Consider the following 98,034-nt stretch of genomic DNA (forward strand, 5'->3'; position numbering starts at 1 on the left):
CGAGATATGAATAAAGTTACGCACGCCCCAGGCGACGGCCCATTCGCCCAGACGGCGGGTTGCCCGCACGTTGGCGAGATCGAAGGCTTCCTGGGTACCCCATGGGGAGGTGAAACTGGAGCAGTGCCACAGCGTGTCGATACCGGCGAGCATCACTTTCGCCTGCGAGGAGACCAGCTCCGTCAGGTCAGCATGGACGAACTCCGCGCCCATTTTTTGCAGCAGTTTTCCCATCGCTTCGTTGCGACCGGTAGCCCTGACGCTGATGCCCTTGTTGCGCAGAAATTCGACCGCATTTCGGCCTAAGCCGCTGGTCGCCCCGGTAACCAGTACCTTCATATCAATCCACTGTGTTGAAAAGAATTTCGTGCGCATTCTTTCGTGAATTACGGCGCTATGCAATGGGAAAGGTGAAAGAAAGAGAGTTTTATTTAGATCTTTTCCGTCTTTTGTTCTGCCCGTTGCGCAATCCGCTTCGCCATCCCCCGGAAGATAAACAGGTGGGCGGGAATCATCAACAGCCAGTAGAACAGACCCGGCATTCCGTGCGGATGCCACCAGGCGCGGACGTCCAGTTCGCGATGGTCGCCTTTGTCTTTGAGGGTAAAGCAGAGTCGCCCCAGCCCCGGCGCTTTCATACCGAACAGTAGCGCCAGCTGTTTTTCCGGCTCGACGATGATCACCTTCCAGCTGTCGACCGCGTCGCCAACCTCAAGATACGGGCGTGCCGGGCGGCCTTTTGCCAGCCTGTGCCCCACCAGCAGATCCATTGCTCCACGCGTTTGCCAGAGGATATTGCCGAAGAAATAACCGTCTTTGCCGCCAATCTGGTTCACCACCTCCCACAGCGCGGCCAGGCTGGCGCGGGTTTTCACCGTGCAGCCCGCCTGTTTCGGGTAATAGCCGTACTCCGGGCGCCAGCGGGCAAACGCCTGGGCGTCGTAACCCCAGTCGCTGGAGTTCACCAGCTGCTCTTCTTCTTTCAGCGTATTGCGCACGGCATCGTCAAAGCGGATCAGGCCCTGGGGAATGAGTGCCCGCAGTTCGCGATCGTCCGCCAGTAAATCATGTTTGAGCCCCTGGATCAGCGCTTTGGCGGTCGTCGGCGGCACCGAGGTGATCACATTCAAAAACCACACCGAAATCCAGCGGGTCGGAAAGGGGATGGGGATCAGCCAGCGGCGGCGGCCGCTGACGCGCATGAAATGTTCGAACTGCTCCTGATAGCTCAGCACTTCAGGACCTGCCGCCTCGAGCACGCGGTGTTGCTCCGCCGGGTGATCCAGCAGGGCCACCAGATAATGCAGCAAATTCTCCAGCGCAATCGGCGTGGTGCGCGAGCGCACCCAGCGAGGCGGCGTGAGTACGGGAAGGTTGTAAACCATATCGCGCATCACTTCGAAGGCGGCGGAGCCTGCGCCGACGATGATCCCGGCGCGCAGTTCGGTGACGGGGATATTCGCCCCGCGCAGGGTTTCAGCCGTCAGCTGGCGGGCGCGCAGGTGATCGGATTGCTCGTGTTCGGGCGCCTGGAGCGAGCTTAAAAAAATGACCTGCTTCACCGGGGTTTGCAGCAGGGCGTCGCGAACGTTCATCGCCACCTGACGCTCGTGGGCGATAAAATCCCCGCCTTCGCCCATGCTGTGCACCAGATAGTAAAGCGTGTCGACCCCTTCCAGCAGGGCGGGAAGTTCCTTCGGCCAGTTGAGGTCAACGCTGTGGCAGGTAACGCCAGGCAAACTGAGTTTTTGCAGGCGTTCGGTGTTGCGTGCCGCTGCCAGCACTTGGTGTCCCTGCTGGCTTAACGCCGCGGTGAGATGCTGACCGATGTACCCGCTGGCGCCGAGCACCAGAATGCGTTGCGGCACGTGATGCTCCTTATCGCTGTAAAAACGCCTGCCAGTGTTTCACCACGTCAGCCAGCTGTTCGCGGCTCACGTCGAGATGCATGACCAGACGCACGACGGGTGAGGCGTTGATCAGCACGCCACGTGATTTCATAAATTCGCCCAGCGCGGCGGCGCGGTCATCGCCCACGCGTACGAACAGCATGTTGGTGTCGTGGCGCATCACCTCGGCGCCAATCTCGCGCAGCTGCGTAGCCATCCACGCGGCGTTGTCGTGATCGTCCTTCAGGCGCGCCACGTTGTTTTTCAGGGCATACAGCCCGGCCGCCGCCAGAATACCCGCCTGACGCATGCCACCGCCGGTCATTTTGCGCCAGCGGTTGGCGCGCTTGATGTAGTCTGCGTTGCCCACCAGCAGAGAGCCCACCGGCGTGCCCAGCCCTTTGGAGAGGCAGATGGTGAACGAGTCGCAGTATTGCGCAATCTCTTTCAGCTCGCAGCCGTACTCCACGACGGCATTAAAGATGCGCGCGCCGTCAACGTGCAGGCCGAGCCCGCGCTCGCGGGTGAATTCCCACGCTGCTTTCAGGTATTCGCGCGGCAGGACTTTGCCGTTGTGGGTGTTTTCGAGGCTGAGCAGCCGGGTGCGGGCGAAGTGAATATCGTCGGCTTTGATTTTCGCCGCGACTTTATCGAGCGGCAGGGAACCGTCCGGCGCGGCGTCAATCGGCTGGGGCTGAATGCTGCCGAGCACGGCGGCACCGCCTGCTTCATACAGATAGTTATGCGCGCCCTGGCCGACGATATACTCTTCACCGCGCTCGCAGTGGCTGAGCAGCGCGACCAGGTTAGCCTGCGTTCCGGTCGGCAGGAACAGCGCGGCCTCCTTGCCGCTCAGTTCAGCCGCGTAGCGCTGCAGCTCGTTGACCGTCGGGTCATCGCCGTAGACGTCGTCCCCGACCGGGGCGGCCATCATCTCTTCGAGCATGGCGCGGCTCGGGCGGGTTACGGTATCACTGCGTAAATCAATCATTTCACATCCCTTTATTTTAAGAGGTCGTGCGAAATGTTTTACCTGAGCCAGTTGGTTTTTGCCAGTTCGATCACCTCGTCACCGCGCCCGCTGATGATGGCGCGCAGCATATACAGGCTAAAGCCTTTGGCCTGTTCCAGCTTAATTTGCGGCGGGATCGCCAGCTCTTCTTTGGCGACGACGACATCCACCAGCACCGGACCGTCGATGGAAAACGCACGCTGCAGGGCTTCGTCCACCTCTGAGGCTTTCTCCACGCGAATACCGGTGATGCCGCAGGCCTCGGCGATGCGCGCGAAGTTGGTGTCGTGCAGCTCGGTGCCGTCCGTGAGATAGCCTCCGGCCTTCATCTCCATCGCCACGAAGCCCAGCACGCTGTTGTTGAAAACCACGATTTTCAGCGGCAGCTTCATCTGCACCACCGACAGGAAATCCCCCATCAGCATGCTGAACCCGCCGTCGCCGCACATTGCCACTACCTGACGCTCCGGCGCCGTCGCTTTTGCGCCCAGCGCCTGCGGCATGGCGTTGGCCATCGAACCGTGGTTGAACGAGCCGAGCAGGCGGCGTTTTCCGTTCATCTTCAGATAGCGTGCCGCCCAGACGGTTGGCGTGCCCACGTCGCAGGTAAATATGGCATCGTCGTCAGCGAAATGGCTGATCTGCTGCGCCAGATACTGCGGGTGAATGGCTTTGTCGCTCGGTTTGGCGAGGTCGTCCAGCCCCTTGCGGGCGTCGCGATAGTCGCTCAGGGCTTTATCAAGGAACTTGCGGTCCGTTTTTTCTTCCAGCAGCGGCAGCAGGGCGGCAAGGGTAGATTTGATGTCGCCCACCAGCGCCATATCGACCTTGCTGTGCGCGCCGATGCTGGCCGGGTTGATATCAATCTGAATGATTTTCGCATCCGTCGGGTAGAACGCGCGATACGGGAACTGGGTACCCAGCAGGATCAGCGTGTCGGCGTTCATCATGGTGTGGAAGCCGCTGGAGAAACCGATCAGACCGGTCATCCCCACATCAAAGGGGTTGTCGTACTCGACGTGCTCTTTACCGCGCAGGGCGTGGACAATAGGGGCCTTAAGCTTACCGGCGAATTCAAGCAGCTCCTTGTGCGCGCCCGCGCAGCCGCTGCCGCACATCAGGGCGATATTGCTGGAGTAACGCAGCAGCTGAGCCAGCTTTTTCAGCTCTTCTTCCGCAGGGGTTACGACGGGTTGCGGGGCGTGATACCAGTGGGTGCTGGCCCCTTCCGGCGCGGCCTTGAGGGCCACATCGCCCGGGATAACGACCACAGAGACGCCGCGGTTCAGCACGGCCTTGCGCATGGCGATTGCCAGCACCTGCGGGATCTGCTCCGGGGATGAAACCAGCTCGCAATAGTGGCTGCATTCACGGAACAGCTCCTGCGGATGCGTCTCCTGAAAATAGCCGCTGCCGATTTCGGAAGAGGGGATGTGGGCGGCAATCGCCAGCACCGGCACGTGATTGCGGTGACAGTCGAACAGCCCGTTAATCAGATGCAGGTTGCCGGGACCGCACGAGCCCGCACACACGGCCAGTTCCCCCGTAAGCTGTGCTTCAGCGCCTGCGGCGAAGGCGGCAACCTCTTCATGGCGGGTAGGCATCCATTCGATAGTCTTCATCTTGTTGAGGCTGTCGCTGAGTCCGTTCAGGGAATCGCCGGTTACGCCCCAGATACGTTTCACGCCAGCCTGTTCGAGCGTTTTCGCAATATATGCAGCCACGGTTTGTTTCATGGTTGTCCGTCTCCTTTTTGTGATATCGCTTACAAGCTTAGAAGAAAGTCTCCGTATTGCCCGTCATCTCCCCCTAATTAAAAGGTGCTTTTCACGCGCAATTATTCGGCATAATCTGGTTATACCTCGGTGAAAACAGGAATCATTTCAAATGGTTAAATCATTGTTAATTGCTGTTAATGAAAAGCTATCGTGCGACGATCTTGGCAAACTCTTGTTACGACTTGCCGTCGGCGGGCTGATGCTTTTTCACGGTTTGCACAAGCTTTTTGGCGGCGTGGGCTTTATTAGCGGCATGCTGGTGGAAAAAGGGCTGCCGGGATTTATCGCCTACGGCGTGTTGGTTGGAGAAGTGGTGGCACCGGTTCTGATTATTGTCGGGCTCTTTACGCGTCCGGCCGCGCTGGTGCTGGCCTTTACGATGATTGTGGCGTGGCTGATGGTGGGAATGGGTGAAACGCTCGCCCTCGATAAGGTAGGTGCATGGGCGATTGAAAGCCTGGTGTACTTCTTTATCGGCTCGCTGGCGGTCGCGTTTTTAGGGGCGGGGCGGTTTGCGGTAGGGAAAGGTCCTGCGTGGCGGTGAGGTTGTTGTAGGTCGGGTAAGCGCAGTGCCCCCCGACAAAAAGCCCGGTGGCGCTGACGCTTACCGGGCCTACGATCGAACGCTTGCCGTTTATGCGAGGACGAGATCGCCCTGTGGGTGGCACGAGCACGCCAGGACGTAACCCTCGGCAATTTCCGCGTCGGACAGCGTCATGGTGCTGGTGACGGTGTACTCCCCGGAAACCACCTTCGTCTTACAGCAGCCGCACACGCCCGCGCGGCAGGCCGCCGCTACCGGCACCTTGTTGCTTTCCAGCGCCTCCAGCAGCGTGGTCCCCACGCGGCCAAAGAAGGTCCGCGCAGGCTGCAGTTTGGTGAAGGTTATGCCGCTGGTTGCCGCTTCCGCCACCGGCGTGAAGAACTGCTCTTTGAAGAAGCGGGTCACGCCAAGCGCTTTCACCTCTTTTTCCACGATGTCCATGTACGGCGCCGGGCCGCAGGTCATCACGGTGCGGTTCGCGATATCCGGCACGCTTTGCAGCAGCTTGCGGCTCAGGCGACCGGGCACAAAGCCGTGGGTCGCGTTGTGCTCCGCCACCAGCGTCACCGGATAATTGCGCCACTCCCCGGCAAAAATCACATCTTCCGGGGAACGGACGCTGAAAATCGCCTGCACGTCGGCCTGCGGGCGGTTCTTCGCCAGCCAGCGGCGCATCGACATAATCGGCGTTACGCCACAGCCCGCCGCCAGCAGCAGGAATTTATCGTCTGCTTTGTCGTCACAGGTGAAATCGCCCTGCGCGTCAGACAGCCAGATGTAATCCCCGCGCTTCACGTCCCGCGTCAGCCACTGAGAGCCCGCGCCGTCGTTAATACGACGGACGGTGAGCGTGATGTACTCGCTCACGCCCGGCGTTGAGGAGATCGTGTAGGCGCGCAGCGTATCCGCCGAATTGCGAACGCTGACCAGCGCATACTGGCCTGCACGGTACGGATAGTAGTCATGGCACAGCAGCGACAGCGTCCACACATCCGGCGTCTCCTGATGGATGTGATGAACCTGCATCCGCCACGGGCATTGTGAGGTTGGCATGGTCATGAATAACTCCTTACGCGCTCAGCAGCTGTTTCATATCATCTTCAACGTTGGTCACGGAACGCAGGCCGAATTTCTCGTTCAGCACCGCCAGCAGGTCCGGCGTCAGGAAGCCAGGCGCGGTCGGGCCGGTCACGATGTTGGTGACGCCGAGAGAGAGCAGGGTCAGGAGGATGACAATCGCTTTCTGCTCGAACCATGACAGCACCAGCGACAGCGGCAGGTCGTTCACGCCGCAGCCAAGTTTCTCCGCCAGGGTGACCGCCAGAATGATGGCCGAGTAAGCATCGTTACACTGGCCCGCATCGATCAGGCGCGGCAGACCTTCGATGTCGCCGAAGTCCAGCTTGTTGAAACGGTATTTGCCGCACGCCAGGGTCAGGATCAGGCAGTCTTCCGGCACGCTGGTGGCGAAATCGGTGAAGTAGTTACGCTCGCCGCGCGCGCCGTCGCAGCCGCCGACGAGGAAGATGTGGCGCAGCTTTTCACGGCTGACGAGATCGATCAGCGAATCAGCGGCACCCAGCAGGGTTTCACGACCGAAGCCGACGGTAATAAGGTGCGGGATCTCGCTGTACGGGAAGCCTGCCATCTGCTGCGCCTGGGCGATAACCGGACCGAAATCGTCACCTTCAAGATGGCTCACGCCCGGCCAGCCGACGATGCTGCGGGTCCAGATGCGGTCATCGTACGCGCCGACGGTCGGGTCGATGATGCAGTTAGAGGTCATCACGATAGGGCCAGGGAAGCGGGCGAACTCCACCTGCTGGTTCTGCCAGCCGCTGCCGTAGTTACCGATCAGATGCTTAAATTTACGCAGCTCCGGGTAGCCGTGCGCCGGCAGCATTTCGCCGTGGGTATAAACGTTAACGCCGGTGCCTTCGGTTTGCTTCAGCAGGTTGTAGAGATCTTTCAGGTCGTGACCGGAAATCAGAATGCACTTGCCTTCGGTTGCCTTGACGTTGACCTGCGTCGGCGTCGGGTGGCCGTAGGTGCTGGTTTCACCGGCATCCAGAATGCTCATTACGCGGAAGTTCATCTGGCCGATTTCCATGGAGCACTCAAGCAGGGCGTTCATATCGGCAGGCCAGGTGCCCAGCCACGCCATGATTTTGTGGTACTGGGCGTAGATGTCGTTGTCGTACTGACCGAGCACATGCGCGTGCTCCATATACGCCGCAGCGCCTTTCAGGCCGTACAGGCACAGCAGGCGCAGGCCGAGAATGTTCTCGCCAATCGCCGCTTTGTCTTTATTCGGGGTGAATTCTGCCGCCTGACGCTGGAGGTCGCCCAAATCGTCGCTAACCAGCTGCAGTTCTGACATTGGGTTTTCCACGCGAGCGCCGGCATCCGCCTTCAGGCACTGGGCTTTCAGCGCCTCACGCAGGGCAATCGCTTCGCGGGCGTAGCCGACAATGCGCGGAGAGTCGAAGTTAACGTTGGTCAGCGTGGAGAAGAAGGCACGCGGTGCGAAGCTGTCGACGTAGTGGTCGACAATGCCGTATTCGCGGGCTTTGAACGCCCATGCGGAAAGGCCTTGCAGGGCGGCAATCAGCAGGTCCTGCAGGTCAGATGTTTCTGCGGTTTTGCCGCACATACCCTGTGCGTAAGAGCAGCCATTGCCTGCCGGGGTACGGATGGTTTGTTCACATTGCACACAAAACATAATCACACCTGTTAAAGTTATATTTAATATACATGTTTAAGGTTATGCCTGTGCCAGAAAGGAGAAAAGGGCTTTCTGCTACAAAATAGAGGGAGATTGATTTAGCGCAATTTTGGCGGCAGGAAATCTACCGCCAAAGAAGTATCAGGCAGAGAAGAAGGCCATCAGTACCGGAACCAGCAGGCTTAAAATAAAGCCGTGCACGATAGCTGCGGGCACCATCTCCAGCCCTCCGGAGCGTTGTAGTACCGGCAGGGTAAAGTCCATCGACGTTGCGCCGCACAGGCCCAGCGCGGTAGAACGACTGCGGCGAACCAGGCTCGGGATCAGCATGATGGCAATCAGCTCGCGCGCCAGATCGTTAAAGAAGGCGGCGCTGCCGATCACCGGGCCGAATGATTCGGTCAGCAGAATACCGGAGAGCGAATACCAGCCAAAACCGGACGCCATCGCCAGGCCGGTTTTCAGCGGCAGATCGAGAATAAAGGCGTTGATGACGCCCGCCACCATTGAACTGGCAACAACCATAACCGCTACCATCATTCCCCGACGGTTGAGGACAATTTGTTTCAGCGTCATGCCATTATTTCGCAGCTGAATACCGATCAGGAACAGCAGGAAGATCAGCGTATATTCACTGGCCTCAGTCGCGTGCTGTAAAAATGCCCAACCGGTCAGCCCAAGAAGAAAACCGAGCACCACGACGCCGCATAATTTTAATGATTCAAGCGCCATTGCAATTCGTGAAGGGAGCTTTTCCTGATGATGGTGATTTTTCCATGGAATAGTGCGTTCCAGCCACAGCAGCGCGGCAATATTGCACAGCAAAATAACCACTACGGTGACGACAGAATAATGGAGGATGGAGAGTAAATTCGCCGATAAGTTGTCCAGAAATGCCAGGCTAATCCCCATAAAGAAAAGAATAACGTAGACAATCCAGCTCAGGAATCGATTAATGAGCCTTAATGCGGATTCACGATGCAGCGGAATAAGATAGCCCACGATCAAGGGCAGCAAAATGATGAGGAGTCCTGAAAACATGAACAGCCGGTCCTTTTTGAGTATCGGTTAAGCGCCAGTGACACTACCCAATAAAGGCTGTTCAGTAAAGCGGCAAAAGAAAGCCGGGCGGCGGCTGCGCCTTACCCGGCTTGTGTCTACGTAGGGTATGCGGCCTGCAGCCCTCACCCCGGCCCTCTCCCACAAGGAGAGGGAGGAAAGATTAATCGCGTTTTTCCAGCAGGGTGCGATACAGCACGCCGCCCAGAATACCGCCGATAACTGGCATCACCCAGAACAGCCACAGCTGCTCAAGCGCCCAGCCGCCCTGGAAGATGGCGACGGCGGTGCTGCGTGCCGGGTTAACGGAGGTGTTGGTGACCGGAATAGAAATCAGGTGGATAAGCGTCAGCGCCAGACCAATGGCAATCGGGGCAAAACCGGCTGGCGCGTGTTTGTCCGTTGCGCCGTGGATCACCAACAGGAAGCCTGCGGTCAGCACGATTTCAATCACGATGGCAGACAGCATGGAGTAGCCGCCCGGAGAGTGTTCGCCGAAGCCGTTAGAGGCAAAGCCGCTGGCCGCCGCGTCGAAGCCGGCTTTACCGCTGGCAATCACGTACAGAACGCCCGCCGCAATAATACCGCCAACTACCTGCGCCACAATGTAGCCAATTACGTCTTTCGCCGGGAAACGGCCCCCCGCCCATAAACCTAACGTCACTGCCGGGTTAAAATGACCGCCGGAAATATGTCCCACGGCAAATGCCATGGTTAATACGGTTAAACCAAACGCCAGCGCGACGCCGACAAAACCGATACCTAATTCCGGGAATGCTGCTGCCAGAACGGCGCTACCGCAGCCACCAAATACCAGCCAGAATGTACCAAAGCATTCTGCTGCCAATTTTCTAAACATAACCACCTCAAATAATTTTCCGCACGCTTTCCCGCGCACGGGATATATCGCCATAAAGGGATGACGACTCAAAGAGCCCGTATTTTAAAAACCAACAACACCCCTTCGCCACTTAAATAAATTCGATTAATTTGATTTAAGGCAATGTGATGTCAATCCTTGTTCAAATCAGCGGTAAATAGAGCATAGACCAATTTGCGGGCGGTAGTATCTTGTGAGATGTGGGTTATTTCAAATGAAACCTGATGGATAAATTCTGAATTTTTCGTGCTTCCGCCAGGTTATGGAGGCGGATTGCAGTGTCAAGCCCGTCTGCATCCCGCTATACTGCTGATTACTTGAAGGAAAAAGTGTTCATATCGCGGGGGATTTATGCTTCTCGAACGTGTGGAAATTGTCGGGTTTCGCGGTATTAACCGCCTGTCGCTGCAGCTGGAGCAGAACAACGTCCTGATCGGCGAGAACGCGTGGGGTAAGTCCAGCCTGCTGGATGCATTGACGCTATTGCTTTCGCCCGAAGACGATCTGTATCACTTCGTTCGCGACGATTTCTGGTTTCCGCCCGGCGACGTAACGGGGCGCGAGAAGCACCTGCATATCATCCTGACGTTCCGCGAATCCGAACCCGGACGTCACCGCGTGCGTCGCTTCCGCCCGCTGTCACCCTGCTGGGTGCCTTGCGATGACGGTTTCCACCGGATTTTCTATCGGCTTGAAGGTGAGATGGCGGAGAACGAGGGGGTACTCACTCTGCGTGATTTTCTCGATGAGAAAGCCAACCCGATCCCGCTGGACAATATCGACGATCTGGCCCGCCACCTGATCCGCCTGACGCCGGTGTTACGCCTGCGCGATGCGCGCTTTATGCGGCGTATTCGTAACGGTACCGTACCGAATATGCCGGAAGTGGAGGTTACCGCCCGCGAGCTGGATTTTCTGGCAAGAGAGCTGGTGTCGCGTCCGCAGAATCTGACCGATGGTCAAATCCGACAGGGGTTGTCCGCGATGGTGCAACTCCTGGAGCACTATTTTTCCGAGCAGGGCACCTCGGAGTCCCGCCATCGTCTGATGCGCCGCCGCTCTCATGATGAGCAGCGAAGCTGGCGCTATCTGGACATCATTAACCGGATGATCGACCGGCCCGGCGGCCGTACCCATCGGGTGATTCTGCTGGGGCTGTTTTCAACGCTTCTGCAGGCCAAAGGCACCGTTCGTCTTGACCGGGACGCCCGGCCTCTGCTGCTGGTGGAAGACCCGGAAACGCGCCTGCATCCCATCATGCTCTCCGTGGCCTGGCATCTGCTGAACCTGCTGCCGCTCCAGCGCATTACGACCACCAATTCCGGAGAGTTATTATCGCTGACGCCGGTTGAACACGTCTGTCGCCTGGTGCGTGAATCCTCCCGCGTCTCCGCTTTCCGGCTTGGGCCGGGCGGTTTGAATGCGGAAGACGGGCGGCGCATCGCGTTTCATATTCGCTTTAACCGGGCGTCGTCGCTCTTTGCCCGCTGCTGGCTGCTGGTGGAGGGGGAAACGGAAACCTGGGTCATCAACGAGCTGGCGCGCCAGTGCGGCCACCACTTTGATGCGGAAGGCATTAAGGTAATCGAATTCGCGCAGTCGGGATTAAAGCCGCTGATAAAATTCGCCCGCCGGATGGGGATCGAGTGGCACGTTCTGGTAGACGGTGATGAGGCGGGTAAAAAATATGCCTCGACCGTGCGGAGCCTGCTGAATAACGAGCGCGAGGAAGAGCGCGACCACTTAACCATGCTCCCCGCGATGGACATGGAACACTTTATGTATCGTCAGGGGTTCGACGACGTCTTCCACCGCATTGCCATGGTGCCGGTCGATGTCCCGATGAACATGCGGCGGGTGATCGCCAAAGCCATTCACCGTTCGTCAAAACCGGATTTAGCCATTGAAGTGGCGACAGAAGCGGGTAGGCGGGGCGTGGAGGCGGTACCGACCCTGCTGCGGAAGATGTTCTCCCGCGTGCTGTGGCTGGCACGCGGGAAAGCGGATTAGCGTTGGGTCGCCTGTTTCATCTGCTGAATCAGGCTATCCAGCAGCGCGTAGCGGCGGCGATATTCGGCGCGTTTTTTGCTGGCGATCTCTTCCATCGGTTTACGCGGCATGACGAGTGGCAGCATAAAATTACCGTTATCCTGCTTTTCACCGCCGATGGAGAGCCAGAAACTGTCGTAATCGGCCAACAGTTTGCCCTCTTTTTTCTTGCGGTAGCGCCAGCTGCGATAAATATGGGTATCGTTACTGACGGCGACAATCTGCTCTACCGGGAACGCGGCGCCGAGCGTTATGGCGGCCTCGACCAGCAGACGTTTCGGGAACAGGCCGTGGCAGGCTTTCGTCGCTCCCTGGATCAGCTCATGGGGAACATGCGCTTTTGCGCCCTGCAAGCCGCCAATGAACAGCGTCGATTTTCCCTCAAACTGGCATAGCGTAAAGGTCATCTCCGCCAGCGCCGTATTTTGACTGTCACAGAAAACGAGGGTAGCTTCTCCCTCTTTATCCATAAACGCGTCGGCACACAGTCGGACGGTAAATTGCTGTTCATCTTTTCCGGTTAAGGTCAGCAGAGTCACGCCCTGCTTTGAAAGGTAACCCTTTGTCAGCGTCGCCGGCAGCTGGCGGCACATCATCTGATAGTGCCAGGACAGCGATTCCAGCACACGCTGTCGATCCATATTGACCGTTAACCACGGACGATGAAGGCGGCAGGGCAGCCCAGGCTGAACCTGGAGCATTTGCATCAGGTGCGGATGTTTCGCAAGATCAGACAGCAGGCGAGCGGTGCTGAGCGGTGTCGCCAGTGAACGCAGCATGAACTTGCGTCGATAGGCGGGTTTTTCCCATGCCAGCCCGGGTGCGATCTCACCGAAAGCCAGGTTTTTGAAGAGCTGCCAGCCGGATTTTGGCTGCGGCAGGTTTGAAAGTGATGTATCGACGATAGAAGACATGGTAGATCCTGATCCTTTTGGAATATCGCTATTTCAGCAGGAGAAATGTCAACATCTCGTAAACAAATTAGGACGATTTCGGAGAACAGGGCTTTCGTTGAAGAGTCGTTTAGTTAGAATCAACGCTTATCATTGCCAGAACATTTATTTGGAATATTTATGAACCTCAAGGGAAAACGCAGAACGCTGTTTCTGCTGCTGGCGGTCGTGGTTTTAGCCGGTGGGTACTGGCTATGGCAGGTGCTGAATGCGCCGGTGCCGCAGTATCAGACGCTGATTGTTCGCCCGGGCGAACTGCAGCAAAACGTCCTCGCGACGGGCAAGCTTGACGCGCTGCGCAAGGTTGACGTCGGCGCTCAGGTCAGCGGCCAGTTGAAAACGCTGTCGGTTGAGATTGGCGACAAGGTGAAAAAAGGCCAGCTGCTCGGCGTTATCGATCCTGAGCAGGCTGAGAACCAGATCCGCGAGGTGGAAGCCACGCTGATGGAGCTGCGCGCGCAGCGTGCCCAGGCTCTGGCAGAACGTAACCTGGCTCAGGTAACGTTGACCCGTCAGCAGGCGCTGGCCAAAACCCAGGCTATTTCGAAACAGGATTTAGATACTGCCACCACTGAACTGGCGGTGAAACAGGCGCAGATTGGCACGATTGACGCGCAGATCAAACGCAATCAGGCCTCGCTGGATACGGCGAAAACCAACCTCGACTACACCAAAATCGTCGCACCGATGGCGGGCGAAGTGACCCAGATCACCACGCTGCAGGGCCAGACGGTGATTGCCGCGCAGCAGGCGCCGAACATTCTGACCCTGGCGGACATGAGCACCATGCTGGTCAAAGCCCAGGTCTCAGAGGCGGATGTGATCCATCTTAAGCCGGGGCAGAACGCCTGGTTTACGGTGCTTGGCGACCCGCAGACGCGCTACGAAGGCGTGCTGAAGGACATTCTGCCGACGCCGGAGAAAGTTAACGACGCAATTTTTTACTATGCCCGCTTTGAGGTGCCAAACCCGCAGGGCGTGCTGCGTCTGGACATGACCGCACAGGTGCATATCCAGCTGACAGGCGTGAAGAACGTGCTGACCATTCCGCTCTCTGCGCTCGGCGAGTCCGCCGGGGAGAGCCGTTATAAAGTGAAAGTGCTGCGCAACGGCGAAACGCGCGAGCGCGAGGTCGTGATCGGCGCGCGCAACGACACCGACGTGGTGGTGGTGAAAGGACTGGAAGAGGGCGAGGAGGTTGTTGTCAGCGAAAGCCTGCCCGGAGCCGCTAAATGACGGCGCTGCTTGAGCTGAATAACATTCGTCGCAGCTATCCGTCAGGCGACGGCCCGGTGGAGGTGCTGAAGGGCATCTCCCTGCGCGTGGAGGCGGGCGAGATGGTGGCGATTGTCGGCGCGTCGGGTTCCGGTAAATCGACGCTGATGAACATTCTCGGCTGTCTGGATAAACCGACCAGCGGGACCTATCGCGTGGCCGGGACGGATGTCTCCACGCTGGACGGCGACGCGCTGGCGAAGCTGCGCCGGGAACACTTCGGCTTTATCTTCCAGCGTTACCATCTGCTTTCTCACCTGAATGCGGCGCAGAACGTGGAGGTTCCCGCGGTCTATGCGGGCGTCGAGCGGAAGAAACGGCTTGAGCGCGCGCAGATGCTGCTGACGCGTCTGGGGCTGGCGGAGCGGGTGGAGTACCAGCCCTCGCAGCTGTCCGGCGGCCAGCAGCAGCGCGTGAGTATTGCCCGTGCGCTGATGAACGGCGGGCAGGTGATCCTCGCGGATGAACCGACCGGGGCGCTCGACAGCCATTCCGGTGAAGAGGTGATGGCGATCCTCCATCAGCTTCGCGATCAGGGGCACACGGTGATTATCGTTACCCACGACCCGCAGGTGGCGGCGCAGGCGGAACGCATTATTGAGATCCACGACGGCGAGCTGGTCAGCAATCCACCGCCGCGCGAGTCCAGGGCTGCGGCGCCGAAAGAAGCGCTACCGGCATCAACCGGCTGGGGACAGTTCTCCAGCGGCTTTCGCGAGGCGCTGACCATGGCCTGGCTGGCGATGGCGGCCAATAAAATGCGTACCCTGCTGACGATGCTCGGCATCATCATCGGTATCGCCTCGGTGGTGTCGATCGTGGTGGTGGGCGACGCGGCCAAGCAGCTGGTGCTGGCCGATATCCGCGCCATCGGCACCAATACCATTGACGTTTATCCCGGCAAAGACTTTGGCGACGACGAGCCGCAGTACCAGCAGGCGCTGAAATACGACGATCTGGCGGCGATTCAGAAGCAGCCGTGGGTGAACTCCGCCACGCCTGCGGTTTCGCAGAACCTGCGTCTGCGCGTGGGCAACGTTGACGTGGCCGCCAGCGCTAACGGCGTCAGCGGAGACTACTTCAACGTCTACGGCATGACCTTCAGCGAAGGCGCCACCTTTAACGCCGAGCAGCTGGCTGGCAGGGCGCAGGTGGTGGTGCTGGACGCGAACTCGCGCAGGCAGCTCTTCCCCAATAAAGCCAGCGTGGTAGGCGAAGTGATCCTGGTCGGCAACATGCCTGCCACGGTCATCGGCGTGGCGGAAGAGAAGCAGTCGATGTTTGGCAGCAGCAAAATCCTGCGCGTCTGGCTGCCCTACACCACCATCTCAGGGCGGATTATGGGGCAGTCATGGCTCAACTCCATCACCGTACGCGTGAAGGAGGGCTACGACAGCGCGCTGGCCGAACAGCAGCTTGAACGGCTGTTAACCCTGCGCCACGGGAAGAAAGATTTCTTCACCTGGAATATGGACGGCCTCTTGAAAACGGCGGAAAAGACCACACGTACTCTTCAGCTGTTCCTCACGCTGGTGGCGGTGATCTCGCTGGTCGTCGGCGGTATCGGGGTGATGAATATCATGCTGGTGTCGGTCACCGAACGTACCCGGGAGATCGGCATTCGCATGGCGGTCGGCGCCCGGGCCAGCGACGTGCTGCAGCAGTTTTTGATTGAAGCGGTGCTGGTGTGTCTGGTCGGCGGGGCGATGGGCATTGCGCTCTCAATGATGATCGCGTTCGCGCTCCAGCTCTTTTTACCCGGCTGGGAGATTGGCTTCTCGCCGGTCGCCATTATTACCGCATTTTTGTGTTCGACCTTTACCGGCATTTTGTTTGGCTGGTTGCCCGCCCGCAACGCGGCGCGGCTGGATCCGGTGGACGCGCTGGCTCGGGAATAACCCGAAAATAAAAATGCCAGCCGATCGGGCTGGCATTTTGACTGCGGGATGTACACAATAAAACAGAGAGCTATGCAACCGTCTCTGCTTCAACGGGTACGATTAGGCTTGCATGATTGCCTTTTGGTCCCTGATGTACATCGAACCGGACGGACTGCCCGGCTTTGAGCGTTCTGTAACCATCCATCTGAATGGTGGAATAGTGAGCGAAGATATCCTCGCCGCCGCCTTCGGGGCAGATGAAGCCAAACCCTTTGGCGTTGTTGAACCACTTAACAGTACCCATTTCCATGCTTCGACATCCTTCGTAAATCTTATAAGTTAAGATGGAATGAACCGGTGGTGGAGTGGGGGCTGTTCAAAACCTCGCCATCTCACGCTTGTACAATTTAGAGAAACGAAAGAAGTCGTCAAGCGTTTGGCGCTGGAGATGGGACAATAATCAACCAAAGTTTGAAGCAGTTAACGCTATTGCAACAGTTTGTGACAGACATCGCGGATGACAGTAATAGATGATTGTTATCTAACATCTGAGGTAGATTCAAAGTGGTTATGCATAATGGGTAAGACCAACGATTGGCTGGATTTCGACCAGCTGGCGGAAGACAAAGTGCACGACGCGCTAAAACCGCCATCTATGTATAAAGTTATGTTAATGAACGATGATTACACGCCGATGGAATTTGTTATTGACGTGCTACAAAAGTTCTTTTCTTATGATGTAGAACGTGCAACGCAACTGATGCTTACCGTTCATTATCGTGGCAAAGCTATCTGCGGCATCTTCACAGCCGAAGTGGCGGAAACCAAAGTGGCGATGGTGAACGACTATGCGAGGGAGAACGAGCATCCGTTGCTGTGTACGCTGGAAAAGGCCTGATAAGGCATAAAATTGGGGGAGGTGCCTATGCTCAATCAAGAACTGGAACTCAGTTTAAACATGGCTTTCGCCAGAGCGCGTGAGCACCGACATGAGTTTATGACCGTCGAGCATTTACTGCTCGCACTGCTTAGCAACCCATCTGCCCGCGAAGCGCTGGAAGCCTGCTCCGTGGATCTGGTGGCGCTACGTCAGGAACTCGAAGCCTTCATCGAACAAACCACACCGGTGCTGCCAGCCAGTGAAGAAGAGCGCGACACGCAGCCGACGCTCAGCTTCCAGCGCGTGCTGCAGCGCGCGGTATTCCACGTTCAGTCTTCCGGGCGTAGCGAAGTGACTGGCGCAAACGTCTTAGTAGCCATCTTCAGCGAGCAGGAGTCACAGGCTGCCTACCTGCTGCGCAAACACGAAGTCAGCCGCCTCGACGTGGTTAACTTTATTTCTCACGGAACGCGCAAAGACGAGCCTAACCAGGCATCGGATTCCAGCAATCAGGTCAATAACAATGAAGAGCAAGCAGGCGGGGAGGATCGTATGGAAAACTTCACCACCAACCTTAACCAGCTTGCTCGCGTTGGCGGTATCGACCCGCTGATTGGTCGCGATAAAGAGCTGGAGCGCGCGATCCAGGTGCTGTGCCGTCGCCGCAAGAACAACCCGCTGCTGGTGGGCGAGTCAGGCGTGGGTAAAACCGCAATTGCCGAAGGGCTTGCCTGGCGAATTGTGCAGGGCGACGTGCCGGAAGTGATTGCCGACTGCACCATCTACTCGCTGGATATCGGCTCGCTGCTGGCGGGCACCAAGTACCGCGGTGATTTTGAAAAACGCTTCAAGGCGCTGTTAAAACAGCTGGAGCAGGACACCAACAGTATCCTGTTTATCGATGAGATCCACACTATCATCGGCGCAGGTGCGGCCTCCGGTGGCCAGGTGGATGCCGCGAACCTGATCAAACCGCTGCTCTCCAGCGGCAAGATCCGCGTGATTGGCTCCACGACCTACCAGGAGTTCAGCAACATCTTTGAGAAAGACCGTGCGCTGGCGCGCCGCTTCCAGAAAATCGACGTGACCGAACCGTCCGTCGAGGAAACGGTGCAGATCATCAACGGCCTGAAGCCGAAGTACGAAGCGCACCACGACGTGCGTTACACCGCGAAAGCGGTACGTGCGGCGGTGGAGCTGGCGGTGAAATACATCAATGACCGTCACCTGCCGGATAAGGCGATTGACGTGATTGATGAGGCCGGGGCGCGTGCACGCCTGATGCCGGCCAGCAAGCGTAAGAAAACCGTTAACGTGGCGGATATTGAGTCCGTGGTGGCCCGCATCGCGCGTATCCCTGAGAAGAGCGTTTCTCAGAGCGACCGCGACACGCTGCGCACCCTCGGCAATCGCCTGAAAATGCTGGTCTTTGGTCAGGATAAGGCCATTGAGGCCTTAACCGAAGCGATCAAGATGGCCCGCGCCGGGCTGGGGCATGACCACAAGCCTGTCGGTTCCTTCCTGTTCGCTGGCCCAACCGGCGTGGGGAAAACCGAGGTGACGGTTCAGCTCTCCAAAGCGCTGGGCATTGAGCTGCTGCGCTTTGATATGTCCGAGTATATGGAGCGTCACACCGTCAGCCGTTTGATTGGTGCGCCTCCGGGCTACGTAGGCTTTGACCAGGGCGGCCTGCTCACCGACGCGGTGATCAAGCATCCGCACGCGGTCCTGCTGCTCGATGAAATCGAGAAGGCGCACCCGGACGTGTTCAACATCCTGCTGCAGGTGATGGACAACGGGACGCTGACCGACAACAACGGGCGCAAGGCGGACTTCCGCAACGTGGTGCTGGTGATGACCACCAACGCCGGCGTGCGTGAAACCGAGCGTAAATCCATCGGCCTGATCCACCAGGACAACAGCACCGATGCGATGGAGGAGATCAAGAAGATCTTCACGCCGGAGTTCCGTAACCGTCTGGACAACATTATCTGGTTCGATCACCTGTCTACCGAGGTGATCCATCAGGTTGTGGACAAGTTCATCGTCGAACTGCAGGTTCAGCTGGATCAGAAAGGCGTGTCGCTGGAAGTGAGCCAGGAGGCCCGCAACTGGCTGGCCGAGAAAGGCTACGACCGTGCGATGGGTGCCCGTCCGATGGCGCGCGTGATTCAGGACAACCTGAAGAAGCCGCTGGCAAACGAGCTGCTGTTTGGCTCGCTGGTGGACGGCGGTCAGGTGACCGTGGCGCTGGACCAGGCGAAGAACGAACTGACGTACGATTTCCAGAGCGCGGCGAAGCACAAGCCGGAAGCGGCTCACTGAGTTAAACGTTAATGTTAAAAACCGGGCATTTGCCCGGTTTTTTTTATGCCTGCCAAGGTAAAAGCAAAACGACAACAGTGTTGTCGTTTTTAGTGTTTTCTCCCTCTCCCTGTGGGAGAGGGCTGGGGTGAGGGCAACAGACCGCAGAGGAATTTTGCGAGGCGCTTTCCAGTTTCTTTCGAAGTCAGTTGCTGGATAAATCCACAGTAATAAAATGGCGGCGCACCTGCAAAATCAGGTGTCAGGATTGGCGTCCTGATTACACACGAGAAATGATGTTGATACGTCAACTATCATCAGGTTCGTTCACACTTTTGAAAGCTAGCGATATAATCCGCAGACTCAATTATGGTGGGCTGAACCGGGGCTTCTTTTGAAGCGCCGATTTTCCCGTGTGGGTCGGTACGCCAAACCGGTTCAGTCTGCCACCTGAGTTGGCGTTCGGGTGGAGATCCCATCATTTCACACGGAGTCATAATCAAATGGAACATAACAATCTTTCACTGCTTTATAGCGAACTCTCCCTCAACCCCGATCTCCCAACCCTTGCAGAGCGCTGCAAATTGTTCACCGAAATCCTCCTCGATTGCACATCACTCCCACAAACGCAGCCCATCTGTCGCTGCCTTGGGGCGTATCTGGAAGAAATGAAATCCGGCCTCACAGAGTCAATGCGTGATTTTCAGGTGGTGGAATTTGAGGACGAAGCGGAACAACCGAGACAAAAAGAGTGGCTGCTTGAAGACACCGAAGCACAGTGTGATTACTGTCGGGCGTTAAACCACATACTGCTGGTATCGCATTTTGACCGCGATATGTTGCCGCACCTGACTGGGCTACTCCATAACATTACGCATTCGATGGCCGCAGATGTCGTTGCACCTCAAAGTGCAGAAACGGTAATTCACATTATTTCCTGACGTCGATCCGAGGCGTCGGGGGAGTTGCTCTGACGCCAAATGGATTAATTTTCGGAAAAGTGTGTGTTACAGGAAGACGTTAATAACTTTTGATGACACTAAAAAATAGTGCAGTTCGCTGCCGTACAGCTCGCGTTATGTGGTCCTTAACTGCCTGAATTTTCCTTCATCTGTTGGTTATAAATACAGCCAAGACCCACTAAATGCTGGCTCACTACCCGTGCCCCATAGTTATGACACTGTAATGACCATGGATGGGATTTCAGCCAGACAGCAAACGCAGTGCAGTATGCAAGTGAAATCAACGCGGGCTCCGCTGTACTTTGCTGTCCGGTCAGTAGGCCAATCATCTTGCATACCTCGCCATTATCCCAACGCTGCCACACATTTTTCCACCATCCCATTTTCCAGCTACCTGTAAGGCAAAATGCTTTGTCAGAGAGATTGGCCTTTTCATTCTTTTCAGATACAAACCAAAGATCGGTTTTTCCAAGTCGGACTTCTGTTGACCAGGCAGTTATAGCCCCGCCGCGCAAAACGCACTCATGGGCGAGATAATGATCGGTTACACCCGGGAAGCGTCGTTTTAATCGCTGGAAATGACTGTGTATGGTAATGACAGGACGGACTATGCTTCCCCGGTCGTTTCGCTTAAGCTCGGCACTACCGTACTGAATTTCATCAAATTGACTCCGTTTAAGAAATTGCATTTCTTGCTCCCGAATAAGATCGGTATCGCTCGACGGTAGTATCGAAGAAGGGAAAGACTTAGAACCCTGATAGAGCAATGAATCACCTACCTTCCAGTCGCAATAGTTGGTTGTTATTTGAATAATTTTGCCGGAGTCAGCATCGGCACTGATCACAACATACAGTTTCTGCCTGGTAGAATGACCCTGAAACGGTATAACCATTGTGGTCGTTGACACCCTTGTTAGCGCAGGGAGTGAAACATGCAGATCGCGCTCGAACCCGTTAACCGCTTGCGCAAGCACCCTTTGGTTTGTCGTTTCACCAGAGTGCACCCCTTGTTCGAGCTGGGAAAGAAGGGTGATATTTTTATTCAGGCCTACAGCATTGTCATAGTGTGGAGTAAATACATAACGGCAGGTACAACATTGAAAGCGGGGTGTTCTGGCTTTTGTGTATCCATAGCGAATGATGTGCGCTGTAAAACAGCGGGGACAACCTTGTCCTGTATTTCCTAATTTTCGTTGCATGAATTGACTGAACCACTCGTCACATTCTTTTGTATTAAACAGTGGAGGAAGACTGCCACATTTTTGACATTCAAGTGCTGCGTAGCCCAGACGATAAACAGGAAAAACATAATCACTCGCATCTGGTATTCCGAGATTTGGACATGACCAGCTTTTGCAAACATTGAGATCTATTTTTTGAGCGGATTCCATGTGCTTCACCAACTGATTCTGTTAGTCGTAAATTTTCGCGTCTCCCTTTTCCATATGTCGTGAGAAGGTTCACAAAATCTGTTTTTTGCTAATCGATAATGAAATTCTTTCTTTAATTCGAGAGTTAAAAATGAAAAAAACAGTAATCGCGGTTTTATTACTATCGGGATATGCTTCGCTAAGTCCAGCGCAGGACGTTACCGTCATTTATACCAATGACCTGCATGCACATGTTGAGCCCTATAAACTCCCTTATGTTGCAGAAGGTAAAAGAGCTGTCGGTGGCTTCGCAAATATTGCGACTTACGTTAAGCAAGAAAAGCAAAAAAATAAGGCTACTTTTTATTTCGATGCTGGAGATTACTTTACCGGTCCATACATTAGCAGCCTGACAAAAGGGCGGGCAATCATAGATATTATGAATACAATGTCATTTGATGCTGCGTCTGTCGGCAATCATGAGTTCGACCATGGTTGGGATAATACGCTGATACAGCTCAGTCAGGCTAAATTCCCGATACTGTTAGGTAACGTGTTTTATAAAAATAGCAATGTCCTTTTCTGGAATAAGCCGTATACAATCCTTGAAAAGGGTGGCGTTAAAATTGGGGTCATTGGGTTGCATGGCGTATTCGCTTTCGATGATACCGTTTCATCGTCAATGCGTCAGGGTATTGAAGCGCGTGACGAGGTGAAATATCTCCAGCGTTATTTGGATGAACTACGTGGAAAAGTAGATATAACCGTTGCACTCATGCATGAAGGTTTCCCTGCACGCCAGTCCAGTATCGGCAATACTGATGTCAAACGCGCCCTTGATAAGGATATCCAGACGGCGAAACAGGTGAAAGGACTGGATATTCTGATTACCGGACATGCGCATGTTGGGACGCCGGAGCCGCTTAAAGTAGATAACACGCTGGTGCTTTCGACTGATAGTGGTGGGATTGATATTGGTAAACTGGTCCTGGATGTGGATCTAAAAAAACATCACAACAAAATAAAAAGCTTCGAACTTAAAACCCTTTACGCTGATGAATGGAAACCCGATCCGGCAACTCAGAGTGTTATTGATAGCTGGAATAAAAAGCTCTCCGAAACGGTTCGCCAAAAAGTTGGAGAGACGCCTGTTACGCTTACGCGCGCCTACGGGGAATCATCTTCGCTGGGCAATTTATTTACCGATGCAATGCTTGCTGCTGCGCCTGATGCGCAACTGGCGCTCACTAATTCAGGTGGTCTGCGTGCTGATTTGAATGCCGGTCCGATAACCCTCGGCGATGTTATTAGCGCGTTCCCGTTTCCAAATGAGCTAACCATAATGGATTTGAAAGGGAAATCCTTACGAAATCTTATGGAGCACAGTGCATCACTCACTAACGGTGTTTTGCAGATGTCGAAAGGACTGGAGATGCGCTACGACCAACATAAACCTGTCGGGCAACGCGTTGTGCTACTTACGCTTAATGGCAAGCCAATTGTAGACTCTGATACCTATCGCGTAGCGACAAATAGTTTCCTTGCCCCTGGTGGTGATGGCTTTACTGCATTCATTGATGGTCAGAACAAACAGGTAAAAGGTGGATATAACCTTTCCAATGCGGTTATTGATTATCTGGTGAAAGGAAATAAGATCATACCCCAACAGGTGAATGAGATGCGAGTAAAAGAAGTTACACAGTAATAATTAACAACAGGTGAATAATATGGCAATTACCTATCTTGGAATGGATCTCGCTCCTGCTAACAACCAGCTTGCGGTCTATCTGAAGTTTATAATTGATGAAGAGGCAACATATTCCTATAAGGTTCTGGGAAGATCGACTAGCACGACAAGTTTAGATTTTACGTATTCTTCAAGTGACATTATCACTTTACCTGAGATAAAAGTTCCAGTTATTGGGCTGTACGCAAACTACCTTAACCAAGTGCAGGTTATCTTTAAAAACCTTAGCGGAGTGGAAATTTTTAATCAAATCATCCAAGTAAGCACACAGGAACAACTCTACCGCGATGGGACAATTTTCCATATCGATATTGAGCAAACGGATCCCGCTAACTTCACGACCGTATGGGGAAACAGTTGGTTAATGACAACCAATTGTGATGGCTACGACCGGAACGGCGATCTTCGCTGCTATTATGCTCAGCCCTACCGTAACCAGATGCTAAAAACGCATAAAGGTTATTTCTATATCGGCAGTGATGAAGATGAACATTGGTATGGGCGACGCTTTTTCAAAATCGATATTTTGGGCAACGAGATTCTGGAATTTGATTTACGTGACCGCGATGGCAACCGCTATGCTAACACCCACGATCTGATCTGGGATTCAGCTGGTAATCTCTTCATGATTGGTAATGATAACCCGGACCGTTCTACCAATACTATGCGACAGGATGCATCAATATTAAAATTTGATGAAAAGACAGGCGTGATGCTGTGGGCAAAAAATTACACTCGTGCTTTTGATAATACGAAGATCCTGAATAATAGTCCCACAAACGATGCTCACCTTAACTCGCTTTCCTGGATCCCCGCGGGTGAGGCAAATGCTGAAGCGATTGTTGTTCATACTCGCTCTGCAGGCCTGACGTTTGGTATTTCTCCTGCCGATGGTAAGATGCTGTGGAGTATTAATACAGGGGGGTTTAACAGTAATTTCGCTGCAGGACAGGGCGTTACGCAGATAGATACTTCCGGTATAGCGGATTTTGAAAATGGTGCTCATACCGTATTTGTCACTAAAAATAGCGCTTTTGCTGGGTTAAGCAATGAGACTGAAGGGAAATTTGTTCTTTCGCTATTTGATAATCGCTCCTGCGTCGATAATGAAGGCAATGCAGTTACTCGAGATATTACGCTTGATTCAACGGCTGTTTTTTACAAAACCGATCCTGCGAGAGTCGTTTTCTATGCTGTTGATCTCGTCGCCAATACAGCAACCCAGGCTCACGAAAGTTTCGAGTTACCTTCCGATCGTGTTCCTCAAGTCACTGATTTTATGGGGGCAGCAATAGATTATGGTGACTACTATGGCATCTACACCAACCATGCGCGCTCTTTCTTTATCAGCGATGTGACAGGCCATATTATTGCCACAATCTACGATTTGATTTGCTCGCTGGATGGCTATCCAGAGTTCCCTGGCGAATGCTATCGGGCAAGGTTGTTTGCAAAAGACGAGCTTGATGCTTTGATAAATATAGGTTATCAGGTGGCAAACGGCTGATAGCATAGCCAGACACAGCCATTAAAAGGGCATTGCGGCTGCTAATGTCGGTCACTTACAGTGGCTGGCCTTGCTGTCGACCAGACAGCCTGACGCTGAAACGAACGGCTAAATAATTGTTCAAATAATCACCTGCAGCACAAAAAAAGTAAGGCCGGGAAAATCCCGGCCTTATTTAATATTCATCTGCCATTACAGGCGAAAACAATTAGCGACTACGGAAGACAATGCGGCCTTTGCTCAGGTCGTACGGGGTCAGTTCAACAGTCACTTTGTCGCCCGTCAAAATGCGGATGTAGTTTTTGCGCATTTTACCGGAGATGTGCGCAGTTACCACGTGACCGTTTTCCAGCTCTACGCGAAACATGGTATTAGGCAACGTATCAAGTACGGTACCCTGCATTTCAATATTGTCTTCTTTGGCCATCTAATCCTCTGGGGTATCACTACCAAGTTTTGAACCGGCAAGATAATGCCGAAATTCATCAATTAAGTAAAGAATTGCGCGATTAAAACGCAGCAAAACAGTTTCGGCGCATTGCCCAAGCGTCACGGTACAACCGAACAGGAAGCGCATTCGTAAAGGGGAGACAACAGGATAAACGTCAGGACGTTATCTGAAGCGAGGGTCCCAAACGGCGGCGGGGCAACAGGCAGAAGCTACTCTGCGGCATAATTATAACACCCTCACAAAAAATATGCGGAAAACATTTAGGCATTGGGCATAAAGAGCGTTCTCGGTATCCAGAAGTCGCGCGGGAGCTTCTCCTGACGGCTGGCATCCAGCTGTTCGATGTACTGGCGTCGCGGGATTTCAACAGCACCCAGGGAGGCCGTATGCTCGTTGAGCACCTGACAATCGATCAGGCGTCCGCCGCGCTGGGCAAACGCATCGCAGAAGACCAGCAGCGCGGTTTTCGAGGCGTTAACCGCACGAGAGAACATCGACTCGCCGCAAAACAGCGTCCCCTGCGCCACGCCGTACATGCCGCCGATGAGTGCTCCACCTTCCCACACCTCGATGGAGTGGGCGTAGCCAAGCTCATGGAGCTGGTGGTAGGCGGTAATGATATCGCGGGTTATCCATGTCCCTTCATAGCGGTCTTCTGCACAGCCTTCAATGACCTGACCAAAAGCGTGGTTGAGGGTGACGCGGTAAGGGGATTTCGCATGGAAACGCTTCATGCTGCGGCTCACGTGAAACTGCGCTGGCCACAGCACTGCACGCGGATCGGGGGACCACCATAAAATCGGATCGCCGGGGGAAAACCAGGGGAATATACCGCGCTGGTACGCCATTAATAGCCGAGCGGGGCTGAGGTCACCTCCAAGGGCCAGCAGCCCGTTGGGCTCACGCAGCGCCCCTTCCGGAGAAGGGAACGCGATGTTATGACGAGAAAGCTGGACCAGGCGCATGACAGCAAAACTCCAGTACGCGAGTAAGGACGCTACAAATATAGTCTACAGACGCTGTTTAAACTGGTAGTAGCGACCCTGTTTCGCCAACAGCTCTGCGTGACTACCTTGCTCAATAATGTGTCCGTTGTCCATCACAATTATCCGATCAAAACTCGCCAGTCCGCGCAGGCGGTGTGTGACCATCAGCACGGTTTTGCCGGTCATGACATTCGCCAGTAAATCAAGGATTTGGCTCTCGGTTGTGGCATCCAGCCCTTCGGTGGGTTCGTCGAGCAGCATCAGCGGCGCATCGTGCAGCAGCGCGCGCGCAATTGCCAGACGGCGCAGTTCACCGCCGGAGAGCTGACGGCCGCCTTCGCCCAGCCAGCTGTTCAGTCCGTCGTCCTCAAGCAGTTTTTGCAGCCCGACCTGCTCCAGCACGGCGCGAAGCGCATCATCAGAGGCCTCTGGCGCGGCCAGCAGCAGGTTATCGCGCAGGGTGGCGCTAAACAGATGCACACGCTGCGGAACGACGCTTACCGTCTTGCGCAGGGCCTGCTCGCTGAAATCGGTCAGCAACGTGTTATTAAAACGAATCTGACCGAGCTGCGGATCCCAGGCGCGAGTCAGCAACTGCAGCAGCGTCGATTTACCGCAGCCGGTACGGCCGAGGATCGCCATCCGCTGACCGGCATTAACAGAAAGGGTAATACCGTCCAGCGCGTTCTGCGCCTGTTTGTCGTAGGCGAAGGTGACATCTTCAAGCGTCAGCGCAACCTGCTCAGGTACAGCTGTCTGCCCGGCACTGAACGTGACTTCAGGTCTCTGCTCGGCAATCTGGGTGATGCGCAGGGCAGAAGCGATGACCTGTCCCAGATGCTGGAACGCGCCCGTCACCGGGGCCAGCGCTTCAAAAGCGGCCAGCGCACAGAAGACGAAAAGGGCAATAAGCGGACCCGGCTGTGTATTTCCCCCGATATCGCCGGAAGCCAGCCACAGCATGGCAATCACCGCCACGCCGCCGATTAACATCATCAGCGCCTGAGAGAAGGCCGTCAGCTCCGACTGGCGGCGCTGGGCCTCATGCCAGTTAAGCTCCGTACTTTCCATCCGCGCCCGGTAGCGCTTGCTGGCGCCAAAAATCGTCAGCTCTGCCTGCCCCTGAAGCCAGGAGGTGAGCTGCTGGCGGTAGTCCCCGCGCAGGCGCGTCAGGTTTTCCCCGGTGGATTTCCCGGCGCGGTAAAACAGCGGCGGCAGAATGATGAGCGTCAGCAGCATGATCCCGCCCAGCGTCAGCGCAACGGAAACATCCAGAACAGACAGCCCCAGCGTGACCACCACAATCACCACAAACGCGCCCACGATCGGGGAAATCACGCGCAGGTAAAGGTGATCCAGCGTGTCGACATCCGCAACGACACGGTTAAGTAACTCACCCTGACGAAAACGCGCCAGCCCGGCAGGGGAGAGGGGCAGCAGTTTGCTGAAGGTGTAGATGCGCAGATGCTGCAGCACGCGGAAAGTGGCGTCGTGGCTGACCAGCCGTTCGAAATAGCGTCCGGCAGTCCGCGTGATGGCGGTACCGCGAACACCGGCAGCCGGGAGCATATAGTTGAAGCTGTATAAACCGGCAAAGCCCGCGACGGCCGAGGCCGACAGGAACCAGCCGGAAAGGGTGAGCAGGCCAATGCTGGCGAGCAGCGTGACAATCGCCAGCACAATCCCCAGCGTCAGCATCCATTTGTGGCGTTTATAGAGCGCAAGATAAGGCAGCAGAGCACGCATCAGATGTCCTCCTGACGGTTCGCCAGCAGGGCGGCAAACGGTCCCTGCGCGGCAACGAGAGAGGCGTAATCGCCTTGCTCAACAATACGGCCGTTCTCCATGACCCAGATCTGGTCCCAGTCGGCAATCCCTTCCAGCTGATGGGTAACCATCAGGGTGGTTTGCTGCCGGGAGGCGGCGTTCAGGGCCTCCATTACGCGCTGTTCGCTGTGGGCGTCCAGGCTGGCGGCGGGCTCATCCAGCAGCATCAGATGGCATGGGTTAAGCAGCGCGCGGGCAACGGCTACGCGCTGCGCCTGTCCGACCGACAGCCCGGCGGACTGATCGCCCACCACGGTATCTACCCCCTGCGGAAGCAGCGGCAGAAACTCGCTGACCCAGGCGCGGTCGAGCACCGATTGCAGTTCATCTTCTCGCGCGTCCGGGCGCGCCAGCAGAACGTTTTCACGCAGCGTAGAGGCTGGAAGCTGCGGGTTTTGTCCTACCCAACTGAGCTGTTTACGCCAGGCATCTGGATCGAGGTTGCGCAGTTCGGTTTTGTTGATCCTCAGTGAACCCGTATAGGCCATAAAGCCGGACAGCGCATTCAGCAAAGAACTTTTACCGGAACCGCTTGTGCCGACGAGCACCACCCGTTGTCCGGCAGGTAAGGTAAAGTTCAGCGGACCCGCGAGCACTTTGCCTTCCGGTGACAGAATAGAAAAGTCCTGAGCTTCAATGGTCACGGGGTCTTTAGCATTCAGCGTCACGTCACCCCGCTCCGGGTGAGCCAGCGGCGTTTCAAGGAACGTTTTCAGGCTATCGGCTGCACCAACCGCCTGCGCTTTGGCGTGATAGAAGGTCCCCAGATCGCGGAGCGGCTGGAAAAACTCCGGGGCCAGGATCAGCGCCAGGAAACCGGCAGAAAGGGTCACCGCCGTGCCGTAATGGCCGAAATCCAGCGCGCCAAGGTAGGAGAAGCCAAAGTAGACCGCCACGAGGGCAATCGACAGCGAGGTAAAGAATTCCAGTACGCCGGAGGACAAGAAGGCAAGGCGTAACACTTCCATGGTGCGCTGACGGAAGTCCTGCGATGCCCGGCGAATATTTTCGGTTTCCGCTTCACCGCGGCCAAAAATGCGTAACGTCTCCATGCCGCGCAGACGATCGAGGAAATGACCGCTCAGGCGACCCAGTGCCAGGAAGTTACGGCGGTTGGCATCCGCTGCCCCCATGCCGACCAGCGCCATAAACAGCGGGATCAGCGGGGCGGTGCCCATCAGAATCAGCGCAGCCATCCAGTTCACCGGGAAGATGGCGATCACGATCAGCAGCGGAACGAAGACGGCAAGGGCCATCTGCGGCAGATAGCGCGCATAGTAGTCGTGCATATCGTCAATCTGCTCAAGGATCAGCGTCGCCCAGCTACCGGCCGGTTTACCCTGGATCCACGCGGGCCCGGCTTCCTGAAGGCGATCCAGCACCTGACGGCGGATCTCGTAGCGGATGTGCTGTCCGGCGTGAAAACCGACGCGCTCACGCAGCCACACCACCCAGGCGCGCAGGATAAAAATCAGGATCAGGACAATAAAAGGCAGCAACAGCGCTTCGCGCGGGATGTTCTCCATGATCATGTGATTAAGAATGCGGGCCAGCAGCCATGCCTGGGCAACAATCAACAGACCGCTAACGAACCCCAGGAGACGGGAAATCGTAAGCCAGCGGCGGGAAATAACGCTTTGCTGTTTCAGCCAGCGTGTTAACTCTTGTTGACGGGTTTTTTCCATTGCGTACTTTGCAGGTGACGTTATTAGAAATTGGGCAGCGCAATGTTACAACGGGGAGACAATAAAGGCGACTTATCGCCGCCTTTATTTACGTTTGTTACTGACTTGTAAAGATTATTTACCTTGTTCAGCCAGTCCATCGAGGTAGCGTTCAGCGTCCAGCGCGGCCATACAGCCGGTGCCAGCAGAGGTAATCGCCTGACGATAAATATGGTCCATCACGTCGCCAGCCGCGAACACGCCCGGGATGCTGGTCTGGGTCGCATTACCGTGAATGCCGGACTGCACTTTGATGTAGCCGTTTTCCAGCTCCAGCTGACCGTCGAAGATCGCGGTGTTCGGGCTGTGACCGATCGCCACGAACAGACCCGCCACTTCAAGCGTTTCGACGTTGTCGGTGTTCTGGGTATCACGGATACGCAGACCGGCAACGCCCATCTGGTCGCCCGTCACCTCTTCCAGGGTACGGTTGGTGTGCAGCACGATGTTGCCGCTTGCCACTTTATCCATCAGGCGTTTGATCAGGATCTTCTCCGCGCGGAAGGTTTCGCGGCGGTGGATCAGGTGCACTTCAGAGGCAATGTTCGCCAGGTAGAGCGCTTCTTCCACTGCGGTGTTACCGCCACCGATGACCGCGACTTTCTGATTGCGGTAGAAGAAACCGTCACAGGTTGCGCAGGCAGAGACGCCGCGGCCTTTGAACGCTTCTTCGGATGGCAGACCGAGGTAACGGGCAGACGCGCCGGTGGCAACGATCAGAGCGTCACAGGTGTATTCGCCGCTGTCGCCCGTCAGGCGGAACGGACGGTTCTGCAGATCGACCTTATTAATGTGGTCGAACAGAATTTCAGTTTCGAATTTAGCGGCATGCTCGTGCATACGTTCCATCAGCAGCGGCCCGGTCAGGTCGTTCGGGTCCCCTGGCCAGTTTTCCACTTCGGTGGTGGTGGTCAGCTGACCGCCTTTTTCCATGCCGGTGATGAGTACCGGGTGCAGGTTAGCGCGTGCAGCATAGACCGCTGCGGTATATCCCGCAGGTCCAGAACCAAGGATTAGCAGCTTACTGTGTTTGGCCGTGCCCATGAGATCCCCATTGTTGTTGGCAGACATTTGGCTGGATTGTAGGGAATTTGTTGTCGTAAAAAAAGAGCGCCGCAATTTTGATATCAATCTGTGTAATAGCCACGGGCGATGAATGAGGCGCTATAACATCACGCTTTCGCCTGAAAAACGGTCGTTTGTAAGGCAATAAAATGAGGATTAATACCCTGCCGTAATGAATATCCGGCATGTTGTACTAAAAAACGATGTTTTGCTTTGACAATCCCCTGCGCATTTGCGAAAACATTCAAGGAAGAAAAAAACCGCGTTAACCGTATGCCGCATAGGCATGCACGTAAATGCCATTTTTACCGGGTCAGTGAAATCTACGCATGGCGTGGACAGACGCCATACGTGATGTCGGTGACTGCCTTCGGGCAACGGTCTTCTTACCAACAGAACCCGAATCCGCATCGCGTCTAATACAAAACCAGGCGATGTGATGACTAACGGGTACAGGCTCTGAACAGTGATGTGCACAGGGTCCAGGCAGGAGTAGGGAAGGAATACAGAGAGACAATAATAATGGTAGATAGCAAGAAGCGCCCTGGCAAAGATCTCGACCGTATCGATCGTAACATTCTTAATGAATTGCAAAAGGATGGGCGTATTTCCAACGTCGAGCTTTCAAAACGTGTGGGACTTTCCCCGACGCCGTGCCTTGAGCGTGTGCGCCGACTGGAAAGACAGGGTTTCATTCAGGGCTATACTGCTCTGCTGAACCCGCATTATCTGGATGCCTCACTTCTGGTATTTGTTGAGATTACTCTGAATCGTGGTGCGCCGGATGTGTTTGAGCAATTTAATGCCGCTGTACAAAAACTTGAAGAAATTCAAGAGTGTCATCTGGTATCCGGTGATTTCGACTACCTGTTGAAAACCCGCGTGCCTGATATGTCCGCCTACCGTAAGCTGCTGGGGGAAACCCTGCTGCGTCTGCCAGGCGTGAACGACACCCGTACGTACGTGGTGATGGAAGAGGTCAAACAGAGCAATCGTCTGGTTATTAAGACGCGCTAACACGGAACAGGTGCAAAATCAGCGTAGTTTGATTACACTCCTGTTAATCCATACAGCAACAGTGCCGGGGAGTCCCGGCGCTGTTGTCCGTTTTAGCAAAAAGGCAGGATATGCCTGATACCTGGAGAGCCTTTTTTGAGCCAGGAATACACTGAAGACAAAGAAGTCACACTATCGAAGCTAAGCAGCGGACGTCGTCTCCTCGAGGCTTTGCTGATTGTTATTGCCCTTTTTGCCGTCTGGCTGATGGCAGCCTTACTCAGTTTCAACCCCTCAGATCCCAGCTGGTCACAAACTGCATGGCATGAGCCTATCCATAATTTAGGCGGTGTCCCCGGTGCCTGGCTTGCGGACACGCTGTTCTTCATTTTCGGTGTGATGGCCTACACCCTTCCCGTCATTATCATTGGCGGATGCTGGTTTGCTTGGCGTCATCGTCAGAACGATGATTACATCGACTATTTTGCTGTGTCGCTGCGCCTGATTGGCGCGCTGGCGCTGATCCTCACCTCGTGCGGGCTGGCGGCAATCAATGCGGATGATATCTGGTACTTCGCCTCTGGCGGGGTGATCGGCAGTTTACTCAGTTCTGCGCTGCAGCCGATGCTGCACAGCAGCGGCGGTACGCTGGCGCTGCTGTGTATCTGGGCGGCCGGGCTGACGCTGTTTACCGGCTGGTCCTGGGTGAGCATTGCCGAGAAGATCGGCAGTTTTATCCTCACCATTTTGACCTTCGCCAGCAACCGTACCCGCCGTGACGATACGTGGGTTGATGAAGAAGAATACGAAGATGAAGAGGAAGATGACGCGCCTGTGCAGCGTCGCGAGTCTCGTCGTGCGCGTATTCTGCGCGGCGCGCTGGCGCGTCGCCAGCGTGTTGCTGAGAAATTTGCCAACCCGCTGGGTCGTAAAACCGATGCGGCGCTCTTCTCCGGTAAACGCATGGATGAAGACGAGCAGGTGGCGTATCGCGCTGCGGGTGTCGCCGTCGATCCTGACGATGTGCTCTTCTCCGGCAGCCGGGCCACTCCGGGTGACTTCGACGAATACGATCCGCTGTTAAATGGCCATTCGGTTACCGAGCCGGTTGCGGCCGCTGCAGCCGCGACGACCGCTGCGCAGGCGTATGCCGCGCCTGTCGACGCCGTGATGCCATCCGCGCCGGTTTCGCCGCCGGAATCCGTTATTCAGCAGCCTCAGGTTGACTGGCAGACTGCGCCAGGCGTTCACACGCCGGAGCCAGTTATCGCGCCTGAACCTGAAAGCTACATCCCTGTGCAGCAGGAGCAGTGGCAGCAGCCTTATCAGCCGCCGCAGCCTGCGTATGAACCGCAAGATTACCCGCACTATGAACAGCCTGTGGCCCAACCTTATCAGGAGTATGTGCCTGAGCCGGTTGAACCTGTGCAGCCTTATGTAGAGCCGCAGCCTGAACCTGAAATCGTGGAAGAGGTAAAACCCTCTCGTCCACCGATGTACTATTTTGAAGAAGTTGAAGAGCGTCGTGCGCGTGAACGCGAGCAGCTGGCGGCCTGGTACCAGCCTGTGCCTGAACCGGTGCAGGAGCCGGTGACGAAAGCGCCTTCTGTTTCCGTTCCACCGATCGACCCGACGCCTGCAGTCGCACCCGTAGCGGAAAGCGTGAAGCAGGCTACCGCGGCCGCTGCCGTAGCTGCACCCGTCTTTAGCCTGGCAACAGGGGGCACGCCGCGTCCTCAGGTGAAGGAGGGGATTGGTCCGCAACTGCCTCGCCCTAACCGCGTTCGTGTACCCACCCGCCGTGAGCTTGCCTCTTATGGCATCAAGCTGCCTTCCCAGCGTATGGCCGAAGAGAAAGCGCGCGAGCCTGAGTACGAAGATGATGCCGATGAAATGCAGCAGGACGAGCTGGCCCGTCAGTTCGCCGCGCAGCAGAATCAGCGCTACGGTGAAGAATATCAGCACGATGAACCTGTGCTGGAAGACGAAGAGGACGCGGCTGAAGCAGAATTAGCGCGCCAGTTTGCGGCCACTCAACAGCAGCGCTATTCCGGTGAACAACCGGCTGGTGCAAATCCGTTCTCGCTGTCTGATTTTGAATTCTCGCCGATGAAGGATCTGGTGGATGATGGCCCGAGCGAGCCGTTATTTACCCCGAGCGTGATGCCGGAAGCGGAGCCTGTGCGCCAGCAGCCAGCACCACAGGCCTACGCGCAGCCGCACCAGCATGTTCAGCAGCCGTATGCGCAGCAGCATCAACCTGTTCAGCAACCGCAGCAATCGCAGCAGCCACCGCAGTTCCAGCAGCCTGCGCCTCAGCCGCAGGAAAGTCTGATTCACCCGCTGCTGATGCGTAACGGTGACAGCCGTCCGCTGCAGCGTCCAAGCACGCCGCTGCCGTCTCTGGATCTGTTAACGCCGCCGCCGTCAGAAGTGGAGCCGGTCGATACCTTCGCGCTTGAGCAGATGGCGCGTCTGGTGGAAGCGCGTCTGGCTGACTTCCGCATCAAGGCGGACGTGGTGAACTACTCGCCGGGCCCTGTGATCACCCGTTTTGAACTGAACCTGGCGCCCGGCGTTAAAGCCGCGCGTATTTCCAACCTGTCCCGCGACCTGGCGCGTTCTCTGTCGACCGTGGCGGTGCGTGTGGTGGAAGTTATCCCTGGCAAGCCGTACGTTGGGCTTGAGCTGCCGAACAAGAAACGTCAGACCGTCTACCTGCGTGAAGTGCTGGATAACACCAAATTCCGCGATAATCCATCCCCGCTGACCGTGGTGTTGGGTAAAGATATCGCGGGCGATCCGGTCGTGGCAGATCTCGCCAAAATGCCTCACCTGCTGGTGGCGGGTACCACCGGTTCCGGTAAGTCAGTCGGTGTGAACGCCATGATCCTCAGCATGCTCTATAAAGCGCAGCCGGAAGATGTGCGTTTCATCATGATCGACCCGAAAATGCTCGAACTGTCGGTCTACGAAGGCATCCCACATCTGCTGACCGAAGTGGTCACCGATATGAAGGACGCCGCCAACGCCCTGCGCTGGAGCGTCAATGAGATGGAACGCCGCTACAAGCTGATGTCTGCGCTGGGCGTGCGTAACCTGGCCGGTTATAACGAGAAAATTGCCCAGGCTGTGCGCATGGGGCGTCCGATCCCGGATCCTTACTGGAAGCCGGGTGACAGCATGGATGCCCAGCATCCGGTGCTGGAAAAACTGCCTTATATCGTCGTGCTGGTCGATGAATTCGCTGACCTTATGATGACCGTCGGTAAGAAAGTAGAAGAGTTGATTGCCCGTCTGGCGCAGAAAGCGCGTGCGGCCGGTATTCACCTTGTGCTGGCGACCCAGCGTCCTTCCGTTGATGTTATCACCGGTCTTATCAAAGCGAACATTCCGACGCGTATCGCTTTTACCGTATCCAGTAAAATTGACTCCCGTACCATTCTTGACCAGGGAGGCGCAGAGTCGCTGCTGGGTATGGGTGACATGCTCTATTCAGGCCCGAACTCCACCTCTCCGGTGCGTGTCCACGGTGCGTTCGTCCGCGATGAGGAAGTTCACGCCGTCGTGCAGGACTGGAAAGCGCGCGGTCGTCCGCAATACGTTGACGGTATTACCAGCGACACGGAAAGCGAAGGCAGCGGCGGTGGCTTCGACGGCGGCGAAGAGCTGGATCCGTTATTCGATCAGGCGGTTAACTTCGTTACCGAAAAACGCAAAGCGTCAATCTCAGGCGTGCAGCGTCAGTTCCGCATCGGCTATAACCGCGCGGCGCGCATCATTGAGCAGATGGAAGCGCAGGGCATTGTGAGCGAGCAGGGGCATAACGGTAACCGCGAGGTGCTGGCTCCACCGCCGTTTGATTAACCTTCAGCGATTGCAAAGAAGGGTAAATCAGCCAAAATTAAGCATTTTCTTCTGTCGCCTGCCTTCGGGCAGGTCCAGAATAGAAGACGGAAACCCCATATCGGGAAGACGTATTTTAAGGAATAACAATGAAAAAAATCGCCATCGCCTGTGCATTACTCACCAGTTTTGTCGCCAGCAGCGTCTGGGCTGATGCGGCCAGCGACCTTAAAAGCCGACTGGATAAAGTAAGCAGCTTCCACGCCAGCTTCACGCAAAAAGTGACGGACGGCAGCGGCAACGCGGTGCAGGAAGGCCAGGGAGATTTGTGGGTAAAACGCCCAAATCTGTTCAACTGGCACATGACCCAGCCGGATGAGAGTATCCTCGTGTCTGACGGCAAAACCTTATGGTTCTTCAACCCGTTCGTTGAGCAGGCAACGGCGACCTGGCTGAAAGATGCCACCAGCAATACGCCGTTTATGCTGATTGCTCGTAACCAGTCCAGCGACTGGCAGCAGTACAATATTAAACAGACTGGTGACGAGTTTGTCCTGACGCCGAAAGGCAGTAACGGCAACCTGAAGCAGTTCACCATTAACGTAAGCACCAACGGTACGATTAATCAGTTCGGCGCGGTTGAGCAGGACGATCAGCGCAGCAGCTACCAGCTCAAGTCTCAGCAGAACGGCGCCGTTGATGCATCGAAATTTACCTTTACCCCGCCGCAGGGTGTAACGGTGGACGATCAACGCAATAAGTAAGAGGCGTGAGTGGGCAATCTGTCGCTCGATTTTTCAGATAACGCGTTTCAACCTTTGGCCGCTCGTATGCGGCCAGAAAATTTAGCGCAGTATATCGGCCAGCAACATCTGCTGGCTGCCGGTAAGCCATTACCGCGCGCCATTGAGGCCGGGCATCTTCACTCCATGATCCTCTGGGGCCCCCCTGGCACCGGCAAGACTACGCTTGCAGAAGTGATCGCCCGCTATGCCAACGCGGACGTCGAACGTATCTCGGCGGTCACCTCCGGCGTGAAAGAGATCCGTGAGGCGATCGAGCGAGCGCGGCAGAACCGCAATGCCGGGCGGCGTACCATCCTCTTCGTGGACGAAGTCCACCGCTTCAACAAGAGCCAGCAGGATGCCTTCCTGCCGCATATTGAAGACGGCACGATCTTCTTCATCGGTGCGACCACCGAAAACCCGTCGTTTGAACTGAACTCGGCGCTGCTTTCCCGCGCGCGCGTTTACCTGCTCAAATCGCTCACCACCGAGGATATCGAAAAGGTTCTCACCCAGGCGATGGACGACAAAGCGCGCGGCTACGGCGGGCAGGATATCGTTCTGCCTGACGACACGCGTCGTGCGATTGCCGAGCTGGTCAACGGTGATGCGCGGCGTGCGCTGAATACGCTGGAAATGATGGCCGATATGGCCGAAATCGACGATGCCGGGAAGCGGGTGCTGAAACCGGAACTGCTCACCGAAATTGCGGGGGAGCGCAGCGCGCGTTTCGATAACAAAGGCGACCGTTTTTACGACTTGATCTCGGCGCTGCATAAGTCCGTGCGCGGCAGCGCGCCGGATGCGGCGCTTTACTGGTACGCGCGCATTATCACTGCGGGCGGCGATCCTTTATATGTCGCGCGTCGCTGTCTGGCGATTGCGTCAGAAGATGTCGGCAATGCCGATCCTCGCGCCATGCAGGTCGCGCTGTCGGCCTGGGACTGCTTCACCCGCGTTGGACCCGCGGAAGGCGAACGAGCCATTGCGCAGGCAATTGTCTATCTGGCCTGTGCGCCGAAAAGTAATGCGGTTTATACCGCGTTTAAAGCGGCGATGTCCGATGCGCGTGAACGTCCGGACTACGATGTGCCGGTTCACCTGCGTAACGCGCCGACCAAACTGATGAAAGAGATGGGATATGGGCAGGAGTATCGTTACGCTCATGATGAACCCAATGCCTACGCTGCCGGGGAGGAATATTTCCCGCAGGAGATGGCACAAACGCGCTATTATCACCCCACAAACAGAGGTCTTGAAGGCAAGATTGGTGAAAAGCTCACCTGGCTCGCCGGACAGGATCAAAATAGCCCTATAAAACGCTACCGTTAGTTCAATCGTTGCGGTAATGTTGGCAATGTATCCTTGTGGCCGCAGGCTGTGGTCACATTTTCCTATTTTAATTCGATAAGCACAGGATAAGCATGCTCGATCCCAATCTGCTGCGTAATGAGCCAGACGCAGTCGCTGAAAAACTGGCACGCCGGGGCTTTAAGCTGGATGTAGATAAGCTGCGCGCTCTCGAAGAGCGTCGTAAAGTTCTGCAGGTACAAACTGAAAATCTGCAGGCAGAGCGTAACTCTCGATCGAAATCCATCGGCCAGGCGAAAGCGCGCGGGGAAGATATTGAGCCATTACGCCTGGAAGTGAACAAACTGGGTGAAGAACTGGATCAGGCAAAAGCTGAGCTGGACGTTCTTCAGGCCGAGATTCGTGATATTGCCCTGGCTATCCCGAATATTCCTGACGACAGCGTGCCTGTCGGCAAAGATGAAAACGACAACGTTGAAGTGAAACGCTGGGGTACGCCTCGTGAGTTTGACTTCGAAGTGCGCGATCACGTGACGCTGGGCGAAATGCACGCGGGCCTGGACTTTGCGGCAGCGGTTAAGCTGACCGGCTCCCGTTTTGTGGTGATGAAAGGCCAGATTGCCCATCTGCACCGCGCGCTGGCGCAGTTCATGCTGGATCTTCACACCGAGCAGCATGGCTACAGCGAAACCTACGTGCCGTATCTGGTCAACCACGATACGCTGTACGGTACGGGCCAGCTGCCGAAATTTGCCGGCGACCTGTTCCATACCCGTCCGCTGGACGAGGAAGCAGACAGCAGCAACTACGCGCTGATCCCAACCGCTGAAGTGCCGCTGACTAACCTCGTGCGTGATGAGATCATCGATGAAGACGACCTGCCAATTAAGCTGACGGCACACTCTCCGTGCTTCCGTTCTGAAGCAGGTTCTTACGGTCGCGACACGCGCGGTCTGATCCGTATGCACCAGTTCGACAAAGTTGAGATGGTGCAGATCGTCCGTCCTGAAGAATCCATGGACGCGCTGGAAGAGATGACCGGCCACGCTGAAAAAGTGCTGGAGCTGCTGGGTCTGCCATACCGTCGTATGGCGCTGTGCACCGGTGATATGGGCTTTGGTGCCTGCAAAACCTTCGATCTGGAAGTGTGGGTGCCTGCGCAGAATACTTACCGTGAAATCTCCTCCTGCTCTAACGTCTGGGATTTCCAGGCGCGCCGCATGCAGGCACGCTGCCGCAGCAAATCTGATAAGAAAACCCGTCTGGTGCATACCCTGAACGGTTCTGGCCTGGCTGTGGGCCGTACCCTGGTTGCCGTGCTGGAAAACTATCAGCAGGCAGACGGTCGTATCGAGATCCCTGAAGTGCTGCGTCCATATATGAAAGGCCAGCAGTACATCGGCTAATAATTTGTCTTAAAACAAAAAAGCGCCTCAGGGCGCTTTTTTTATGCCTTTGGTTTGATACGACGCAATAACCTCTCCCTCTAAAGTAGTAATACTCCTTCGAATGAAAGTCAGCATAAAAAGCTGATTACGTAAAAATTCGTTGTATATAAAACTACATAGCGGTTTTGTGCCGCCACTCTTTTCTTTGTGAGCAACCAAAGTGAGTCTCTATGAAAATCAACGCGCCTGAAGCATTAATGGCTGCCGAGGTCACTCGCCGTGGGTTGATGAAAACCACGGCAATAGGCGGCCTGGCCGTAGCCAGCAGCGCCTTCACGCTTCCTTTTACCCGACTGGCCTCAGCGGCGGATGCACTATCCCCAGCCTCAGCTCCGGAAAAAGTGGTGTGGAGTGCCTGTACCGTAAACTGCGGTAGCCGTTGTCCGCTGCGTATGCATGTGGTGGATGGCGAAATTAAATATGTCGAAACCGACAATACCGGGGACGATAACTATGAAGGGTTACATCAGGTTCGCGCCTGTTTGCGCGGCCGATCAATGCGTCGTCGCGTGTATAATCCGGACCGCCTGAAATATCCGATGAAGCGCGTCGGTAAGCGTGGCGAAGGGAAGTTCGAGCGAATTAGCTGGGATGAAGCCTACGATATTATCGCCACCAATATGCAGCGCCTTATCAAAGAGTACGGCAACGAATCCATCTACCTGAACTACGGCACCGGGACGCTCGGCGGTACGCTGACCCGCTCCTGGCCACCGGGTAAAACGCTGGTGGCACGCCTGATGAACTGCTGTGGCGGTTATCTCAATCACTATGGTGACTACTCATCGGCGCAGATTGCTGCGGGACTCAACTACACCTACGGCGGCTGGGCGGACGGCAACAGCCCATCTGATATCGAAAACAGTAAGCTGGTGGTGTTGTTCGGTAATAATCCGGGCGAAACCCGCATGAGCGGCGGCGGGGTAACCTATTACCTCGAACAGGCCCGCGCCAAATCCAATGCCCGCATGATCATCATCGACCCACGCTATACCGACACCGGCGCCGGACGTGAAGACGAGTGGATCCCAATCCGTCCGGGTACCGATGCAGCGCTGGTCTCCGCGCTGGCGTGGGTGATGATCACCGAAAACCTCGTCGATCAGCCTTTCCTGGATAAATACTGCGTCGGCTATGACGAGAAAACCCTGCCAGCCAGCGCACCGTCAAACGGTCACTACAAGGCGTATATTCTCGGACAGGGCAGCGACGGCGTGGCGAAAACGCCGGAGTGGGCGTCCACCATCACCGGTATTCCGGCCGAGCGTATCGTTCAGCTGGCGCGTGAGATTGGCTCAGCCAAACCAGCCTACATTAGCCAGGGCTGGGGCCCGCAGCGTCATGCGAACGGTGAAATTGCGACCCGTGCCATTTCCATGCTCTCCATTCTGACCGGCAACGTCGGTATTCACGGCGGTAACACCGGCGCGCGTGAAGGCTCATATGAAGTGCCGTTTGAACGTATGCCAACGCTGGATAACCCGGTTCAAACCAGCATCTCCATGTTTATGTGGACCGATGCGATTGAACGTGGCCCGGAAATGACCGCCCTGCGCGACGGCGTGCGCGGTAAGGACAAGCTGGACGTGCCGATCAAGATGATCTGGAACTACGCCGGCAACTGTCTCATCAACCAGCACTCTGAAATCAACCGCACCCATGAAATCCTGCAGGACGACAAGAAGTGCGAGATGATTGTGGTGATCGACTGCCACATGACCTCCTCGGCAAAATATGCCGATATCCTGCTGCCGGACTGCACCGCCTCTGAGCAGATGGATTTCGCGCTGGACGCCTCCTGCGGCAACATGTCCTACGTGATCTTTACCGACCAGGCGATTAAACCGCGCTTCGAGTGCAAAACCATTTATGAGATGACCTCTGAGCTGGCGAAACGTCTTGGCGTTGAGCAGCAGTTTACCGAGGGGCGTACTCAGGAAGGGTGGATGCGCCATCTTCATGAACTCTCCCGTAAGGCGATCCCAGACCTCCCTGACTTTGATACCTTCCGCAAGCAGGGTATGTACAAACAGCGCGATCCGGAAGGGCACCACGTGGCTTACAAAGCGTTCCGTGAAGATCCGCAGGCGAATCCGCTGACCACGCCGTCGGGCAAAATCGAAATCTACTCCGAAGAGCTGGCAAAAATCGCGTCGACCTGGGAGCTGCCGGAAGGGGACGTTATCGATCCGCTGCCGATCTACACGCCGGGTTTCGAAAACTACAACGATCCGCTGACGGCGAAATTCCCGCTGCAGCTGACCGGTTTCCACTACAAAGCGCGCGTGCACTCCACCTACGGTAACGTCGACGTACTCAAGGCCGCCTGCCGTCAGGAGATGTGGATCAACCCGATGGATGCCAAAGCGCGAGGCATCAGCAATGGCGATCGCGTGCGTATCTTCAACGGTCGCGGCGAGGTGCATATTGAAGCTAAGGTGACGCCGCGCATGATGCCAGGCGTAGTGGCGCTGGGAGAAGGGGCCTGGTACAGCCCTGATGCCAACCGCATCGACCAGGCGGGCAGTATTAACGTACTGACCACGCAGCGTCCGTCGCCGCTGGCGAAGGGCAACCCATCCCACACAAACCTTGTCCAGGTTGAAAAGGTTTAAGGAGTAGCCGATGACAACCCAGTATGGATTTTTTATTGATTCCAGCCGTTGCACCGGGTGCAAAACCTGCGAGCTGGCCTGTAAAGATTACAAAGACCTGACTCCTGACGTCAGCTTCCGCCGCATCTACGAATACGCCGGGGGCGACTGGCAGGAAGATAACGGCGTCTGGCATCAGAACGTCTTTGCCTATTACCTGTCGATTGCCTGCAACCACTGTGAAGATCCGGCCTGCACCAAGGTCTGCCCGAGCGGGGCAATGCACAAGCGTGAAGACGGCTTTGTGGTGGTGGATGAAGATGTCTGTATCGGCTGCCGGTACTGCCACATGGCGTGCCCGTACGGTGCGCCGCAGTACAACGCCGCCAAAGGTCATATGACCAAATGCGACGGTTGCCACACCCGCGTGGCGGATGGCAAAAAGCCGATTTGCGTTGAGTCCTGCCCGCTGCGCGCGCTGGACTTCGGCCCGATTGAAGAGCTGCGTCAAAAACACGGTCAGCTTGCCGCAGTGGCACCGCTGCCGTCTGCGCACTTCACGAAGCCGAGCATTGTGATTAAACCTAACGCCAACAGCCGTCCTACAGGTGACACTACCGGCTACCTGGCAAATCCGAAGGAGGTGTGAGATGGGAAGTGGATGGCATGAATGGCCGCTGATGATCTTCACGGTCTTTGGTCAGTGCGTGGCGGGCGGTTTCATTGTGCTCGCGCTGGCGCTGTTGAAGGGGAATCTCAACGCTGAACAGCAGCAGCGTCTGGTGTTGAGCATGTTTGGCCTGTGGGTGCTGATGGGGATTGGGTTTATCGCCTCTACGCTGCACCTGGGTTCGCCGATGCGCGCGTTTAACTCTCTGAACCGCGTGGGGGCCTCATCCCTTAGTAACGAGATTGCCAGCGGGGCAATTTTCTTTGCCGTCGGTGGGCTGGGCTGGCTGCTGGCCGCTTTGAAGAAATTGCCTGCGGGTCTGCGCAGCCTGTGGCTGATCGTGACCATGGTTCTGGGCGTGGTGTTCGTGTGGATGATGGTGCGCGTCTATAACACCATCGATACTGTTCCAACCTGGTACAGCGTCTGGACGCCGATGAGCTTCTTCCTGACGATGTTCATCGGCGGGCCGCTGCTGGGCTACCTGCTGCTGCGCGTGGCGGGCGTAGACGGGTGGGCAATGCGTTTGCTGCCGGCTGTTTCGCTGCTGGCGCTGGTGGTGAGTGCGATGGTTGCTCTGATGCAGGGGGCAGAACTGGCAACCATTCACAGCTCTATTCAGCAGGCTTCTGCCCTGGTGCCGGACTACGGTGCGCTGATGGCCTGGCGTATCGTTCTTCTGGTCGCTGCGTTGGTATTCTGGATTGCCCCGCAGCTCAAAGGCTATCAGCCCGCGCTGCCTTTGCTGTCACTGGCCTTTGTGCTGGTCCTGGCGGGTGAACTGATTGGCCGCGGCGTGTTCTACGGGTTGCATATGACCGTAGGTATGGCTATCGCCAGTTAACGTTGCATTTCGTTATATCAAGCCGGGCCTGAGTGCCCGGCTTTTTCTTTTTTCGATCATGAAATTTTTCGACTGTCGTTTTGTTTTAATTTTGTCCATTAATAAATAAAAACAGATACATAATTAATATCTATAGCAGGCGTGGCATTAGCAGGATAAGTTTTTTAAATCGACAGGGAACATATTGTGCGAGGCGGCTAAATCAGTGGATTGACTTTGTTTTTGCCAGTGGCATGATGCGCACGAAATCTGAACTTCCTCACGGTTTTTAATCCATGACCACCTATACCCGGCCAGTGCTTCTGTTGCTCTGTGGCCTGCTTCTGCTGACCCTGGCGATCGCAGTGTTAAACACGCTCGTCCCGCTGTGGCTCGCCCATGAAAACTTACCGACCTGGCAGGTGGGTATGGTCAGCTCGTCCTTTTTTACCGGCAACCTGCTGGGTACGCTGGTGACAGGGAGCCTGATTAAGCGCTTTGGCTTTAACCGCAGCTATTATCTGGCTTCGCTGATTTTCGCCGCCGGGTGTGCTGGGCTGGGCCTGATGGTCGGCTTCTGGAGCTGGATGGCATGGCGCTTTATCGCAGGTGTAGGCTGCGCGATGATTTGGGTGGTGGTTGAAAGTGCGCTGATGTGCAGCGGCACCTCCCGCAACCGTGGACGCCTGCTGGCGGCCTATATGATGGTTTATTACGTCGGCACCGTGCTGGGTCAACTGATGGTCAGCAAGCTGCCAACCGATCTGATGAGCGTTCTGCCGTGGGTAACGGGCATGGTGCTGGCCGCGATCCTGCCGCTGCTCTTCACGCGCATTGTGAACCAGAACAGCGAGCATCAGGAAGCGACCCACGTCTGGCCGATGCTCAGACTCCGTCAGGCGCGCCTGGGCGTTAACGGCTGCATTATCTCGGGGATTGTACTGGGCTCGCTCTACGGCCTGATGCCGCTCTATCTGAATCATCAGGGCGTCAGCGATTCCGGAATTGGCTTCTGGATGGCGGTGATGGTGAGTGCGGGGATCGTCGGGCAGTGGCCGATTGGCCGCCTGGCGGACCGCTTCGGTCGTCTGCTGGTGCTGCGCGTGCAGGTCTTCGTGGTCATCATGGGATGCCTTGCCATGCTCAGCAACGCCGCTATGGCGCCTGCGCTGTTTATTCTCGGGGCTGCCGGCTTTACGCTCTATCCGGTCGCGATGGCCTGGGCCTGTGAGAAAGTTGAACATCATCAGCTGGTGGCAATGAACCAGGCGCTGTTACTGAGCTATACCATTGGCAGTTTATTAGGGCCGACGTTTACCGCGATGCTGATGCAGAATTACTCTGATAATTTATTGTTTATCATGATCGCCAGCGTATCGTTTATTTATCTCTTAATGCTGCTGCGCAAAGTGGGCGAACACCCAACGCCTGTGGCTCATGCCTGATTAATTAAAAGCCTGTCGATGACAGGCTTTTTTGTCCCTGTCACAACTAAGAGTTTTACTTATTGTTTGTTTATTACGCCAGGCGATAATTCATGTGAGTCCTACCACTATAAGGCAGCAATCATGTCTATTCGTCGTTTTTCCGCTACCGCACTTGCCGTAGTGTTGTCTTTAACGTTTGCAACGGCTCCGGTCATGGCTAATCCTGGTAACGGGAATGGCGGTGGTCACGGAAACGGTGGCGGGCAAGGTAATGGCGGTAATCATGGTAACGGGAATTCTGGTAACCATGGCAATAAGCAAAATAACGGCCAGGATAACCCTGGGAAATCGGATAAAAGTTTTAAAAGCAGTAAAGATGTCGGTAACGATGTCGACGCTCGCGTGAGCTTCGATCATGCCCGCCATCTGGCGCTGAATTATGGCTTAACGGGCTATGACTCTCTGCCTCCAGGTATCGCGAAAAACCTGGCGCGCGGTAAGCCGTTGCCTCCGGGCATTGCGAAGAAAACCGTGCCGGCCTCAATGCTGGGCCAGCTTCCTTCCTACCCGGGCTATGAATGGCGCGTGGTCGGAGATGACCTGGTCTTAATTGCGCTGAGTACAGCCATTGTGACCTCCGTTATTAACGGCGTCTTTAAATAGAATATAAAAAGGCCCGGTTCTCACCGGGCCTTTTCTTTAATACATCACCTTGTGGCCGTACTGTTCAAGAATACCTTTGACGCGTTCCATCGTCTCTTTCTTCGGCGGCTTCACGCCATCGAGTTTGTACTCTTCGCCCATTGCCACCCATTTATGTTTACCCAGCTCGTGATAGGGCAGAAGCTCAATTTTCTCGACGTTGCCCATGTCGCGGGTAAATTCACCCAGGCGGTGCGCGGAGTCGTCATCATCTGACCAGCCGGGAACCACCACGTAGCGGATCCAGGTTTTGATGCCTTTATCGGCAATGTATTTGGCGAATTCCAGCGTGCGGTGGTTTGAGACGCCAACGAGGTTCTGGTGGATCTCATCGTTCATCTGTTTGAGATCGAGCATGACCAGATCGGTCACTTCAAGCAGCTCGTCGATAACCGGATCGTAGCGGCGTACAAAGCCGTTGGTGTCGAGGCAGGTATGAATGCCTTCTTTATGGCAGGCGCGGAACCAGTCGCGGACAAATTCAGCCTGCAGAATGGCTTCACCGCCGGATGCGGTGACGCCGCCGCCGGACGCGTTCATAAAGTGGCGGTAGGTCACCACCTCTTTCATCAAGTCTTCAACGGTAACTTCTTTACCGCCGTGCGTATCCCAGGTATCACGGTTATGGCAGTACAGGCAGCGCATCAGGCAGCCCTGGAAAAAGGTGATAAAGCGGATACCCGGGCCATCGACGGTGCCACAGGATTCAAAGGAGTGAATACGACCAATAGTTGACATTGCGGTGATATCTCCATCATCGGCCCGTCCCGGGCCTGTGTATGCACAGCTCAAAGCCGGCTGTGTTAAGTCTGTTTTGGCTGTTATCCATTCAGTATAGATAGCGGACAAAAGAGACTGAGGTGGAGAGGGTGCTAAAAAGGCCCCACTGACGTGGAGCCTTTATTGTACGCTTGTTAACGCGTGATTTCAGTCAATTCCACTTACATGGACTGAGTAAAAGTACGGGTGATAACGTCCTGCTGCTGTTCTTTAGTCAGGGAGTTAAAACGTACTGCGTAGCCAGATACGCGGATGGTCAGCTGAGGATATTTCTCAGGGTGTTCCATCGCGTCGAGCAGCATTTCACGGTTCATGACGTTCACGTTCAGGTGCTGACCACCTTCGATGGACGCTTCGTGGTGGAAGTAACCATCCATCAGACCCGCGAGGTTAGTTTTACGCACTTCGTCGTCTTTACCCAGCGCGTTTGGCACGATAGAGAAGGTGTAAGAGATACCATCTTTCGCGTAAGCAAACGGCAGTTTAGCAACGGAAGTCAGAGAGGCAACCGCACCTTTCTGGTCACGACCGTGCATTGGGTTCGCACCTGGGCCGAATGGCGCGCCAGCACGACGACCGTCTGGGGTGTTACCGGTTTTCTTACCATACACAACGTTAGAGGTGATGGTCAGAACAGACTGAGTCGGGATAGCGTTACGGTAGGTAGTCAGTTTCTGAATTTTCTTCATGAAACGTTCTACCAGGTCAACCGCCATGTCATCAACGCGAGAGTCGTTGTTACCAAACTGCGGATATTCGCCTTCGATTTCGAAGTCGATAGCCAGACCGTCTTCATCACGAATTGGCTTAACTTTCGCATATTTGATTGCAGACAGGGAGTCAGCTGCAACGGACAGACCAGCGATACCACACGCCATGGTGCGGATAACGTCACGGTCATGCAGCGCCATCAGAGAGGCTTCGTAGCTGTACTTGTCGTGCATGTAGTGGATAACGTTCAGCGCAGTGACGTACTGTTTCGCCAGCCAGTCCATGAAGTGATCCATGCGGTCCATCACTTCGTCGAAGTTCAGAACGTCGCCTTTGATCGGTTCAGACTTAGGACCAACCTGCATTTTCAGTTTTTCATCAACGCCGCCGTTGATTGCGTACAGCATGGTTTTCGCCAGGTTTGCACGCGCACCGAAGAACTGCATTTGCTTACCAACAACCATTGGGCTTACGCAGCAAGCGATAGCGTAATCGTCGTTGTTGAAGTCCGGACGCATCAGGTCATCGTTCTCGTACTGCAGAGAAGAGGTGTCGATGGACACTTTAGCCGCGAATTTCTTGAAGTTCAGAGGCAGTTTTTCAGACCACAGAACGGTGATGTTCGGCTCCGGAGAAGGACCCATGGTGTACAGGGTGTTCAGGAAGCGGAAGCTGTTTTTGGTTACCAGAGTACGGCCGTCAACGCCCATACCGCCGATGGATTCAGTTGCCCAGATTGGGTCACCGGAGAACAGCTCATCGTATTCAGGCGTACGCAGGAAGCGAACCATACGCAGTTTCATGACCAGGTGGTCAATCATTTCCTGAGCGTCTTGCTCGGTGATTTTGCCTGCTTTCAGGTCACGTTCGATGTAAGCATCCAGGAAGGTGGATACGCGACCGAAGGACATCGCTGCACCGTTCTGAGACTTAACTGCTGCCAGGTAGCCGAAGTAGGTCCACTGGATAGCTTCCTGAGCGTTGGTCGCAGGACCAGAGATATCGCAGCCGTATTTAGCCGCCATCTCTTTGATCTGACCCAGCGCGCGGTGCTGTTCAGCGATCTCTTCACGCAGACGGATAGTCGCTTCCAGGTTTACGCCGTTTTCCAGATCGGACTGCAGGGAAACAAACTGCGCGTACTTGTCTTTCATCAGGAAGTCGATACCGTACAGCGCAACGCGACGGTAGTCACCGATGATACGGCCACGGCCATACGCATCTGGCAGACCAGTCAGAACGCCAGATTTACGGCAGTTCAGAATGTCTTTGGTGTAAACATCGAATACGCCCTGGTTGTGGGTTTTGCGGTATTCGGTGAAGATTTTTTTCAGCATTGGGTCCAGCTCGCGGTTATACGCTTTGCAGGAACCTTCAACCATTTTGATACCACCGAACGGGATGATTGCGCGTTTCAGTGGTGCTTCAGTCTGCAGACCAACGATTTTCTCAAGGGCTTTGTTGATGTAGCCAGCATCGTGAGAAGTGATGGTGGAAGCAACGGAGGTGTCAAAATCAACTGGCGCGTGAGTGCGGTTTTCCAGTTTAACGCCTTCCATTACGCTGTCCCACAGCTTGGTGGTCGCGTCAGTTGCGCCAGCCAGGAAGGATTCGTCACCTTCATACGGTGTATAGTTTTTCTGAATGAAGTCACGTACGTTTACTTCATTCTGCCAGTCACCTTTCGCAAAACCTTCCCAGGCTGTGGCTAACTTTTCATTAAGCTCGGACATGTAACACCTACCTTCTTAAGTGGATTTTTTATTTACTGCCTGAGAAAACCATCAATGATGATCGTCGCCACGCAGGTAAATGACCCAGTATGTCAACCCAACTAACAGACCCCCACCGATAATGTTCCCGATAGTGACAGGGATCAGGTTATCAGTAATGAAATTCATAATAGTCAGGTGAGAGAAACTTTCCGGGGATGAACCAACTGCGGTCCAGAACTCCGGGCTCGCAAAGTCGCGGATGACAATGCCCATTGGGATCATGAACATATTCGCGATACTGTGCTCAAAGCCGCTGGCAACAAACATCGCAACCGGCAGAACCATAATTAAGGCTTTGTCCATCAGGCTACGACCCGAGTAGCTCATCCATACAGCCAGGCAGACCATCAGGTTAGCGAGGATGCCGAGAGCAACGGCTTCGATAAATGTGTGGTGCATTTTGTGGTCGGCGGTTTGCAGGACGTTAAGGCCCCAGCCACCGTTGGCGGTCATGTACTCGCCAGAAAGCCACATCAACAAAACAAAGAGCAGACAGCCAACCAGGTTACCCACATAGACGTTAAGCCAGTTACGTGCCAGCTGACCCCAGGTAATTCTTCCGCTGGCCTTTGCCACGACAATCAGCACCGTTGAGGTGAAGAGGTCGGCGCCGCAGATGACGCAGAGAATCAGACCCAGTGAGAAGCAAATGCCGCCAATCAGTTTGGCCATGCCGAAAGGCATTCCGGCAGTACCGGTGGTGGCGGTGATGTAGAAGACGAAAGCGATAGAGATGAACACACCAGCCGTGATCGCCAGATAGAACGTCTTCATCGGGTGTTTCGTTGCTTTATAGACACCCGCTTCTTCGGCAACTTTGGCCATCGCAGCAGGGAGTAAAAGATCAAAAGGGTTGTCAGCTTTCACACTAACTCTCTCTTTATTAAGTCGGCGACGAGATACTAACAAAGCATTATAGAAGAGAAATTGATATAGATCATATCTCGCCTGGCTTATAGGCCCGCAGTGTGTATGGTTTTACAACAAATGCGGAGTAAGTAATTGATTATCCGTATAAAAATAAATTTTAAAAGTTATGAAAAGAGTTGAATTTTTTCGTTCGGCCACCCCTGACGCAGTTAATTAATATGGAGTATTTACCATAAAAAGTAACAGTAAAGCCCAGGTAAATATTATTATATTTACCCATGTTTAACTTTATTATTACAATCAACAGTCATTGCCGAAGAAAATAAAAAACGGGGCAATGAAATTGCCCCGTAATATAGCCCAGACGATTGAATACGCCTACTGCTGGTAATGTTATCTGCGCTTATTTTAACCAGTAAGCGGCTTTTGCTTTCTGCAGCTTTTCGTAGGCCTTCAGCAGCGATTGATGCGCCGGGAAGGCTTTCAGATCGCTATCAACAGCCTGCAGGCCATAGAACGGCGCTTCGCCGCTCAGAGCCGCGCTGGCTGCTTCTACGGCCTCAGCTCCGTACATACGTACGAAAGCATTCAGGTATTGCAGCGGCTCGCGGTCCTCTTCCTGGGCCAGCAGCAACAGGGTTTGCAGGCAGCGGTAATAATTGGTGCGTTCGGCAGAGAAGACAGACTGGTTGAATTCCATGGTCCACTCGGTCCAGGCCAGGGCCTGATCCAAATCGCCACCCGCCAGGGCCAGCATCGCTTTCAGCTCACCGATGCGCAGGGTATACCAGCCGTTGTCTTTACCGGTCGCCAGGCCCAGCAGTTCGCGTACGCGGGTGAAGTCATCGTGGCCTTCTTCGTCCAGTTGGGCGATCAGGTTCAGATAATCTTCTTTCTCCCAATCGCTGCCCGGCAGAGCCAGCAGCGTTTCGCGCAGATGGGCACCCATGCTGTTGTTCGCCAGCCACAGATCTTCAGCCGGGTAGATGTCGGACATGCCCGGAACGATAATGCGGCACGCGTAGACGCCAAGATGTTCGTAGTCGGCAATGTAGACTTCCTGATCTTCCGCGTTGAAGATAGCCATCAGCGTGGCGAACTCTTCTTCCGTGGTACCGGCAAAGCTCCAGTCCACGAACGGATAGTCGGCGTCCTGCTTGAACATATCCCAGGAAATTAAACCGCTGGAGTCAATGAAGTGGGTTTCAAGGTTGGTATGCTCGGCCACTTCTTCATCGTCAAACGTTGGCGGAGTGAAGACGTCGAGATCTTTCAGGCTACGGCCCTGCAGCAGCTCGGTAACGGTACGCTCCAGCGCCACGCCGAAGTCAGGGTGCGCCCCGAAGGAGGCGAAGCAGGTGCCGTTGGCCGGGTTAAACAGCACCACGCAGATAACCGGATACTTGCCGCCCAGAGAGCCGTCATAGGCAAAGATTGGGAAACCTTCTGCTTCGAGCTTAGCGATGGACTCCACTACGCCCGGGTAGCGCGCCAGCACGTCTGCCGGAATTTCAGGCAGGCTGATGGATTCGGCAATAATGCGGTTTTTGATGTGACGCTCGAAGACTTCAGACAGACCCTGCACGCGCGCTTCATTGCGGGTGTTACCGGCGGACATGCCGTTAGACACATACAGGTTGCCGACGATGTTCATCGGAATATACACGGTCTGCTCATCAGACTGACGGGTGAACGGCAGGGCGCAGATCCCACGGTCTTCATTGCCAGACTGCAGATCGATCAGCATGCTGGCGGTCAGTTCGTTTTCCGGATCGTAGAAAGCACGCAGGCGCGCGTCGAGAATACCTTCCGGCAGCTCGTCATCTTCGGTCAGCGGGAACCATTTTTCATTTGGATAATGAACGAACGGGCCGTTAGCGATGGTTTCGCCCAGCCAGAAGTCAGCGAAGAAATAGTTGGTGGACAGACGCTCAAAATACTCACCCAGCGCAGAGGCCAGTGCCGCTTTTTTTGTCGCGCCTTTACCGTTGGTAAAGCACAGGGCACAGTCTTTATCGCGAATATGCACGGACCAGACATGAGGCACCGGATTGAGCCAGGAGGCTTCTTCGATGTTAAAACCCAGGTCGGTCAGTTTCTGCTGGAAGCGAGCGATGGAGTCTTCCAGAGCGGCGTCTTTGCCGGGGATAAACGTTTGAGTCATGGCGTTCACTTTTATCGTACGTAAAGCGCGCAATGATACGGGTTTTGCGTGACGGGTGCTATCTTCGGCGAAAATAAAAGGCTGGGCTATGCTTAGTGGCAGTAACTGACTGTTAAGGCATAGAAAAATGAAAGCATTTGATCTCCAGCGGATGGCGTTTGATAAAGTTCCTCCTGAATTTCTGGGCGAAGTGGCGCTGCGCAGCCTGTATACCTTCGTCCTCGTCTTCCTGTTTCTTAAAATCACCGGCCGCCGCGGCGTGCGGCAGATGTCGCTCTTTGAGGTATTGATCATCCTGACGCTGGGCTCGGCGGCGGGTGACGTCGCCTTTTATGATGACGTGCCGATGGTGCCGGTGTTTATCGTTTTTGTCTCACTGGCGCTACTTTACCGTCTTGTCATGTGGCTGATGTCGAAAAGCGAAAAGCTGGAAGATCTGCTTGAAGGGAAGCCGGTCGTTATCGTCGAGGACGGACAGCTGGCCTGGGAAAATGTACAAAGCGCCAATATGACCGAGTTTGAGTTCTTTATGGAGCTTCGCCTTAACAGCGTTGAACAGCTCGGGCAGGTGCGTCTGGCGATCATGGAAACCAACGGGCAGATCAGCATCTATTACTATTCTGACGACGAGGTGAAGCCGGGACTGTGTATCCTGCCGGATATGCTGATCGAGCGTTTCAGAACGGTACCTGAATCCGGCGAGTATGCTTGCGTAAGATGTAGCCATGTTGTCGCGATGCAGCCGGGGGATCGCCAATTATGCCCCCGCTGTGCAAATCCGGAATGGACGAAGGTTAGCCGGGCCAAACGTATTACCTGACAGCCATTTTGTCGGTTTTGTCTTAGCGAGGCGGCAGATTGTTTTGTGTGACGCGGGGCACATTTCACGGGTCATAAGTTTTAGACATTGCGGCGCGTGTCACTGAATGATAAAACCGATATCCACAGTTATAACTTATGGCTTTTAGCGTGGTGAGGGGAAATGGCTCAAGTCTTTAATTTCAGTTCAGGTCCGGCAATGTTACCGGCAGACGTGCTTAAACAGGCTCAACAGGAACTCTGTGACTGGAACGGTCTCGGTACGTCGGTGATGGAAATCAGCCACCGTGGTAAAGAGTTTATTCAGGTGGCGGAAGAGGCAGAAAAGGATTTTCGCGATCTGCTGAATATTCCCTCGAACTACAAAGTATTGTTCTGTCACGGCGGTGGGCGCGGCCAGTTTGCGGGCGTTCCGCTGAATATTCTCGGTGATAAAACGACGGCTGACTACGTTGACGCGGGTTACTGGGCGGCAAGCGCGGTTAAAGAAGCGCATAAATACTGCACGCCGAATGTTATCGACGCCAAAGTGACCGTTGACGGTCTGCGTGCCGTGAAGCCAATGAGCGAGTGGCAGCTTTCCGGTAACGCAGCGTATCTGCACTATTGCCCGAACGAAACTATTGACGGGATTGCCATCGACGAGACGCCAAACTTCGGCAGCGATGTCGTGGTTGCCGCCGACTTCTCCTCCACCATTCTGTCTGCGCCAATTGATGTCAGCCGCTACGGCGTTATCTATGCGGGCGCGCAGAAAAATATCGGTCCAGCCGGTTTGACTATTGTCGTCGTGCGTGAGGACCTGCTGGGTAAAGCGCATAAATCCTGCCCGTCGATTCTCGATTACACCGTGCTGAACGATAACGATTCGATGTTCAACACCCCACCAACGTTTGCCTGGTATCTCTCCGGCCTGGTCTTCAAATGGCTGAAGCAAAACGGCGGCGTGGCACAGATGGACAAGGTGAATCAGCAGAAAGCTGAACTGCTGTACGGCGTAATCGACAAGAGCGATTTCTACCGCAACGATGTGGCGAAAGCGAACCGTTCCCGCATGAACGTGCCGTTCCAGCTGGCGGACAGCAGCCTGGACAAAGTGTTCCTGGAAGAGTCCTTCGCGGCAGGCCTGCATGCGCTCAAAGGTCACCGTGTCGTTGGCGGCATGCGTGCCTCCATCTATAACGCGATGCCGCTGGAAGGCGTTAAAGCCCTGACGGATTTCATGATCGACTTCGAACGTCGTCACGGTTAATTTGCTGTTTGTCACCCCCGCAGCGTCCCTGCGGGGTTTTTATTATGTTGAGTTGAGAGTTTAGTTTTCATGGAATCCCTGACGTTACAACCTATCGCGCGGGTAGATGGCACCATTAATCTGCCTGGTTCAAAAAGTGTCTCGAACCGCGCTCTGCTGCTGGCAGCTCTGGCAAACGGCACCACCGTCCTTACAAACCTGCTGGACAGCGATGACGTGCGCCATATGCTCAATGCGCTGAAAGCGTTGGGCGTTCATTACACTCTCTCCGACGATCGTACCCGCTGCGAAGTGACCGGCAACGGCGGCGCGCTGCGCTCGGGCGAAGAGCTTGAGCTGTTTCTGGGCAACGCGGGTACCGCGATGCGCCCGCTGGCGGCGGCCCTGTGTCTGGGTAGCAACAACATTGTGCTGACCGGCGAGCCGCGCATGAAAGAGCGTCCGATTGGTCACCTGGTGGATGCTCTGCGTCAGGGCGGCGCGCAGGTTGAGTATCTGGAGCAGGAAAACTATCCGCCACTGCGTCTGCGCGGCGGTTTTACCGGCGGTCACGTCGAGGTGGACGGCAGCGTCTCCAGCCAGTTCCTGACGGCCCTGCTGATGACCGCGCCGCTGGCACCGCAGGATACGGTTATTAGCATCAAGGGCGAACTGGTTTCTAAACCGTACATTGATATCACGCTGCACCTGATGAAAACCTTCGGCGTTGAGGTGGAAAACCAGTCTTATCAGCGCTTCGTGGTGCGCGGGGCGCAGCAGTACCAGTCTCCGGGCAACTACCTTGTTGAGGGTGATGCGTCATCCGCGTCCTACTTCCTGGCCGCGGGTGCGATTAAAGGCGGCACGGTAAAAGTGACCGGTATTGGCCGTAACAGCGTGCAGGGCGACATCCGTTTTGCGGACGTGCTGGAAAAAATGGGCGCCATTGTCACCTGGGGCGATGACTTCATCTCCTGTACCCACGGCGAGCTGAACGCCATCGACATGGACATGAACCATATCCCGGATGCGGCGATGACCATTGCCACGGCGGCGCTGTTTGCCAAAGGCACTACCACGCTGCGTAACATCTACAACTGGCGCGTAAAAGAGACGGACCGCCTGTTCGCGATGGCGACCGAACTGCGAAAAGTCGGTGCCGAGGTGGAAGAGGGCGAAGACTACATTCGCGTGACCCCTCCGGCAAAACTGCAGTTTGCGGAAATCGGCACCTACAACGATCACCGCATGGCGATGTGCTTCTCGCTGGTGGCGCTGTCAGACACGCCAGTCACCATTCTTGACCCGAAATGTACGGCGAAAACGTTCCCGGACTACTTCGAACAGCTGGCACGCATTAGTACGCTGGGCTGATAACGTATTGCCGCATCGTCCGATGCGGCATTTCCTTACTCTTCATTACGAACACCTCCGCTCATTTCTTCTACACTCTGCTTCAATCATTCCGTAATTTGCACGCAAAGGTAACAGTTGCGCACGTTGGCGCGTATAATGCGCGGCGTTCATGTAAACGGTATGCCTTATTTAAGGAGAAAAAGATGACGGCAGTTGCCCCGGTAATCACCATTGATGGGCCGAGTGGCGCAGGGAAAGGTACTCTGTGCAAAGCGATGGCGGAAGCATTGCAATGGCATCTTTTAGATTCGGGAGCAATCTATCGCGTGCTGGCGCTGGCCGCGCTGCATCACCATGTGGATGTCGCGTCTGAAGAAGCGCTAGTTCCGCTGGCTGCGCATCTGGATGTGCGTTTCGTATCGACCGATGGCAACCTGGAAGTCATCCTTGAAGGGGAAGACGTGAGCGGCGAAATCCGTACGCAGGAAGTGGCTAATGCGGCCTCTCAGGTCGCGGCGTTCCCTCGCGTTCGAGAGGCGCTGTTACGTCGTCAGCGCGCGTTCCGTGAAGCCCCGGGGCTGATCGCTGACGGACGCGATATGGGAACGGTGGTATTCCCTGATGCGCCAGTGAAAATTTTCCTTGACGCCTCTTCGGAAGAACGTGCTCAACGCCGCATGCTTCAGTTGCAGGAAAAGGGGTTTAGTGTTAACTTTGATCGCCTTTTATCCGAGATAAAAGAGCGCGATGACCGCGATCGTAACCGCGCCGTCGCCCCACTTGTTCCTGCAGAAGATGCATTAGTTCTGGATTCAACCAGTTTAACTATTGAGCAAGTGATTGAAAAAGCGCTACAATATGCGCGCCAAAAACTGGCACTCGCGTAATCGCGACCGATTTAGTAGTACCCCCGCTGCAATGGATTGACGGCGGGTATGTGAAACAACCCCATCCGGCACGGAGCCAGGTGGACGTTAATATTAACCTGAAGATTAAACATGACTGAATCTTTTGCTCAACTGTTTGAAGAATCCTTAAAAGAAATCGAAACCCGCCCGGGTTCCATCGTTCGCGGTGTTGTTGTTGCTATCGACAAAGACGTCGTACTGGTTGACGCCGGTCTGAAATCTGAGTCCGCCATTCCGGCAGAGCAGTTCAAAAACGCCCAGGGCGAGCTGGAAATCCAGGTTGGTGACGAAGTTGACGTTGCTCTGGACGCAGTAGAAGACGGCTTCGGTGAAACCCTGCTTTCTCGTGAGAAAGCTAAACGTCACGAAGCATGGATCACGCTGGAAAAAGCTTACGAAGAAGCTGAAACTGTGGTCGGTGTTATCAACGGCAAAGTTAAAGGTGGCTTCACTGTTGAGCTGAATGGTATTCGTGCGTTCCTGCCAGGTTCTCTGGTAGACGTTCGTCCAGTTCGTGACACTCTGCACCTGGAAGGCAAAGAGCTTGAGTTCAAAGTAATCAAGCTGGACCAGAAGCGTAACAACGTTGTTGTTTCCCGTCGTGCCGTTATCGAATCCGAAAACAGCGCAGAACGCGATCAGCTTCTGGAAAACCTGCAGGAAGGCATGGAAGTCAAAGGTATCGTTAAGAACCTCACTGACTACGGCGCATTCGTTGACCTGGGCGGCGTTGATGGCCTGCTGCACATCACCGACATGGCGTGGAAACGCGTTAAGCACCCAAGCGAAATCGTGAACGTGGGCGACGAAATCACTGTTAAAGTGCTGAAGTTCGACCGCGAGCGTACTCGTGTATCCCTTGGCCTGAAACAGCTGGGCGAAGATCCATGGGTAGCTATCGCTAAGCGTTACCCAGAAGGTACTAAACTGACTGGTCGCGTAACCAACCTGACTGACTACGGCTGCTTCGTTGAAATCGAAGAAGGCGTTGAAGGTCTGGTACACGTTTCCGAAATGGACTGGACCAACAAAAACATCCACCCATCCAAAGTTGTTAACGTTGGTGATGTAGTGGAAGTGATGGTTCTGGATATCGACGAAGAACGTCGTCGTATCTCCCTGGGCCTGAAACAGTGCAAAAACAACCCATGGCAGCAGTTCGCGGAAACCCACAACAAGGGTGACCGTGTTGAAGGTAAAATCAAGTCTATTACTGACTTCGGTATCTTCATCGGCCTGGACGGCGGCATCGATGGCCTGGTTCACCTGTCTGACATCTCCTGGAACGTTGCAGGCGAAGAAGCAGTTCGTGAATACAAAAAAGGCGACGAAATCGCTGCAGTTGTTCTGCAGGTTGACGCAGAGCGTGAGCGTATCTCCCTGGGCGTTAAACAGCTCGCAGAAGATCCGTTCAACAACTGGGTTGCACTGAACAAGAAAGGCGCAATCGTAAACGGTAAAGTGACTGCAGTTGACGCTAAAGGCGCAACCGTAGAACTGGCTGACGGCGTTGAAGGTTACCTGCGCGCTTCTGAAGCTTCACGTGACCGCGTTGAAGATGCCACTCTGGTTCTGAACGTAGGCGACGACGTTGAAGCTAAGTTCACCGGTGTTGACCGTAAGAACCGTGCAATCAGCCTGTCTGTTCGTGCTAAAGACGAAGCTGATGAGAAAGATGCAATCGCAACTGTTAACAAACAGGAAGATGCAAACTTCTCTAACAACGCAATGGCTGAAGCTTTCAAAGCAGCTAAAGGCGAGTAATATCAGGTTCTCAGCATCATTTGCGCTGTTACGCATTTACAGCGGGAAGGATGAGGAGCAAACTTGACAGATTGCAGGATTCGTCCTGTAATCAATAACAAAGGGCGGCTACGGCCGCCCTTGTTTAATGAGCTGTTCAGCTAATTGGTTTGAAAGGAACCGGAGGAATCATGACCAAGTCAGAATTGATTGAAAGACTTGCCAGTCAGCAACCGCATATCCCTGCCAAGGCAGTGGAAGATGCCGTAAAAGAGATGCTGGAGCATATGGCCTCCACTCTTGCCCAGGGCGAGCGCATTGAAATCCGCGGTTTCGGTAGTTTTTCTCTGCACTATCGTGCTCCACGTACCGGGCGTAACCCGAAAACTGGCGATAAAGTCGAGCTGGAAGGCAAGTACGTTCCACACTTTAAGCCGGGTAAAGAACTGCGCGATCGCGCCAATATTTACGGCAACTGAGTTTAGCCAGCCGGTTAAACTGGGTTCGAAAGAAAGCACCTGCGGGTGCTTTTTTTGTCTCTGTCGCTTTCCTTCTGAAGGTGCCCCGCATTTTTCCGTTTCGTTTTCTGCAAACCGATAAAAACAGAACAGCGCGCGCTGTAAAACGTACTTTTCCCATCTGACAATTCGCTCTGCCTGATTAGATACTGCCCCTCTGAAACAGGGAGGTAGCAATGGGAATTCCCGCGCTTAGCGTCTGCGTCATTCTGGCAATAGCCCCGTTACTCTGGTTACCTGAACTGCCATCACGCCATACCGTGTGGATAATGATTGTTGGCGGGGTCGTGCTGGCCGCACGGCGAAACGTACGACTGAAGTATGCGGGTCTCACGCTGTTATTTTGCGTGTGGGGTGTTTTGGCTGCGAAGGAGAGCGTCTGGCCGATGCAGCATTTAACCACGGGGGCCGTGCAGGCTGAGGTAGCGATCACCGCCACAGATGGCGCAACGCAGCATCATGGAAACATTCTTAGCGTTGATGGCAAGCGCTGGTGGGCCTCTACCGGCGTAACGCTGTATGGCAATTATCTGCCACAGAAAGCGTGTGCCGGTCAGCGCTGGACCATGACGCTCAGGCTCAGACCTGTCCATGGCGAACTGAACGACGGCGGTTATGATTCCCAGCGTAGCGCCTTTGCACGCCATCAAACGCTGAGCGGACGCTTCACCCGTGCGGAACTCGTCGATGGACGCTGCAGCCTGCGAGCGCAATATCTCATGTCACTGCAAAACCGCCTTTCTGCTTACCGATGGGGGGCGGTTATACTCGGACTGGGAATGGGTGAACGTCTGGATGTGCCCCGGGAAATACAAGACCTGATGCGCGAAACCGGGACGCTGCATCTGATGGCGATTTCGGGACTGCATATCGCGCTGGCGGCATCCCTCGCCTGGTTACTCGCGCGTGGGCTACAGTTTTTATTACCCAGCCACCGTATCCACTGGCAAATGCCTCTCCTGGCCGGGTTATGCTTTGCCGCTTTCTACGCGTGGTTTACCGGTCTGCAACCTCCTGCGCTACGCACGGTCATCGCGCTTGCTGTGCTTGCAATGTTGCGGATCGCTGCCCGTCAGTGGTCTCCCTGGCAGGTGTGGGTCTGCTGTATGGCGGCGATCCTGATAAGCGATCCCTTAGCCATACTCTCGCAAAGTCTGCTCTTGTCTGCATTTGCCGTCGCCGCGCTGATTTTCTGGTTTCAGTGGCTGCCTCTTCCTGGCTGGCGCAGGGCACGACGTCTACGGCCTCTGCTGAACCTGATCTATCTGCAGGTCGGCATGCTGATGCTGCTGATGCCGCTACAGGTTCTGATTTTCCATGGATTCAGCATCTCCTCCCTGGTCGCGAATCTCTTTGCCGTTCCCCTGGTGACGTTTGTCTCCGTGCCGCTGATCCTGCTCGGCATGCTGCTTCATCTGCTGCCGCTGGCGGCACCGGAAAGCGTCGTCTGGTTCGCAGCCAATAAGTCACTTGCGGGGCTGTTCTGGCTCCTCATGCGCCTGCCTGACGGCTGGCAAAATGTCGACCAACGGTGGCAGTACATGACATTACTGCCCTGGCTTATCATCATTGGCTGGCGCTTTCGTGCCTGGAAAACCCTTCCCGCAGTTTGTCTTGCAGGAAGTGTCTTACTGACATTTCCTCTGTGGCGAACGGAAAAAAGCGAGAGCTGGACGCTGCATATGCTGGATGTGGGTCAGGGGCTGGCGATGGTCGTTGAACTGCAGGGCAAAGCCATTATCTATGATACCGGGCTTGCCTGGCCGGGCGGGGATAGCGCAGAGCGGTTAATTATCCCGTGGCTTCGCTGGCATCATCTGCGGCCTGAAGGCGTTATTCTCAGTCATGAACACCTCGACCATGCGGGAGGACTCGCATCGTTGCAAAAAGCTTGGCCGGACGTGTGGGTAAGAAGCCCATTGCGCCAGGCGGGACATCGGCCCTGTTTTCGCGGGCAGAGATGGGAATGGCAGGGACTCTCCTTCACCGTACACTGGCCCCCCGAAAATTACCCGGCTCAGGGAAATAACCATTCCTGCGTGGTAAAGGTGGACGACGGAGGGCAGAGTGTTCTGCTAACAGGGGACATTGAAGCGCAAGCGGAACAGGCTATGCTTAGCCATTACTGGCGTTATCTGACGTCCACGCTCATACAAGTTCCTCATCATGGCAGCAATACTTCGTCGTCATTGCCGCTGGTACAGCGGGTGGAAGGTCAGATCGCCCTGGATTCCGCGGCCCGCTATAACGCATGGCGATTCCCGTCGGCAAAAGTTGTCCGACGCTATCGAAAAGAGGGGTACATCTGGCACGATACCCCTCATTCAGGACAAATATCGGTGACATTCTCGCAACATCACTGGCAAATCCGGCGCTTGCGAGAGCAATTTTTACCCGTTTGGTATCATCAGTGGTTTGGCGAGCCCGTCGATAACGGGTAGAATATGCGGCTATTTCAACGAATGCTGGTTTTTTGAATGCATAACGACAAAGATCTCTCCACGTGGCAAACCTTCCGCCGACTCTGGCCGATGATTGCACCCTTTAAAGCAGGCCTGATCGTGGCGGGTGTAGCGTTAATTCTCAACGCAGCCAGCGATACTTTTATGCTATCGCTCCTCAAACCGTTACTGGACGACGGTTTTGGTAAAACGGATCGCTCAGTGTTGCTATGGATGCCTCTGGTGGTTATCGGACTGATGATCTTACGCGGCATCACCAGCTATATTTCCAGCTACTGTATTTCCTGGGTATCAGGGAAAGTGGTGATGACCATGCGCCGTCGCCTGTTCAGCCACATGATGGGCATGCCGGTCTCGTTCTTTGACAAGCAGTCTACCGGGACGCTGCTGTCTCGTATTACCTACGATTCCGAGCAGGTTGCCTCCTCCTCCTCAAGCGCGCTGATCACCGTTGTGCGTGAGGGTGCGTCAATCATCGGCCTGTTCGCGATGATGTTCTATTACAGCTGGCAGCTGTCGATCATCCTTATCGTTCTGGCGCCGATAGTTTCTATTGCTATCCGCGTCGTCTCAAAGCGCTTCCGCAATATCAGTAAGAATATGCAAAACACGATGGGGCAGGTGACGACCAGCGCGGAACAGATGCTGAAAGGGCATAAAGAAGTTCTGATTTTTGGCGGTCAGGACGTCGAAACCAAACGCTTTGATAAAGTCAGCAACAAAATGCGTCTGCAGGGGATGAAAATGGTCTCGGCCTCTTCCATTTCTGACCCGATTATTCAGCTGATTGCCTCCCTGGCGCTGGCATTCGTCCTCTATGCAGCAAGCTTCCCGAGCGTCATGGAGACGCTGACGGCGGGTACTATCACCGTGGTCTTCTCCTCAATGATCGCCCTGATGCGTCCGCTGAAGTCACTGACGAACGTGAACGCCCAGTTCCAGCGCGGGATGGCTGCCTGTCAGACGCTGTTCAGCATTCTCGATTCCGAACAGGAAAAAGATGAAGGTACTCGTGAGATTGAGCGCGCCCGCGGCGACGTTGAGTTCCGCAATGTCACTTTCGCCTATCCTGGACGTGAAACGCCGGCGCTGCGTAATATCAACCTGTCCATTCCGGCGGGTAAAACCGTGGCGCTGGTGGGCCGTTCCGGCTCGGGTAAATCGACGATTGCCAGCCTGATCACCCGTTTCTACGATATTAACGAAGGTGAGATCCTCCTGGACGGTCATGACCTGCGGGAATATACCCTGCAGTCGCTGCGTAACCAGGTGGCGCTGGTCTCCCAGAACGTGCACCTGTTCAACGATACTGTGGCAAACAACATTGCTTACGCGCGTACGGATGAATACAGCCGCGAGCAGATTGAGAATGCCGCGCGTATGGCCTACGCAATGGACTTTATCAACAAGATGGATAACGGCCTTGATACGATAATCGGTGAGAACGGGGTGCTGCTCTCCGGCGGCCAGCGTCAGCGTATCGCTATTGCGCGTGCGCTGCTGCGTGACAGCCCGATTCTGATTCTGGACGAAGCGACCTCCGCGCTGGATACGGAATCTGAACGCGCTATTCAGTCTGCCCTGGATGAGCTGCAAAAGAACCGTACCTCGCTGGTGATTGCGCACCGTCTGTCGACTATCGAGCAGGCTGACGAAATTGTCGTGGTTGAGGACGGTATCATTGTTGAACGCGGAAGCCATGCTGATTTGCTGGAACACCGCGGCGTTTACGCCCAGCTTCATAAGATGCAGTTTGGCGAATGATTGCACGCATCTGGTCCGGTGAATCCCCGCTGTGGCTGCTGCTTTTGCCGCTCTCCTGGCTATACGGCCTGGTGAGCGGCATTATCCGTCTGCTTTACCGTCTGGGGCTGAAGCGCGCCTGGCGCGCGCCGGTTCCGGTGGTGGTGGTCGGTAATCTTACGGCGGGCGGCAACGGTAAAACGCCGGTGGTGATCTGGCTGGTGGAGCAATTGCAAAAACGCGGCATCCGCCCAGGGGTGGTATCGCGCGGATATGGTGGCAAAGCGGCGCGTTATCCGCTGCTGCTGACGGCGGAAACCACGACAGCCGAAGCGGGTGATGAACCGGTATTGATTTTCCAGCGTACCGGCGCGCCGGTTGCGGTCTCTCCTGTGCGCAGCGACGCCGTTCAGGCGCTGCTTGCCGAACAGGCGGTACAAATCATCATCACTGACGATGGCCTGCAGCACTATGCCCTGGCGCGTGATAAAGAGATCGTGGTCATCGACGGTGTTCGCCGTTTCGGTAACGGCTGGTGGCTGCCGGCCGGACCCATGCGCGAACGCGCTTCGCGTCTTAAGTCCGTTGATGCGGTGATTGTGAACGGTGGTGAGGCAAAAGCGGGTGAAATCCCGATGTACCTGCAGCCGGGTCTGGCGGTCAACCTGGTGACGGGTGACCGCCGGTCGGTTGCTGAGCTGCCTTCACCGGTGGCGATGGCGGGGATTGGCCATCCGCCGCGCTTCTTCGCGACGCTGGAACAGTGTGGTGCCCGGCTGGAAAAACGCGTTCCGCTGGCCGACCACCAGGCGCTGGTGGAAGGGCAGGTAGACGCCCTGACCGTACCCGGGCAGTCGCTGATCATGACCGAAAAAGATGCGGTGAAATGCCGTGCCTTCGCGAAAGATAACTGGTGGTATCTGCCGGTTGACGCTGAACTCAGCGGCGAGCAGCCGGAACGTTTGCTCAAGGAACTGATTGCGTTGGTGAAATAAACGCTTACGCGGTTCTGGTGGCGCTTTGACTGACAGGATAACGCATGTCTTTACCGCAACTCTCGCTTTCAGCCGCACGTCATTTACACCTTGCCGCGCAGGGGCTGCTTAAAAAGCCCCGCCGCCGCGCGCAGCCTGCCGATATTCTCTCGACCGTCCAGCGCATGTCGCTGCTTCAAATCGACACCATTAACATCGTGGCCCGTAGCCCTTACCTGGTGCTGTTTAGCCGCCTGGGGAATTATCCTTCGCAGTGGCTGGATGAGGCGCTCAGCAAGGGAGAGTTAATGGAGTACTGGGCGCACGAAGCCTGCTTCCTGCCCCGCAGCGATTTTGCCCTGGTTCGCCACCGTATGCTTGCTCCGGAAAAGATGGGCTGGAAATACCGTCAGGCGTGGATGCTGGAACATGCGGCCGAAATTGAGCAGCTAATCGAGCATATTCAGGATAACGGTCCCGTACGCTCCGCCGATTTTGAACACCCGCGCAAAGGCACCAGCGGCTGGTGGGAGTGGAAACCGCATAAGCGTCATCTCGAAGGGCTGTTTACCTCTGGCAAAGTCATGGTGATTGAGCGGCGTAATTTTCAGCGCGTGTACGACCTGACTCATCGCGTGATGCCGCACTGGGACGACGAGCGTGACCTGCTTACCCAGGAGGCGGCCGAGGCCATCATGCTCGAAAACAGCGCCCGCAGCCTGGGGATTTTCCGCCCGCAATGGCTGGCTGATTATTATCGCCTTCGCCAGCCCGCGCTGAAACCGCTGCTGGACATCTGGCAACGCGAACAGCGCGTCATCCCGGTCACGGTGGAAACGCTGGGCGACATGTGGCTGCATGCGGATCTCCTCCCGCTACTGCCTCTGGCCCAGGAGGGGAAACTTCAGGCAACCCACAGTGCGGTGTTGTCGCCTTTCGACCCGGTCGTCTGGGACAGAAAACGCGCCGAGCAGCTGTTCGACTTTAGCTACCGGCTGGAATGTTATACCCCGGCGCCAAAGCGCCAGTATGGTTACTTTGTACTCCCGCTGCTGCATAAGGGGCAACTGGTCGGGCGCATGGACGCCAAAATGCACCGCAAGACCGGCACGCTTGAAATTATTGCGCTTTATCTGGAAGAGGGCGTCAGGGTGACGGCGAGCCTGGAAAAAGGGTTAACGTCCGCCATTAGCGAATTCGCGCGCTGGCAGGGTGCCCGCGACGTGACGCTGGGTAGGGTGCCCGACGGGCTGTTTACATCCTGTCGAAGTGGCTGGGAAACAGGCACTCCCTGAAAAGGGAATGTGTTAAGCTTTAGCGATTACCCATACGGAGGAACTATGGATCACCGTTTACTTGAAATTATTGCCTGCCCGGTATGCAACGGCAAACTCTATTACAGCCAGGACAAACAGGAGCTGATTTGCAAGCTGGACAGCCTGGCTTTCCCGCTGCGTGACGGCATTCCGGTACTGCTGGAAAATGAAGCTCGTTCCCTGGTGGCAGAAGAGAGCAAACCATGAGTTTTGTTGTCATTATTCCTGCGCGTTATGCCTCAACGCGTCTGCCTGGTAAACCGCTGGTGGATATCAACGGCAAGCCGATGATTGTGCATGTTCTTGAGCGTGCGCGTGAATCCGGTGCCGATCGCGTGATTGTTGCTACCGATCATCCTGACGTCGCCCGAGCGGTTGAGGCAGCAGGCGGTGAGGTATGCATGACCCGCGCCGATCACCAGTCCGGCACCGAGCGTCTGGCGGAAGTGGTTGAGAAATGTGGTTTCAGTGATGATACGGTCATCGTTAACGTGCAGGGTGACGAGCCGATGATCCCGGCGGTGATTATCCGTCAGGTGGCAGAAAACTTGGCTCAGCGTCAGGTTGGTATGGCGACGCTCGCGGTGCCTATTCACCACGCTGAAGAGGCATTCAATCCGAATGCCGTGAAGGTGGTCATGGATGCCGAAGGCTATGCGCTCTATTTCTCCCGCGCCACGATCCCGTGGGATCGCGATCGCTTTGCGCTCTCCAAAGAGACAATCGGTGATACTTTCTTGCGTCATATCGGGATCTACGGCTATCGCGCCGGTTTTATTCGTCGATATGTTACCTGGGCGCCGAGTCCGCTGGAGCATATCGAAATGCTGGAGCAGCTTCGCGTGCTCTGGTATGGCGAAAAAATTCACGTTGCCGTTGCCAGCGAAGTGCCTGGAACGGGCGTTGATACGCCGGAAGATCTTGAGCGCGTTCGCGCCGAGCTGCGCTAATACCGCCTGCATCCCTCCTGACGGGGGGATGTCCTCTGCCCCTTAATTCCCCTTTCTTTTCCCTAATTGTTCTCTTCCGGGTGACATCTCCCTTAAGGACGCTCATTATAAAAGCAGTAGTCTTAATGGGGGTAATCTCATATGGAACAGCTGCGTGCCGAACTTAGCCATCTGCTGGGTGAGAAATTAAGCCGGGTCGAATGCGTGAGTGAAAAGGCCGATACCGCGCTTTGGTCGTTGTATGACAGTCAGGGCAACCCAATGCCGCTGATGGCCAGAAGTTTCACCTCGCCGGGCGTTGCCAGGCAGCTTGCATGGAAAATGTCGATGCTGGCGCGGGAGGGAACCGTCCGTATGCCGACGGTGTACGGCGTGATGACCCACGAGGAACACCCCGGCCCGGACGTGCTGCTGATTGAGCGTTTACGCGGCGTGCCCGTTGAAGCGCCCGCGCGCACGCCGGAACGCTGGGAGCAGTTAAAAGACCAGATTGTCGAGGCGCTGCTGGCCTGGCATCGTCAGGATAGCCGCGGGCTTGTCGGTCCGGTCGACAGCACTCAGGAAAACCTGTGGCCGCTGTGGTATCGCCAGCGGGTGGAAGTGCTGTGGGGAACGCTTAACCAGTTCAACAATACCGGTTTAACCATGCAGGACAAACGTATTCTGTTTCGCACCCGCGAGTGCTTACCGGCGCTGTTCGACGGTTTTAATGACAACTGTGTGCTGATCCACGGTAATTTCACCCTGCGCAGCATGCTCAAAGACTCCCGCAGCGATCAGCTTCTGGCGATGCTCGGGCCGGGGATCATGCTCTGGGCTCCGCGCGAATATGAGCTGTTCAGGCTCAGCGACAGCGGGGCGGCGGAAGGTCTACTGTGGCACTACCTTCAACGCGCGCCCGTTGCAGAAGCGTTTCTCTGGCGGCGCTGGCTTTACCTGCTCTGGGACGAAGTCGCGCAACTAGTGAATACCGGACGTTTTAATCGCGCAAATTTCGATCTGGCAACAAAATCACTCTTGCCCTGGCTCGCCTGACGATCCTTTCAGCCACTGCCAGAGGCGTCCGAGCGTCTCATAACCGACGCGATCGCTATGCATCAGCCAGGCCGGGGATGGGATCGCCCGTTCCCACGGGTTGAGCGGCGCGTCGATGGCCATCTGGTTTGCCGGTGCGGGAAGCGGGTGCAGGCCTTGCTTCTCAAAGAAAATCATCGCGCGCGGCAGGTGTGAGGCGGAGGTCACCAGTAAGAACGGGACATCGCCTATTGCCTGCTTCACTGCGGCAGCCTCTTCTTCGGTGTCTTTTGGGCTGTCCAGGGTGATAATCGAGGAACGCGGCACGCCGAGTGATTCTGCGACCCTGGCGCCCGCTTCAGCCGTACTCACCGGGTTCGTTTTGGCCGCCGCGCCGGTGAAGATCATTTTTGATCCCGGGTTCGCCAGCCAGAGGCGAATGCCTTCGTTTAGCCGTGGCAGGCTGTTGTTGATCAGGTTTGAACTGGGCGCCCAGTCAGGATCCCAGGTATACCCGCCACCCAGCACCACGATGTACGCCACTTTCTGATTTCCTTGCCATGTTGGGTATTTGTTTTCGATGGGGCGTAGCAGACCATCCGCGACCGGCTGCAGGCTCAACAGCAGCAGGACAAACCAGCCGAGCGTAATAAGCGTTTTGCCACTCTTCTGAAAGCGACTGAACCACACCAGCGCCAGCCCCAGCGCGATGATGATGAGCAGCAGCGGAAGGGGAAGCATCATCCCTCCAATGTATTTCTTAAGGGTAAAAAGCATCCTTTTTGGTTCCTTTTTTGACCATATAGCAGATGATTACCCGCGATATTACACCAGAGAGGTTCATTCTCCGCGCGGGTGTGACAAAATAGCGGTTTTGCTGTTAGCGAGTGGAACTCTCCCAATGCGGGATCGCAATTTTGATGACATCGCGGAAAAGTTTTCGCGCAACATTTATGGCACCACGAAAGGGCAGCTCCGTCAGACGATCCTCTGGCAGGATCTGGACACCATTCTGGCTACCTTTGGTGGGCAAACGTTGCGCGTGCTGGACGCCGGTGGCGGTGAAGGGCAGACGGCGATAAAAATGGCCGAGCGCGGTCATCACGTCACGCTTTGCGATCTTTCTGCTGAAATGGTCGCCCGCGCGACGCGTGCTGCAGAAGAGAAAGGTGTGAGCGACAACATGCATTTTATACAATGCGCCGCTCAGGACATCGCGCAGCATTTGGAAACCCAGGTTGATCTGATATTGTTTCATGCGGTGCTGGAGTGGGTTGCCGATCCGCAAAGCGTGTTACAAACCCTGTGGTCGATGTTGCGCCCGGGCGGCACGCTGTCGCTGATGTTCTACAATGCTAACGGCTTCCTGATGCACAACATGGTTGCAGGAAATTTCGACTATGTGCAGGTCGGGATGCCCAAAAAGAAAAAGCGCACGCTTTCCCCGGACTATCCGCGCGATCCACAGCAGGTTTATGGCTGGCTGGAAGCGATTGGCTGGCAGATCGTCGGGAAGACGGGCGTTAGGGTGTTTCATGATTATCTGCGTGAAAAACACAAACAGCGTGACTGTTTTGACACCTTAACAGAATTAGAAACGCGGTATTGCCGTCAGGAGCCTTTTATCAGCCTTGGCCGCTATATTCACGTCACCGCGCACAAGCCGCAGATGCAAGGATAACCTATGAGTGAATTTTCCCAGACAGTCCCCGAACTGGTTGCCTGGGCCAGGAAAAACGATTTCTCCATCTCGCTGCCGGTAGACAGACTCTCTTTCCTGCTGGCGGTTGCCACGCTGAACGGCGAACGGCTGGACGGTGAAATGAGCGAGGGTGAACTGGTGGATGCGTTCCGCCATGTCAGTGATGCGTTTGAGCAAACCAGCGAAACCATTAGCGTGCGTGCCAACAACGCAATCAACGATATGGTGCGTCAACGTCTGCTGAACCGCTTTACCAGCGAGCAGGCGGAAGGAAACGCCATCTATCGCCTGACGCCGCTGGGCATCGGCATCACCGATTACTATATTCGCCAGCGTGAATTTTCTACGCTGCGTCTTTCCATGCAGCTCTCGATCGTGGCGGGTGAACTTAAGCGCGCCGCCGACGCGGCGGATGAAAACGGTGACGAATTCCACTGGCACCGTAACGTCTACGCGCCGCTGAAATATTCGGTGGCCGAGATTTTTGACAGTATCGATCTCACCCAGCGTCTGATGGACGAACAGCAGCAGCAGGTGAAAGACGATATCGCCCAGCTGCTGAATAAAGACTGGCGAGCGGCCATCTCCAGCTGTGAACTTCTGCTGTCAGAAACCTCCGGCACGCTGCGCGAACTCCAGGATACGCTGGAAGCCGCAGGGGACAAGCTGCAGGCGAATCTGCTGCGCATCCAGGACGCGACGCTGGCGCACGACGATCTGCATTTTATCGATCGTCTGGTCTTCGATCTGCAGAGCAAACTCGACCGCATTATCAGCTGGGGCCAGCAGTCAATCGACCTGTGGATCGGCTACGACCGACACGTGCATAAATTTATCCGTACCGCGATTGATATGGATAAAAACCGCGTCTTTGCTCAGCGTCTGCGTCAGTCTGTGCAGACCTATTTCGATGCGCCGTGGGCGCTGACCTACGCCAATGCCGATCGTCTGCTGGATATGCGCGACGAAGAGATGGCGCTGCGCGATGAAGAGGTGACCGGTGAACTGCCGCCGGATCTGGAATACGAAGAATTTAACGAAATTCGCGAGCAGCTTGCGGCGATGATCGAAGAACAGCTCGCTGTCTACAAAACCAGACAAGTGCCGCTGGATCTTGGTCTCGTGGTGCGCGACTATCTGGCGCAATATCCACGCGCGCGCCACTTCGACATTGCCCGCATTGTGGTAGACCAGGCGGTGCGCCTGGGCGTCGCGCAAGCAGATTTCACCGGACTGCCGCCAAAGTGGCAGCCAATTAACGATTACGGAGCCAAGGTACAGGCGCATGTCATTGACAAATATTGAACAAGTGATGCCCGTTAAGCTGGCACAGGCGCTGGCGAATCCGTTATTTCCGGCGCTGGACAGCCAGCTGCGTGCCGGTCGTCACATTGGCTTAGACGAGCTGGATAATCACGCCTTTTTGATGGACTTCCAGGAGTACCTGGAAGAGTTTTACGCGCGCTACAACGTGGAGCTTATCCGCGCGCCGGAAGGTTTTTTCTACCTGCGCCCGCGCTCCACGACGCTGATCCCGCGTTCCGTGCTCTCCGAGCTGGATATGATGGTCGGTAAAATTCTCTGCTACCTCTACCTCAGCCCGGAACGTCTGGCGAATGAAGGGATCTTCACACAGCAGGAACTTTACGACGAGCTGTTGACGCTGGCGGATGAGAGCAAGCTGCTCAAGCTGGTGAACAACCGCTCCACGGGGTCGGATCTTGACCGTCAGAAATTACAGGAAAAGGTTCGCTCTTCCCTGAACCGTCTGCGTCGTCTGGGGATGGTCTGGTTTATGGGCCACGACAGCAGCAAATTCCGCATTACGGAATCTGTCTTCCGCTTCGGCGCCGACGTGCGTGCGGGCGATGACGCGCGTGAAGCGCAGCTTCGCATGATCCGCGACGGTGAAGCGATGCCGGTGGAAAACCATTTGCAGCTCAATGACGAGCATGAAGAGAATCTGCCGGATAGCGGGGAGGAAGAGTAATGATTGAACGCGGTAAATTTCGCTCACTGACGCTGATTAACTGGAACGGCTTCTTTGCCCGAACGTTCGATCTGGATGAGCTGGTCACGACGCTCTCCGGCGGTAACGGTGCGGGTAAATCCACCACCATGGCAGCCTTTGTTACGGCGCTGATCCCTGACCTGACGCTGCTTCACTTCCGTAACACCACCGAAGCGGGGGCAACAAGCGGCTCCCGTGATAAAGGTCTGCACGGTAAGCTGAAGGCCGGCGTCTGTTATTCGGTTCTGGACGTTATTAACTCCCGTCATCAGCGCGTGGTGGTGGGCGTGCGCCTGCAGCAGGTCGCCGGTCGTGACCGTAAAGTGGATATCAAACCGTTCGCCATCCAGGGGCTGCCAACCTCCGTGCAGCCGACGGCGCTGCTGACGGAAACCCTGAACGAACGTCAGGCGCGCGTGTTGACGCTGCAGGAGCTGAAAGACAAGCTTGAGGCCATCGAAGGCGTGCAGTTCAAGCAGTTCAACTCCATTACCGACTACCACTCGCTGATGTTCGATCTGGGCGTGGTGGCGCGTCGTCTGCGCACCGCATCAGACCGTAGTAAATACTACCGTCTGATCGAAGCGTCTCTGTACGGCGGTATCTCCAGCGCGATTACCCGCTCCCTGCGCGACTACCTGCTGCCGGAAAACAGCGGCGTGCGTAAGGCCTTCCAGGATATGGAAGCGGCGCTGCGCGAAAACCGCATGACGCTGGAAGCGATTCGCGTTACCCAGTCTGACCGCGACCTGTTTAAACACCTGATCAGCGAAGCCACCAACTACGTGGCGGCAGACTATATGCGCCACGCCAACGAGCGCCGCGTGCATCTCGATCAGGCATTAGAATACCGCCGCGAGCTGTTTACCTCCCGTAAACAGCTGGTGGCCGAACAGTATAAGCACGTCGAGATGGCGCGCGAGCTGGGTGAGCACAACGGTGCTGAAGGCGACCTGGAAGCCGACTATCAGGCTGCCAGCGATCACCTGAACCTGGTGCAGACCGCGCTGCGTCAGCAGGAAAAAATCGAGCGCTATGAAGCGGACCTCGATGAGCTGCAGATTCGTCTCGAAGAGCAAAATGAAGTGGTGGCTGAAGCCGCCGACATGCAGGAAGAGAACGAAGCCCGCGCCGAAGCTGCCGAGCTGGAAGTGGATGAGCTGAAAAGCCAGCTTGCCGATTACCAGCAGGCGCTTGACGTGCAGCAGACGCGAGCGATTCAGTATAACCAGGCATTGCAGGCATTACAGCGTGCAAAAGAGCTGTGCCATCTGCCTGACCTGACGCCGGACAGCGCCGACGAGTGGCTGGATACCTTCCAGGCCAAAGAGCAGGAAGCCACCGAGAAACTGCTCTCCCTCGAACAGAAAATGAGCGTCGCGCAAACGGCGCACAGCCAGTTTGAGCAGGCTTATCAGCTGGTGGTCGCAATTAACGGCCCGCTGGCGCGTAACGAAGCCTGGGACGTTGCCCGCGAACTGCTGCGCGACGGTGTGAACCAGCGCCATCTGGCCGAGCAGGTACAGCCGCTGCGTATGCGTCTGAACGAGCTGGAGCAGCGCCTGCGCGAGCAGCAGGAAGCCGAGCGTCTGCTGGCGGAATTCTGCAAGCGTCAGGGAAAAAATTACGATTTCGACGAGCTTGAGGCCCTGCATCAGGAGCTGGAAGCGCGTATTGCGGCCCTGTCCGATTCCGTATCAAACGCCAGCGAACAGCGTATGACCCTGCGTCAGGAGCTGGAGCAGATTCAGTCCCGTTCGAAGACGCTCCTGGAGCGTGCGCCGGTCTGGCTGGCGGCTCAAAGCAGCCTGAACCAGCTCAGCGAGCAGTGCGGCGAGCAGTTCGAATCCAGCCAGGAAGTGACCGAATACCTGCAGCAGCTGCTGGAGCGCGAGCGCGAAGCCATCGTTGAGCGTGACGAAGTGGGCGCCCGCAAGCGCGACGTCGATGAAGAAATTGAGCGCTTAAGCCAGCCGGGCGGGTCAGAAGATCCACGCCTGAATGCGCTAGCGGAGCGTTTTGGCGGCGTGCTGCTGTCCGAAATTTATGACGACGTTGGCCTGGACGATGCTCCGTACTTCTCCGCGCTGTACGGTCCATCCCGCAACGCGATTGTGGTCCCGGATCTGTCGCTGATTTCTGAGCAGCTTGCCGGCCTGGAAGATTGCCCGGAAGATCTCTACCTGATCGAAGGGGATCCGCAGTCGTTCGATGACAGCGTGTTCAGCGTCGACGAGCTGGAAAAAGCGGTGGTGGTGAAAATTGCCGACCGTCAGTGGCGTTACTCCCGCTTCCCTGAGCTGCCGCTGTTTGGCCGCGCCGCGCGCGAAAGCCGCATCGAGAGCCTGCACGCCGAGCGTGAAACGCTGTCTGAACGTTTTGCGACCCTGTCGTTTGACGTGCAGAAAACCCAGCGTCTCCACCAGTCGTTCAGCCGCTTTATCGGCAGCCATCTCGCCGTAGCGTTTGACGCGGATCCGGAAGCCGAAATCCGCAAGCTGAACACCCGCCGTAGCGAGCTGGAACGTGCGATTGCAAGCCATGAAAGTGATAACCAGCAAAGTCGCGTTCAGTTTGAACAGGCGAAAGAGGGCGTTGCTGCCCTTAACCGCATTCTGCCGCGCCTGAATCTGCTGGCGGATGACACGCTGGCTGACCGCGTGGATGAGATCCAGGAGCGTCTGGATGAAGCGCAGGAAGCCGCGCGTTTCGTTCAGCAGCACGGCAATCAGTTGGCGAAGCTGGAGCCCGTTGTGTCTGTCCTGCAGAGCGACCCGGAACAGTTCGAGCAGTTAAAAGAAGATTATGCCTGGTCGCAGCAGGTGCAGCGCGAAGCGCGTCAGCAGGCGTTTGCCCTGACGGAAGTGGTACAGCGTCGGGCTCACTTTGGCTACTCCGATTCGGCGGAAATGCTGAGCGGTAACAGCGATCTGAACGAAAAACTGCGTCAGCGCCTTGAGCAGGCGGAAGCGGAACGTACTCGCGCCCGCGAAGCGATGCGCAGCCACTCCGCTCAGCTGAACCAGTACAATCAGGTGCTGGCCTCGCTGAAAAGCTCCTTCGATACCAAGAAAGAGCTGTTAAACGATCTGCAGAAAGAGCTTCAGGACATCGGCGTGCGTGCCGACAGCGGGGCAGAAGAGCGCGCGCGTATTCGTCGTGACGAGCTGCATTCTCAGCTCAGCAATAACCGCGCGCGTCGCAATCAGCTGGAAAAAGCGCTGACCTTCTGCGAAGCCGAAATGGATAACCTGACCCGTCGCCTGCGCAAGCTGGAACGCGACTATCACGAAATGCGCGAGCAGGTCGTGACCGCCAAGGCGGGCTGGTGCGCGGTGATGCGCATGGTGAAAGACAATAACGTTGAGCGTCGTCTTCACCGCCGCGAGCTGGCGTATCTCTCTGCCGATGAGCTGCGTTCCATGTCGGATAAGGCGTTGGGTGCGCTGCGTCTGGCGGTGGCGGATAACGAACACCTGCGCGACGTGCTGCGCATGTCGGAGGATCCGAAACGTCCGGAACGTAAAATCCAGTTCTTCGTGGCGGTTTACCAGCACCTGCGCGAGCGTATTCGTCAGGACATCATCCGTACCGACGATCCGGTCGAAGCCATCGAACAGATGGAAATCGAGCTGGGCCGCCTGACGGAGGAATTGACCTCCCGCGAGCAGAAGCTGGCGATCAGCTCCCGCAGCGTGGCTAACATCATTCGTAAAACCATTCAGCGCGAGCAGAACCGTATCCGCCAGCTGAACCAGGGTCTGCAGAGCGTGTCGTTTGGCCAGGTGAACAGCGTGCGCCTCAACGTCAACGTGCGTGAGGCCCACGCGACGCTGCTGGAAGTGCTCTCAGAGCAGCACGAGCAGCATCAGGATCTGTTCAACAGCAACCGTCTGACCTTCTCCGAAGCGCTGGCGAAGCTGTATCAGCGCCTGAACCCGCAGATTGATATGGGGCAACGTACGCCGCAAACCATCGGTGAAGAGCTGCTCGACTACCGTAACTACCTGGAAATGGAAGTTGAGGTAAACCGTGGCTCAGACGGCTGGCTGCGTGCGGAATCCGGGGCGCTCTCTACCGGTGAAGCGATCGGTACCGGGATGTCAATTCTGGTGATGGTCGTACAGAGCTGGGAAGATGAAGCGCGTCGCCTGCGCGGCAAAGACATCTCGCCGTGCCGACTGCTGTTCCTGGATGAGGCGGCGCGTCTTGATGCCCGCTCAATTGCCACGCTGTTCGAGCTTTGCGAGCGTCTTGATATGCAGCTCATTATCGCGGCGCCGGAGAACATTAGCCCCGAGAAGGGCACCACCTACAAACTGGTGCGTAAGGTGTTCCAGAACAGCGAACACGTTCACGTTGTGGGGCTGCGTGGCTTTGCGCCGCAGCCGCCGGAGTCGTTGCCGGAAACCACGGCGGACGCTTCCTGAAGCGTCTTCTGACCTGAAGCGGCGCACTGGCGCCGCTTTTTTTTTAAACTTAACTTGTGCTTGGGGCTGCGTTATCTTTAAACTTCTTTACATAAGGTAAGGCAACAGCTTAGCCGTCTACCTATAATGAAAGAAAGCCCCAGCGTGATGGGCATGTCGTGAAAACAGGGGGCAAGGGATGTTGCTAAAGAAAGAATGTGGTCGTCAGCTGTCTGCGCTGAGTTTATGCCTGGCAGTGATGTTTGCTCCGCTGTTAACCGCCCAGGCCGACGAGCCTGAAATTGTGCCGACTGACAGCTCGGCAACGACAGGCGCGCAGCCAACGTCGTTGTCCCAGCCGCTGGAGCAGTCTCCGGCGACGGCTATCATGGCCGGAATTAAACCGCTGCCGGAAGGCATCGACGCAGAATCGCTCAGTCAGCAGCTGCAGTCGGAGCTGCCGTCAGGCTACACGCCTGTCTATATTAACCAGCTCACGCTCCTCTATGCTGCCCGCGATATGAAACCGATGTGGGAAAATCGCGATGCCGTGCGCGCCTTCCAGCAGCAGCTGGCAGAGGTCGCGATTGCAGGGTTTCAGCCGCAGTTTACAAAGTGGGTTGAGCTGTTAACCGATCCTGCCGTCACCGGGCAGGCGCGTGACGCGGTGCTTTCCGATGCCATGATGGGCTACCTGCAGTTCGTGGCGGGTATTCCTGTCAATGGCAACCGCTGGCTGTACAGCGATAAGCCGTACAAGCTGGCGACGCCGGCGCTGTCGGTGATTAACCAGTGGCAGCTCGCGCTGGACAATGGCGAACTGCCGCGCTTTATTGCCAGCCTGGCACCGGCGCATCCACACTATGCCACTTTGCACCAGTCGCTCCTCGCGCTGGTGGGGGACACGCGTCCATGGCCGCAAATGCGCGGTACCGCGACGCTGCGTCCGGGGCAGTGGAGCAGCGATGTTCCCGCCCTGCGCGAGATCCTGACGCGTTCCGGTATTCTGGAAGGCGGGCCAAAGATTGCTCTTCCGGGTGACGATCCACAAAGCGTCGCCGTCAGCCCGTCAGCGCCCGTGAAAGAGAAGAAAGCCGTTGTCCTGAGCAACAAACCTGCGGCTTACGATCGGGAGCTGGTAGCGGCCGTTAAACAATTCCAGGCCGCTCAGGGGCTGGGGGCCGATGGCGTCATTGGTCAGACGACGCGCGACTGGCTGAACGTATCGCCTGCGCAGCGGGCAGGGGTGCTGGCGCTCAATATCCAGCGTTTGCGCTTGCTGCCGGGAACGCTCTCTACCGGGATTATGGTTAACATTCCGGCGTATTCCCTGGTCTATTATCAGGATGGTAGCGAAAAACTGGCGTCGCGCGTGATTGTCGGGCGTCCGGATCGTAAAACACCGATGATGAGCAGCGCGCTGAATAACGTGGTGGTTAACCCGCCGTGGAACGTGCCGCCGACCCTGGCGCGAAAAGACATTCTGCCGAAGGTCTGGAACGACCCGGGTTATCTGGAGCGTCATGGCTATACGGTGATGCGTGGATGGAACAGTAAAGAGGCCATCGATCCTTATATGGTCGACTGGTCGACGATCACAGCGTCGAATCTGCCGTTCCGTTTCCAGCAGGCTCCCGGAGCGCATAACTCTTTAGGGCGCTACAAATTCAACATGCCGAGTTCAGAAGCGATCTACCTGCACGATACGCCGAACCACAACCTGTTCCAGAAAGATACGCGCGCGCTGAGTTCTGGCTGCGTGCGCGTGAACAAAGCCTCGGAGCTGGCCAATATGTTATTGCAGGATGCGGGCTGGAACGATACGCGCATCTCGGATGCCCTGAAACAGGGGGATACACGTTACGTTAATATTCGCCACAATATTCCGGTCAATCTTTACTATCTGACGGCGTTTGTGGGCGAGGACGGGCGTACCCAGTATCGTACAGATATTTACAATTATGATCTCACCGCGCGATCTGGCGCACAAATTTTGCCAAAAGCGGAACAATTAATCAGGTAAATGAAGCAGTTCGGGAAAAATGATTGTCGTAAGTTATGTTGAATAAGGGGCTATATCGCTGCAAGCCGCGTATTCACTGGGGTTGGGCGCCTTGACGTACCTGGTTTTGCCAGTTAAGGTGCCCTTCGTGCGCTAAGCATCTTACGATTTCTTTTACCTGTAGACCTGATTATCATGGACAAATTTGACGCTAATCGCCGCAAACTGCTGGCGTTAGGTGGTGTTGCGCTTGGCGCAGCAGCCATCCTGCCGACGCCAGCATTTGCCACCCTCTCGACACCTCGTCCGCGAGTTTTAACGCTCAACAATCTTCATACCGGTGAGTCGCTAAAAGCGGAGTTTTTCGATGGCAGAGGCTATATTCAGGATGAATTAGCAAGACTTAACCATTTTTTCCGTGATTTCCGCGCGAATAAAATAAAAGCCATCGATCCAGGACTGTTTGATCAGATTTTCCGCCTTCAGGGCCTGCTGGGCACCAGCAAGCCGGTTCAGCTCATTTCTGGCTATCGCTCGATTGATACCAACAATGAACTGCGCGCCCACAGTCGCGGGGTAGCGAAAAAAAGCTATCACACGAAGGGACAGGCAATGGATTTCCATATTGAAGGCGTTTCGTTAGCCAATATTCGCAAAGCTGCGTTATCTATGCGCGCAGGTGGTGTAGGATATTACCCCAGCAGCAACTTTGTACATATTGATACCGGTCCGGTTCGGCACTGGTAATAACGAAACACAGGAGCAGTATGAACTATCGTATTATTCCGGTTACCGCGTTCTCCCAGAATTGTTCATTGATCTGGTGCGAACAGACTAAACTGGCCGCGCTTGTCGATCCCGGCGGTGACGCTGAGAAAATCAAGCAGGAAGTCACAGCAAGCGGCGTCACGCTGATGCAGATTTTGCTCACTCATGGTCATCTTGACCATGTAGGTGCTGCGGCTGAACTGGCTGAACACTACGGTGTGCCGGTGATTGGTCCGGAAAAAGAAGATGAGTTCTGGCTGCAGGGGTTACCCGCCCAAAGCCGCATGTTTGGCCTTGATGAGTGTCAGCCCCTGACGCCCGATCGCTGGCTGAACGAAGGAGAGCGCGTTAACGTAGGGAATGTGACTTTACAGGTGTTGCATTGTCCTGGGCATACGCCAGGCCATATTGCCTTCTTTGATGACCAGTCTCGTCTGCTGATTTCCGGCGATGTGATTTTCAAAGGCGGCGTAGGACGCAGCGATTTTCCTCGCGGCGATCACGGGCAGCTGATCCAGTCGATTAAACAAAAGTTATTGCCGCTGGGTGATGACGTTACGTTTATCCCTGGACACGGTCCGATGTCGACGCTGGGCTATGAACGGCTCCATAATCCGTTCCTTCAGGATGAGATGCCTGTCTGGTAAACAGAATAAAAAAAGCCTGCATAACGCAGGCTTTTTTATGGGCGCAAATTACAGTACGGCGACAATCGCTTCGCACAGTGGCGCCATGTTGTCAGGCGTCATGCCAGCAACATTCACGCGGCCAGAGGCCACGGCGTACACGCCAAACTCTTCACGCAGACGCAGAACCTGCTCTTTGGTCAGGCCGCTGAATGAGAACATGCCGTTCTGTTTGATGATGAAGCTGAAGTCGCGGTCCGCGCCTTTCTCAGCCAGGGTATTCACAAACAGCAGGCGCATGCGCTGAATGCGCTGGCGCATATCGTTCAGCTCTTGTTCCCAGATAGCGCGCAGCGCATCGTTGCTGAGGATAGTGGCAACAACAGACGCACCGTGTGCCGGTGGGTTAGAATAGTTAGCGCGGATAACCGATTTCATCTGGCTGAACGCGCGATCGACGGTCTCTTCGTTAGCGGCAACCAGCGTACAGGCACCCACGCGCTCATTGTACAGACCGAAGTTCTTGGAATACGAGCTTGCGACAATCAGCTCCTGATGCACGGCTGCGAACGCGCGCAGGCCTTCGGCATCTTCTTCCAGACCACGGGCGAAGCCCTGGTAGGCAAAGTCAAACAGCGGCAGCCAGCCTTTTTCAACGGACAGCTTCGCCAGGTGTTGCCACTGCTCAAGCGTCGGATCGATACCGGTTGGGTTGTGGCAGCAGCCGTGGAACAGCACCACGTCACCTGCCTGCGCTTCGCTCAGGCTCGCCAGCAGGCCGTCAAAGTCAAGAGAGTGGTTTGCCGCGTCGTAGTATGCATATTCACGCACTTCCAGGCCCGCAGAGTTAAACACGCTCTTGTGGTTCGGCCAGCTTGGGTTGCTCACCCATACGCGCTTAACAGAGGTATTTTTCGCAAGGAAATCCGCCGCCACGCGCAGCGCACCGGTACCGCCCGGGGTCTGTGCTGTACGGGCACGTTTGTCACTCACAATTGCGCTGCCTTTACCGAACAGCAGCTCCTGGGTGCAGCGACCAAATTCAGGGATACCATCAATACCGAGGTAGTTTTTGGTGGTTTCGTTTTCCAGCAGATACTGTTCAGCTTTCTTAACGCTGGTCAGTACCGGAGTTTTGCCGGTTTCATCTTTATATACACCAATACCCAGGTTGATTTTGCCGGGGCGGTCATCGGCACGAAACAGATCGGCCAGGCCCAGAATAGGGTCGGCAGGAGCGGCGGTAATGTTCTCAAACATGACGAAGTTCCATTGTGATTACAGAAGTGAAATCCGCTATCAGGTTAACGGTAGATTTACAAAATGCCAACCGTTTGCGACGAAAAGCGTGCGGCTTTTCAAAAGTCGCCATTATTTTCTGTCACGCATAAAAAAACAGGGCCGAAGCCCTGTTCATTAAGCATATAACAAAGTGGTGTACTGATTAGAACTGGTAGGTTACGCCCACAGCAGCCATATCGTCGTTGCCGTTCAGACCGCCAACAGCTTTCGCGTAGTCGGAGTCTTTGTCCAGCAGGTTGATGTAGTAGTCAGCCCACACGTTGAAGTTCTTGTTGAAGTAGTAAGTGGTACCAACCTGGATGAATTTAGCCAGGTCTGCATCGCCACCGCTGAAGCCGTTGACGGCAGCCAGGTCTTTACCTTTGGTCTGCACGTAGGAGATTGCTGGACGCAGGCCGAAGTCGAACTGGTACTGAGCAACCACTTCGAAGTTCTGCGTTTTGTTAGCGAAGCCAGCGTCACCGTTAGAACCGGTACGAGTGGTGTTACGGGTTTCTGCATAGGTGGTTGCCAGGTAGATGTTGTTAGCGTCGTATTTCAGACCAACACCCCATGCTTCAGCTTTATCACCTTCCCCATCAGCTTTCTGGTTCAGAGTACGGTTAGCGTTGCTGTAAGATGCGATTGCACCGAAGCCTTCGCCGAAATCGTAGCCCAGGGAGTAGCCTACGCCGTCACCGTTAGAGGTTTTAACGTCAGTACGGTCGTTTTTGCCCTGGTACTGAACGCCCAGGCTCAGACCGTCAACCAGACCGAAGAAGTTGCTGTTACGGTAGGTCAGCAGACCGGTGCTGCGGCTGGTCATAAAGTTATCAACATAGTTACCGCCCCAGGTCATACCTGAGAAGGACGGCGCCATATCGGTGTAAGATTCTACGTCGTAAACGATACCGTAGTTACGACCGTAGTCGATGCTGCCAGCATCGCCCGCTTTCAGGCCAGCGAATGCCAGACGGTTTTTGTTAGTCTGAGTACCATTTTCAGCCTGGTTGGCCAGGAAACGGTATTCCCACTGGCCGTAACCGGTCAGCTGGTCGTTGATCTGAGTTTCGCCTTTGAAACCGATCTGCGCGTAGGTAGCGTCGTTATTGTTGGTGTTATCACCGGAAGTCACGAAATCGTGCTCGGCGTTAACTTTCCCGTAGAAGTCCAGTTTGTTGCCGTTCTTGTTATAGATTTCTGCAGCGTTAGCTGCACCGGCTACCAGCAGGGCAGGGATTACCACTGCCAGAATATTGCGCTTCATCATTATTTATTACCCTCATTGGTTTTTTTATGACACTCGCCACTGCCGTCAATAAATTCTGTCAATAAATATTTCCGGAACTATTGATGAGAGTTTGGTGTCTTTATGTATCTGACAGGCATCTTTCCATTCGGCGAAGCGTTTGCTAGCCTGAAAGTGCTACAATTCTCAAGATTAAGTAACTGAAAGAAAATATGTGTAACTAAATATGTATTTTTGGGAACTTTGTGAACCACCTCAAACTTCAGAACGCCCTGGTGAATTAAACAACAAGCACTATCCTATATATATGAATTCCTTATGATTAATTGAGATAAAGGCGATTCGTATAAACAGACCTTAAACGGCTCGTTTTTTCTTATGACTGCGAAGGGCCTTCCGGATGGCTGTAAAAGTGGTTGAAATTTGTGCTATCGCTTGAGGGTGTAATAATCGCAATAAGAATGGGGTTTATTTTTTGTGGCTGGATATTTCGCGGAAACAAAACGTAACAGGTAGTGGTTGTGACGGGGGCAAGGTTTAAAGACGCTGACTTTACGCTGACGAAAACTGACAATACAGAATAAAATAATGGCCAGCATAAGCTGGCCATTTTAGTCTTGTACCGATTAGAAGCTGGCGTTACGTGGAGTACGTGGGAACGGGATCACGTCACGTACGTTCTGAACACCGGTAACGTAGGCAATCAGACGCTCAAAGCCCAGACCAAAACCGGCGTGCGGTACGGTACCGTAACGACGCAGATCGCGGTACCAGCTGTAGTCAGCTGGGTTGAGCCCCATCTCTTCCATACGCGCGTCCAGCACGTCGAGACGCTCTTCACGCTGAGAGCCACCGATGATTTCACCAATGCCCGGCGCCAGAACGTCCATCGCTGCCACGGTTTTACCGTCTTCGTTAAGGCGCATATAGAAGGCCTTAATATCTTTCGGGTAGTTTTTAACGACAACCGGCGCTTTGAAATGCTTCTCGGCCAGATAGCGTTCGTGCTCAGACGCCAGGTCAACGCCCCAGTAAACCGGGTTCTCGAATGTCTCACCGCATTTCTCGAGGATTGCTACCGCGTCGGTATAGTCCACCTGCGCAAAGTCGGCAGAGACGAAACGCTCCAGACGCGCCACAGCATCGCTGTCTACACGTTCTGCGAAGAATTTCATGTCGTCAGGACGCTCTTCCAGCACCGCTTTGAACACATACTTCAGCATCGCTTCTGCAAGGCCAGCGACATCGTTCAGGTCTGCAAAGGCCACTTCAGGCTCAAGCATCCAGAATTCCGCCAGGTGACGGCTGGTGTTGGAGTTTTCGGCGCGGAAGGTTGGGCCAAAGGTGTAGATCTTAGAAAGCGCACAGGCGTACGTTTCGCCGTTGAGCTGACCAGATACCGTCAGGAAGGCTTCTTTACCAAAGAAGTCTTTGTCATAGTCCACTTTACCTTCAGGCGTACGCGGCAGGTTTTCCATGTCCAGCGTTGAGACGCGGAACATCTCGCCGGCACCTTCCGTATCGGACGCGGTGATCAGCGGGGTAGACACCCAGAAGTAACCCTGCTCATCGAAGAAACGATGCAGCGCCTGCGCCAGCGTATGACGCACGCGCGCCACCGCACCAATCAGGTTGGTACGCGGACGCAGGTGGGCGACTTCACGCAGATATTCGATGCTGTGGCGTTTTGCCGCCATCGGGTAGGTGTCCGGATCTTCAACCCAGCCGGTGACTTCAATGGCAGAGGCCTGAATTTCGAAGCTCTGGCCCTGGCCCGGTGACGCCACAACCACGCCGGTAACAATGACGGAGCAACCGGTTGTCAGGCGCAGAACGTCATCATTGTAATTGGGCAGAGAATTATTAATGACGGCCTGTACAGGATCAAAGCAGGAACCGTCATAGACGGCAAGGAAGGAGATGCCAGCTTTAGAATCTCGGCGGGTACGCACCCATCCGCGCACGGTGACTTCCTGGTCAACGGCGACACGGCCCTGGAGTACGTCGGCTACAGGCACAACGCTCATAATATTCTCTCTGTTAATAGTCGGAAAAAATAAACACTTGTCCACCCTTATGGGGGGATATCTATGTTACCTGCCATCCGCTATCAGACAAGTAAATTTCGCAGTCAAAAGAGAAGAATTGAGAAATAAATAAGAAGAAGGGAGCCATAAAGGCTCCCGTAAGCGCTTAACTGGCTTTTTTGATCAAGGGGAGATCGAACGCTTTGCGCAATGCGCGGACAAACGCTTTGTCATGGCAGATGGTTTTACCGGGGCTGTCGGAGAGTTTTGCCACCGGCTTTCCGTTACATTCCACCAGTTTGATGACGATATTCAGAGGTTTTACCTGAGGTATATCGCAGGTCAGACGGGTACCAATCCCGAAGCTCAGGTTCACACGGGTATTGAAATGGCGATAGAGGTCGACCGCTTTCGCCAGGTCGAGATTATCCGAGAAGACCAGCACTTTGCTCATCGGGTCAATGCCGAGTTTTTCGTAATGGGCAATGGCTTTCTCGCCCCATTCAACCGGATCCCCGGAGTCGTGGCGTAATCCCTGGTAACGTTCAGCGAACTCGGGACCAAAGTCGCGCAGGAAGGCATCCATCGTAATACAGTCGGTGAGGGCAATCCCGAGCTGATTCGGGTACTCCTCAAGCCATGCGGCCAGTGCCGCGCGCTGGCTGTTAGCCAGATCGGGGCTGATCTGCTGATGCGCCTGGAACCACTCGTGTGCCTGGGTGCCCATTGGCGTCAGGCTGAGGCGGCGTGCCAGATCGTAGTTGCTGGTGCCAACGAACCACGGCTCCTGCTGCAGACGTTTAACGATGGCCTCCTGAACGTCACGCGAGAAACGGCGACGCGTGCCAAAGTCCATCAGGCGGAAGCGGGACATGTCCAGCCCTTCGGTCAGCGTAGAGAAGGCTGCGAGTTTATTTTCCAGCGCGGCGACCGCCTGCGCGACGCCTGTTTCAGACGAACGGTAGCGGTGAGCCAGTTCACTGATCACCGCCAGAAGCGGCACTTCCCACATGATCACTTCCCGCCACGGACCTTCAAGGCGAATATCCAGCTTGCCGTTATCGTTAAGCACGGTGACCTGCTCCGGCTTATAGCGAAAATCGCGCAGCCAGTTCAGGTAGTCGGCTTTGAAGAAAGGCAGGCCAGAAAGCCACTGATATTCCTCGTCCTGCAGCGTCAAATGCTGCATAGCATCGACCTGTTCACGAATGGCGTCTGCGTAGATACCGAGCAAGTCGTCGCCACGACAGCGGAATTCCGCCGCGACGTGAACGTCATAGTAGTGGTGGAAAACGGCTTGCTGCATATGCAGTTTATACGCGTCGGTATCCAGCAACGTATGCAGAACTGGAGAAGCGAATTGAGTCATAGGTGCGCAGTAGCATCCTCTCACAGGAGCGTTTAGTACAATAAACAACTCCGGAGTATACCTTGTTTAGTGATTTATTGAACCCCGATCACAACATAAGCGCGTTTTATGGTCGAGGGCATTTTGTGCCCCGTGTTATACAAATGTAGCAACATGGCTGCTAACCACTTGAATTTAAGGTTTTCTACTGCGCTACTATCATGCTTTGGGGCAGCGATGGGGCAATGTGTGAAAGCGCCTTGTTGAGCAGAGTAACCTGTTCGCCGCTCTTCTCTGACATCCACTTTCCATACACCTTGTAAACCATCTGTGCATCGGTATGCCCCATTTGAGTTGCTATAAAGTTTGGGTTTGCACCAGCTGATAATGACCAGCACGCATAGGTATGCCGTGACTGGTAAGCGTTGCGGTAACGAATTCCGGCGCGCTTGATTATCGGGGCCCAAATTTTATTAATCGAATTAACCGCGTAATGATATCCTCTTCGGGACCCACGCTTGACGCACTGAGGGCTGAAAACGAAAGTGCATGGATGTATGACTGACTGGCCATATTCACGCAAATTCACTTCAACCTCATGCTGCCGGGCAAGGCGCGTCAGTTGGGCCTGATCCCTAATGGCATCAATAGCTGGTTGTATGAGATAAATCACCCTGTCAGTGCCTGCCTCGGTTTTTGGCAGGGTGAACTCATACGTTTGGGTAAGGTTGCGCTTAACCGTAATGGTTCCCGCGGTGAGATCGATGTCTTCCCATGCAAGACCACATAATTCCCCATGCCTCATTCCGGTATAAACGGCGACGGTCCAGAGATTTCGCATCTGCTGGTGGCCGCATGCCTGAATGAACCTTATGAACTCGTCTGTCGTGAGTGGATCTGGTTCGTCTTTTGCCTTCCTGAGACGGTTAATTCCGCTAAACGGGTTTTCCTTTGCGTAGCCGTTATCAGCTCCAAACTGGAAGATCTCGGCCATCAGCATCATGTAATTATTCACCGTCGAAGACTTCCGGCCTTTTACCTGTGTCCGGTGATCCTTCTTCATTACATGGAAGCCCGTCAGCAACTCCTTCCTTACATACAGCAAATCTTCAGTGGTAACCGCAGAAACCATTTTATTTTCGCCGATGCGCGGAAGCATGTTTTTTATGATGGATTCGTACCTACTCATGGTATTAGAGCTGATCTCCATTCTCTTCAACTCTGACCATCTTTCGGTAAGCTCCAGCACAGTAATTTCCTTTCTATCCTGACCGAACCGGGCAAGGTTCGGTGAGTTTGGGAATTTTTCTGCATAGTTAAAATTCCCCATCCTTATCGCAAAACAAACCGAAGAACGCAGCTCACCAGCTATCTTGCGATTTTTTGCAGTGTCAGGGACACCGAGGTTTTCCCTGACACGTTTACCTTTATACAGAAACCAGATGCGGAGCGAACCGCCGTGGTTTTCGACGCCTGTCGGGTATGATGCATTAGCCATTGATCCCTCCTGACGTCCAGGAGCGTGGACGAGTGTACTGCTTTTCATGCTGTCTTCGCACCTGGTTGATTTTTTTTCTGAGCCTCGATCCACTGATCAACGGCTTTCCTGTTGTACATGCATTCGCTCGAAGGCTTGGGATTACCATCGGGTGAAATGTGCAGGTACTCGCGGCCCAGCATCCAGGATTGTTTTCTGGCGCGGGTGATGGTTCCGGGCTTGAGCCCGGTAACCGCAATCAGAACCTTTTCGCTAACCCAGTCATTCGGCACTAGAAGAACGATTTCAGCACTGGTTTGCATGGATCTCCTCCATTTTCTCTTTAGCCAGACGCACGCAACGCGCAAAAGAGGAGGGCGTTACAATTTCGCGCAGAGCCTGAACCAGGAAGTCGTTGTGCTGCTGGTGCAGATCTATGTTGCGTTCTTTTTCCTCATGACGCAGGACTGCCAGACGGGCTGTGATGATTCGACGCTTCCCTTTGATCAACCGCAGCGCGTTCTCTGCCTTTTTGCGCCATGTACTCCAGTCACTGCTGCTGTTTGATCTCGCCAGCTGCTCCTCAATGCTGAGTTGCGCTTCTTCTGCGTTAACAAGTTGCTGCAGGCAGTCGCTGATAGTGTTCAGGTTGTCTGTCTCGATTAATGTCTTTTTCATTTTCAATTAATCTCTTCTTTACTGACACATTTTTCCCAGCCACCGCTGCTATTAACCATTTCCCCAAGCCTTGAGAAACAGGCATTCATCCAGCGGATTCCTCTTGGGGTTAGGGTTGGCACCGTGCCCCAGTCGATGAAGTCCGAATTGCTGCGATGCATATATTTGATAAGGTCCAGAATGTTGATGTAATGGGCCCGGCGTTTTTCCATATCCCAGCCTTTGTCCCCCAGATACGAATCGATGAATCCCTGTAATGCTGGCTGATTAAGGGAAATATCACCGAACTGGTGGCGATAAACCGGGCGGCGGTGAAGGCTGACCAGATAAAACAGATACGCATCGCATACCCATGCCAGCGCCTGCTGGTGGGCAAGCTCAACAGAGCCAGCCGGAACCCAGATTTCATTATTTTTCACCGTTAACCCTCCCACCCAATCGCCTGGAACAGGCCCATTTTAGGGTGATACCAGCGGGTGCCGCGCGGTTCAGCTTCTGACATCATCTGGCGAAACGCGGCCATAAACGGCTCCAGTTCGACGATAGCCCTACGTGACAAAAGTCCGTCTGGAGTCATAAATTCGTGCGTGTCTGTCGGGATACGGTAGGCATTGACCAAATTCCGGCACTTGGCGTCACTCATTCCGCTTTTGGCTACCACCTGGCGGTAACCGACATATCCGGCACGCATGGTCCCGCGTTTGATGTTCTCCACAGCTTCTGTGACCGTTTCGATCTGCTCTTCAACATGATTCAGGCGCTTCTGCTGGCGAACGGCATCGGCGGCCATTGCTGCGATCATCTCGATTTCCGTCAGCGGCGCGCGAGTGCGGAAATAGCTGTTAACCAGTTCGCGCTGAATCTGCCAGGCAAGATCATCGTTAAATGGCTTCGTCAACATCAGGTAGCCTGATTCGAAAAGAACAATCCCTGACGGTGCAAATTTAGAGAATGTCCCTTCCGGGAGGTCCGTACGTATTACGTCCGCACCTAATTCGGCATAATCCACACCGTTGATGAAATGCTCACGGTTTCGGTTGAATGCTGCACGAGCGGTTCCTTCCGGTCGCTGGTGGACTTCATCAATCATCGCCAGCGTCACAACGCGCTGACCGCGATATTCGACTGCCGGCAGCTGTTTGTTATTGATCGTTACTGTGTTCATGCTCGATATCCTTCTGAGTGCCCGGCTTTACGCCGGGCTGGTGAATCACTTAACCTGGATAAATGGAGTATTGGCGCCGCTGGTCATGTACTGGGGCAGAGTGCCGTTCCATTTGTTGATGGCCTCCAGTTGAAGCACTTCAGGGTTTTCGCGCATGGCCTGCCCACGAATCTGGATAGACTTCGCTTCCGCTTCCGCCAACTTCAACTTTGCGTCTGCCTGGCCATCTGCTTCAGCGCGCAGCATGTTTGCTTCGGCTTCACGCTGTTTTACCTCCTGCTCGCGCTGTAGGGTCTTCTGGTTGGCGGTGACTTTGGCGTTGATGCTGTCGATAACTGTCGGCGGGTACTCCGGACGGCCGACGTAAGAAAGGCTGATAACCTGGATTCCTACCGGCCCCATGTCGGACTGGATCTCTTTCAGAGCATTTTCAAGCAGCTCAGCTTTCCCGCCGTCAATGAACTTATCGGTGCTCATGCGGCTTGCGAGACGATTAAGGGCGTCGGCAATCTTTTGGCGCAAATCGGTGTCGGTGATGTCGTCCACACCTTTTCGATAGGTCTGGAAGACCGTCGTCACTTTGGTAGGATCAACTTTATAGGCGACGCCGATGTGATAGCCGATAGTTGTGCCGTCACTCATCTGGAAATTAAAAGCGTCGTCGTAGGTCTTCATCTGCTTGAAGGTGGGGAAGATGTAAACCTCAGTGTTCCAGCCGGTCCAGTAGCGGCCAACACCGACAACTTCACCGACGCCTTTGTCGTCTCCCAGCTTATTCACCTGATACCCACGTTGCCGGGCTCGACACGATCGCAACCTACAAGACCGATGGCAGAGAGCGCGATAATTGAAGCCATAAGTGCTTTTTTCATTTCTTTTCCTTATTTACTGTTACAACAAGACCCTTACAAATGGCGTAGATGCACGGCGGGGTCAGGATCGCCAGGGCAAAACCGGATAACACTGCTGTGGTGTCCTTCATCGAAATGAGGATCGGAACGAAAAGGCCATAAACGCTGGCGACAATTACCAGCGAGAGAACAACGCGTAGGTAAGCAATCATCAGCGCAACCCCTCTGGTTTACTGGCCTGCAGTTCTGCCTGCTCTTTCACGAATCGGTCATGCATGGCGTCCCACTTTCCGAGCCACTTACGTGCTTCGCGCTTACGCTCCAGAATTCGGCGAATGCGCCGCATGCATCTGTTATGTGCAAAGAGATATTGCTGTGTGTGCTGGCCCATGCGGTTGACGAGTACACCATTGCTGAAAACAGGTTCGTCTGGTTCGTTGGTGTTCAAACCGGCACGATGAAAAGTTTTGGTTACCATGTAGTGAGCAAGGTTACTGATCGCTGCGCTCCTGCTGAGGAAACGGCGCGAGTAGCCGTGTCGTGATACGACGTAAACGGGCTGCAGCTCCTTGGCAAAGGCGCTGTCAATTGAGGTGGTGCTGATGCGTTTATCGTTCATTTCCGGTCCTTAACTTTGCTATATAGTTCGTGACTCATTACTTCCCAGTTCTTACCGCCATCGCGGGAGAGTAGCCGCCAGCGGTGATTAACCTTGAGGCTCAAATTCCCGGAGCCGTGCATACGGCAGGGATGTATGCGCCTTGCCCTGAACTGGCTTAAAACGTGTGTTGCTTTGAGGTGAACCCACTCAGGAATTCGTATCGCTGTAAGAGCCATCAGATCCCCCAATTTCATGACCCTCCGTTTTCGGAGCCTCTACTTTTTGTTTTTTGACGAACTCAACCAGCTCAGAAATGAGCTCGTCGATTAATTCCTTTCCGCTATCTGTGAGGAATTCACCGCTGCCATTTACATCAACAGCGCCACTGTAAATTCCCCTGATGGCTTTTACGCCTTCGACATTCCCGTACTCACTGATCGCGATCCTTTCGAATTTTCGTAATAATCCATCGAGAAGAATCTCTGTTAACTCGACCGTGTTAATACCGCCTTTATTGAGCTTAATAACAAGGCAGTTACTGCCCGTTTTACGCTGGTGGCGTAATAACGCTGCCTTTAAAATTCTGCGTCGGTAAGTTTCAATTACGTTGTTTTTCACGGCGTTCAAACTCCGAATCCATCCACATTGAAACCTGAGCCGATAAATCAAGGCAGAGGCCAGACAGGGAAATTATTTGCTCGATATCCATATCAATAATATTGGAGTTGATTAACTCCATTAATTGATAAAGGTTATCTGCTGTATTTTTTGCGGTTTCTAGAGAACTGTCTCTACTGAGCATCTTCAGACTCCGTAAGCTTTACGCATGAAAAGGTCAGATATATGGCGGTACTCGTCGCCATAGGACATAAAGAAAAGACATGCTGTTTTGTATGCCGCTTTATCTTTGATGAATGTCATTTTTTAACCAATCCTGTTTTCAGGTTGCAGGAAGCCACACCAGTTAAGGCGTAATTAAATTAATTGTGTTATTTAATTAATTTTTGCTTCGATGATATTTAATTCATCACAGGCTTTCGATGCGTAATCACGAATAGCGGCTGCTAAATAAGTTTCTTGTCTTTCATTATCTTCATCAGTGAAATATTGTTCACAATAGGCGGTGGTAAGTGCATCTAACTTTCTTGCTGTAATGACTGCATCAAAGAAGAGATCGTCAATGTTACCTATAGATGAACGTGCATCAGCTAGCAGTGTCATAACCCGATAAAGACCTTCACCAGTCTGTTTATCATGTTCTCCATTTTCGAAAATATCAGTGATGATTTTCTCTGCCTGGTCAATGGCGTTGTTTGCGGAGATGTTCATTTACTTACCTCGCCCTTAAAGTCATACTGATTTATATACTCATATGCTTTATCGCTGGTTTTCTGCATTGAACGAATCAAGCAACACAGATGGTTATCAATTTCGCCGTTATCTGGTGAGTTACGGAAAATAAACTCCAGAAGTGACGTGTTTTCCACTAATTCAGCTGTGATGGTTTCAAGCATGTTAATAGGTGTTTTCATTGAAGTTTATCCAATTCATTTTTATGGGCCTCGCTTGCATAGTTGCTGACAAAAGCAAGAAGAATGTCGCTAATTTCTCTATACTCGTCATCATCAACCGCCGATAACAAACTAGCAGCATCAACAATCAAGGACATATTCTTGAAGGCATCACAAGGATGGATGGACAACCCCTTAAATGTTTTTATCTTCTGGGACATTTTCTATCACCTCTGAGTTGATTTGATAGAGTGATGATAGAACCTGCTATTGGTGTTTGCAATAGGTATTGCTATTTAAATTGCTATTGATTTTTATGTTGTTGATATCAAAAATAAAAAAAATGTATTGCTGGTGTGTTTGTAACAACATGGTAGAAATAATTGTCCTTTAGAAAGCGATCCACCAATACATGAGACATCGGGAGTTGGAGCATCAAAGCTTGAGAATAAAATGGACTTTGAAAGGGCGAGATACTGGTAGAGATCGAGAGGGTGGGGGCGGAGTTCCGATCAGGTAGTTGCCCGTTTGGTTGACTGGTGGTTACTATTGTGGGGGCGCAAAGAAAACCCGGCGCACTGGCCGGGTTAAGAATCTATTCAGTTTGTTATGCGTGGGTTTTATTTTCATTTGCATTATTCACCCATGCTTCCTGTACGTCTGCGGCATGCTGCCGATCACCTTTCCGAAGATGAAAATTTTGTTCATCTCTTCCTTCTCGATTGGTTCCCATGGTAGATAGGTATGATTGTCAGAGATTACTAAGAGTTTGTCTTTCATCTTTTGTAAGCGCTTAACATGCGATGTGTCATCGTAGATGAACGCGTATATACCGTCGCCGTCGAAGTGCTGAACGCTGATATCGACGAAGAGTAGATCCCCTGGCTCTATGGTGCCAGACATGCTGTCACCACGAACGTTGATGATGCGTATCTGCTCCTGTTTCCGGCCATTAAACATTTGACGGGCATCTTCAACTGAATATTCCACGGAGCGCAGCACCTCCACGAATTCGCTGTTAATTATGCCCGGGCCAGCACTTACTGTAAGGTCGAGTACGTCAACTCTGAAGATGGCTGGATCTTTTTTGTTAGTCATAGCTGGGGGTGGCTGTTGGTCGTCACCCCTCATTGGTCCAGTACCGTTTGATAGCCACTCCGAACGAACACCCAGGGCATTAGCTATTTCAACGATTTTGGTTGTGCCTCTAGCATTTCCAGATGTTATTCGCCATATGGTTGGTTGTGCCATATTCGCCGCTTTAGCTAATTGCCCCTGACTCATACCCATTTCATGCATTGCGTAGTTAAGTCTGTCAGCTAGCGTCTTAAGTGTACTCTCTTGCATATTTATAGCCTCCGCTATCACATTCTAGTCAAGCATGATAAACAAGTCTATTGCTCATTCCAATAGCAATTGCTATTATTGGTTCGATAGCAATTGAACAGGATTAGCAAAAAATGAAATCGGCAATTGAAAGAGCTATTGATGCTGCTGGCGGGGTAAATGCTTTAGCTCGCGCTATAGGTGTAAAACAACCATCTGTTTCTCGCTGGAGAAAGGTGGGGGTTGTTGGGGTGGAACATGTGCCTGATGTAGCAGCCTTAACTGGAATCCCTGCCCATGAACTGAGGCCCGATAAACCAAAATTGTTCCCACACCCTTCCTCAGAGGTGTGACATGTCACAGCAAGCCGGAGTAAACGTGAGTCGCTCTGATTTCGTGCGCAAATATTCATTCGACAGCCCACTTCAGCGGTTGATCATGGTTCGTATCTTGATGGCCGGCTCTATGAACGGAGAGGGGGAGCGAGTAATTGATAATCAGATTCTGGCGGAATTTTGTTGTTGCACAAAGCAGGTCATGTTTAAGGAGATCAAGGCCCTTGAGCGAGCAGGTTTCGTGCAAGTAAGAAAAATTGGCGCCCACGACACCGGCCATAAAGCTCGGCTTGAGCCAGCTCGAGGCTACACGATCACGCCAGTTCAGGAGTGTGCATGAGTAGCAAAATTCTCGGTAACGTCTGGGACGCATGCGCCGCGCATGACATTAAGGGGGCCAAACTGGTGATTATGGCTCGCCTGGCTGACTACTCGAATGATGATGGGGTCTGCTATCCGAGCGTTGAGACCATTTGCCGTCAGTTGGGTTTAGGGGAAAGCACGGTCAGGACCGCCATTGCTGAACTCGAGTCTGCCGGTTGGCTGCGTCGTGAATCACGCCGTAAAGGTAATCGCAACACGTCCAATCTTTATCATTTGAATGCTGATCGCCTGGAGGCTTTGGCACGCATTGAGAAGGACAAGGTAGCCGCGCTGAAACAGCAACGCAGGGCTAACAGTTTTCACCCGTCAGATTCTGACCCTTCAAAATCTGAACCGTCAGATTCTGGACGTTCAAATAGTTTTCACCCGTCAGATTCTGACAAAAATGGCGTTTTCACCCGTCAGAATCTGACCCCAGATCCACAAGTAAATTCAAAACATGATCCACAAGTAAATTCAAAACAAGAATCACAAGATATTGGCGTGTGCGGCAAAGCCTCTTTTGAAAATCGCTCTTCCAAAGAGAACTATTCCAATGAGTTCGAGCAGGCTTGGCAGGCGTACCCCAAACGTGCTGGTGGAAATTCCAAAGCCGCTGCCTGGAAAGCCTGGAAAGCTCGAATCAAAGACGGGGTTACCTGTGAGGCAATGATGGCCGGCGTTAACCGCTATGCCGGTTATGTCCGTGCAACCGGTAGCCTGGGAACGCAGTACGTGAAACAGGCGGCGACGTTCTTTGGTCCCGATCGGCATTTCGAAGAGTCATGGCAGGCGCCATCTGGTTCGGTAAGCGGTAGACCTGGTGGACTGCCGGTTTCGGGGTTTAGTGAACAAGACTATGGCCAATCAGACTGCAACTGGTAAGCAGGAGAAATCAAAATGCTGAGTATCAAACAACGCGAAGAAAGGGAAGCTCTGGTGGCAAAGCGCGAAGGGCTTCGTGAAGAGCTGGCGTTTGCTGTGGAACACAAAAAACCGTGGCAGTGGGGAAGCTGGGAGTCAGGGAACGTCCACGCCGCCGCCTGTGAAAAACATGGTGATTATCAGCGTATTTCCCTCACTGGAAAAGCCTATCGAGGCGTTGAAAATGTTAAGCACTCCCAATGCCCGGAGTGTGTGAAAGCGGAACTCGCTGGCATTGAATCCAGTCTGCGTACATTGCGAGTAGCCGACCTGATAGACAATGCCGGGATTGCACGACGGTTCGAAGCATGTGAATTCGATAACTACCAGGCCATCAATCAGGATGCCGCCAAAAATCTCGCGGCTTGTCAGCGTTATGCCAGTAGCTGGCCTGAGCGACTTAATGCCGGTACCGGGCTTGTTATGACCGGCAATTGCGGCACCGGCAAAAACCACCTGGCAGTGGCTATGGCAAAGAGCATCATCCGCGATCACCTTGCGAATGTGGAAATCACCGATGTCATGCGCCTAACCCGGGCGGTAAAAAGCACATGGCGCCACAATGCCGAAATGACCGAGGAAGACGTCATTGAACGCTTTGCTTCACTGGATCTGCTGATTATCGACGAAGTTGGTGTTCAGTTCGGCAGCCCGACTGAAATGACCATCCTGCAGGAAATTATCAATGCCCGGTACGAAAGCATTTTGCCAACCATCCTGATCAGCAATCTCACATTTGACCAGCTGAAAGAGACTATTGGTGAGCGAATCGTGGACCGGGTTACAGATGGTGGCCGCAACCGTCTGGCATTTGGCTGGGGAAGTTTCCGTGCCATCGCGTCAGGAGTTGTAGCATGACTCCTGTCTGGAAAAATGAAGATCTGGAAGGTGCGGTGATCGGCGCAATTTTTCTGCGTGGAGCCGACCCTGAGGTACTGGATATTCTTTCCAGGGTGCCGGCCACCGCTTTCTCGGTACCGCAGTATCGGGAAATATATACTGGGATCTGCCGTCAGGCGCGTGGAGCTGGCGTTATTGACCCTGTACTGCTCTGCGAAAACATGCCAAAGCACAGCGCAATCATTATGGATTCGAGCCGTATCGCATGGGCCAAGTCAGCGCTTGTGTCATACGTTGCCACGCTTGAGCGTAATGCAGCTGTTCGTGATGCCGAAGCTGTGATTGAAAGGGCGCTGGCTGATCTACGGAGTGCTCACAATGGTGATGCGGCTTTATCGGCATTCAGGGCTGCACAGAACAGCATTGCCGCAATTTCTCTCGAAGAAAAGACCGTTCAGCCAGTTCATATCGACGACATTCTTCCTGCTGTAGTGGATCGGGTAGATGCACGCAACCGCGGCCTCGAAGAAGCCAGAAGCCTCATGACGGGCATTGAAGAGCTTGATGCAAAGACTGGAGGCATTGAACCAACAGACCTGGTGTTTATCGCTGCGCGGCCGTCGATGGGTAAAACTGAATTGGCGCTGGATATCATCGACAAAGTTTCTGAGCAGGGCCGCGGTGTGCTGTTCTTCAGCATGGAAATGCCAAATATCCAGATCGGTGAGCGAATGGTATCTGCTGCGGGTGGTATGTCTGTTTCACGCCTGAAAAAGGCTGCTGATTTTGAGGATGAGGACTGGGCCAGGCTGACAAACGGTGTAGAACGGCTGACTGGTCGTAGCATCTGGATGGTTGATTCCACCGATCTGACAGTAGATCAGATTCAACAGATAGCTACCCGCCTGCAACTGGCGCATCCGGAAATAGCGCTGGTGGTGGTGGATTATCTGGCACTCATCAAAATCGAAAGCACTGCACGATATGACCTTGCCGTCGGCGAGGTGTCAAAAGGACTAAAACGTCTGGCTAAATCTAATAAAACGCCGGTGCTTGCCCTGAGCCAGCTTTCTCGTGGCGTTGAGTCGCGGCCCAATAAGCGACCGATGAACTCAGACCTCAAAAACTCGGGTGAGATCGAGGCAGATGCTGATCTGATCATGATGCTTTACCGCGACGAAGTTTATAACCCTGAGTCTCCAGCGAAAGGGATCGCGGAAATTAACGTGACCAAACAGCGAAACGGTGAACTAGGCACGATTTACCGTCGATTCTATAACGGGCACTTCCTGCCAATTGACCAGGAGTTAGCAAAGCAGCGTTCGGCGCCACAGCAGAAAACTCAAACCAGACGATACGCAAAAGATAGGCAATCCAGCAATGCAGAATATTAAAACCATTAAAACAGCGGGGGCAAGCGCATGAAACTGGAAGCATCACTCAAACATTTTAGTCCTCAGGGAATGCACATCAGCGAAAAAGAACAAGTGAAGGAAAAACTAATGCGTGATATGTACGACGTTATGGATCGCTGGGGTGCATGGGCTGCTGCTGACTGTAATGGTGTGGACTGGCAGCCTATAGCAGCTGGATTTAAAGGCCTGTTGCCTCATGGTAAGAAGTCACGGCTGCAATGTGATGACGATGAGGGGATTATGATTGATGGTTGTGTGGCTCGGTTGCGGAAATACAAGCCTGAAGAGTACGAATTGGTTATTGCTCATTTCGTTATCGGTATTTCACTGCGTGCTATTGCGAAGAAGCGGAAGTGCTCGGATGGGACCATCAGGAAGGAATTGCAGACAGCGATGGGGTTTGTCGAAGGTGTGTATAGTATGCTAACTTAATAACCATTGGTAGTGGAAATCCCACTACCGTATTTTTTGCTTAAGGAAAATTCTTATATTGATTCGAATGATTATTAAACAATGCAGGAGGAAGCATATCGTGAGAATTGCTAGCCATACACAAAACAAACAAGCATAAAGATTTGTAGACAAACCTAAGGTGAATTGTGAAATCGCAGTGGTTAAAGATAGAATTATTGACGTGTTAATAAATGAAGAAAGATTATCTAATGGTTTATATAACTCGCTTTCCTTTATGTCTGCCTCAGTGATTTCATAAGCAAGCGCATAAGCCTCTTTGTATTCTTTAGTCGAGAAAACTTTATCTCTTAGATTTACGATAACGAAAGTATGCAGGCTAAGTAAAAAAGAGCCAACGGAAATAAAACCTGAAAACAAATAGCCTCTAAGATTCTTGTGATGAAACTCAAAGAATTTAGTACTAACATCCGGTGAGTTTCGATAAAGAAAGTACAGCCCCGTCAGAGATAGGGCAGAGAATATGACCAGCATAAGATATTGAATTGATATTCTTTTTCTTATAAACCAATCATATAAAAACATTTTTGTTTTTCCCGTTTATGATCTCTTCTTTTATGATATCAAAGATCTTACTGGTTGTATAATTATCATTTGTTACACCATCAACCATTTCTGCTATATAATCAAAATCATAGGTTTCAAAGAATGTAGGGCAAGCCATAAAATCAACAATCTTTTCATTGTTTAAATGGTCAACGGCAGTTACTTTGGCCTTGGTTATACCTGTTAAGTTGCTGTAAGCATCAGAAAGACTTTGAGATAGTGCCGACGTCTTTTTTCTATCCGATGGTGCTATATTGAAATTAATATCAGTAGAGTTAGAAAAAGACTCTAAAGCCGTCATGGGGCCACCTTTGAAATCAAGGTAATCAAATTTAAAGGAGGCGTGTTTTATTTCTTTGAATTCTCTTAAAATATCAGCGATATTTTTTTTGTTTGTTATAAGGCTGAAAGAAAGACGGTTGTTGTATTTTTTATTTACATCGGCTTTATCTTTCTGTGATGGTTTGCTTCCGAGGCTTTTGATGTCTTTATCACATAAATTTCTTATGAATTCATTACTCACAGTTTGCAGATGAGTAAATAGGCCATTTAACGAACATGAGCTATGGTGGTACATATATAGTCCGTTCATTGACCTTTTATGTATACAAAAAAAGTTAAAGCTTGCCAGTTTATCTCCGCCTGTTAAATTCTCGACTGTCAACTTGAATTTTCCATCTTTAAAATTGGATTTACAATTCTTCTTTTGATTACGAAATGTAACAACCAATCCACTGTAAAAGTCATCATCATCAGAGATCAGGATCTGACGCGTATAGTCCGTACGATGGTGAATTCTGCTTGACGATGCAATTAATGCTAGCATGACATCAGCGGTACTAACATGGGGATTGGTGTTGGAAATAGAGAACCCTAAGCTTTTAACTTTCATTTACTATCCCTAAGTTAAAACATTTATCATTATATGGTTAAGCGATTTTAAAGTAGATAATTGCAGAATGCACTAACGCGTACGCAAAAACTATCGTAATCTGTTAAGAGTAGTCACTTCGACACATAGCTTAATCATCGGAACCCTGCCTCGGCGGGGTTTTTGCTTTTCTGGGGCAGGTTTTAGAGGAACAAGTGAATGAGGGAAAGTCAGCGCTAGATTAGTTTTGTTCATTTATTGTTACTTTGAGAAATTGAATTAATCTCTGTGAAATTAATTGTTAATGATGCGCTATTGAGATGCTAGTTTTGGTTAAGTAGCATCCCTCTCGACTTCTGTAGGAGCATTATGCCGACTTAGCTCAGTAGGTAGAGCAACTGACTTGTAATCAGTAGGTCACCAGTTCGATTCCG

The 98,034-nt window shown here is 54.2% G+C and carries 85 protein-coding genes and 1 pseudogene (1 of these 86 cut by a window edge); 45 read left to right on the forward strand and 41 right to left on the reverse strand.

Annotation, left to right across the window (positions count from 1 at the left end; genetic code table 11):
* The 4 genes from DEO48_RS18950 to poxB form a co-directional block, all read right to left on the reverse strand.
* Window positions 1-339 carry the 5' end (the start) of an NAD(P)-dependent oxidoreductase gene (locus tag DEO48_RS18950; RefSeq protein WP_063439202.1) on the reverse strand. The gene continues 675 nt to the left of window position 1, outside the view, so 339 of the gene's 1,014 nt are visible here — the first part of the coding sequence; the start codon lies at window positions 337-339; its stop codon lies off the left edge, out of view.
* Between the two features lie 92 nt (window positions 340-431).
* Complete coding sequence (locus tag DEO48_RS18955) at window positions 432-1,868, reverse strand: SDR family oxidoreductase (protein ID WP_109846000.1); 1,437 nt, start codon at window positions 1,866-1,868, stop codon at window positions 432-434.
* Window positions 1,869-1,878: 10 nt separating this feature from the next.
* A complete protein-coding gene (gene ltaE / locus DEO48_RS18960; protein ID WP_109846001.1) occupies window positions 1,879-2,880 on the reverse strand; it encodes a low-specificity L-threonine aldolase in 1,002 nt (333 codons plus the stop codon).
* Between the two features lie 38 nt (window positions 2,881-2,918).
* Entirely contained in the window at window positions 2,919-4,637 is a 1,719-nt protein-coding gene (gene poxB / locus DEO48_RS18965; RefSeq protein WP_023310968.1) for a ubiquinone-dependent pyruvate dehydrogenase, read from the reverse strand.
* Window positions 4,638-4,788: 151 nt separating this feature from the next.
* On the opposite strand from poxB, the gene DEO48_RS18970 reads away from it, so the two are divergent.
* Window positions 4,789-5,223, forward strand: a complete 435-nt coding sequence (locus tag DEO48_RS18970) for a DoxX family protein (RefSeq protein WP_109846002.1) — start codon at window positions 4,789-4,791, stop codon at window positions 5,221-5,223.
* 90 nt (window positions 5,224-5,313) lie between these two features.
* Here the strand turns inward: DEO48_RS18970 and hcr are convergent, their stop codons facing one another.
* The 4 genes from hcr to aqpZ form a co-directional block, all read right to left on the reverse strand.
* A complete protein-coding gene (gene hcr / locus DEO48_RS18975) occupies window positions 5,314-6,282 on the reverse strand; it encodes an NADH oxidoreductase (RefSeq protein ID WP_109846003.1) in 969 nt (322 codons plus the stop codon).
* A 10-nt stretch (window positions 6,283-6,292) separates the two neighbouring features.
* Entirely contained in the window at window positions 6,293-7,945 is a 1,653-nt protein-coding gene (hcp, locus tag DEO48_RS18980) for a hydroxylamine reductase (RefSeq protein WP_045887632.1), read from the reverse strand.
* Window positions 7,946-8,089: 144 nt separating this feature from the next.
* Window positions 8,090-8,989 carry a lysine exporter LysO family protein gene (locus DEO48_RS18985; RefSeq protein ID WP_033145072.1) on the reverse strand — a complete coding sequence of 300 codons (900 nt, stop codon included), beginning with the start codon at window positions 8,987-8,989 and terminating at the stop codon, window positions 8,090-8,092.
* 181 nt (window positions 8,990-9,170) lie between these two features.
* Window positions 9,171-9,866 (reverse strand): aquaporin Z, encoded by a 696-nt coding sequence (gene aqpZ, locus DEO48_RS18990; protein WP_033145073.1) that lies wholly within the window; start codon window positions 9,864-9,866, stop codon window positions 9,171-9,173.
* Window positions 9,867-10,238: 372 nt separating this feature from the next.
* Between aqpZ and DEO48_RS18995 the strand changes: the two genes are divergently transcribed.
* The gene (locus tag DEO48_RS18995) at window positions 10,239-11,897 is read left to right on the forward strand and encodes an ATP-dependent endonuclease (RefSeq protein WP_029739481.1); all 1,659 of its coding nucleotides are present in this window, start codon (window positions 10,239-10,241) and stop codon (window positions 11,895-11,897) included.
* Here the strand turns inward: DEO48_RS18995 and DEO48_RS19000 are convergent.
* On the reverse strand, window positions 11,894-12,850 hold the full coding sequence (locus DEO48_RS19000; protein WP_109846004.1) for a VirK/YbjX family protein: 957 nt from the start codon (window positions 12,848-12,850) through the stop codon (window positions 11,894-11,896). The two genes, DEO48_RS18995 and DEO48_RS19000, sit on opposite strands and share 4 nt — an antisense overlap.
* A 159-nt stretch (window positions 12,851-13,009) precedes the next feature.
* Here DEO48_RS19000 and macA point away from each other — a divergent pair, with 159 nt between their 5' ends.
* Both macA and macB read left to right on the forward strand, forming a co-directional pair.
* The gene (gene macA, locus DEO48_RS19005) at window positions 13,010-14,125 is read left to right on the forward strand and encodes a macrolide transporter subunit MacA (protein ID WP_032658226.1); all 1,116 of its coding nucleotides are present in this window, start codon (window positions 13,010-13,012) and stop codon (window positions 14,123-14,125) included.
* Window positions 14,122-16,062, forward strand: coding sequence for a macrolide ABC transporter ATP-binding protein/permease MacB (gene macB, locus DEO48_RS19010; RefSeq protein WP_109846005.1), 1,941 nt, complete (start codon window positions 14,122-14,124; stop codon window positions 16,060-16,062). Before macA ends, macB begins: the two co-directional genes overlap by 4 nt.
* A gap of 70 nt (window positions 16,063-16,132) precedes the next feature.
* Here macB and cspD read toward each other — a convergent pair whose 3' ends face one another.
* Window positions 16,133-16,354, reverse strand: coding sequence for a cold shock-like protein CspD (gene cspD / locus DEO48_RS19015; protein ID WP_006809408.1), 222 nt, complete (start codon window positions 16,352-16,354; stop codon window positions 16,133-16,135).
* A 267-nt stretch (window positions 16,355-16,621) separates the two neighbouring features.
* On the opposite strand from cspD, the gene clpS reads away from it, so the two are divergent.
* From clpS to DEO48_RS19030, 3 genes are all read left to right on the forward strand, one after another.
* Window positions 16,622-16,942, forward strand: coding sequence for an ATP-dependent Clp protease adapter ClpS (gene clpS / locus DEO48_RS19020; protein ID WP_109846006.1), 321 nt, complete (start codon window positions 16,622-16,624; stop codon window positions 16,940-16,942).
* A gap of 27 nt (window positions 16,943-16,969) precedes the next feature.
* Complete coding sequence (clpA, locus tag DEO48_RS19025) at window positions 16,970-19,249, forward strand: ATP-dependent Clp protease ATP-binding subunit ClpA (protein ID WP_008499992.1); 2,280 nt, start codon at window positions 16,970-16,972, stop codon at window positions 19,247-19,249.
* A 482-nt stretch (window positions 19,250-19,731) separates the two neighbouring features.
* Window positions 19,732-20,169: a hypothetical protein gene (locus DEO48_RS19030; RefSeq protein ID WP_109846007.1), complete on the forward strand. Its 438-nt coding sequence runs from the start codon at window positions 19,732-19,734 to the stop codon at window positions 20,167-20,169.
* Window positions 20,170-20,315: 146 nt separating this feature from the next.
* On the opposite strand, the gene DEO48_RS26580 is transcribed toward DEO48_RS19030, so the two are convergent.
* Window positions 20,316-21,590 carry a hypothetical protein gene (locus DEO48_RS26580; RefSeq protein WP_146198305.1) on the reverse strand — a complete coding sequence of 425 codons (1,275 nt, stop codon included), beginning with the start codon at window positions 21,588-21,590 and terminating at the stop codon, window positions 20,316-20,318.
* Window positions 21,591-21,711: 121 nt separating this feature from the next.
* Between DEO48_RS26580 and DEO48_RS19050 the strand changes: the two genes are divergently transcribed.
* Both DEO48_RS19050 and DEO48_RS19055 read left to right on the forward strand, forming a co-directional pair.
* Window positions 21,712-23,265, forward strand: a complete 1,554-nt coding sequence (locus tag DEO48_RS19050; RefSeq protein WP_109846009.1) for a bifunctional UDP-sugar hydrolase/5'-nucleotidase — start codon at window positions 21,712-21,714, stop codon at window positions 23,263-23,265.
* Between the two features lie 22 nt (window positions 23,266-23,287).
* Window positions 23,288-24,814 (forward strand): aryl-sulfate sulfotransferase, encoded by a 1,527-nt coding sequence (locus DEO48_RS19055; RefSeq protein WP_109846010.1) that lies wholly within the window; start codon window positions 23,288-23,290, stop codon window positions 24,812-24,814.
* A gap of 208 nt (window positions 24,815-25,022) precedes the next feature.
* On the opposite strand, the gene infA is transcribed toward DEO48_RS19055, so the two are convergent.
* The 5 genes from infA to trxB form a co-directional block, all read right to left on the reverse strand.
* A complete protein-coding gene (gene infA / locus DEO48_RS19060) occupies window positions 25,023-25,241 on the reverse strand; it encodes a translation initiation factor IF-1 (protein ID WP_002211347.1) in 219 nt (72 codons plus the stop codon).
* A gap of 284 nt (window positions 25,242-25,525) precedes the next feature.
* A complete protein-coding gene (aat, locus tag DEO48_RS19065) occupies window positions 25,526-26,230 on the reverse strand; it encodes a leucyl/phenylalanyl-tRNA--protein transferase (protein WP_109846011.1) in 705 nt (234 codons plus the stop codon).
* A gap of 45 nt (window positions 26,231-26,275) precedes the next feature.
* Window positions 26,276-27,997, reverse strand: a complete 1,722-nt coding sequence (cydC, locus tag DEO48_RS19070; RefSeq protein ID WP_109846012.1) for a cysteine/glutathione ABC transporter ATP-binding protein/permease CydC — start codon at window positions 27,995-27,997, stop codon at window positions 26,276-26,278.
* A complete protein-coding gene (gene cydD, locus DEO48_RS19075) occupies window positions 27,997-29,763 on the reverse strand; it encodes a cysteine/glutathione ABC transporter permease/ATP-binding protein CydD (protein ID WP_109846013.1) in 1,767 nt (588 codons plus the stop codon). Before cydD ends, cydC begins: the two co-directional genes overlap by 1 nt.
* Window positions 29,764-29,877: 114 nt before the next feature.
* Complete coding sequence (trxB, locus tag DEO48_RS19080; RefSeq protein ID WP_023616696.1) at window positions 29,878-30,846, reverse strand: thioredoxin-disulfide reductase; 969 nt, start codon at window positions 30,844-30,846, stop codon at window positions 29,878-29,880.
* Window positions 30,847-31,389: 543 nt separating this feature from the next.
* On the opposite strand from trxB, the gene lrp reads away from it, so the two are divergent.
* From lrp to DEO48_RS19135, 10 genes are all read left to right on the forward strand, one after another.
* Window positions 31,390-31,884: a leucine-responsive transcriptional regulator Lrp gene (lrp, locus tag DEO48_RS19090; protein WP_000228469.1), complete on the forward strand. Its 495-nt coding sequence runs from the start codon at window positions 31,390-31,392 to the stop codon at window positions 31,882-31,884.
* 135 nt (window positions 31,885-32,019) lie between these two features.
* Window positions 32,020-35,730: a DNA translocase FtsK 4TM domain-containing protein gene (locus tag DEO48_RS19095; RefSeq protein WP_109846015.1), complete on the forward strand. Its 3,711-nt coding sequence runs from the start codon at window positions 32,020-32,022 to the stop codon at window positions 35,728-35,730.
* Window positions 35,731-35,858: 128 nt separating this feature from the next.
* Complete coding sequence (gene lolA / locus DEO48_RS19100; protein ID WP_023310983.1) at window positions 35,859-36,473, forward strand: outer membrane lipoprotein chaperone LolA; 615 nt, start codon at window positions 35,859-35,861, stop codon at window positions 36,471-36,473.
* 9 nt (window positions 36,474-36,482) lie between these two features.
* Complete coding sequence (rarA, locus tag DEO48_RS19105; RefSeq protein ID WP_033145084.1) at window positions 36,483-37,826, forward strand: replication-associated recombination protein RarA; 1,344 nt, start codon at window positions 36,483-36,485, stop codon at window positions 37,824-37,826.
* A 92-nt stretch (window positions 37,827-37,918) separates the two neighbouring features.
* On the forward strand, window positions 37,919-39,211 hold the full coding sequence (gene serS / locus DEO48_RS19110) for a serine--tRNA ligase (RefSeq protein WP_008499983.1): 1,293 nt from the start codon (window positions 37,919-37,921) through the stop codon (window positions 39,209-39,211).
* A 212-nt stretch (window positions 39,212-39,423) separates the two neighbouring features.
* Window positions 39,424-41,868, forward strand: coding sequence for a dimethylsulfoxide reductase subunit A (gene dmsA, locus DEO48_RS19115; protein ID WP_109846016.1), 2,445 nt, complete (start codon window positions 39,424-39,426; stop codon window positions 41,866-41,868).
* Between the two features lie 10 nt (window positions 41,869-41,878).
* The gene (locus DEO48_RS19120) at window positions 41,879-42,496 is read left to right on the forward strand and encodes a DMSO/selenate family reductase complex B subunit (protein ID WP_021240882.1); all 618 of its coding nucleotides are present in this window, start codon (window positions 41,879-41,881) and stop codon (window positions 42,494-42,496) included.
* 1 nt (window position 42,497) lies between these two features.
* On the forward strand, window positions 42,498-43,361 hold the full coding sequence (locus DEO48_RS19125; RefSeq protein WP_045404119.1) for a dimethyl sulfoxide reductase anchor subunit family protein: 864 nt from the start codon (window positions 42,498-42,500) through the stop codon (window positions 43,359-43,361).
* 275 nt (window positions 43,362-43,636) lie between these two features.
* Window positions 43,637-44,785 (forward strand): MFS transporter, encoded by a 1,149-nt coding sequence (locus DEO48_RS19130; RefSeq protein ID WP_023335120.1) that lies wholly within the window; start codon window positions 43,637-43,639, stop codon window positions 44,783-44,785.
* Window positions 44,786-44,908: 123 nt separating this feature from the next.
* Window positions 44,909-45,430, forward strand: coding sequence for an anti-virulence regulator CigR family protein (locus tag DEO48_RS19135; protein WP_045404123.1), 522 nt, complete (start codon window positions 44,909-44,911; stop codon window positions 45,428-45,430).
* A gap of 36 nt (window positions 45,431-45,466) precedes the next feature.
* Here DEO48_RS19135 and pflA read toward each other — a convergent pair whose 3' ends face one another.
* From pflA to ycaO, 4 genes are all read right to left on the reverse strand, one after another.
* On the reverse strand, window positions 45,467-46,207 hold the full coding sequence (gene pflA / locus DEO48_RS19140; RefSeq protein WP_045630022.1) for a pyruvate formate lyase 1-activating protein: 741 nt from the start codon (window positions 46,205-46,207) through the stop codon (window positions 45,467-45,469).
* Window positions 46,208-46,410: 203 nt separating this feature from the next.
* Window positions 46,411-48,693 (reverse strand): formate C-acetyltransferase, encoded by a 2,283-nt coding sequence (pflB, locus tag DEO48_RS19145; protein ID WP_023310992.1) that lies wholly within the window; start codon window positions 48,691-48,693, stop codon window positions 46,411-46,413.
* Window positions 48,694-48,744: 51 nt separating this feature from the next.
* On the reverse strand, window positions 48,745-49,602 hold the full coding sequence (gene focA / locus DEO48_RS19150) for a formate transporter FocA (protein WP_008499974.1): 858 nt from the start codon (window positions 49,600-49,602) through the stop codon (window positions 48,745-48,747).
* 406 nt (window positions 49,603-50,008) lie between these two features.
* Window positions 50,009-51,769, reverse strand: coding sequence for a 30S ribosomal protein S12 methylthiotransferase accessory factor YcaO (ycaO, locus tag DEO48_RS19155; RefSeq protein WP_181367031.1), 1,761 nt, complete (start codon window positions 51,767-51,769; stop codon window positions 50,009-50,011).
* Between the two features lie 127 nt (window positions 51,770-51,896).
* Between ycaO and DEO48_RS19160 the strand changes: the two genes are divergently transcribed.
* From DEO48_RS19160 to DEO48_RS19220, 13 genes are all read left to right on the forward strand, one after another.
* Window positions 51,897-52,589, forward strand: a complete 693-nt coding sequence (locus DEO48_RS19160; protein ID WP_109846018.1) for a DUF421 domain-containing protein — start codon at window positions 51,897-51,899, stop codon at window positions 52,587-52,589.
* A gap of 162 nt (window positions 52,590-52,751) precedes the next feature.
* Window positions 52,752-53,840 carry a 3-phosphoserine/phosphohydroxythreonine transaminase gene (serC, locus tag DEO48_RS19165; RefSeq protein WP_109846019.1) on the forward strand — a complete coding sequence of 363 codons (1,089 nt, stop codon included), beginning with the start codon at window positions 52,752-52,754 and terminating at the stop codon, window positions 53,838-53,840.
* A gap of 69 nt (window positions 53,841-53,909) precedes the next feature.
* Window positions 53,910-55,193, forward strand: coding sequence for a 3-phosphoshikimate 1-carboxyvinyltransferase (aroA, locus tag DEO48_RS19170; protein ID WP_109846020.1), 1,284 nt, complete (start codon window positions 53,910-53,912; stop codon window positions 55,191-55,193).
* A 185-nt stretch (window positions 55,194-55,378) separates the two neighbouring features.
* Entirely contained in the window at window positions 55,379-56,062 is a 684-nt protein-coding gene (cmk, locus tag DEO48_RS19175; protein WP_013097305.1) for a (d)CMP kinase, read from the forward strand.
* A gap of 111 nt (window positions 56,063-56,173) precedes the next feature.
* Entirely contained in the window at window positions 56,174-57,847 is a 1,674-nt protein-coding gene (gene rpsA / locus DEO48_RS19180; protein ID WP_008499966.1) for a 30S ribosomal protein S1, read from the forward strand.
* Between the two features lie 170 nt (window positions 57,848-58,017).
* The gene (gene ihfB / locus DEO48_RS19185) at window positions 58,018-58,305 is read left to right on the forward strand and encodes an integration host factor subunit beta (RefSeq protein ID WP_008499965.1); all 288 of its coding nucleotides are present in this window, start codon (window positions 58,018-58,020) and stop codon (window positions 58,303-58,305) included.
* Window positions 58,306-58,520: 215 nt separating this feature from the next.
* Entirely contained in the window at window positions 58,521-60,785 is a 2,265-nt protein-coding gene (locus DEO48_RS19190; RefSeq protein WP_109846021.1) for a ComEC family protein, read from the forward strand.
* Between the two features lie 36 nt (window positions 60,786-60,821).
* Window positions 60,822-62,570: a lipid A ABC transporter ATP-binding protein/permease MsbA gene (msbA, locus tag DEO48_RS19195; protein WP_023310998.1), complete on the forward strand. Its 1,749-nt coding sequence runs from the start codon at window positions 60,822-60,824 to the stop codon at window positions 62,568-62,570.
* Window positions 62,567-63,544: a tetraacyldisaccharide 4'-kinase gene (gene lpxK / locus DEO48_RS19200; protein ID WP_109846022.1), complete on the forward strand. Its 978-nt coding sequence runs from the start codon at window positions 62,567-62,569 to the stop codon at window positions 63,542-63,544. Before msbA ends, lpxK begins: the two co-directional genes overlap by 4 nt.
* Window positions 63,545-63,588: 44 nt before the next feature.
* The gene (locus DEO48_RS19205; protein ID WP_109846023.1) at window positions 63,589-64,818 is read left to right on the forward strand and encodes a winged helix-turn-helix domain-containing protein; all 1,230 of its coding nucleotides are present in this window, start codon (window positions 63,589-63,591) and stop codon (window positions 64,816-64,818) included.
* Between the two features lie 45 nt (window positions 64,819-64,863).
* Window positions 64,864-65,046, forward strand: coding sequence for a protein YcaR (ycaR, locus tag DEO48_RS19210; protein WP_006174474.1), 183 nt, complete (start codon window positions 64,864-64,866; stop codon window positions 65,044-65,046).
* Complete coding sequence (kdsB, locus tag DEO48_RS19215; RefSeq protein WP_023311001.1) at window positions 65,043-65,789, forward strand: 3-deoxy-manno-octulosonate cytidylyltransferase; 747 nt, start codon at window positions 65,043-65,045, stop codon at window positions 65,787-65,789. The genes ycaR and kdsB overlap by 4 nt, the downstream gene beginning before the upstream one ends.
* A gap of 141 nt (window positions 65,790-65,930) precedes the next feature.
* Window positions 65,931-66,824, forward strand: a complete 894-nt coding sequence (locus DEO48_RS19220) for a YcbJ family phosphotransferase (RefSeq protein ID WP_023311002.1) — start codon at window positions 65,931-65,933, stop codon at window positions 66,822-66,824.
* Here DEO48_RS19220 and elyC read toward each other — a convergent pair.
* Window positions 66,801-67,580: an envelope biogenesis factor ElyC gene (elyC, locus tag DEO48_RS19225; protein ID WP_032658191.1), complete on the reverse strand. Its 780-nt coding sequence runs from the start codon at window positions 67,578-67,580 to the stop codon at window positions 66,801-66,803. The genes DEO48_RS19220 and elyC overlap by 24 nt on opposite strands.
* A gap of 124 nt (window positions 67,581-67,704) precedes the next feature.
* On the opposite strand from elyC, the gene cmoM reads away from it, so the two are divergent.
* The 7 genes from cmoM to DEO48_RS19265 all read left to right on the forward strand — a co-directional run bounded on the left by cmoM (window position 67,705) and on the right by DEO48_RS19265 (window position 78,342).
* Window positions 67,705-68,484: a tRNA uridine 5-oxyacetic acid(34) methyltransferase CmoM gene (cmoM, locus tag DEO48_RS19230; protein WP_023311004.1), complete on the forward strand. Its 780-nt coding sequence runs from the start codon at window positions 67,705-67,707 to the stop codon at window positions 68,482-68,484.
* A gap of 3 nt (window positions 68,485-68,487) precedes the next feature.
* A complete protein-coding gene (mukF, locus tag DEO48_RS19235) occupies window positions 68,488-69,810 on the forward strand; it encodes a chromosome partition protein MukF (RefSeq protein ID WP_023311005.1) in 1,323 nt (440 codons plus the stop codon).
* The gene (gene mukE / locus DEO48_RS19240) at window positions 69,791-70,495 is read left to right on the forward strand and encodes a chromosome partition protein MukE (protein ID WP_008499954.1); all 705 of its coding nucleotides are present in this window, start codon (window positions 69,791-69,793) and stop codon (window positions 70,493-70,495) included. The genes mukF and mukE overlap by 20 nt, the downstream gene beginning before the upstream one ends.
* Window positions 70,495-74,946 (forward strand): chromosome partition protein MukB, encoded by a 4,452-nt coding sequence (gene mukB / locus DEO48_RS19245; RefSeq protein WP_109846024.1) that lies wholly within the window; start codon window positions 70,495-70,497, stop codon window positions 74,944-74,946. The genes mukE and mukB overlap by 1 nt, the downstream gene beginning before the upstream one ends.
* Before the next feature lie 178 nt (window positions 74,947-75,124).
* Window positions 75,125-76,948, forward strand: coding sequence for a L,D-transpeptidase (gene ldtD / locus DEO48_RS19250; protein ID WP_109846025.1), 1,824 nt, complete (start codon window positions 75,125-75,127; stop codon window positions 76,946-76,948).
* 174 nt (window positions 76,949-77,122) lie between these two features.
* Window positions 77,123-77,674, forward strand: a complete 552-nt coding sequence (locus DEO48_RS19260; protein WP_023335137.1) for a YcbK family protein — start codon at window positions 77,123-77,125, stop codon at window positions 77,672-77,674.
* A gap of 20 nt (window positions 77,675-77,694) precedes the next feature.
* Complete coding sequence (locus DEO48_RS19265) at window positions 77,695-78,342, forward strand: MBL fold metallo-hydrolase (protein WP_109846026.1); 648 nt, start codon at window positions 77,695-77,697, stop codon at window positions 78,340-78,342.
* A 48-nt stretch (window positions 78,343-78,390) separates the two neighbouring features.
* Here DEO48_RS19265 and aspC read toward each other — a convergent pair whose 3' ends face one another.
* From aspC to DEO48_RS19365, 18 genes and pseudogenes are all read right to left on the reverse strand, one after another.
* Window positions 78,391-79,581 carry an aspartate transaminase gene (gene aspC, locus DEO48_RS19270; protein WP_033145106.1) on the reverse strand — a complete coding sequence of 397 codons (1,191 nt, stop codon included), beginning with the start codon at window positions 79,579-79,581 and terminating at the stop codon, window positions 78,391-78,393.
* Window positions 79,582-79,765: 184 nt separating this feature from the next.
* The gene (locus DEO48_RS19275) at window positions 79,766-80,872 is read right to left on the reverse strand and encodes a porin (RefSeq protein WP_032658185.1); all 1,107 of its coding nucleotides are present in this window, start codon (window positions 80,870-80,872) and stop codon (window positions 79,766-79,768) included.
* A 605-nt stretch (window positions 80,873-81,477) separates the two neighbouring features.
* Complete coding sequence (gene asnS, locus DEO48_RS19285) at window positions 81,478-82,878, reverse strand: asparagine--tRNA ligase (protein WP_109846027.1); 1,401 nt, start codon at window positions 82,876-82,878, stop codon at window positions 81,478-81,480.
* A 166-nt stretch (window positions 82,879-83,044) separates the two neighbouring features.
* Entirely contained in the window at window positions 83,045-84,247 is a 1,203-nt protein-coding gene (pncB, locus tag DEO48_RS19290; protein ID WP_109846028.1) for a nicotinate phosphoribosyltransferase, read from the reverse strand.
* Window positions 84,248-84,431: 184 nt separating this feature from the next.
* A complete protein-coding gene (locus DEO48_RS19295) occupies window positions 84,432-85,724 on the reverse strand; it encodes a site-specific integrase (protein WP_109846029.1) in 1,293 nt (430 codons plus the stop codon).
* Window positions 85,725-85,768: 44 nt separating this feature from the next.
* Entirely contained in the window at window positions 85,769-86,026 is a 258-nt protein-coding gene (locus DEO48_RS19300) for an excisionase family protein (protein WP_109846030.1), read from the reverse strand.
* Window positions 86,010-86,381, reverse strand: coding sequence for a hypothetical protein (locus DEO48_RS19305; protein ID WP_109846031.1), 372 nt, complete (start codon window positions 86,379-86,381; stop codon window positions 86,010-86,012). Before DEO48_RS19305 ends, DEO48_RS19300 begins: the two co-directional genes overlap by 17 nt.
* Window positions 86,382-86,383: 2 nt before the next feature.
* A complete protein-coding gene (locus tag DEO48_RS19310; protein WP_109846044.1) occupies window positions 86,384-86,800 on the reverse strand; it encodes a hypothetical protein in 417 nt (138 codons plus the stop codon).
* A 2-nt stretch (window positions 86,801-86,802) separates the two neighbouring features.
* Complete coding sequence (locus DEO48_RS19315) at window positions 86,803-87,546, reverse strand: ORF6N domain-containing protein (protein WP_045326847.1); 744 nt, start codon at window positions 87,544-87,546, stop codon at window positions 86,803-86,805.
* Window positions 87,547-87,591: 45 nt separating this feature from the next.
* Window positions 87,592-88,418 (reverse strand): annotated as a pseudogene (locus tag DEO48_RS19320) (SPFH domain-containing protein).
* A complete protein-coding gene (locus DEO48_RS19325) occupies window positions 88,415-88,609 on the reverse strand; it encodes a hypothetical protein (RefSeq protein ID WP_045326846.1) in 195 nt (64 codons plus the stop codon). The pseudogene DEO48_RS19320 and the gene DEO48_RS19325 overlap by 4 nt, the downstream one beginning before the upstream one ends.
* Complete coding sequence (locus tag DEO48_RS19330) at window positions 88,609-89,016, reverse strand: hypothetical protein (protein WP_059509754.1); 408 nt, start codon at window positions 89,014-89,016, stop codon at window positions 88,609-88,611. The genes DEO48_RS19325 and DEO48_RS19330 overlap by 1 nt, the downstream gene beginning before the upstream one ends.
* Before the next feature lie 189 nt (window positions 89,017-89,205).
* Complete coding sequence (locus DEO48_RS19340) at window positions 89,206-89,616, reverse strand: hypothetical protein (protein ID WP_109846045.1); 411 nt, start codon at window positions 89,614-89,616, stop codon at window positions 89,206-89,208.
* Window positions 89,597-89,800, reverse strand: coding sequence for a hypothetical protein (locus tag DEO48_RS19345; RefSeq protein ID WP_000952328.1), 204 nt, complete (start codon window positions 89,798-89,800; stop codon window positions 89,597-89,599). The genes DEO48_RS19340 and DEO48_RS19345 overlap by 20 nt, the downstream gene beginning before the upstream one ends.
* Before the next feature lie 191 nt (window positions 89,801-89,991).
* Window positions 89,992-90,327 (reverse strand): hypothetical protein, encoded by a 336-nt coding sequence (locus DEO48_RS19350; protein WP_226869107.1) that lies wholly within the window; start codon window positions 90,325-90,327, stop codon window positions 89,992-89,994.
* The gene (locus DEO48_RS19355; protein WP_109846034.1) at window positions 90,324-90,530 is read right to left on the reverse strand and encodes a hypothetical protein; all 207 of its coding nucleotides are present in this window, start codon (window positions 90,528-90,530) and stop codon (window positions 90,324-90,326) included. The genes DEO48_RS19350 and DEO48_RS19355 overlap by 4 nt, the downstream gene beginning before the upstream one ends.
* Window positions 90,527-90,730 (reverse strand): hypothetical protein, encoded by a 204-nt coding sequence (locus DEO48_RS19360; RefSeq protein ID WP_109846035.1) that lies wholly within the window; start codon window positions 90,728-90,730, stop codon window positions 90,527-90,529. Before DEO48_RS19360 ends, DEO48_RS19355 begins: the two co-directional genes overlap by 4 nt.
* A 418-nt stretch (window positions 90,731-91,148) precedes the next feature.
* Complete coding sequence (locus DEO48_RS19365; protein ID WP_109846036.1) at window positions 91,149-91,856, reverse strand: helix-turn-helix transcriptional regulator; 708 nt, start codon at window positions 91,854-91,856, stop codon at window positions 91,149-91,151.
* Window positions 91,857-91,969: 113 nt separating this feature from the next.
* Here DEO48_RS19365 and DEO48_RS19370 point away from each other — a divergent pair, with 113 nt between their 5' ends.
* The 6 genes from DEO48_RS19370 to DEO48_RS19395 all read left to right on the forward strand — a co-directional run bounded on the left by DEO48_RS19370 (window position 91,970) and on the right by DEO48_RS19395 (window position 96,144).
* Window positions 91,970-92,188 (forward strand): carph-isopro domain-containing protein, encoded by a 219-nt coding sequence (locus tag DEO48_RS19370; protein ID WP_109846037.1) that lies wholly within the window; start codon window positions 91,970-91,972, stop codon window positions 92,186-92,188.
* A gap of 1 nt (window position 92,189) precedes the next feature.
* Window positions 92,190-92,510: a transcriptional regulator gene (locus tag DEO48_RS19375; protein ID WP_109846038.1), complete on the forward strand. Its 321-nt coding sequence runs from the start codon at window positions 92,190-92,192 to the stop codon at window positions 92,508-92,510.
* The gene (locus DEO48_RS19380; RefSeq protein WP_109846039.1) at window positions 92,507-93,418 is read left to right on the forward strand and encodes a helix-turn-helix domain-containing protein; all 912 of its coding nucleotides are present in this window, start codon (window positions 92,507-92,509) and stop codon (window positions 93,416-93,418) included. The genes DEO48_RS19375 and DEO48_RS19380 overlap by 4 nt, the downstream gene beginning before the upstream one ends.
* Window positions 93,419-93,433: 15 nt before the next feature.
* A complete protein-coding gene (locus DEO48_RS19385) occupies window positions 93,434-94,315 on the forward strand; it encodes an ATP-binding protein (RefSeq protein ID WP_057992055.1) in 882 nt (293 codons plus the stop codon).
* Window positions 94,312-95,691, forward strand: coding sequence for a replicative DNA helicase (locus DEO48_RS19390; protein ID WP_109846040.1), 1,380 nt, complete (start codon window positions 94,312-94,314; stop codon window positions 95,689-95,691). The genes DEO48_RS19385 and DEO48_RS19390 overlap by 4 nt, the downstream gene beginning before the upstream one ends.
* A gap of 108 nt (window positions 95,692-95,799) precedes the next feature.
* Entirely contained in the window at window positions 95,800-96,144 is a 345-nt protein-coding gene (locus tag DEO48_RS19395; RefSeq protein ID WP_109846047.1) for an antiterminator Q family protein, read from the forward strand.
* 24 nt (window positions 96,145-96,168) lie between these two features.
* On the opposite strand, the gene DEO48_RS27245 is transcribed toward DEO48_RS19395, so the two are convergent.
* Both DEO48_RS27245 and DEO48_RS19405 read right to left on the reverse strand, forming a co-directional pair.
* Complete coding sequence (locus tag DEO48_RS27245; protein ID WP_109846041.1) at window positions 96,169-96,708, reverse strand: hypothetical protein; 540 nt, start codon at window positions 96,706-96,708, stop codon at window positions 96,169-96,171.
* Window positions 96,695-97,621, reverse strand: a complete 927-nt coding sequence (locus tag DEO48_RS19405; protein WP_109846042.1) for a hypothetical protein — start codon at window positions 97,619-97,621, stop codon at window positions 96,695-96,697. The genes DEO48_RS27245 and DEO48_RS19405 overlap by 14 nt, the downstream gene beginning before the upstream one ends.
* Window positions 97,622-98,034 lie beyond the last annotated feature (413 nt).

Source organism: Enterobacter sp. CGMCC 5087 (assembly GCF_003144775.1).
GTDB lineage: Bacteria > Pseudomonadota > Gammaproteobacteria > Enterobacterales > Enterobacteriaceae > Enterobacter > Enterobacter cloacae_M.

Coding starts and splice junctions, on each gene's coding strand:
- ltaE (WP_109846001.1), bottom strand. CDS start 2,880: ATGATTGATTTACGCAGTGATACCGTAACCCGCCCGAGCCGCGCCATG.
- poxB (WP_023310968.1), bottom strand. CDS start 4,637: ATGAAACAAACCGTGGCTGCATATATTGCGAAAACGCTCGAACAGGCT.
- DEO48_RS18970 (WP_109846002.1), top strand. CDS start 4,789: ATGGTTAAATCATTGTTAATTGCTGTTAATGAAAAGCTATCGTGCGAC.
- hcr (WP_109846003.1), bottom strand. CDS start 6,282: ATGACCATGCCAACCTCACAATGCCCGTGGCGGATGCAGGTTCATCAC.
- hcp (WP_045887632.1), bottom strand. CDS start 7,945: ATGTTTTGTGTGCAATGTGAACAAACCATCCGTACCCCGGCAGGCAAT.
- DEO48_RS18985 (WP_033145072.1), bottom strand. CDS start 8,989: ATGTTTTCAGGACTCCTCATCATTTTGCTGCCCTTGATCGTGGGCTAT.
- aqpZ (WP_033145073.1), bottom strand. CDS start 9,866: ATGTTTAGAAAATTGGCAGCAGAATGCTTTGGTACATTCTGGCTGGTA.
- DEO48_RS18995 (WP_029739481.1), top strand. CDS start 10,239: ATGCTTCTCGAACGTGTGGAAATTGTCGGGTTTCGCGGTATTAACCGC.
- DEO48_RS19000 (WP_109846004.1), bottom strand. CDS start 12,850: ATGTCTTCTATCGTCGATACATCACTTTCAAACCTGCCGCAGCCAAAA.
- macA (WP_032658226.1), top strand. CDS start 13,010: ATGAACCTCAAGGGAAAACGCAGAACGCTGTTTCTGCTGCTGGCGGTC.
- macB (WP_109846005.1), top strand. CDS start 14,122: ATGACGGCGCTGCTTGAGCTGAATAACATTCGTCGCAGCTATCCGTCA.
- cspD (WP_006809408.1), bottom strand. CDS start 16,354: ATGGAAATGGGTACTGTTAAGTGGTTCAACAACGCCAAAGGGTTTGGC.
- clpS (WP_109846006.1), top strand. CDS start 16,622: ATGGGTAAGACCAACGATTGGCTGGATTTCGACCAGCTGGCGGAAGAC.
- clpA (WP_008499992.1), top strand. CDS start 16,970: ATGCTCAATCAAGAACTGGAACTCAGTTTAAACATGGCTTTCGCCAGA.
- DEO48_RS19030 (WP_109846007.1), top strand. CDS start 19,732: ATGGAACATAACAATCTTTCACTGCTTTATAGCGAACTCTCCCTCAAC.
- DEO48_RS19050 (WP_109846009.1), top strand. CDS start 21,712: ATGAAAAAAACAGTAATCGCGGTTTTATTACTATCGGGATATGCTTCG.
- DEO48_RS19055 (WP_109846010.1), top strand. CDS start 23,288: ATGGCAATTACCTATCTTGGAATGGATCTCGCTCCTGCTAACAACCAG.
- infA (WP_002211347.1), bottom strand. CDS start 25,241: ATGGCCAAAGAAGACAATATTGAAATGCAGGGTACCGTACTTGATACG.
- aat (WP_109846011.1), bottom strand. CDS start 26,230: ATGCGCCTGGTCCAGCTTTCTCGTCATAACATCGCGTTCCCTTCTCCG.
- cydC (WP_109846012.1), bottom strand. CDS start 27,997: ATGCGTGCTCTGCTGCCTTATCTTGCGCTCTATAAACGCCACAAATGG.
- cydD (WP_109846013.1), bottom strand. CDS start 29,763: ATGGAAAAAACCCGTCAACAAGAGTTAACACGCTGGCTGAAACAGCAA.
- trxB (WP_023616696.1), bottom strand. CDS start 30,846: ATGGGCACGGCCAAACACAGTAAGCTGCTAATCCTTGGTTCTGGACCT.
- lrp (WP_000228469.1), top strand. CDS start 31,390: ATGGTAGATAGCAAGAAGCGCCCTGGCAAAGATCTCGACCGTATCGAT.
- lolA (WP_023310983.1), top strand. CDS start 35,859: ATGAAAAAAATCGCCATCGCCTGTGCATTACTCACCAGTTTTGTCGCC.
- serS (WP_008499983.1), top strand. CDS start 37,919: ATGCTCGATCCCAATCTGCTGCGTAATGAGCCAGACGCAGTCGCTGAA.
- dmsA (WP_109846016.1), top strand. CDS start 39,424: ATGAAAATCAACGCGCCTGAAGCATTAATGGCTGCCGAGGTCACTCGC.
- DEO48_RS19120 (WP_021240882.1), top strand. CDS start 41,879: ATGACAACCCAGTATGGATTTTTTATTGATTCCAGCCGTTGCACCGGG.
- DEO48_RS19125 (WP_045404119.1), top strand. CDS start 42,498: ATGGGAAGTGGATGGCATGAATGGCCGCTGATGATCTTCACGGTCTTT.
- DEO48_RS19130 (WP_023335120.1), top strand. CDS start 43,637: ATGACCACCTATACCCGGCCAGTGCTTCTGTTGCTCTGTGGCCTGCTT.
- DEO48_RS19135 (WP_045404123.1), top strand. CDS start 44,909: ATGTCTATTCGTCGTTTTTCCGCTACCGCACTTGCCGTAGTGTTGTCT.
- pflA (WP_045630022.1), bottom strand. CDS start 46,207: ATGTCAACTATTGGTCGTATTCACTCCTTTGAATCCTGTGGCACCGTC.
- pflB (WP_023310992.1), bottom strand. CDS start 48,693: ATGTCCGAGCTTAATGAAAAGTTAGCCACAGCCTGGGAAGGTTTTGCG.
- ycaO (WP_181367031.1), bottom strand. CDS start 51,769: ATGACTCAAACGTTTATCCCCGGCAAAGACGCCGCTCTGGAAGACTCC.
- DEO48_RS19160 (WP_109846018.1), top strand. CDS start 51,897: ATGAAAGCATTTGATCTCCAGCGGATGGCGTTTGATAAAGTTCCTCCT.
- serC (WP_109846019.1), top strand. CDS start 52,752: ATGGCTCAAGTCTTTAATTTCAGTTCAGGTCCGGCAATGTTACCGGCA.
- aroA (WP_109846020.1), top strand. CDS start 53,910: ATGGAATCCCTGACGTTACAACCTATCGCGCGGGTAGATGGCACCATT.
- cmk (WP_013097305.1), top strand. CDS start 55,379: ATGACGGCAGTTGCCCCGGTAATCACCATTGATGGGCCGAGTGGCGCA.
- rpsA (WP_008499966.1), top strand. CDS start 56,174: ATGACTGAATCTTTTGCTCAACTGTTTGAAGAATCCTTAAAAGAAATC.
- ihfB (WP_008499965.1), top strand. CDS start 58,018: ATGACCAAGTCAGAATTGATTGAAAGACTTGCCAGTCAGCAACCGCAT.
- DEO48_RS19190 (WP_109846021.1), top strand. CDS start 58,521: ATGGGAATTCCCGCGCTTAGCGTCTGCGTCATTCTGGCAATAGCCCCG.
- msbA (WP_023310998.1), top strand. CDS start 60,822: ATGCATAACGACAAAGATCTCTCCACGTGGCAAACCTTCCGCCGACTC.
- lpxK (WP_109846022.1), top strand. CDS start 62,567: ATGATTGCACGCATCTGGTCCGGTGAATCCCCGCTGTGGCTGCTGCTT.
- DEO48_RS19205 (WP_109846023.1), top strand. CDS start 63,589: ATGTCTTTACCGCAACTCTCGCTTTCAGCCGCACGTCATTTACACCTT.
- ycaR (WP_006174474.1), top strand. CDS start 64,864: ATGGATCACCGTTTACTTGAAATTATTGCCTGCCCGGTATGCAACGGC.
- kdsB (WP_023311001.1), top strand. CDS start 65,043: ATGAGTTTTGTTGTCATTATTCCTGCGCGTTATGCCTCAACGCGTCTG.
- DEO48_RS19220 (WP_023311002.1), top strand. CDS start 65,931: ATGGAACAGCTGCGTGCCGAACTTAGCCATCTGCTGGGTGAGAAATTA.
- elyC (WP_032658191.1), bottom strand. CDS start 67,580: ATGCTTTTTACCCTTAAGAAATACATTGGAGGGATGATGCTTCCCCTT.
- cmoM (WP_023311004.1), top strand. CDS start 67,705: ATGCGGGATCGCAATTTTGATGACATCGCGGAAAAGTTTTCGCGCAAC.
- mukF (WP_023311005.1), top strand. CDS start 68,488: ATGAGTGAATTTTCCCAGACAGTCCCCGAACTGGTTGCCTGGGCCAGG.
- mukE (WP_008499954.1), top strand. CDS start 69,791: ATGTCATTGACAAATATTGAACAAGTGATGCCCGTTAAGCTGGCACAG.
- mukB (WP_109846024.1), top strand. CDS start 70,495: ATGATTGAACGCGGTAAATTTCGCTCACTGACGCTGATTAACTGGAAC.
- ldtD (WP_109846025.1), top strand. CDS start 75,125: ATGTTGCTAAAGAAAGAATGTGGTCGTCAGCTGTCTGCGCTGAGTTTA.
- DEO48_RS19260 (WP_023335137.1), top strand. CDS start 77,123: ATGGACAAATTTGACGCTAATCGCCGCAAACTGCTGGCGTTAGGTGGT.
- DEO48_RS19265 (WP_109846026.1), top strand. CDS start 77,695: ATGAACTATCGTATTATTCCGGTTACCGCGTTCTCCCAGAATTGTTCA.
- aspC (WP_033145106.1), bottom strand. CDS start 79,581: ATGTTTGAGAACATTACCGCCGCTCCTGCCGACCCTATTCTGGGCCTG.
- DEO48_RS19275 (WP_032658185.1), bottom strand. CDS start 80,872: ATGATGAAGCGCAATATTCTGGCAGTGGTAATCCCTGCCCTGCTGGTA.
- asnS (WP_109846027.1), bottom strand. CDS start 82,878: ATGAGCGTTGTGCCTGTAGCCGACGTACTCCAGGGCCGTGTCGCCGTT.
- pncB (WP_109846028.1), bottom strand. CDS start 84,247: ATGACTCAATTCGCTTCTCCAGTTCTGCATACGTTGCTGGATACCGAC.
- DEO48_RS19295 (WP_109846029.1), bottom strand. CDS start 85,724: ATGGCTAATGCATCATACCCGACAGGCGTCGAAAACCACGGCGGTTCG.
- DEO48_RS19300 (WP_109846030.1), bottom strand. CDS start 86,026: ATGCAAACCAGTGCTGAAATCGTTCTTCTAGTGCCGAATGACTGGGTT.
- DEO48_RS19305 (WP_109846031.1), bottom strand. CDS start 86,381: ATGAAAAAGACATTAATCGAGACAGACAACCTGAACACTATCAGCGAC.
- DEO48_RS19315 (WP_045326847.1), bottom strand. CDS start 87,546: ATGAACACAGTAACGATCAATAACAAACAGCTGCCGGCAGTCGAATAT.
- DEO48_RS19325 (WP_045326846.1), bottom strand. CDS start 88,609: ATGATTGCTTACCTACGCGTTGTTCTCTCGCTGGTAATTGTCGCCAGC.
- DEO48_RS19330 (WP_059509754.1), bottom strand. CDS start 89,016: ATGAACGATAAACGCATCAGCACCACCTCAATTGACAGCGCCTTTGCC.
- DEO48_RS19345 (WP_000952328.1), bottom strand. CDS start 89,800: ATGCTCAGTAGAGACAGTTCTCTAGAAACCGCAAAAAATACAGCAGAT.
- DEO48_RS19350 (WP_226869107.1), bottom strand. CDS start 90,327: ATGAACATCTCCGCAAACAACGCCATTGACCAGGCAGAGAAAATCATC.
- DEO48_RS19355 (WP_109846034.1), bottom strand. CDS start 90,530: ATGAAAACACCTATTAACATGCTTGAAACCATCACAGCTGAATTAGTG.
- DEO48_RS19360 (WP_109846035.1), bottom strand. CDS start 90,730: ATGTCCCAGAAGATAAAAACATTTAAGGGGTTGTCCATCCATCCTTGT.
- DEO48_RS19365 (WP_109846036.1), bottom strand. CDS start 91,856: ATGCAAGAGAGTACACTTAAGACGCTAGCTGACAGACTTAACTACGCA.
- DEO48_RS19370 (WP_109846037.1), top strand. CDS start 91,970: ATGAAATCGGCAATTGAAAGAGCTATTGATGCTGCTGGCGGGGTAAAT.
- DEO48_RS19375 (WP_109846038.1), top strand. CDS start 92,190: ATGTCACAGCAAGCCGGAGTAAACGTGAGTCGCTCTGATTTCGTGCGC.
- DEO48_RS19380 (WP_109846039.1), top strand. CDS start 92,507: ATGAGTAGCAAAATTCTCGGTAACGTCTGGGACGCATGCGCCGCGCAT.
- DEO48_RS19385 (WP_057992055.1), top strand. CDS start 93,434: ATGCTGAGTATCAAACAACGCGAAGAAAGGGAAGCTCTGGTGGCAAAG.
- DEO48_RS19390 (WP_109846040.1), top strand. CDS start 94,312: ATGACTCCTGTCTGGAAAAATGAAGATCTGGAAGGTGCGGTGATCGGC.
- DEO48_RS19395 (WP_109846047.1), top strand. CDS start 95,800: ATGCGTGATATGTACGACGTTATGGATCGCTGGGGTGCATGGGCTGCT.
- DEO48_RS27245 (WP_109846041.1), bottom strand. CDS start 96,708: ATGTTTTTATATGATTGGTTTATAAGAAAAAGAATATCAATTCAATAT.
- DEO48_RS19405 (WP_109846042.1), bottom strand. CDS start 97,621: ATGAAAGTTAAAAGCTTAGGGTTCTCTATTTCCAACACCAATCCCCAT.